A 114,911-nucleotide genomic window follows, 5' to 3' on the forward strand; every position below is an offset into this window, starting at 1 on the left:
TTGCTGGATGCCTGGCGCTGAAGAGTGCTTACAGGCGCTGATAAAGGCTGATATACCGCTGGCACTGCTGACACGTAATATGCGTGCAGCAACACAATTAACGATAGAGCGGTTGCAGATCCCTATTCAACGCGTGTTAACAAGGGAAGATTGTGCGGCAAAACCGGATCCGGCCGGGTTACTGCAATTTGCTGCACAGCTGCAGCTGCCTGTACAACAAATGATTTATGTCGGCGATTATATTTTTGACATTCAAACTGCCGCTAATGCTGGTATGGCTTCTTGCTTGTATCTGAATCAGCACAACCAGCACTTTGCCACCCAGGCAGACTGGAGTTTTAATCACTTTAATCAGTTAAGCGCAGCACTGCTTCGCCAGCCCAACAGTAGTCCCGTTATGTGATTTTGCTTTCTGGTTAGTGATTAAGCTACGATGCTTCTATATTAATAAAAAATAACTCAGCTCGGGCGGGGATACAAGCGGTGTTGGAGCGTTTAAAAAACGATTTTTATCTGGCTATGTTAACTCTGGTCGGGGCTATGATAGTGCTGTGTGTCACACCTTATGGCCTGTACCGTTTGTATACCGGTAATATTGTTGTCGGCATTGCAGATTTATTGATGGTCGCTTGCTCTATTATTGCCACCCGCATGGCCTGGCGCAGCGGTGATACAGTAAAGCCTGGCCTGTTTATGGCGGTGGTATTTTGTATTGGCGCTGTGCTGGTATGTATTAATTTAGGCGTAGATGGCCTGTTTTGGGTATATCCGTTTTTAGTATTTATATTCTTCCTGGTGTCTCCGCTTAAAGCTTTTGTGTTGTTGGTTACTATGTTACTGGTGCTGCTGGGCTATGCATTTTGGCGCCCGGGCAGTGTTTTTGACAGTCAGTTTCAGATGACCTCTTTTATGGTAACAACAACTATTTCCAGTGTATTTGCTTTTATTTTTGCTTACCGGGCTCAGGTGCAGCGCCAGGAATTAAAGCGATTGGCTACAACAGACAGTTTAACGGGGGCGTCAAACCGGCGTACGTTAAATGATCAATTGGCGGTTGCCATTTATGAGTTTACTAAAAGTGCCCGGCAGTACGGGCTTATATTACTCGACTTAGATCATTTCAAACAAATTAATGATAACCACGGCCATAAAGTGGGCGATCAAAAGCTGATTGAATTGGTCCCTGTGTTGAAGTCGATGTTGCGTTCACATGATCAGGTATTCCGGTTCGGTGGTGAAGAATTTGTTGTACTGGTGGCTGATACCAGGCCGACAGATCTGAATAAACTGGCAGAGAAGCTGCGGGCTGGTGTAGAGAAGCGCATGATGCTGCCAGATGGCTCGCATCTGACGACGTCTATTGGTGTGGCCCAGTTACAGCCGGGCGAAGATTGGGAAGCCTGGTTACATCGCGCAGATATGGCGTTGTACCAGGCTAAACATCTTGGTCGTAATCAGGTTGTTACCGGCTAATTGCACCAACCACTCTCGCTCAGATAAGGCACCAGTATAGGTGCCATGCTGTTCATTACCTGTAGAGGTAAGGCTGAAGTAAAACGAAACTGTTCAGCGTCAGCATCAGGCACATAAGCAGTTAATACACCAAAATGCTGATATCCCAGATAAAACGCAAAAGTGGCAGTGCGGTTTAACGCTTTTGAGCTGACATGCTGACCTCTGGCATTTAGCTGTACCAGCCGGTTATCGCCAGTGCCGGTTTTTCCGCCTATTGCCAGCTGAGAACTGGCATAGGCTGGTTGCAAGCGCCGGGCTGTGCCGTCGGTTGTTACTTGCTGCAACACGGTTCTTACCGCTGCGGCAACTTCTGGCTCCATTACTTGCTGGGCTTGTGGCAGTGGGCGCTCGAAATGAGTCTGATACGGCGTGTCGGTGGCAAATGCCAGCTTGTCTATCCGGATAGTGGGTACTCGTCTGCCGTTGTTAATAATAATACCTATTAGTTCTGCCAGTGCGGCGGGCCTGTCACCGGAGCTGCCCAGCGCTGTTGCCAGTGACGGCACCAGATAGTCAAACGGGTAACCCAGGCGTTGCCAGCGCTGATGTAAATCCCAAAAGGCTTCAATTTCCAGCATATTACGGATGCGATTATCCCGTGCGCTGCGAAAACGGGTTTTAAACAGCCACTGATAGACTTCCTGCCGTTTAGCGCTGCTATCGGCAATAGCATCTTGCAAGCTGGCTTCGGGTGTTTGTTGCAGATAAGCCAGCAGCCATAACTCCAGCGGGTGGCTTCTGGATAAATATGCCCGGTCCGGTAAATTAAAAGCATCAGGCTGATATTTGTCATACAGTTTTGGCCAACTGTCTTTGCCACTGGAACCAAATTGTTGCTGCATTAACTCGTTGAACTGTGCCAGCGTGCTGTTTGGGTTAATATATAAGTAGGCCACTGCCAGCCGTTCCGGAGTTTGCCTGCTGCTGGCAATATATAGTTGCAAACGTTGTTCGGCATTACTGTCTTTATATTTTTGCCAGAACCGGCGCAAAAAGGTGGTGCCTTCGCGGTCGGCAAACCGGCGCAGATATTGTTCACGGCGCGGATTATCATCGTCGGCCAGCAGTTGGTAACTGCTGTTTTCGCCATGGTAAATACTGTAGTTCACCATATCTTGCAGTAAACGCACAAAAGGCAGGTTAATTGATTGCTGCAGGGCTTCGGCGATAGTTGGGGTTAACCGGTCTTCTTCTTTACGAAAATTACTAAAAGTATGCAGGCCCCCACCGGTATAAAAACTTTCTTTCGGGTTAGCACTGTATTGTCGTTGCAAAGCTGCCTGTAACATAGTGTCCAGGCTGACTCCGGGATATTCGCTTAAATAACTTACTGCCCAGCTGGTGAGGTTATCTTGCGGCGCTAACTCAAGAAAGCGTAACGTTTCGGCGCTTTCTTCGGCGTAAAGCCGGTGCAGTTCTGCCACGATCTGTAAATAACTTACCAGTACACGAAGTTTGGCGGTTGAGCCCAACTCCAGTTTGCTCGAGTCATTCATATCAAAAGGTTGATCGGTGTTGTCGGTTTGCACCCGCACTTTATTGCCATTGTCAGTGCTTTGGTACAGCGTAAAGCTGTAACGCACTTTGCTTTGCTGGCCGGGTGATAATAAGCGATCTGCAAACAACCCTGCCTGTTCGGCACCGCTGTAGTTATTCAGCTTATGCAGGTGTTGGCTGATATCACGCTGCAGCTGATTATGGATTGTGGTTTGGCTGCTTAAGTCCAGCCGGTCAAGCTGATACAGGCTTTGATTTAATAATTGGCTCAGGCGGCTGCGAACCATAGTGGTGGCTTTAAAATCTGTGCCGGGTAGCGCAGCCGGCGCGGCCTTGCCATTAAAGCTTAGTTTTTGCTGCATGGCTTTAGCGGCAAGCTCAGTAGGTACAATGCCCTGTTGTTGCATCAAATTAAGATAGCGGCTGCTAAGCTGCTCTAAATCGGCACGGCCTTGTAATAAATAGTAAGACGGCCGCCGCTGAGCAATAATTAACGCCATGACCTGTTTGAGGGCTAAACCTTGCGCATCAGTATAAGGGCCTCCCTGGCGTAACAGCTGATTCACCTGAGCCGGATTAGCGCCAAACCAGGCATAGAGCCCTTCGCCCATGCCGTGCACTTCGCCATAACCAGCAGTTGCTGCCAGCGGTACGGTATTAATGTAGTCGAGCACTATACGCTGCCGCGCTTGCTGGGTATCGACCCCTGCTTGATAAGCTCTGACACTGCCGGATACCAGCTGACGGAATTTATCGGCAATATCAGAGGTTAAACCTTGCGGACTATGGCGGTATTTTTCCAGTTGGGTAGCAAGGGTACTGCCACCGGCTGCAGCGGCGGGAATGCCGGCGGCACGTTGCAACTGCGACCATACTGCAGCCCCCAGCCGGGGTAAATTCAGTACCGGATTAGCCCGTGAGTGTTCGGGGGTAAGCAGGGTTCTGTCTTCAACAAACAATAAACTTTTTACCAGTATTGGCGCCATTTCCTGCAAAGTAGCAAACTGCATGGCAGGCGCCTGTGCCTGATACATCAGCTCTTGTTTGCAGCCATTGATAATAAGCCCGGCCTGGCTTTTCTCGTTATAAGGCGGATAGAAACCATAGTCGCTGTAGCGCAGTAAGCTGTCAGAAAACTGGCTTTGCTGGCTAATATGAAAGCCGGATTTTTGTAGCCTCTCAAGCCATTCCGGCAATTTGCTGTAGCCAAAGCGCTGATCAAACGGGCCTGCCTGAGCGTAGCGTATTTGTTCTGCGGGGCCGGGGACCACCTCATAGCTCAGCTGGCCAGCCAGCCAGTGCCAGAATGCAGACTGATAAAAATGATTACGGCTTTCCTGATAAATAGCCACGCCAAGCAGTATAACGGCCAGTAGTAATAACCACGGCGTTAAACGCAAAGGGGGTTGCTGTGGCGCAACGTAGGGGGCTTCCCGAACATTGTCGAACTTCATTCTGTTAAGCAGCGGTGGTGCATTTAATGTTGGCTCAGTCCGCGTTTTATTACCGTTGCTGGTGCTCATACAAGCTGTTTAGTCTCCGTACTTTTCTGAATTGAGGGTAGTGGCACGTATTGCACGCTGTGGCTCTGTGTTAACCTGCCAGCCATGCAGGTTATCTTTAATCAGCTGACATAACGCATTAATATGTTGCGGATCGGCATTTAGTGCTGAGATATATTCATAGCGCTCGCCACCCGCATGCAAAAAATACTCTCGGTTTTCTTCGCCAATTTCTTCAATGGTTTCAAGGCAATCAGCTGAGAAGCCAGGGCAAAAAATTTGTACGCTTTTTACGCCTAGTGCCGGTAAGGCTTTTAATGTTTCATCAGTATAAGGTTTTAGCCATTCTTCACGGCCAAAGCGTGACTGAAAGGTGGTTAGATACTGATCTTTGTTCAGACCCAGTTGCTCAGCGATTAAGCGCGAGGTTTTATAGCATTCACAGTGATAGGGATCGCCATTAAGTAAATAGCGCTTGGGTATGCCGTGATAAGACAAGATCAGTTTATCGGCCTGGCCGTGTTGCTGCCAATGACGACGAATTTTGTCTGCGGCGGCGGCAATAAAGGGTGCGTAGTCTGGATAATGTGACACAAAGCGCAAGTCCGGCAGCCAACGGCGGCGCATAAAATTACGTGCTAATTCATCAAAACTCGATGCTGACGTAGAGGCAGAGTACTGCGGATACAGCGGCAGCACTATGAGTTTGCGCACGCCCTGGGCAAACATTTTATCTAATACCGAATCAAAACCCGGGTTGCCATAACGCATGGCAAATTCTACTACCACATCATTCAGGCCATCTTGTTTTAGTTGGACTGCAATAGCATCGCGTTGGGCTTGCGTATGAAATAACAGTGGCGAGCCTTGTTCGGTAAACACTGTGGCATAAGCTTTAGCCGAACGGCGTGGCCGGAATTGCAAGATTACGCCATTTAGTATCAGCCACCACAGCAAACGCGGCACTTCAACTACGCGTGGATCAGATAAAAATTGCTTAAGGTAGCGTTTCAGTGCTTTTGGCGAGGGTTCGTCCGGGGTACCAAGGTTTGTTAACAGAATACCTATTTTATCACTTTGCTGATGGTCAAAATTGGGGGTATTGATATAACGCATAACAGGGTAGCTGCTCTTTTGGCTGAAGGAACTGACATTACGCCAATTCGACGTTAACAGTTTACCTGATTAAAGGCATAAGCCGATTTTAGCAGTTTCTGTGCCTGATAAGTAAGCTGCAGCTAAAATTAATCTTGTTACATTGGTGTTGACAAGGTAGCCTGAAACTGTTCTTAAGAAGGGGAATATAATGATATCTGTGCGCTGGTTTCTGCTGTGGTATCTGTTATTGGCAGTGTTGCTAACGACAGTGCTGGCTTGTATTACCCAAAGTGGTTTTAATCTGGCCGCAATAGCAGCGTTAACCGGCGGCGTGGCAGCTGGTGATATTGCCGCCACTGTCTGGTTTGACTTAACCCATTTTAGTTTAACTTATGCACCGATAGCTCTGGTTAATCTGCTGATTGTGGCTGTTTTGCTGCATTATTTGCCGTTATTGCGGCGGTACTGGCTGGCAGCCGTGCTTGGCGCAGTGGTACTGTACCTTATGCTACTGCTCATTAACACCATAGCACCTATGCCTACACTAATCGCGGCTACCCGCAGTGGTGGGGGCCTTATCAGTATGTTGCTATGCAGCAGTGCCGGTATGCTGGGCTATACATGGCTATTAAAACGGAGGAAGTATTATGCCTAGGTTTGCTATTTTACTGGCATTACTTTTTGCCGTACCTGCGCTCAATGCAGCTCCGTCTTATCAGTTAAAAGTTCTGGCTGATAACCTGAATTACCCCTGGGCGCTGGAGTTTTTGCCGGATGGCGATATGTTACTGACCGAGCGTAGCGGCACACTAAAGCGTCTGGCAGCGGATGGCAGTGAACGTTTTAGCATTCAACCGGCCTTACCCGATCTGCTGCAGGCTGCACAGGCCGGTTTGCAAGACGTAATACTGACACCGGGTTTTACCGGTAATAGTCAAATCCTGCTCAGTTATGCCTGTGGCACATTAAAAGCTAATAACACCTGTCTTGCCAGTGCAGAGCTAACTACCAGTGGTCTTAACAATATCAAACGTATTTTTCAGGCCCAACCACTAAAAAGCGGTGCCGCCCACTTTGGTGGCCGTATTGCTTTTTTGCCGGATAACAGTCTGGTGTTAACGTTGGGTGATGGTTTTGATTACCGTGAGCAGGCACAAAACCCGGCCAATCATTTGGGCAAGATAGTGCGGTTAAATGCTGACGGCTCAATACCTCCGGACAACCCTTTTGCTGACAGGCCGGGTTATGTTGCTGAGATATACAGCCTGGGGCACCGTAATGTGCAGGGTATTTTTTATGATGCAGTAACTCAAACGCTGTATAGTCACGAACATGGCCCACGTGGTGGCGATGAGTTAAATATTATTCAAGCCGGTGAGAATTATGGCTGGCCGGTAGCCACTAAAGGTATAGATTACACTGGTGCCAGAGTATCCCCTTATACTGCCTTCAGTGGTATGCAGGCACCTGTCTGGGGTTGGACACCATCTATCGCCCCTGCGGGCATGACGTTATACCGTGGTGAGCTATTCCCACAGTGGCAGGGTAATATTTTTGTGGCCGCGCTGGCAGCAAAAAGCGTGTATAGGCTGCAAATAGAAAAGCAGCAGATAGTGCATGAGCAGGTGCTGTTTAGTGAACTGAAACAGCGTATCCGTGACGTGCGCAGCGGGCCGGATGGGGCTTTGTATTTACTAACCGACAGTGACAAAGGCCAGCTGATTAAGGTGACGCCGGCAAACTAAGCGACAAAAGCTTAGCTGCCGGTTGTGTAGCAGTGTAAAGCTTTAGTGATGGTGATGACCACCTTCACCATGGGCGTGGCCATGGGCAATTTCTTCACCGGTGGCTTCGCGTACCGACACTATCTCAACGGCGAATTTGAGAGTTTTCCCGGCCAGTGGGTGGTTGGTATCGACCTCTGCTTTAAACATACCTACTTTAACAATAGTGACCTGGCGCTGACCGTGTTCGGTTTGCACTACAGCAGTCATACCCGGTTGCCATTTTTTTGCCCCCAGCAGGTGTTTTACCTGAATGCTTTGAATAGCATTTTCGTCACGTTCACCATAGGCTTCGCTTGGTGTTAAGGTAATATCCAGCTTGTCACCGGCGGTTTTGCCGCTTAATGCCTGCTCCAATGCCGGTAACATTTGCTCATGGCCGTGCAGGTACAGCAGCGGGTGGCTGCCGTTTGATGTTTCCAGTTCAACACTTGTGCCGTTGCTGACGTCGGTTAGGGTGTAGTGAAACTGTACTACGCTGTTGTCGCTGATTTGCATAAAAGTGGGTCCGTTTAGCATAAAGCCGCTATTATCCTGCGCGGCGGCAGAAAAATCGACTGCTTTTTCCGCCATGTTCCCAAACTGCTGGTTGGCGCAGTAACATTTGCTCACTACACTGTATAAAGGCAGTAAGTTTGGTATTGGCAGGTGTGCATGCAAGTCTATCTGACAGCGGTTTTTTTCGGACTGAGCTTGATCAGCAGCGTGGCTGCACAAACTGAGTTTACTGTCGGCACGGAAGATATCAATTTCTACCCGCATTACGATTTTACCCGCGCAGACAGCGCTGGTTTTGCTAATGAAGTGCTGCAATTATTTGCCAGTAAACATGGTTACCGGTTTAGTTTTCAGCCGTTACCGGTAAAACGGCTGTATCATGAGCTGGATGGTCTGGTGGATTTTATTTATCCGGATAACCCGAACTGGGTTAAGTATCAGGGCGTACAGGCCAGCCGCAGTTTCAGTGATCCGCTGATTTATAATTTGGGTACCACTCTGGTACTGCCAGCGAACAGAGATATCAGCCTAAGCCAGTTTCGTACCCTGGCGGTGATCCATGGTTTTACCCCCACCGCATGGCTTAATTTGCGTAGTGAACACCGGTTTAAACTTTATGAGGTGCCCAATGCTGTGTCGGCACTACATCTGGTATTGAAAGGCGAATTGCAAGGTGCTGATGTTGAATACAACGTGGCGCAGCAGATTTTACGGGATCAGCAGTTGGAGGGGGCTTTAGTGGTGGCAAGCCAACTGCCAATGACCAGAGTAAGCTTCCATTTATCAACCATTCGCCACCCACAGCAGCACAACTCACAGGTGTTACAGCAATTTAACCATTTTCTGTTTAGCCATCAGGTCGAAATTGATGCATTAAAGCAAAGGTTTCAGTTAGTCGACAGCCTGTCGCAGTAACAGGCTGTCGCTTTGTTTTTTCAGGTAGCGGCTTTCATATTGCTGACAAACTGCTTTAACTGTGTCAGCAAGGTTGCCGGTTCGCTTTGATGCTGTTCTATCAGCTTCACTATAGCCGAACCACAGATAGCACCGGCAGCACCGCTGTGAATAGCGTCTTTCACATGCCCCGGGGTAGAGATGCCAAAGCCCAGTAACGGTGGTGCCGGGTTATAGCTGCGAATACGTGCAATCAGCTCGCTGGTGGGCATAGCGGCCACGGTTTCAGCTCCGGTAACCCCGGCGCGGCTGAGCAAATAAGTGTAACCGCGGCCATAGGAGGCGATTTCGCGCAGGTCATCATCATCCACATTAGGCGGCACAATAAAAATGGGGGCTATATCATGCTTAACAGCGCTTTGGCGAAACAGCTTGCTTTCGTGCAGCGGCACATCGGCAATTAATACCGAATCAACCCCGGCCGCCGCGGCTTTAACATAAAAATCATCAATGCCGCGCGCCATCACCAGGTTGGAATACAGCAACAAACCAATCGGGATAGTGGCGTGGTACTGGCGGATTTTAGCAATGATGTCAAAGCTGATAGCCGGGCTGACGCCAGCGGCCAGGGCGCGGATATTGGCACCCTGAATCGTTGGGCCATCAGCTATCGGGTCAGAAAACGCTATACCCAGCTCCAGTGCATCGGCACCGGCATCAATCAGGGTTTTTATAATTTCAAACGACAGCGCCGGTGTTGGGTCGCCAATGGTAACAAAGGGTACAAAAGCGCCGCGGCCTTCGCGGTTTAAGCGGTTAAACATTTGCTGATAACGCTTCATAGCGTACCTCCTGCTAATACGCTGTGCACATGGGCTAAGTCTTTATCGCCGCGGCCGGACAAGTTAACTAACAATACCGTCGGTGCAGTTGCCTGTGCTGCCAGTTTTAACGCATAGGCCAGCGCGTGCGAGCTTTCCAGCGCGGGTATAATACCTTCACTTTTGGCCAGTTGCTGAAATGCCGCTAAGGCTTCATCGTCGTTTATTGCCACGTATTCGGCGCGGCCGGTTTGTTGTAAATGGGTATGCTGCGGGCCAACGGCCGGGTAGTCGAGGCCGGCAGAAATAGAATACGATTCTTCTATCTGACCGTCGCTGGTTTGCATAATAGCCGTATAAGCACCGTGTAAAATGCCGTAGCTGCCGGTAGACAGCGCTGCGCCGTGCTGGTGGGTATCAATACCTTTACCGCCGGGTTCCACGCCAATCAGTTTTACGCCGGGTTCATTAATAAAGTCAGCAAAGATACCAATAGCGTTAGAGCCACCACCCACACAGGCGATCACCGTATCGGGCAATTTGCCTTCGGCTTTTAAGATTTGCTGTTTGGCTTCTTCGCCAATCATCTTCTGAAAATCGCGCACTATGGTAGGGAACGGGTGCGGGCCCGCTGCTGTGCCCAGCATATAGTGAGTGCTGTCGTAAGTAGCCGACCAGTCGCGCATCGCTTCGTTAACCGCATCCTTTAAGGTACCGCTGCCGCTGGTTACCGGTATTACCGTCGCGCCCATCAGCTTCATACGAAACACATTGGGTTGCTGGCGCTCAATATCTTTGGCGCCCATATAAATGCGGCATTTTAAGCCCAGTAAGGCGCAGGCTAAAGCCGTTGCCACGCCATGCTGGCCTGCTCCGGTTTCGGCGATCACTTCTTTTTTACCCATGCGCTTGGTTAGCAGCGCCTGGCCCAGTACCTGGTTGGTTTTATGTGCGCCGCCGTGTAGTAAGTCTTCACGTTTTAAGTAAATTTTTGCCAAAGGGTTGGGCGAAATATTGCGGCACAGCGTTAATGGCGTTGGCCGGCCGGCGTATTCGGTTAACAGCTGCTGAAACTCGGCATGAAAAGCCGGATCTTCTAAGGCATCAACATAAGCTTGTTCCAGCTGTTTTAACGCTGGTACCAGCAGCTGTGGCACAAACATGCCGCCGTACTGGCCAAAATAAGGGTTAAGTTTTAGCTCACTCATAGTGAAACTCCCGCAAAAGTGTGAAGGCTGAGCGGATCTTCGCCGCATCTTTGATACCAGGCGCAGTTTCCAGCCCTGAATTAAAATCGAGCCCGGCCACCGGCAATCCGGCGGCGGCAAGGCAGTTATCACTGTTTAAGCCACCGGCCAGCATAACAGGCTGGTTGGCTGTTTGTTCTGTTAGCAAGGCCCAGTTAAAGCTGATGCCGCTGCCGCCATGTTGCCCGGGATGATAGGCATCCAGCAAAATACGATCGGCAAGTGGGGTAAATGCCGGTAATTCATCTTTTACCCGGTAGGCTTTCCAGATCTGACATTGTGGCGGTAGCAGCGGTTTTAGCGTGTTGATATAGCTATCATCTTCTTCTCCATGCAATTGCACAGCGCTAAGCGCTAAGTTGTGCACCACCTCTGCCACTTTGGTAGGCTCTGCATTAACAAAGACACCGACATATTTCAGTGCCGCACCCTGTTGTACTAAAGCGGCTTGCTCTGGCGTAACGGCACGCGGGGAGGGCGGATAAAAAATTAAGCCGCCATAGCAGGCACCTGCAGCATAAACGGCGGTGGCATCTTCCGGTCGTGTAAGGCCACAGACTTTATGCTCGCCCAGCACCAGCGTGCGCGTGGCAGCAGCTAAATCCGCTTGCGCCATTAGTGAGCTGCCCACCAAAAACGCATCTGCCACTTTTGCTAAACGCCGCACTTGCTGGTTAGTGTAAATACCTGACTCAGATACTATTGTTCTGCCAGCGGGGATCAGTTTCGCCAGCGTAAAGCTGGTATCCAGATTAGTACTTAAATCACGTAAGTCGCGGTTATTAATACCAATAAGCTCAGCATTAAGTGCCACAGCGCGCAGGGTTTCGGCCTCATTGCTTACTTCAGTCAGCACGGTCATATTTAATTCTTTGGCAGTGGCGGCAAGCTCCCTGTATTCATCGTCGTTTAGTACTGACAGCATTAACAATACCGCATCGGCACCGTAGTGACGGCCTAAGTAAATCTGGTAGCTGTCAATAATAAAGTCTTTATGCAGTAGCGGTTTATCTACTAAAGTGCGCATAGTACGTAAGTAGTCGTACTTGCCCTGAAAGAAGGTTTCGTCAGTTAATACCGAGATGCAATCGGCGTATTGGCCATACACCTGTGCTAATTCGGTCAGGTTAAAGTCACTGCGGATAAGCCCTTTTGATGGTGAGGCTTTTTTACACTCCAGAATAAAGCGCGGGCCGGGTTGTTTCAGCGCAGCCAGAAAATTGTGCCCGGTGGGTTTTACTGCGCTGATAAAAGCCGCCAGCGGTTGCTGTTGTTTCAGCTGTGCCACTTCGTTGCGCTTATGCGCCACAATGGCTGCCAGTACGTTTGGCATTTGCTCAGCCATGTGCCGGCTCCTTGATTTGACTAAGTTGTTTAAACTGCGACAGGGTAGCAAACGCCTTATTACTGCTTAGCAGCTCCAGCACGGCACGGGTATTTACTTTTAAATCATCGCCCATACCGGCAATTTTCAGCATGGCGGCGACGTTTATCGCTACAGCCGCTTTATGTGCGCTTTGGCCTTCACCTTGCAAAATCGCCAGTGTGGCGGCAGCGTTATCGGCTGGTTCGCCGCCCGCTAACGCCGATAACGGGGTCAGATCTACACCAAAGTCGTCCGGTGTCAGGCTAAACTCGGTTAGTTCACCATCTTTAAGCTCGCACACATAGGTGGTGCCATGCAGCGCCACCTCGTCACAGCCACTGCCATGTACCACCCAGGCGCGTTTTACGCCGAGTTGCTGCAGTGCCTGCGCCATAACGCGGCACAGTTTTGCATCGTACACGCCCAGCAACTGATAATCCGGCGCAGCCGGGTTTACCAGCGGGCCTAACAGGTTAAACAGGGTGCGGCTTTTCAGTGCATTGCGCACCGGCATCGCATGCTTAATACCGGCATGGTACAGCGGAGCAAATAAAAAACTACAGTTAGAGTGTGCCAGGGTGTCTGCCGCTTGTTGTGGTGCTAAGTGAATATTCACGCCCAGTTGCTCTAATAAATCAGCAGAGCCGGAGCGGGATGACACGCTGCGGTTGCCGTGTTTTACCACTTTTAAACCCATGGCGGCGCCAACAATAGCCGCGGTAGTAGAAATATTAATGGTATTGCTACCATCGCCACCAGTGCCGCAGCAGTCGATACTGCCGGCGGCGCGTTGTGGAAATTCGGTAGCGGCTGAGCGCAAGGCACTGGCGGCTCCGGCTATTTCATCGGCGGTTTCGCCACGCATTTTCAGCGCCACTAACAGCGCTGTAAGGTGTACCGGCTCTACTTCGCCTTTTACTACGGCAGTAAAAAACTGTTCGGCCTGGGCAAAGCTCAATGGCTGGCCACTCAGGCTAAGCTGTACCGTTGCTAATATCGGATCTGTCATCTTCAGCCTCGTAATAAATAATCAATGCTGTTTTTCAGCAGCGGTTTACCTAAGGTGGTTAAGATAGACTCAGGGTGAAACTGATAACCCAGCATGCGTTTATCCTCGTTAATTACCGCCATCGGGATATGCCTGTCGTTGGCCAGTAAGGTTAGGGCGTTGGGCATTTCGGTGGCCATTAACGAGTGATAACGCGCCACTAAAAACGGGTTAGGTAAACCGGCAAATAGCGGATGATTCTGCAGTGTTATTGAAGCTGTTTTGCCGTGTACGGTTTCACCGGCGCGGCCAACCACACCGCCAAAGTGCTCCACTATGGCCTGATGGCCCAGGCATATGCCCAGTACTGCAAATTGTGCTTCACACAGTTTCAGTAGTGCTGGCATTGAACCGGCCTGTGCCGGGCTGCCGGGGCCTGGGGACAATACCAGGAGCACTGGCGCAGTTTCGGCCTGCATTTGCTGGTAGATATAATCTGCCGGCACGGTATTGCGATAAAGCTTTATTTCATAACCCAGCTGGGCAAACTCGTCGACCAGGTTGTAAGTAAAAGAGTCGATATTGTCGAGTAAATAGATCACGGCCATCAGTTATTCCTCGCTGTGCTGGCATGGGTTGCATCATGCGCAGAGATAATGGCGCTGATAACCGCCTGGGCTTTACTGCGGGTTTCGTCGGCTTCGGCCTGAGCGACAGAGTCAAACACCACGCCAGCTCCGGCCTGAATATAGGCGGTGCTATTGGCGACATAGGCCGAGCGGATCACAATGCAGCTGTCAAAGTCACCGTTGCCGGATAAATAACCGACGGCACCACCGTAGCTGCCACGGCGTTTGCCTTCTACGCCACGAATAAGCTCAGCCGCTTTTACTTTGGGTGCTCCCACTAACGTGCCCATATTCATACAGGCCTGGTAGGCATGCAGCGCGTCAAGCTCCGATTTTAAGGTACCAACCACGCGCGAAACCAGATGCATTACATAAGAGTAGCGGTCTACCTTTAGCAGCTCTTTGACAAAGCGGCTGCCCGGTATACTAATGCGCGCCACATCGTTACGGGCTAAATCAACCAGCATTAAGTGCTCGGCTTTTTCTTTTTCATCCTGGCGCAATTCCAGCTCAATGCGGCTGTCAAGGTCGCGGTCTATGCTGCCATCGCTTTTAAAACCACGCCGGCGGGTACCGGCTATCGGGTAAATTTCTACCTGGCGGCTTTTCGCATCAAACTTTAGCGCCGATTCCGGTGAGGCGCCAAACAGGGTAAAAGCAGTATCCTGCAAATAAAACATATAAGGGCTGGGGTTTTGCTGTTTTAACCGGGCGTAGGCGGCCAGTGGATCAGGGCAAGGCAAGCGGAAACAACGCGACGGCACTACCTGAAAAATATCTCCGGCGACAATATGTTGTTTTAGTTTCTCTACCTGCGACATAAAGTCGGCATCGCTGATATCGACCTGCACCTCAGCTTTTATTGCTGTTGTTGCCGTAGTAGCAACAACGGGGGCTTGCAGCAACTGCTTTAATTGCTCCAGCCGTTTACCAATCACAAAACAGTTAGCGGGTGCCTGCTCGCCACAAAATACGTTGCCCACCAGCCGGCTGTGGCCGCTTTGGTGATCCAGCACTAACAGCGTTTCGGCCAGATAAAACACATAGTCCGGGCATTGGTTTTCTGCTGTGGGTACGCTTGGCAACTGCTCTACTGTGGCTACCATGTCATAACCGATTACGCCGCCTAAAAACACCGCGAATGGTTCATCACTCTGACACTTAAGCTCACGTTGCAAGGTGCGCAGTACACTAAACGGGTTGGCAGCCTGTAAGCGGGCATTTTCTTCCAGCAATAACGCCGGGCGCTGATAGCTAATACTTAGCCTGTTTTTGTTTTGTTCTACCGCGGCATCTTGGCTGAGTTTGCTGGCCAGATAAGGCAGTAATACAGCACCATTGTTGCTAACGGCATTAATTACCACGGTTTGGTCGTTGCATTCTATCCGCAGCGCCGCATCAATCAGCAGCAGGCTTTTTAAGTTATCTTTGCTGTCTATTTCGGCTGATTCTAACAGCAGCGAATAAGGGCTTTGAGCTGTAAGCTGCTTATAGCAGGTCAGCGCATCGCTGTGATACGGCAACTGCATGGCGATACTGGCAATGTCGCCCGGCGTATCGGTGATATGGCTAAAAATCATGTTTCACTTTTTCCTTATGATGCATAAATACAGCTCCACAGTTTTTATTCAGCCGGTTCGCACAATTTTGCAGGCACATAAAAAAAGCCCGCTTCTTGTGGAAACGGGCTTCGGTAATTAAAGCTAATACAACGCCTACACACGCCCGTTGGGAATGTGCCACCACCAGTTAGTCAGGTTAAGGGTTGTGATAAATTGCATTAGCTTTAGTAACCTCGTTTATTGTGCCTACATAAAACCGCAAAACGGTAGCGTGCGTCAAGTGCTTATTTGTTATAACACAGAAATAAAAGCGTATAAGTGGCCAGATGGCTAATGCCTTGCTTTGCGATAAGCCGGTGCTGTGCGACAATAGCCGGCTTATATTGAGGTGCCGATGAAAATTGATTTACACAGCCATACTCACTGCTCTGACGGCGTACTTTCGCCTGCTGATCTGGTAGCACGTGCGGCAGAGAAGGGCGTGGATGTGCTGGCGATTACCGATCATGATACCGTGGCCGGTTTAGCTGCGGCACAATACGCTATTACTGAGCAGCAATTACCGCTGCAACTGATTAACGGCGTGGAAATTTCTACCAGTTGGCAACAGCTGGAAATTCATATCGTCGGCTTAAATATTAACCCACAATGCCCACAGTTTTTACAGCGCTTAGGCACACAACAGCAAGCAAGGTTAGTGCGCGCAGAAGAAATGGCACGCCGACTGGAAAAAAGCCAGATCCCGGATGTATTGCCTGCAGTGCTTGAGTTAGCTAATGGTGCCGCCTTAACCCGCGCCCATTTTGCCCGCCATCTGGTCAGTATTGGTAAAGCCAGCACTATGGATGGCGTATTTAAAAAGTACTTAGGCCGCGGCAAAATTGGTTATGTGCCGAATAACTGGATAGAAATGGCTGACGCCATTAAATGGATCCACGATGCCGGTGGTGTGGCTGTGCTGGCGCATCCGCTAAAATATAAGCTGACAACCAAATGGGTAAAACGGCTGGCAGAGCAGTTTGCTGCTGCCGGTGGTGATGCGATAGAAGTGATTTCGCCACAGCAAACGCCGGTGCAAAAACGTGAGCTGTGGGCACTGTGCCAGTTACATGGTTTAACGGCGTCGGTCGGCTCGGATTTTCATCAGGTCACAACTTGGAATGATATCGGAAAAAACCTATATTTAACCGACGATGTAATACCGGTGTGGGCTAACTGGCCGCTGGCCGGATTACAGCCACAAGCTGTTGAGGCCGCATACTGTAATAAAGAAAATACAATTTAAAGAAGAATAACAATGAGCCAATTTTTTCATATTCACCCGGAAACACCGCAACAGCGCCTGTTAAAACAGGCAGTGCAAATTATTCAGCAGGGCGGCGTGGTTATTTATCCCACCGACAGCGGTTATGCGCTGGGATGCCATGTGGGTGATAAAAACGCTATGGAGCGTATTTTACAAATCCGCCAGGTAAGCGTTGATCATAACTTTACGCTGTTATGCCGTGATCTTTCCGAGTTGTCGGTGTATGCCAAAGTAGAAAACAGCGCCTTTCGCTTAATTAAAAATAATACCCCGGGTGCCTACACCTTTATTTTGCGTGGTACCAAAGAAGTACCGAAGCGTTTATTAAACGAAAAAAAGAAAACCATCGGCCTGCGTATTCCGGAACATAAAATTGCGCTGGCGCTACTGGCTGAGCTTGGCGAGCCATTGCTGAGCACCAGTTTAATTTTACCCGGCGAAGAATTTGCAGAAAGCGACCCGGAAGAAATGCGTGCAAGGCTGGAAAAGCAGGTTGATTTAATCCTGCATGGCGGCATTATCGGTGAAGCGCCGACGACTGTGATTGACTTGTCTGACGATGAGCCGGTGATCCTGCGCGAAGGCCGTGGCGACCCGGCGCCATTTCGTTAAGCCTGAGATCGTACCTTGAGCGACATTCTCAGTGACAGCTTAACCATACAGCAACCGTTGCCACTGGCCTTTGTGCGCGGTGAGGCGGTGCTGCACCGGCCGGAAGACTTATATATTCCACCGGATGCACTGGAAATCTTGCTCGATGCTTTTGAAGGCCCGCTGGATTTTCTGTTGTATTTAATCCGCAAGCATAAGTTTGATATTGTCGATTTGCCGGTAAATGAAATTACTCTGCAATATATGGAATATATCGATCTGATGCAGGGGCTGAATTTTGAACTGGCGGCAGAATATTTAGTGATGGCAGCGATGCTGGCCGAGATTAAATCGCGCTTATTGTTGCCGCGGCACAGCGAAGTGGAAGACGAAGAAGCCGACCCACGCGCCGAGCTTATCCGCCGCTTGCAGGAATACGAAGTATTTAAACAGGCCGCCACAGAGCTTGACAGCCTGCCGCGCGATGAGCGTGATCACTTTAACGCCACTGCGGTGTTAGCCGATAACTTTGCGCCATTGCTGATTTTGCCTGATGTTGATTTAGCTGAGCTGACGCTGGCACTCAAAGACATTGCAAAGCGGGCAAAAGATTTTCAGCACCATCATATTAAACGCGAGCATTTGTCTACCCGCGAGAGGATGAGCCGTATTCTGGGTTTACTTGGCCAACATAACGGCTATCTGGCGTTTTCCGGCTGTTTTGACGTAACAGAAGGCCGTGAAGGCGTGGTGGTGACCTTTTTAGCCATACTGGAGCTGACCAAAGAAAAGCTGATAGACATTATTCAGGTAGAAGCTTATGGCCAAATTCATGTCAAACTTAAAGCGGGTGAGGCATAATGGCGGATAAAATTAACGATGTGCAACTGATGCAACTGGTGGAAGCCGCCATTTTTGCCGCTGATAAGCCACTAAGCAGTGATGATTTACAAAGCACAGTGCTGGATGGTTTTAATGTCAGTAAAAAACGCCTGAGCGAAACCTTAACCCGGCTAATGCAGGATTATGCAGGGCGGGGTGTTACGCTGGCGGAAACCGCATCGGGCTACCGTTTTATTACCAAACCGGAGCTAAGTGACTATTTAGCCAGGCTGTGGCCGGAGCGCTCGCCACGTTATTCGCGCGCCGTGCTGGAAACTCTGGCATTGATTGCCTACCGCCAACCGATAACCCGTGGCGAGATTGAAGATATCCGCGGCGTGTCGGTAAGCAGCCAGATTATGCGCACCTTACTGGATCGTAACTGGGTTAAGGTGGTCGGCCACAAAGAAGTACCGGGCCGGCCGGGCTTATACGCCACTACAAAAGAGTTTTTAGATTACTTTGGTTTAAAACATTTAAACCAGTTACCCCCCTTGCCGGAATTTCAGGCTATTAGCATGGATCTGGCTGACACCGTCGTGACGACAGGAGAATTGCACTAATGAGTGAAAAAGCAGCCAGCGAGAAGCTACAAAAAGTATTGGCCCGTGCCGGATTAGGCTCGCGCCGTGAAATGGAAGACTGGATCAGTGGCGGCCGTGTAACAGTAGATGGTAAACCCGCAACCTTAGGTGATCGCATCAGCCCAACCCAACAGGTACGGGTAGACGGTCACCCGGTACAAATTGCCAGCGAAGAGCAGCAAATTTGCCGCGTGCTGGCGTACCACAAGCCGGAAGGCGAAATTTGTTCGCGCACCGATCCTGAAGGGCGCCCTACGGTATTTTCCCGCTTGCCGAATATTAAAGGCGCGCGCTGGATAGCCATTGGCCGCCTTGATATTAACACCTCAGGTTTATTGCTGTTTACTACCGATGGTGAGCTGGCTAACCGCCTGATGCACCCAAAATTTGAAGTTGAACGTGAATACGCCGTAAGGGTGTTTGGTGAGATAAATGACGCGATGATCCAGCGCTTGCGCACCGGCGTTGAGCTGGAAGACGGCAAAGCCAACTTTAAGAAAATTAAAGCCCTGCCAGGTGAAGGCATTAACCGCTGGTTCCATGTAGTGCTTACAGAAGGCCGTAACCGTGAAGTGCGCCGGATGTGGGAATCACAGGGGGCGGTAGTCAGCCGCCTTATTCGCGTGCGCTATGGCGATTTACTGCTGCCAAAACACTTACCTGCAGGTGGTTATGCCGAGTATCCGCTGGAAGACGTAAACTACCTGCGTAAGTTAGTTAGCTTGGCGCCGGAAGTTGCAACTCTGGTTAAACCGGAAGACCGCGACGAGCGTCGCCGCCGTATGGCCAGCATGAAGCGCGCCGTGCGTAAACACGATATCGCCGCTAAAACGCCAGTGCGTGCGCCAAAAGAGCGCAAAACAGGCGAAGCCCGGCCGACAAAACCAGATGATAATAAACCAGCAGGGCGCAGAGGCCCGGCAACTCCGAAGGGCAAGCCACAACGCCAGCCCACCGGTAAAAAGCCCAGCCGCGAAGGCAGAGGTTAATTGATCATATACAACAAAGGCGCGTAACGCGCCTTTGTGTTTTAGTGCATATTCTGCTATCTAGGGTGTGTGTAGTGTTCTTGGAATAGCATGCTGGGTTGCCACGGCAATTAAGCCTCCAATAAAGGCAAGCATTGGGCCTGTGACAATGCCGCCAAGCTGAAAATACCCCATCACTGAACCAACAAGCAGCATGAATAAGCCAAGGTTTTTGAGCGCTGCAGCTTTCTGGTTTTCATGGCTCCACTGTTGGCAGTTAGCACATTGCAGCATAAAAATACCGTTCACTTTCTTTGTTGCTGCAGCTTGCTTTATATTGACTCTGTGTCCACAGGCGGGGCATTGCAACACTTTCATTAATGTACTTCCCTTATTTTTTGTTCAATATATTGATTTATCTAATATTTTTTTGGTGAAGGCCATGAGGATTTTACCCGCCAGACTTAACTTGGGTGTGTTTTATCTTCATTTTTTAGCAGTAGCTTGCTGCAAAGTCTTGCAAGGCCAAATCCCACCAGGAGTGCCACGAAGAAGATCCACCAGGAGGTAAAATATAGTCCCGCGAATATAGCGATAATAAAGCTGATAAAGGCCAGTAATTCATCCAATAATTCCGCTATTGAAGCTCTTAACGAGTTGAAGAAGCCTTGTTTCCTATCTTGCATAGTTTTATTCCTTAGCGGCACAAACCTTTCAACTTAATATTTTCTGGTCTGCGGCAAAATTCGTTGATTGGAACCGGGGTTGATTCAATACTGTTCGCAATCTGCACCGCTTGTATTTCTGCTAATAATGCGGACGATATACCATCTTCTTCAGCTGTCGTTTTAGATGTATGAGGTATGGCGCGAAAGGCATTCGGTATGCGCTCTGTGTTTCCTGTAAGGATTGCGTTCATAATAGCGTCTGGTGAGTTATAACCCGACGCTATTGCCTGAATAGCCGCCCCAAAGCTTGCAATTGTTAGGTTAGTTATTCTCGCAGACCATTTTTGGGCAGAGGGAATGTTTTTACCCAACCTGCCCAGCATAGTCGCGTAGTTAGTAAACATGCCGCCGTGAAAGCGGCCTGCAATATCACTTTTTCGGTATTTAAGATTAAAACGTACGACTTCTAGTATATTTTGTTGTGTTCGTTCAATATTCTCTGACCTCAAAAGCTCGTGCAAAATTTGAGCTAAAGCATTTTGCCGCAACATAGCTTCAGTCTTTCGTTTTGTACCTAAAGAGCCGGTGATCATCAGAACTTGGATAATTCCAATCCACCATGTTTTGGGATGGTTGTATATACCGTTACTGTATCGCTGCCATACAGGTGCTTGATTTTTAGCAAAATCATTAAAGAAAACTTCGGTCAGATGTGAATTGTCTTTGCTGAGCTGCTCAATTAGTTGTTGTACTGATTCTTTTTCATTTGTAGACAGTATGAGCGTTTCAGCTCCGTTTCCGCTGGTAATTGCCATCATTCCCTCTTGGCTTTGTGTATTTAATGTAAATTAAAAGTATTAAAGCATGGATGCTTATTGTGAGCAATAAAAAGTCATAGCAGGGAGGAGTGTTTGTTTCACCGAGAAATGTTCGTTAATTATATGAATTTAGTTTTACACTGGTTGCACTTGAAGGCACTTACTAAAACAAGGCTGGATAGTGTCTGATATCGATATTCTGCTCACCTTGCTGGTTATCGCACTTTACTTTTTCGCACCATTTTATACAGTAGCTCAGGCGATAGGCGTGACACCAGGGCGCCTAAGCGTTCTTTTAAGCCGCCGATCACAATATAGTTTTTACCTTTTAGCAGCGCTTTTACTGCTTTTGCGGCAAAAGCTTCTGCGCTCATGGCATTGGCCTGGGCGTCATCCATGGTACCCAGCGTACTGCCGTCGCCGGTTAGTGCATTACGTGATACATCGGTTTTAACAAAACCGGGGAAAATGGTCGCCACAGTTAAGCCTTGCTCAAACAGTTCAGCACGCAGGCTGTTTGCCCATAAATGCAGTGCCGCTTTGGCGGCAGAATAACTGCCGCGATATTGGGTACCCACTAAACCTGCAACAGAGGAAATAAATACAACTTTACCGCCTCCATCGGCCAGTAACAGTGGTAGTGCCTGACGGGTTAAATTAATCTGAGCAAAATAATCGACGTTAAATAATTTGCGATCAGTGTCTGCTGTAGTATCAACAATCAGCGCCCGCTGGCTTATACCGGCATTATTAATTAACCAGTCCAGGCCGACAATTTGCTGCTGTATATTACCAATAGCACTGGTAACTGCCGCACTGTCAGTGATATCTAAAGGTAATAATAAGTGTTGTGTGCTATTAGCTAAGCTGGCGCGTACCCGCTTTAGCTCTGCTTCTCTGCGGGCGCTTAGGATCAGGCGGGCACCATCAGCGGCCAGCTCACGAGCCAGCGCCTCGCCAATACCTCCGGAGGCACCGGTGATCCAGATTACTTTATTTTGTAATGCAGCGTTTTGTAATGTCATATCTTGCGCTATTTGCTGTTGGGCGATACAGCACATTAAGCCAGCCTCAACGCTGTTGTAAAGCCTTGTTGGGCAGCACCTTATATTTGCGTTTGTAGTAACCGGTAAGCAGAATCATGGCACTTACGCCAATAACCGGTGCTGCCAGCCAGCTAACCAGTTGCCATTGTTCGGGTAGCCATTGTGACAATATACGGCGACCACCCGCAGCAAAAAATGCGGTGTAAACCGCAATACCGCTGCCAACCATGGCGCTGAAATGCTCAATAATCCAGGCGCGTGGCTTTATCTCTTTTTTGTAAACATAAAAGCTGATGCTGCTGGCAGTAACCAGGCTGACTACAGCGAAGATAATCAGCAGTGGCATACCCACAGTTATACCCTGATAAGCCACAAATAATGCTGTCGGAAACAATACCAATACGGGGCCTTGATAAACCCAGCGGCGTAGCATACTGCGATCGTGTTTGGCCTGTAGCACACCAATAGCGTGGCGCACTGTAACCCAGGTAAGTAAGCTTAGCAGCAGTAAAAACTGCGAAAACGGTACACGCCATACCAGCATGTGCTCAATTTGCGCTGCGGTCATTTGTTTGCCAGCGGTGTACATACCAACAGGGTCGTATAACCCTATCAGACTCATTACAATGCCCGAGCCGGAAACAACCAGCATAAGATAATAAAACACTTTGCCGATGTTAATATGCAGCTTACTGCCTTTACGGGCAATAACCGGTAGCCAGTACAGCAGCAATGCAACTGCTCCCAGCGCAATATGCACATATAACAAAGTGGAATGAATAAGCGACATAGTTATCCTCCTTGGTTAATTGCTGCAGCATAGCGTTGTACTTCCTCTGGTACAGGTGCCAAAAGTCAGGACTTTTTAATATGACTTTTGGCCTATTGCAGTTATTTTGCTGCCACGCATAATGCGCTGATGAAACCAAAATTTGATTTTGCCACTCTGGCCGGTTTATTAACCTGGGCTCTGGTGTATAGCGTCAGCTGTTATCTGTTGCAAAAAACTGCACCCGGCCAAAACCAGTGGCTGGTGCATGCGCTTTTTGTCGCTTACGGTGGCCTGTTCTGGTTGCTGACGCGTGAGCATGGCACTTATGCACTGCGGGAGCGCTATGGCAAAGCTTTATTACTGCTGCAGTTGGCGGTAGCATTTGGCTTGCTGTGGCTTTTACCCAACCGCTATTTTGAGTTTTTATCCATTCTGACTATTATCTGGGCCGCAATGCTGCCTTTTATTATGCGTACCAGCCGTGCAGTGCTGCTGATAATAGTGGTAGTTGCCGGCTGGTACAGCCTGGTGGCATGGCAAAGTGGCAGCAGTACCTGGATTACTGCATTGCTGTATGGCAGCTTTCATGTCTTTGCCGTGTTGGTGCAAAGTGCCAGCCGCGATGCCGAAGCTGCTAAAGATGAACTGGAGCAAAAGCATCAGCAACTGCTGGCAACCCAGCAATTGCTGCAAGGTGCGTCACGTCAGAGTGAACGAACCCGCATTGCCCGTAATTTGCACGATGTGGTAGGGCATCATTTAACTGCGCTAACCATTCAGCTGCAGGTTGCCAGCCATATCAGCGAAGGTGAAGCCAAAATGCAGATAGATAAATGCTATCAACTGGCAAAACTACTGCTATCAGATGTAAGAGAAGCCGTAAGTACCATGCGTCAGTATGCTGGTGTAACCTTGCTGGATGCGATAACGCCGTTATTGGTGCTGCTGCCTGAGCGGCTTGAAGTAAAGCTACAGATCCCACCTGACATTATGCTTAATGATTTACATCAGGCGCAGCATTTGCTGTGCATAGTGCAGGAAGCGATAAGCAATAGCCTGAAGCACAGCGGTGCCAGCCAGCTGCATCTTTCGGCCAGTGTAAAACAGCAGCAGCTACTTATTGTAATTTATGATAACGGCAGTTTGGCGCCAAACTGGCAGCCGGGCAATGGTATTAAAGGTATGCAGGAGCGGCTGGCTGAGTGTGGTGGGCACTTGCAACTGGATAAACAACAACAGGCCATTCTGCTTACTGTAACGCTGCCTTACATCGAGAATGAAAATGCATAAAGTGTTGCTGGTAGATGATCAGAAATTAATCCGCGATGGTATCGCCAGCCTGTTAGCCTTATCGGGAAAAGTAGCGGTTGTGGGCGAGTGCGTAGATGGCTCTGGCGTAGTAAATGCCTGTATGCAATTGCAACCAGATGTAATTTTGCTCGATTTATCAATGCCGGTGATGAATGGCGTGCAAACGCTGGCAGCATTGCAGCAGGCTGATATCAACATCCCGGTGTTAATTCTTACCACTTTTGATGAACATGAACTGGTACTAAAGAGTATTGCACTGGGCGCCCGTGGCTTTTTACTAAAAGATGTATCGTTGGACACTTTAGTGCAGGCCATTGCTACTTTAGCGGCTGGCGGTAGCTGGTTTGCACCGAATATCACTGAACGTTTGCTGGGCAGTGTGCGCAGCAATAAAGCCAGCTTTGCTATGCCTGTGCAACTGGAGCCGCTAAGTGATAAAGAGTTAGAGATTTTGCAATTAATGGCGGCAGGCTACAGTAATAAAGAAATTGCCGCCGCGCTGTATAAATCGGAAGGTACTGTAAAAAACCAGTGCTCAGCTATTCTTGCCAAACTAGGCGTGCGGGATCGCACCCGGGCTGTATTGCTGGCACTGGAGCTTGGGTTAATTAGCTAGCCTTTATAGCCATTGGGGTTAGCCGATTGCCAGCGCCAGCTGTCACCAACCATGTCATCCAGTGTTTTTTCGGCCTGCCAGCCCAGCAGCATCTTGGCTTTCGTTGGCTCGGCGTAGCATACTGCGATATCACCGGCGCGGCGTGGTGCTATCTGGTAGGGCACAGCAATGTTGTTTACCTGGCTAAAGGCTTTTACCATATCCAATACACTGTAACCGGTGCCGGTACCAAGATTTATCGCTTCAATACCATTGTGCTGTTCCAGATACTGCAGGGCCTTCACATGGCCGCGGGCTAAGTCAACTACATGGATATAATCGCGCACGCCGGTACCGTCATGGGTGGCATAATCGTTGCCAAATACGCTGAGTTTGTCGCGCTTACCAACGGCGACCTGGGAGATAAACGGCATCAGGTTATTAGGAATACCGTTAGGGTCTTCACCGATACGGCCGCTGTCGTGCGCCCCTACAGGGTTAAAGTAACGTAGCAGGGTAATACCCCAGTCGGGTTCGGCGCGTACTAAATCTTCCAGAATATGTTCGATCATCAATTTGCTCTGGCCATAAGGGTTAGTGGCTGAGCGCGGGGCAGTTTCCGGGATAGGCACTTGCTTAGCATCGCCGTATACGGTAGCAGATGAGCTAAACACCAGTTTTTTTACATTAAACTCCCGCATTACCCGGCACAGGGTTACGGTACCGGCAACATTGTTGTCGTAGTAGTGCAGTGGTATCTGGGTAGATTCACCCACCGCTTTTAGCCCGGCAAAGTGGATAACCGCGCTGATACTGTAGTCAGTAAACAGCTGGCGCAGTGCCTGCTCGTCACGGATATCGCCGTTAATACTAACAATACTTTTACCGCTAAGCTGCTCAACCCGTTGTAAAGCTGCGTCTGAGCTATTGCTAAAGTTGTCAAAACTCAGCACTTTGTAGCCCGCATTCAGCAGTTCCAGTGCGGTATGGCTGCCAATATAGCCAGCACCGCCGGTGAGTAAAATATGACTCATGCTTGTCTCCTGATTTGTCGGGCCTTACGGCAATACTTTTTTAAACGGTTTTACCGTTGAGCGGGCGTAAACGCCTGCGGCCAGATACGGATCGGCATCTGCCCAGTGCTGTGCTTCAATTAATGAAGTAAATTCGGCAACGACCAATGAGCCACTAAAGCCTGCGCTGCCCGGATCCAGGCTGTCGATGGCAGGCAAAGGCCCGGCCAATAGCAGGCGGCCTTCAGCTTTTAGTTGCTCTAAACGGGCCAGGTGTGCCGGGCGGGTAGCCAGGCGCTTATCTAAGCTGCCTGTAACATCTTCAGAGTAAATCATATAAAACATGGGTAAGTCCTTCTGCAGCACTGATTTTAACTGGCGCACCTTAGCAGATCCTGAACGTTGTTCCAACGACATTAAACGCATCGGAGCAGTGCAGCACTAGGATTTGCCGCAGCAGCCTGTTAGCATGCAGAGCGCTATAACAATAACCGGGCAAAACCCCGGCATTCTAATAAGAAAAATTCAGGGAGTCCGCGTAGCAATGAAACGTGAACAATTCAGTTCCAGCCTGGGCTTTGTACTGGCAGCAGCCGGTTCAGCAGTAGGTATCGGTAATCTGGTCGCCTTTCCGGTAATGGCCAGTAAAAATGGCGGTGCCGCCTTTTTAATTATGTATGCCGTTTTTGTATTCTTTATCTGTTTGCCGGTAATGCTGGCCGAGATGAGCTTAGGCCGCCATACCCGGCAAAACCCGTTGGGTGCCTACACTGAAATCGGCCAAAACCGTGCATGGCGCACAGTTGGCTGGATGTCAGTTATTACGCCTTTTATGATTGGTGTGTTTTATCTGGTGATCACGGTATGGATTTTTGGTTATCTGGCTAAATCGGTGATGGGGCAGTTAAACGAGCTTGCCGGGCCAGATAGTTTTGATGTGTTTATTAATAGCAACGAGCTGTTTATCTATATGGCGGTTGTGATTGGCCTGACTTTTGCTATTTTGCAAGGTGGGGTAAAGCAAGGTATTGAGAAGGCTGCCCGGGTATTAATGCCAATGCTGTTTATTATGCTGATAGCGCTGGTGATTTATGTGTTTACTCTGGATAACGCTATGTTGGGAGTGAAATTTTTCCTTATCCCGGACTTTGATAAGCTCACCGGTAAGGTACTAAACGGCGCGCTGGCGCAGGCATTTTTTTCACTGTCGCTGGCTATGGGTATTTTAATTACCTATGGCTCTTATATTCAGAAAAACAACAATATTGTACAGGCCGGTAAAATGGTAGCCGGCCTGTCGGTACTGGTGGCCTGCTGTTCCGGTTTACTGATTTTGCCTGCGGTATTTTCGTTTAACCCGGATATTCAGTTAAGCGAATTATCCGAGTCCAGTATTGGCATGATTTTTATGTTTCTGCCAAAAATCTTTCTGGCGTTGCAGGCTGATATTGGTTATTTCGGGGCGTCTTTTATTGCCAGCTTTTTCTTTCTACTGGTGTTTTTTGCGGCGCTAACATCTTTGGTATCTATTATTGAAGTACCGGTATGCAGCTTAATGGATAGTAAAGGTGTCAGCCGCCGTGCTGCTTTGTATACTCTGGGCGGCGCTATGATTGTACTGTCAGTGATTTCAGCGCTGTCGTTTGGCCGGGTAGAGCTGTTTAGCAACCTGTTAAGCTACGGTGGCGTAAATAAATCGTTTTTTGCACTGGTATATGACATCTTCTACGAAACCATACTGCCGCTTAATGGTTTCCTGTTATGCCTGTTCGTCATTTACCGCTGGAAGAAGCATAATCTGGACGCGGAGATCAGCCAGGGTAACAGTACTTTTGCCGGTTCGGTATTGCAAAAATACGTTAATTTTTCGCTGGGTACCTTTATTCCGCTAATTCTGGCGGTGATTTTTGTTAATACGGTATCCACCATATTTTTTGGTAAAAACCTGTTGTTTTAAGCTAACGGCAGATATGAAAAAGGCAGCGAACCCGCTGCCTTTTTTGCATATAAAGTGGAAGTTATTTTGCCAGTTTCTGTTGCATGGCAGCAACCACGGCCGGGATATCGAGCATTTCTTTCTCACCGCTACGGCGGTTTTTGTATTCCACCTGCTGGTTGTCGAGGTTACGCTCACCAATAACGATGCTGTGTGGAATACCCATCAGCTCCATATCGGCAAACATTACGCCCGGGCGCTCTTTACGGTCGTCGAACAGCACTTCAAAGCCCGCCGCTGTCAGCTCGTTATACAAACGCACTGTGGCTTCTTCAATGCGCACTGATTTGTGCATATTCATTGGTATTAAGGCAATTTGAAACGGCGCTATTGCATCAGGCCAGATAATGCCGTATTCATCGTTGTTCTGCTCAATAGCGGCAGCGATAATACGTGACACACCCACACCATAACAGCCCATAGTCATGATCTGGTGTTTGCCTTCTTCGTTCAGTACACCGGCTTTTAACGCTTGTGAGTAGCGCTCGCCTAACTGGAAAATATGGCCGACTTCAATACCACGTTTAACCACCAGTTTGCCTTTACCGCACGGGCTGGCATCACCTTCAACGATATTGCGTAAATCTGCCACGCTGTAATCTTTAATATCACGGTCCCAGTTAACGCCGGTTAAGTGATAACCATCTTTGTTGGCGCCACAGATAAAATCGCTAAGATGTGCGGCGCTGCGATCAACAATAACCGGAATGGGCATCGCAACCGGGCCCAGTGAGCCAGGGCCAGCGCCAATAGCCGCACGGATTTCTTCCTCGCTGGCAAATACCAGTGGGCTTTGCACTTGCGGTAGCTTTTCAGCTTTAATTTCGTTTAGCTCGTGATCGCCCCGCAGTACCAGGGCCACCAGTGTTTGCGGCGCTTTATCATCGGTTTTAGCAGCGTAAACAATCAGGGTTTTGCTTACCCGCGCCATATCCTGCTGTAACAAGGCAGCGACATCGGCCACAGTTTTTGCATTAGGGGTGGCTACTTCGGCTAATTGCTGCGTGGCTGCTGCACGTTCCCCTTGTGGTGCTACGGCTTCGGCCATTTCTATATTAGCGGCATAATCGCTTTCATCTGAAAAGGCGATAGCGTCTTCTCCGGATGCTGCCAGCACATGAAACTCATGCGACATACTGCCGCCGATAGCCCCTGTGTCGGCCAGTACCGGGCGGAAGTCTAACCCTAAACGGGTGAAAATATTACAATATGCCTGATACATGGCATTGTAGGTTTGTTGCAGGCTGTCCTGGCTTAAATGAAAGGAGTAAGCATCTTTCATCAGAAATTCACGCGCGCGCATCACGCCAAAACGTGGGCGGCGCTCGTCACGGAATTTGGTCTGAATTTGATACAGGTTCAAAGGTAGCTGCTTGTAGCTGGTAATTTCGCGGCGAACCAGATCTGTTATCACTTCTTCATGCGTTGGCCCCAGCACAAAATCACGGGTGTGACGGTCTTTAAAACGCAGTAGCTCAGCGTCCATTTTATCCCAGCGGCCAGATTCCTGCCATAACTCAGCCGGTTGCACCATTGGCATTAATACTTCAATGGCGCCGGCCTTATTCATTTCTTCGCGGACGATCTGCTCTACCTTACGCAGCACCCGCACGCCGGTAGGTAAGTAGGTGTACATGCCTGAGGCAACACGGCGGATCATGCCGGCGCGCAACATTAACTTGTGGCTGATCACTTCAGCATCGGCTGGTGTTTCTTTGATGGTGGATAGTAAGTACTGACTGCTGCGCATCGTAATTCCGTATTGGTGCTAAAAAATTGCCGCCATTCTAGCAAGGCGGCAGGGGCAATTCTATTGGAGTTTTATCGGGTGTTTAATCAGTTTGCTGCTAACTTGCTGGCCGCTTGTCATGCCACCTACTGAATAAATCTCGCCATCTATCTCTACCAGACTTCTTAAATCCATTACTGCAGTGGTGTCAGCGGCTTTAAGCCAGCGTTTTTCTGCGGGTGAAAATAGCCACACTTTATTGTCCGGCTCTGAGGCTGCGCCATTATAGCCAATGCCATTATAACTATAGGGGTTAGTACTGCCGCCAATAAATACCAGCATATCTTTGCCGTCTACCCTGGTATTAATGCCAGCCATGCGATACCTTGCTGTGCCGGTAGGATGATCAATAAGGCGCCAGTCAATCTGGTTAGCATTGCTACCCACAGTGCCTAAATAGCAGGCTGGCTCACTTTTGTACTCGCGTTTTTTATCAGCATAATACTCAAGTGCCACCCCATCGCAGATCAGCATTTGATTACCGGCCATGGCACCGGCTAAACCAAACACAGGCTTGCCGGGAAAGGGCGTAGCCTGCGACCAGCGCTGGGTAAAGTTATCAAAAACCTGCACCAGATTTACATTGCCATGGTCACTCCAGCCGCTAACCAGATAGATATAGCGGTTTTGATAGGTTAACGCTACGGCATCGCCTACCGGTACCGGGATGTCATTTAATTTGGTGTAACGGCGGGTAACCGGATCCAGCCGGTAGCTGTCATTGGCGGTTTGTTCACTGCCATCAGCATTTGCAGTAAAACCACCAAAAACGAAAAAGTTGTTATTAAGTGCCACTGCACTGGCTGCAACCCGGCCACTTAACTTTTGTGTGCTTGGTACTGCAGGCAAACTTTGCCAGCCGAACTCTCCGACAGTATGCATCCAAACTTTGTTATGCATATCGTTGTGTTGTTTGCCCGGGCCCAGACCCATAAAGCTGGCAATATAGGTTTTACCCCGCACAGTAGTACTGGCAACGGCGTTATTGCTTACCGGCTCGGGTAAGTCGGGCAGGGTGGTTGCGGATACGGCAACACAGGTTGCTGCAGCTGCCACACTACTCAGGTAGCTGATGGATTTCAGTAACATGGTTATGTTCTCCGTTCACGGTCCATTTAATATTGTAGTTATACAGTGTCATACCATAATGTTGTTCACCGTCGCGTTGTTTTTTATAAGACGGCCTGGGGTCTTGCTTTAACACTTTATCGATAAATATTTGTAAATCAGGGTATTGGGTTTGCTTTTGGCAAAATGCGCTGGCGGCTTCGCTAAAACTGACGGTCATAGCTGTTTGCGGTGCTGCATCGGCAAAACCTCCTGCGGCGTCAGGTAATGCGTCTGAGTATGGCAAATAGGGTTTAATATCCACCACCGGGGTGCCATCAAGCAGGTCTATGCCACTTAGTTTCAGCATCAGTTTACCGTTTTTGCGCTCAACGCCTTCCAGCTTTACTACCGATAACCCTATCGGATTAGGCCTGAAAGTCGCACGGGTAGCAAATACGCCTTTGCGGGCATTACCTCCCAGGCGGGGGGGGCGCACCATCGGCGACCAGCCTTTATCTGCTGTTTCGTGAAATACAAACAGTAGCCACAAGTGGCTGAAGCTGTCTATACCGCGCAAAATGGCCTCATCGCTGTAATCGCTTTCCAGCACCAGATAGCCGGTAGCTTCAGGGATCAGGCCGGGCTGGCGCGGAATAGCAAATTTTTGCTTGTAGGGTGATTGAATATAACCCACCACATTAAACTGATAAGACGCCATAGACTCCAAAGCTATACTGATCAAACCCGACTGCGGGTATTATGCGGTTTTTTGTCGAAACAACAAGTTAAGCAGGACGTCTAAATGTCTTTGACGCTGCAGGCCAAGATGCGGTAAAACAACAGCTGGATTAAAAAACAACAGATGTGAGATATGGAACGCAAAATTTTATTAACGGAATGCCCCGACTCTAAAGGTCTTATCGCGCAGATCACCAATATTTGCTACAAACATCAGCTGAATATCATCCGCAATACCGAGTATGTTGACCCGGTAAGCGGCCGGTTTTATATGCGCACAGAACTCGAAGGCGTATTTAACGACGCCACCTTGTTGTTTGATTTAGACAGAGCCTTACCGCCGGGGTCTGAGCGTAGCCTGGTCAGCCAGCGGGCGAAACGGGTGGTAGTGCTGGTAACCAAAGAAGCGCATTGCCTTGGCGACATTTTAATTAAGGTATTTGATGGCTCGCTGGCGTTGGATATTGCCGCCGTAGTAGGAAATTATCCCGGGCTGGAGCAATTAGCAGCCCGTTTTGATTTACCTTACCATTATGTTTGTCACAAAGGTTTAAGCCGCACCGAGCATGAAGCAGCCTTGCTGGAGGTAATAAAACCTTACCAGCCTGAATATCTGGTACTGGCTAAATTTATGCGTATTTTAACGCCGGCTTTTGTAGCTCAGTTTCCGGAAAAAATTATTAATATCCATCACAGCTTTTTACCGGCGTTTATTGGCGCTAACCCTTACCAGCAGGCATTTGAGCGCGGGGTGAAAATTATTGGCGCTACAGCGCACTTTGTAAATGACCACCTGGATGAGGGGCCTATTATTCAACAAATGGTTGCACCGGTGGATCATAACTTCAGTGCTGAGGATATGGCCAGAGCCGGGCGTGATGTAGAAAAAGCCGCCTTAAGCAAAGCGTTGCAACTGGTGGTAGAAGACAGGGTGTTTGTGCATGGTAATAAAACCGTCATTTTGTAGCCGCAGGTTTTACATTACAGCGGTTTTCTCTGATACTTGGCTGACAGTCATTTCTGAGTAATACAATATGAGCCGTATCTTTTTAAGTATGCTGTTACTATGTGGTGTTTCTGCATTATGTGCGGCTGAACAGGCTACGCTTCATCCAAAGCTTGAACCGTTAAGGCCATACCTAAACCAATATTGGCAAGGCGATTTAAGCCAGCCAGGAGCCGATACTAAGGTAATTGATCGCTCGCTGTGGAGCCGCGCGTTAAATGGTCAGGCTATAAAAACGGTGCATTCGGTTAATGACGGCCAGTATGGTGGTGAGTCATTTATTTTCTGGGATGAATCAAAGCAAAGTCTGGCATATTACTATTTCACCACCGCGGGTTTTTATACCCATGGCACTATGCAGTTTGATGCTCAGATAGGACAGATTATCGCTGTGGAACAAGTAGAAAATAACCAAAATGGTATTACTGAAGTAAAGTCTTTCAGCCGTATTATGCCGGATGGCAAAATGGAAGTGAAATCCAGCTATTTGCAAAATGGCAACTGGGTGGATGGCCACAGCGCCACCTATCAGCCGGTGGCGCAGCAGCAAATTATTTTTAAATAGTTATTTTTCGCTGATATGGCAGTCGGCCAGATCCAGCGTATAAATATCGTCAATTTTATCCGCGCAGGAATGGCTGACACGTAAATCTTTTACCCGGCCGTTACGCAAGCTGTATACCCAGCCATGAATGGTTAATGGCTGGCCACGCTCCCAGGCTTCCTGCACAAAGCTGGTGTGGCACAGGTTACGTACCTGTTCCATCACGTTTAGCTCTATCAGCCGGTTTAACCGTTCACTGTCGTCGGCAACTTGCTCCAGCTCATCACGGTGCATAGAGTAAACATCTTTAACATTACGCAGCCAGTTATCGACAAAGCCAACCCGCTGCTTGGTCATCGCAGCTTTAACGCCACCACAGCCATAATGTCCCACTACTAAAATATGTTTTACTTTAAGAATATCAATAGCATACTGCAGAACTGATAAACAATTCATATCAGAATGCAGCACCAAATTTGCGACATTACGGTGTACAAATAATTCGCCTGGCAACAGGCCTACAATTTCATTGGCTGGTACGCGGCTGTCAGAGCAACCTATCCACAGATATTCCGGCGCCTGTTGCTCGGATAACTGCTGAAAAAACCCCGGTTGTTCTTTTTCAATCCGGTCTGCCCAATTTCTATTGTTGACAAACAGCTGTTTAAAATCTGGCATAACCCTACCCTGATCAGAAAAATCGCGACAAGATAGCCGATCTTACCTGCTTTTAGAGCACCGACCAGCTGAAATTAAACGGTATTGTACGGAAACTTACCACGCAGATTAAGTTAATGCCAGCGGCTGACGAAACCAAAGCAATATCGCTATACTGTGGCAAAGGTTGTTTTATAACGCTAAGTTCAACAAAAGGAAGCAAAAATGATCCCCGTAATACTGTCAGGTGGCTCAGGCACAAGGTTGTGGCCCTTATCACGGGCAAAAAAGCCAAAACAATTTCTGCCGCTGCTGAATGACAAAAGCATGCTGCAAAATACTATTTTGCGGTTAAAAGGTCTGGCAGGTTTACAACCGCCAATGGTGATCTGTAACGAGGATCATCGCTTTATGGTAGCAGAACAACTGCGTGAACTGAGCGCCGGCCAGCCAACAATTATGCTGGAGCCTGTGGGGCGCAATACGGCACCGGCAATAGCGGTTGCGGCTATGCAGGCTATGGCAGATGGCGACGACCCGTTGTTGCTGGTGCTGGCCGCTGACCATGCTATTAAGGATATTCCTGCATTTCACCGCGCGGTGGAGCTGGCGGCACCGGCCGCAAAGCTCGGCAAGCTGGTAACCTTTGGTATAGTACCCACCAGTGCACATACCGGCTATGGTTATATCCGCCGTGCCGATATTGCTGATAGCAGCTTACCGGCCGAAGTGGCTGCCGTGGCCAAATTCTGTGAAAAACCGGACTTGGCGACGGCACAGCAATTTGTCGATTCAGGCGAGTACTTCTGGAACAGTGGTATGTTTTTGTTTAAAGCCAGCAGCTTACTTGATGCATTAAAGCAATTTGCTCCGGCTATTATCAGTGCCGCTACGCAGGCATTGGCAAATGCCGCCAGAGATCTGGATTTTATCCGGCTGGATAAAGCGGCATTTTCTGCCAGCCCGTCTGACTCGATAGACTATGCTGTGATGGAAAAATCAGCCAATACCGCTATGGTCGCGCTGGATGCCGGCTGGAGTGATGTTGGTAGTTGGGATGCATTGTGGGAGGTAATGGCTAAAGATGAGCAGGGGAATGCCTGTCGTGGCGATGTTTTGCTGGAGCAATGTAAAAACAGCTATGTTAATGCTGAAGAGCGTCTGGTAGCCGTTATTGGCCTGGATGACGTTGTGGTTGTTGAAACTAAAGATGCTGTTCTGGTTGCCAGCAAAGCGCATATTCAGGGTGTAAAAAACGTGGTGGCTAAATTGCAAAGTTATGGCCGCACTGAAGTTGATTTACACCGCGAAGTGTTCCGCCCATGGGGTAAATATGATTCTGTGGATAATGGCAGCCGTTATCAGGTTAAACATATTACAGTAAAACCCGGCGCTAAACTGTCAGTACAAATGCATCATCATCGCGCGGAACATTGGGTAGTTGTCAGCGGCTCGGCGTTAGTACGTAATGGCGACAATGAGTTTCTGGTCACTGAAAATGAATCTACCTATATTCCGGTAGGTGTGATCCATTCACTGGAAAATCCCGGCAAAATTCCGTTAGAGCTGATTGAAGTGCAATCCGGCAGTTATCTGGGCGAGGATGATATTGTACGGTTTGAAGACAAATATGGCCGCAGCTGAGATTATACGTCGTTAGCTGGTACAGTTCGTCCGCCAGGTTATCGCAAGTACAGCAGCATTTTTACCGGCTAAGTGCTGCTGTGTTTAACTTTTATCCACACCTTTGCACCGGAGTCACGGCGTGCAGCTTTAATCCTGATAGTACTAATGTAGGAAATATGCTTAGATTAAATGTATAATCAAAGCGTCAAACCCTGTTAATGGAACAAAAATACGGCAATATTACTTCAATCTTAACTGAAGCTGAATGAATGATATTGTTTTTGTTGTTTAAGTGTTTTTTATATCTTTATTTTATTTGGTAAATTGCTTATCCTTTGGTGATGAATTATTAAAGGAGATGGCAATGTCAATTTTATTAGATAAACGTGAACTAAAGAAAGCAGCAAAAGAACTACCATTGGTTAAACTGACTGACGTTATTGAAACTCTGAATGCGGTGTTAGCAGAACGTCAGGTAGAAGTTGAATTGATTACCCAGTTAGAGCAGCTTGCTAAAGCTCAGGGCTTTACGATGGAGCAACTGGGGTACAAATTAAATAATGATTTAATCAGCACAGATGCTCAGGATGGCCCGTCTAAAGCAGACAAGCGTCCTACCAAGCCTAAATTTAAAACGATCAATAAAGACAGCCAGTACTTTTACGTTGAGAATGGCCAGCTGCAGCTGTTACGTACGCATACCATGAAAAAAGGCTTGCAGGAGCGCGGTATTGACGTAGTTCCGGTAACTAAAGTTGATAAAAAATATGCTAAGCAAATTGATGGTTTAATTGCCGATGCCACAGCACAAGCGATAGAAAACTTTAATGCTAAAGTAGATGCCTGGAATGAATGGGCAGCAGCCAATTCTGAAGAAATTCTTACCAAAAAATAATCAAACGTTTTAAAGCATAAAGCCCGGATCAGCCGGGCTTGCTATTTAATTACTTCACCAGTGTTTGTGCTGCTTTAATATAAGCATCACCACGATCTTTTGCTGTTGCTGTATCCATGTGCTCAGAAGCAACATGCACTTCTTCCAGTACGTCTTTTAATTTACCGGTTTCAGCATGAATTTTTTCCAGCGCCACCTCAATGGTGTAGGTTAGTTCGTGAATTTCGACCATCGCCAGTGGTGTCAGCTCTCCTGCCAATACAGTTTTTAGCTTTTGATTATACTCACTGAAATTGGCTACTGCCTGTTCCAGTGTTTCTGCAGGTTTACCTTTATAATGATCTGGCCGTTCATCGGCCTGAACCAGCGCAGAACTTAACAAAGCTGCCGCCACCAATGTTGCAGATAAGATTTTTTTCATACAAAACTCCAAAACGTAAATGAGAACCTTTCGCAACTAATTTATCATATAACCAAGCCGCAGCCTACCAGAAACCCTAAAAAGCTGCATTTTTGCATCTGACAACTTTTAGGTAAGATTTTTTGATTAGAATAACTAACCAAAATTATGCGTGGCCTATCCTGGTAAACGCCTTGCTACTTCAGTGTCTTTTAGATTTTAGATGTAGATTATTCGCATAATTTGCTATTTTACATGCATATAAATTATTTTATGTCGGTTTTTGTCGTTTTGGCTAGTGATAGATTTTTGAATTTACCATGAACTTTATCTTGCTTATTCATTAGATTTTGTAATGCTTTGGCTGCAATTTATCTCGTTCGTGAATTGTGCAAAAAGTCGGCATAATGCACAGCATACAGGCAAAGGCGAAACACAGAGGTGAAGCATGACAACATTAAATACTGCAGCAGATAAACATAATGTTACTGGCAAGCGCAGCAATGCTATTGGCCGTGCTTTGCTGATACGCCGTATCAACCACTTGCTGGCCCAAATAGGCCGGGCTCTAAACACCGGTTCTATGGTAAGAAGTAAATAAACCAGGTTGTTCTGCAACAGAAAAGCCACGCGTTCCCAACCCGCGTGGCTTTTCTGTTTCTGCTATCTTGTTAGCGCCGGTGGCTTGCATTACATTAGTAGATAAATGGGTAGAACTGGGAGCTTAAATAATGAGTGGGCATGAAAAAATCAATTATGTAGAGCTTCCGGCAAGTAATTTAGCGGCAGCAAAGCAGTTTTACGGGCAGGTATTTGGCTGGGTATTTGCAGACTATGGCCCAGATTATGTAGCGTTTGCCAATTCAGGTCTGGACGGAGGTTTTTACCGGGCGGCAAAACAATCCAGTGTTGCAGCAGGTGCTGCTCTGGTCGTGTTATACAGTAAAGATTTGCAGCAAACAGAAGCTAAGATCTTAGCTGCCGGCGGTACTATTGTTAAACCTGTGTTTACCTTTCCCGGTGGGCGCCGGTTTCACTTTGCCGATCCGAATGGTAATGAACTTGCAGTTTGGTCAGAGCAGTAAGAGCATGCCGCTTACGCCGTATTGCTGACGTAAGCGGATTGTCTGGTGCTGGCATAACTACAGCCCTTATTTTTTGCTGTCAGATGTTTGCCCGGCTGTTTGTGTTACATGTTGTGCGGCCTGCTCAGAACCGTTTGGGAAAAACAATTCTGTTGCCGTTTTTTCCAATGCAGTTTTAGCCTGCTGTTTGATATTGTTACCCAGCTCTGCCAGTTGATTACTTACCACTTCAGTTAAATTGTCAGTAATAGTGTTTGCCTGTGCAGGCGCTACAAAGCCGGTAGCGATAACAGTTGCCAGAGTAAGTGCAGTTAACGTTTTCATATTTTTTCGTCCTTTTGTTTCGGGTTGGTGTTATTTACACCCTTACCTATTACAAACGGCGTGCCAGAATTTAAAATTTATTTATCATTATGATTTTAAACAATTTTATTTTTGTCTTTGCGATTTTGATTTTCTGCTTTGTTTGATATTGCCAACTTAGGTTAGCGAAATTGACTAAAATTTAGTTTATTTTTATCCGTGCACTGGTTATGAAAGCAGAACTACAATAGTCTATGTTGCAAAGTAAAAAAGCCGGGCAGGTAAAGTGACTACGTTAAAATTACTATTGGGTTTGCTGTATTGTCTGAGTTTTACTGTAGCGGCCGTTGCGCCTTTGCGGGTGGTAACTGAGCTCTCCCCGCCACATCAGACAATACAGCAAGGCGAAGTAGCCGGGCTTAGTACGGCATTGGTAAAGGCTGTACTGGCAGAAGCTAAGCTGGAGGCCAGAATTGAAATATATCCGTGGGCCCGCTCATTTCGTATTGCCCGTAGTCAGCCGAATGTTCTTATTTACAATATGGCCCGCACGGCTGAACGTGAGAACGAATTTCACTGGATTGGCACTGTTGCCGCTTATCAGTTAGGTTTTGTTGCTTTAAGCCATCGCAAGGATATTAAAATTGAAAAACTACAGGATGCTAAAGCATTTACTATTGCGGTTCAGCGGGATGATTTATCTGCTAACTTTTTAATAAATAATGGTTTTGCCCAGGGGCAACAATTGGTGCTATCTGCTGATATTACTGAGTCGTGGCAATTATTACTTAATGGCAAGGTAGATTTAGTTATTGATGATCCGGTAGCGCTGACTGATATGGCTGCTAATCTGAAATTGCCGGAGAAATACATCCGTTTTGTATATGCAGTGCCGGAGTTAGCGCAGCAAACCTGGCTGGCAGCTAATATACAAACATCACCAGGGCTGGTGACAAAGTTAAAACAAGCTCATCAGAAAGTGGCTACGACAGAGCTTTATCAAAAAGTTATGTTATCCAGTTACCACCCGCTGCAATAAAAAGCCCGCTGTGTAGCGGGCGTTATCTCAAACATCAGATTTTTTTGTATTTAATACGGTGTGGTTCCAAAGCATCAGCACCATAAGTGGCTTTTAACCAGGTTTCATAGTCTGAGTAGTTACCCTCAAAGAAATTCACTTTGCCTTCATCACGGTAATCCAGAATATGCGTAGCGATGCGGTCAAGGAACCAACGGTCGTGTGAAATCACCATAGCGCAGCCCGGGAAGTCGAGCAGGGCATTTTCAAGGGCGCGCAGTGTTTCTACGTCCAAATCGTTGGTAGGTTCATCCAGTAACAACATATTGCCGCCGGCTTTTAGCAGGGCAGCTAAATGCACACGGTTACGCTCACCACCCGATAGCTCGCCGATAAACTTTTGCTGATCGTTGCCTTTAAAGTTAAAGCGGCCCACGTAAGCCCGGCTGGGGATCTGAAAGCTACCTATTTGCAGCATATCCTGACCGTTAGAAATCTCCTGCCATACCGTGTTTTTCGGGTTCATATTGTCGCGGAACTGATCCACACTGGCCAGTTGTACGGTGTCGCCAATGCTAATGTCGCCGGAGTCAGCCTGCTCTGCACCACTGATCATTTTAAACAATGTCGATTTACCGGCACCGTTCGGGCCGATAATACCAACGATAGCACCTTTGGGAATGCTGAAGCTTAAATCGTCTATCAATAAACGATCGCCAAAAGACTTCCGCAGGTGGTTAACTTCCAGCACTTTATCACCCAGGCGTGGCCCAGGTGGAATAAACAGCTCATTGGTTTCGTTACGTTTTTGAAATTCCTGGCTTTGTAGTTCTTCAAAGCGTGCCATCCGCGCTTTACTCTTGGCATGGCGGCCTTTCGGGTTCGTGCGCACCCATTCTAGCTCTTGCTTAATTGAGCGCTGGCGGGCATTTTCAGCTTTTTCTTCCTGTTGCAGACGGGCATCTTTTTGTTCCAGCCAGGAAGAGTAATTACCTTCCCATGGAATGCCATAGCCACGGTCCAGCTCTAAAATCCAGCCGGCAACGTTATCAAGGAAATAGCGGTCGTGGGTAATGGCTACTACAGTGCCGGGGTAATCGTGCAGGAAGCGCTCCAGCCAGGCAACAGATTCAGCATCCAGGTGGTTGGTTGGCTCGTCCAGCAACAGCATGTCTGGCCGTTCTAACAATAAGCGGCAAATAGCGACGCGGCGGCGTTCACCACCTGATAAATGCTCAATTCTGGCATCCCACGGTGGCAGGCGCAGTGCGTCGGCGGCGCGCTCCAGCGTATTATCCAGGTTATGGCCTTCTTTGGCCTGGATCAGGGCTTCCAGTTCGCCTTGCTCGCGGGCTAAGGCATCAAAGTCAGCATTTTCATCGGCATAGGCAGCGTAAACTTCATCTAAGCGGCTCAGGGCGTTTTTAACGTCGCTGACGGCCTCTTCAACTATTTCACGCACAGTTTTGTTTGGGTCTAACTGCGGCTCTTGCGGCAGATAACCTATTTTAGTTCCTGCCAGTGGCCGGGCTTCGCCTTCAAACTCCTTGTCGACACCTGCCATAATGCGCAACAGGGTAGATTTACCTGAGCCGTTTAAACCCAGCACGCCAATTTTGGCACCGGGGAAGAAAGATAATGAAATGTCTTTTAAAATAGTGCGTTTAGGTGGCACCACCTTAGACACGCGATGCATTGAGTAGATATATTGAGCCATGTTTTATCTGCTTATCATTGCTGGTAATAGTGCCGGCAATTGTACGTTATTTTCACCGGGCAGGGAAAGGCGCGGCGAGGGCGGATAAGATAAAACTCGCTTTTACGCCGTGCTTTCTGGTCTAATAGCAACCGGTACTTTACCCCGGGTGGAAATGAATATGAGTCAATTTGCGCAAGATCCCAGTTTTCAGCGTTTCGTTGAAGAAGCCAAGACCCATGGTGTGGTTTATGTATTAGCAGACGGTGAAGATCTGCTGGTAGTTGAATCGGTAGAATTTGAAGACACTGACGTAATGCCATTCTGGTCAGATGAAGCATCTGCTGCAGCGCATTGCTCAGAAGAGTGGGCAGTGTACAAGCCAGAAGCCATTCCGCTGGACGTATTCTGTGATGGCTGGTTAAAAGAAATGTACGATGATGGCGTGTTAATTGGCACTAACTGGGACGAAAGTTTAAACGGCCCTGAGGTAGAACCGCGCGAGTTACTTGAAGCCCTGTCACTGGTGCAGTAAGCCGTTCTGCTGTTGAAAGCCTTGCGGTTTTCCCGGCTGCAGGGCTTTGCTGATCATAAAAATGGCAAAAAAATGACTTTACTCTTAAACTACCGGCCTTGGCTGCACGTATTGTTGGTCTAACAGCCGGTTTGGATATAGTTATGTTATCAGAAGAAGCAGTATTGGTACGAAGCGCGTTAGAAGCACTGGGGCTTGAAACTCCGATGCTGGACAATGGTTTGTCGCGTGATCAGAAGTACGACAAGATAAGTCGCCTGATGGCGGAAGTTGTCAGCACGCTGGGCCTGGATTTGCGGGATGACAGCTTAAGCGAAACACCGCACCGGATTGCCAAAATGTATGTTGATGAGATTTTTGGCGGTCTTAATTATGCTAACTTCCCGAAAATGGCATTGATTGAAAACAAAATGCAGGTGAAGGAAATGGTGAAGGTGAAGGACATCAGCTTTACCAGCACCTGCGAGCATCATTTTGTTACGATTGATGGCTATGCTACGGTGGCCTATATTCCGGAAAAACGCATTATCGGTTTATCAAAAATTAACCGTATAGTACGCTTTTTTGCTCAGCGCCCGCAGGTGCAGGAACGCTTAACCCAACAGGTTCTGGTGGCAATGCAAACCTTGTTGCAAACCCAAAATGTGGCGGTAACAATGGAAGCGGTGCACTACTGCGTAAAATCGCGTGGCGTAATGGATGTCAACTCCAAAACCCAAACTACAGCGCTTGGCGGTATCTTTAAAGATGATGGCCGTACCCGCGCCGAGTTTCTTGCCCGCTACTAAAGCTTTGTTTTGTATGGTTTACTGATACTAAGGCGCTTAAATGCGCCTTTTTTATGCCTTGTTTTTTTGTTGCAAATGCGAATTGTTATCAGTATTATGCCGGTAACTTTTTTACCGGTAGTGTTGTAATGATAGAACGTGGTCGTGGCCCTGTGCTGGCAAAATTTATGCGGTTGCTGCACAGCTACAGCTCAATGCTGGTGTTGGTACTACTGCTGTTTTTTGCTATTACCGGCATAACCCTTAACCACCCTGATCTGCTGTACAGCACGGCAGGTAAAAGTAGCCGTCAGCAAGTGCTGACATTACCTGAGGCCTTGCAATATTCCGATTTACCTCAGTCAGACAGCGAGCAAGCTGCCGTTGCTTCGCAATTTCGTGACTGGCTGAGCCGCGAGCATCAGGTTAAAGCATCGGTATTCAGTTATCAGTTTGATACTGACGATAGCCTGCTGGAACTGGATTTTAAACGCCCGGCGGGGTATGCCTCTGTCGTAGTAGATTTTGCCGCCAACACAGCTGAGCTGGAACTAGAGTTTAACGGCTATCTGGCACTGTTAAACGATTTACATAAAGGCCGTAATGCCGGGCTTAGCTGGCTGCTGTTAATTGATCTTACCGCGGTTGCCTGCATTATTTTTGCCCTGACCGGGTTTTATCTGATGCTCAAGCAAGCCACAAGGCGCAGTGTTGGTAACAGCCTGGCCATGCTGGGTATTTTTATCAGTTTGTTTGCATATATCTTGTCGTTACATTAACGCCGGTGTTGGCGTACTGCAGAGGGAACATTATGAAGTTAACCGGTGCTTGTTTATGTGTATGTGCAGCGGCCTTATTTGGGCACGCTACGGCGCAGGCTGCACAAAGTGATATTAAGTTGGAATTGCCGGCAATTGAAACCAGTCAATACCACCGGCCTTATGTTGCCGTGTGGATTGAAGATGCGCAGCAGCAACCGGTAAAACTGATTGCACTGTGGGTAGAAAAACCAGACTGGTTAAAGGATTTACGCCGCTTTTGGCGCAAAATTGGCCGCAGCAATACCGCCTTGGTTGATGCCGTAAGCGGTGCCACGCAGAAGCCAGGCAACTATACCCTGCACTGGGACGGAAACAATGATGACGGCAGTGCACTGCCGCCTGGCAAGTATACGCTTTTTGTTGAAGCTGCCCGCGAGCAGGGGGGGCGTAGCCTGGCTAAGCATGATTTTACCCTGCCAGCGACAAGTGCCGTGATTGAAATAGCCGCCGATGGTGAGCTTGGCGACATCAGCGCAACACTGCGCTGAGTAATACCTGAATTAACAGACTATTAAGGAATATTGAAATGTTAAAAAAAGCAGCATTAGTAATGTCGGCACTGTGTATCAGTGCCAGTGTCAGTGCTCATACATTATGGCTGGTACCCAGCCACTACGTGTTATCTAAGCAGGACAGCTGGATAGCAGTGGACGCCTCAGCTGCCAATATGACATTTGTACCGGATAAAGGCATTGGTTTAAATAGTCTTAAACTGTATGCCCCTGATGGCAAAGCACAGGATGTGACTACCGTATATCAGGGCAAGCGTAAATCTATGGCGGACGTTCAGCTATCCGGCGATGGTACTTACCGGCTGGAAATGGCTAACCCGGTGCGTTATTTCACCAGCTATGAGCTAAATGGTGAGCGCAAACGGCTAATGGCAAATAAACAGGAGCGTACAGCACAGTTACCCGCCGGAGCCACCAAAGTAGAAACAGTGCAAATGCGCAGCCGCAATTTTGCTTATGTTACAGTAAACAGCCCGACACAAACGGTGCTGAAACTACAAAATGCCGGGCTGGAAATCAGCAGCAACACGCACCCGGCCGATGTGGTAGCAGAAGAAAACCTGCAACTGGTGTTTAACATGGATGGTAAACCACAGGCGGGAGTAAAAGGCACCCTGTCTTATGAAGGTGAGTTGTATCGTAACGATGCCGGTCGGGTTGAATTTGAAACCGACAGCAAAGGCCAGTTCAGTTTTACGCCACAACACGCCGGACGCTATTTAATTGAAGCATCGTATTCTGCTGATACTGCTACCGCTCTGGCAGATAAAGTACGTGAATCTGTGACCTTTACCTTTGAAGTGGCCCTGCCATAACCAAGCAATTTATTGTTTTATCCGATAAAGCCAGCCTGTTTCGATAGGCTGGCTTTCTGCTATTTGTTACACTCTGGCGCAAAGTATTTGCAGGGAAACCTTATGCGCATTTTTGCTGATGAGAACATGCCACTGGTGCAGCCGTTTTTTGCTCAGTTTGGTAATGTCAGCTTATTTAATGGCCGGACTGTAACGGCTGAACAACTGGCCGGGGCTGATATTCTGCTGGTGCGTTCAGTAACACAGGTAGATGCGGCTTTACTAAGCCAGTGCCCGCAACTGCGCTTTGTTGGTACCGCCACCATTGGTATGGATCATATTGACCAGACTTACCTGGCAAAGCGTAATATCAGTTTTTCCAGCGCGCCGGGCTGTAATGCACAATCTGTGGTTGAATATGTGCTTAGCAGCCTGTGGTATCTGGCCGATAAATATCAGTGGCAGTTAACTGAAAAAACTGTCGGTGTAGTTGGCGTGGGCAATATTGGTCAGCGGCTGGTAAATGCTTTACAGGCACTTAATATCAGCGTATTACAGTGCGATCCGCTGCGGGCACAACAAGAGGCTGATTTTGCCCATACTGATTTTGCAGATGTATGCCGGCAAGCCGATATTATCAGTTTTCATACCCCGCTTATCAGCAATGGCCCTTTTGCAACCCGGCATTTGCTGAATGGCGCAACATTGGCGCAGCTTAAACCCGACTGCGCAATTATTAACGCCTCACGTGGTGCCGTGATTGATAATCAGGCTTTACTTAGCAATCTGAGCCGGGCAACCCGCAGAAGAGCGGTGGTGCTTGATGTATGGGAGCAAGAGCCGGATATCCTTACGGCATTGTTACCTTATGTTGATATCGCCACAGCACATATTGCCGGTCATAGTGTTGAAGGCAAAGCCCGCGGTACCGAAATGCTATATCAGCGTTGCTGTGAATTGTTTGGTCAGCCGGTAAAACAGCAGTTAAGCCAGCTGCTGGCAGTGCCAGCAATGGAAAAATTGCAAATTAGTGCAGATTTTGGGCTTCCAGATGTCCAAAATTTGGCAAGACTGTTATATGATGTGCGCCGTGATGATGCAATACTGCGCCATTACCTGCAGCGTAACGGCTTTGACTGGCTTCGTAAGTCATATCCGCCGCGGCGTGAATTCAGCTCATTACAACTGTGTGGCAAAGTGATACCAGATTACCTGCCGCAATTAGGTTTTAGCCTCGCACAATAACTAGAGGAACTGTCATGGCTTCGCAATATAATGTTGCCGTTTTAGGAGCAACAGGGTTAGTAGGACAACATTTAATTGAAATTCTGGAACAGCGCGACTTCCCGGTTGCTGAACTGTTCCCATTAGCCAGCAGCCGCTCTGCTGGTGGTACCGTGACGTTCAAAGGCAAGAAGATTAAGGTTATTGATGCAGAAACCTTCGACTGGTCAAAAGCACAGATTGGTCTGTTTTCTGCCGGTGGCAGTGTCTCAGCCATTTATGCCCCCAAGGCAGCCGATGCCGGTTGTGTGGTGATCGACAATACCTCACATTACCGGTACGAGCCGGATATTCCGCTGGTGGTACCTGAAGTTAACGCCCATGCTATTGCTGATTACCGCAACCGCAATATTATTGCTAACCCCAATTGCTCTACTATTCAGATGTTGGTGGCATTAAAGCCCATCCATGATGCGGTGGGGATTAGCCGTATTAATGTCGCAACCTATCAGTCGGTAAGTGGTGCAGGCCAGGACGCTGTAGAAGCCTTAGCCCATGAAGCTGCCCAACTGATGAATGGCCGGCCAATTGAGAAAGAGGGGCAGTTTGCCCGCCAGATCGCCTTTAATGTAATCCCGCAAATTGATGTATTTATGGATAACGGCTACACCAAAGAAGAAATGAAAATGCACTGGGAAACGCAGAAGATCTTTGGTGACGACAGCATTGCTGTTAACGCCACTGCGGTACGGGTGCCGGTATTTTTCGGCCATGCCGAAGCGGTACATATTGAAACCCGGATGCCCATCAGCGTTGAGCAGGTAAAAGCTTTGCTGGCCGAAGCGCCGGGCGTGGTGCTACTGGAAAACAATGCCGATTTCCCCACTCAGGTATGCAGTGCTGCGGGTAAGGATGAGGTATTTGTTGGCCGCATCCGCCAGGATCTATCGCATGAAAATGGCATAAACCTGTGGGTTGTAGCAGATAACATCCGCAAAGGCGCCGCTACAAACAGTATTCAGATTGCAGAGCATCTGATCCGCGATTATCTCTAGTTGTATTAAGGCCCGGCGTAGAATGCCGGTATGGAAGGCCCCGTATGGGGCCTTGTTGTTTTTATACCCGGCTAACTTCACTACGTTTTTTTAACACTGGTCAGAATGGCTGCCTTGCTTTATATTTTCAGCATTTAGTTACCACATATAGTTGGAACAGTGTTTGCAGGTCGTTTGCAGTTAGCGCTAAAGATTACTGCAGCTGCTGCCGATTTCTTCTGTAAATGCGCCTGATTTTGGGGTAGGGGACATTAATGCCTTGGTTATTTGTTTTACTGATTACTGTGCTTGTCAATTTTTCGTCATCCTTGCAGGCACAGGAAAGTACCACCCAGATCCGTGGGCCGCGTGGTTCTGATGCGGTTACGCCTTCGCAAATCCGCGGGCCCCGCGCTACAGATGCCGTTGCACCGGCTGAACAAATTGGCCCGTTAAGCCCCGCTGATACCCTGTGGCGTGTAGCTGAGCGGGTTAAACCTGCTGGTAATATCAGCCTGTATCAGGTGATGTATGCGTTATACCTGAAAAACCCCGATGCCTTTCTTGAGGATAATCTTAATCACTTAAAACCCGGCGCTATACTGGTGCTGCCATCCTTGCAGGAAATCCAGCAGGTTGATGTTACGGTTGCCAGACAAAAAGCTGAGCAGGATGACAAAATCTGGGCACAGCGGCAAAAAGCTGCCGCGCCTAAGCCAGTTGCTACAGCAAGCAACGGCAATGTTGCTGCCGGCACGACTCCACCACAATGGCAGGCTGAGTTAAAACGGCTGGACGAACAGCAACGCCAACAGCTTGACGGTTTACGCAGCCAGTTTGCCGACTCAATGCAACTGGTTGAAACCATGGCGCAGGAAAATTTGCAGCTAAAAACCAGTTTAACCAAGTTGCAGCAAGAGCTGGAATTGCTGAAAGTACAGCTGGGTGAGGACAGTGAAATTCAGCAGCAAATTGAGCTGTTAGTACAACAACAGGCCCAGTTGCTGCAAGCTAAAGCGGATGAAGAAGCCGCAGCAAAACAGGCCGCAGAGCAAAGCTCTGACTGGGGCAGCCTGCTACAAAACCCGTTAAGCTGGATCCTTGCTGCCTGTATACCGGCATTACTGGTACTGTTCAGCGTATTGTTGTGGGTAAAAAAACGTGGCCAGAAAACAGAAGAAGTGATTAATGCTGCCCGTACAGAACCCCAGACAGATCCTACCTATCATTCACCGCTGCCGCCGCTGGAAGAAAATGATGAGCTGGATGAAAGCCTGTTCGAAATTGATGATGCATTACTCGAAGATGCCTTCGTTGATGACACTATCTTAGCGGACAGCAGTGCTGACAGCGATCTGCTGCAGTTTGACGATGCACTGACTTTTGAAGATGACAGTTTATTGCCTACAGCAGACAGCAAACCAGCAGAGCAGCCAGCAAAACAGGATACGGCGTTTGATACTGATAATATTTTATCTGACAGTGACTTATCTGCCCTTTTTGCTGCAGCCGATGATGATGACAGTATTGTAGAACTGGCCGATAACGACGATAGTCAGGACGATATATTAAACGAGGCTGATACCCGGCCAGAGGCAAGCACTGACACGCTGGCGGATGAGGAAACCTTTGACGAATTTGATATAGATGATCTGATTGAAGAAGTTGCACTGGACGAAGACGATGATGAACTGGCTGAACTGACCGGCCAGGAGCAGGATATGCTGGCTGCGTTGGCCCAGCCGGCTGCTACGCCTGTTGCACCTGAAGCTGATACTGAAGTTATTGCTGAAACTGAGCCGGATATTACCCTGGACGACGCTTTGCTGGCAGAGCCAGAGCAAAACTTTGACAGTTCAGAGTTGGAAGAATTTGCCGAGAGCCTGGTAGCTGAAAGCGAAGCTGCGCAGCCTGACGTTATACCTGAGTATGAACTGACAGAAGATGAAGCGCTGCTAAATGCAGAGTTAAGTGAACTGTTGGATCAGGTAGATACACTTGATGATGTGGCAACTGACGATGAAGCTATTCATACCGTTACGCCGCAGGACATCGGACTGGAAACGTTGCCAGCAGAGCCGGACAGCGAACCTGCAGACGAGCCTGACACTACACCTGTTGAGGCTGCACCAGTTGATACTGCCGCAATTGATACCAGCCCGGATGAGACGGATGATGTGTTGATTGATGACGCAGAGGTTTTAAAGGCCGAAAATACAACGCTGCAGAACCTTGACCTGACGGCACTGGATGACAGTTCAGTCAGCCGGCCGACTGAAGCGGCATTGTCGGTAGAAAACCCCAGCAAGATACTTGAGCAATACCCGGAGCTGGAACTGGCTGATGATGCTTTGTCAGATGAGTTTGATCCGGCGTTTGAATTGTCTGATACCAGTGAAGCCTTGGCTGACGACGCGGTTGAAATTGAGCTGGATCCATTGCCGGAAGCACAGTTTGATACGCTGATGACCGAACTGGAAGCAATGGCTGATAATCTTGAACTGACAGACGCAACTGCAGATGATGAGGTTGATTTCAACTTCACAGATGCCACTGACACAATAGCAGCACCTGTAGCTGAAGATTTTGATTTTGCCGATGACGATTTTGTAGAAATTGACAAGTTGCTGGCCAGTGCCGAACAGCAGGAACTGGATCCGGAGCGGTTTAACAAATTAAATGTTGATGTAGGGCTGGATGAGTTTGCTGATATTATTGGCGAACACGAACAACGTGATGTTGACAGAGAAGATAACGGCTATGCTGCCAAACTCGACTTAGTGCGGGCCTATATCGAAATTGACGATAAAGAAAGCGCCACAATGTTGCTGGATGACATTCTTAGCTCTGATGCCCCGCAAAATGTGAAAACCGAAGCTGCGAAACTAAAGCAAACCGAATAAGTGCCAACACTGCATATTAATGGCGGTTGCGGTATAATCGCCGCCGTTTAACAGGGGGATGGCATGCGCATTGCGTTAGGTATTGAGTACGATGGGTCCGGGTTTTATGGCTGGCAGCGTCAGCGCGAAGTAAACAGCGTACAGCAGGAACTGGAAATTGCACTGTCTAAAGTGGCAAACCAGCCGGTAGAATTGTTTTGTGCCGGCCGCACAGATGCGGGTGTTCATGCTACCGGGCAGGTCGTGCATTTTGATACCACTGCTGTGCGTGATGAGAAAGCCTGGGTAATGGGCACTAATGCTCAGCTGCCCGATGCAATCGCAGTGCGTTGGGCCAAAGCCGTGCCTGACGATTTTCACGCCCGTTTTAGCGCCACCGCCCGCCGTTACCGCTATATTATTTACAATCATAAGTTCCGCCCGGCCATTTTACGCGCCGGGTTAAGCCATTATCATCAAAGCCTGGATACCGATTTAATGCAGCAGGCCGGCAGGTATTTACTCGGCGAGCAGGATTTCAGCTCATTCAGGGCTGTGCAATGTCAGTCGCATAGCCCGTTTCGTAATGTGCATCACTTACGTATCAGCAGACAGGGCGACTATATTATTCTGGATATTAAAGCCAATGCGTTTTTGCATCATATGGTGCGCAATATTACCGGTAGTTTGCTGGAAGTCGGCATGAAAAACCGCCCGCCACAGTGGATTGCTGAGCTTTTAGCGGCCAAAGATCGTAATCTGGCAGCTGCAACAGCCAAACCAGGCGGGCTTTATCTGGTAGAGGTAGATTATCCGGCGCACTTTGCTTTACCCAAAGCACTAACCGGCCCGTTGTTTTTACCAGATTAAAGGCCATGTGGCGGCCTTACAGCTTGTACTACTAAGACCAGTTTTTTATATTATGTAGCGTCTGTTTTGTGCTTTAATAGCGCCGGTTTACTGAATTTCGGCGTTTTTTAACGTATTTACGGCATGGCGGGTGCGCGGTGCCGTTACCTATAGGAAACATTTATGAGTTGGTTAGAAAAAATCCTGCCCAGAACATCCTCTTCTTCCGCGCGTCGAAATATCCCGGAAGGTGTCTGGACCAAATGCACATCCTGTGAAGCGGTGTTATATAAAGCAGATTTAGATCGTAATCTTGGGGTATGCCCCAAGTGTGATCATCATATGCGGGTGTCGGCCCGCTCACGCTTAACCAGCTTTTTCGATGCAAACAGCACTAAAGAGCTGGCGGCAGAGCTTGAACCGCAGGATTTGCTGAAGTTTAAAGACAGCAAGCGCTACAAAGACCGTATTACTGCCGCACAAAAAGACACTAACGAAAAAGATGCCATGGTGGTAATGCATGGCAGCTTAAAAGGTATGCCTATTGTTGCGGCATCATTTGAGTTTGAGTTTATGGGTGGCTCTATGGCGTCAGTCGTGGGGGCCAAATTTGTCGCTGGTGTTGAACACGCCTTAAAGCACAAAATACCTTTTGTTTGTTTTTCTGCCAGCGGTGGTGCCCGTATGCAGGAAGCGCTGTTTTCTTTGATGCAGATGGCAAAAACCAGCGCCGCACTGGCCAAAATGAGTGAAGCGGGCCTGCCATATATTTCAGTATTAACTGACCCGACTATGGGCGGTGTATCAGCCAGTCTTGCTATGCTCGGTGATGTAAATATTGGCGAGCCCAAAGCATTAATTGGTTTTGCCGGCCCACGGGTTATTGAGCAAACCGTGCGTGAAAAGCTGCCGGAAGGTTTCCAGCGCAGTGAATTCCTGCTGGAACATGGTGCTATTGATATGATTGTTGACCGGCGCAAAATGCGCGATACAATTGCGCGATTAGTCGCGAAGTTTATGCAGCTGCCTGCCCCGGTATCGGAGCACAACGCCGCTTAAGGTGTTATGTCAACTACAACAATACTAAACAGCCAATCGTGCCACAGCCTGGCCGATTGGCTTTGTTATATAGAGCAAAGCCATCCTGTGCACCAGATAGAACTGGGGCTGGAGCGGGTATACGCCGTAGCAGCCAGAGCGGGCTTGCAGCATCTGCCGGGTAAAAAAGTGCTTATCGCCGGTACTAACGGCAAAGGCACTACAGCTTGTTGTATTGAACAACTGCTGCTGGCACAGGGCAAAACAGTTGGCGTGTACAGCTCGCCGCATTTATTACAATTTAACGAGCGTTTACGCCTTAATGGCCAGGATGTAGCTGACGCAGATTGGGTGGCCGCTTTTGCTTTTGTTGAAGCGCTGCGCCAGGACATTGCCCTGACATATTTTGAATTTACTACGCTGGTAGCCTTTCGTTTGTTACAGCAACAGCAGCCAGATTATTGTCTGATTGAAGTCGGGTTAGGCGGGCGGCTGGATGCCACCAATATTATTTCGCCGGATATCAGTGTGATCACCACCATAGATTTGGACCACCAGGACTGGCTGGGCAATGATCGCGACAGCATTGGCCGTGAAAAAGCCGGGGTATTCAGAGCCACAGGTGTGGCCATTATTGGTGAGCTTAACCCGCCACCATCGGTATTGCACAAGGCAGCGGAGCTGGGATGCAAGACAGTACTGGTACAGCGGGATTATCATTACCAGAGCCAGTACGGGCAACAGGAGCAAAACTGGCAATGGCAAGGTGTAAGCCAGCAGTTTGATAAGCTGCCGATACCGGCGGTGCCGGTGCAAAACGCTGCTTGCAGTCTGGCGGTGCTGGAGCAACTTAATATGCTGCCTTCACCACAGCAGTTGAACAGTGCTTTGGCTGGTCTGACACTGGCAGGCAGGATGCAATGGCTACAACAACAGCCTGCTATTATTGTCGATGTAGCGCACAATCCGCAGTCGGCCCGCTACCTGGCGGAGCAGCTGCTGCTGCTTAAACCGCGTTTCAGGCGTATACTGGCATTCGTTGGTATGCTAAAAGATAAAGATATTCAGCAGACGTTGCTGCCCTTGACGCCATTGTTTGAACAATGGCATCTTGTCAGCCTCAAAGGGGTTAGGGGCGCAACTGCAGAGCAACTTAATCAGGTTTTGGCACCTCAGGGGGTGCTAACCCAACTGCATGAAGATACGCAAAGCGCTTATCAGCAGTTGCAGCAAAGGTTGCAAAGTGATGAGTTACTGGTTGTGTTTGGTTCGTTTATTACAGTGTCAGCAGTGCTGTCATGCCATCAGGAGGCAAAGTGACACCCGCATTTAAACATCGTTTACTCGGTACAGTGATCCTGGTACTGGCCGGTATTATTTTTCTGCCTGATTTACTCGATGGTGAAAAACAGGTTGTGAAAGACGATTTTAAAGTCATTCCAAATCGTCCTGAGTTTAAAGGTGTGCCACAGCAGCAGGCTTTTGATCAGCAAGCATTTGAACAGGCGCGCTCAGAGATAACGCCGCAGCCAGTGGATGAGCCTGCGCTGGATGCTGTAGAACAAACACCAAAAGACGACAATGGCTTACCATCGCAGCGTTATACCCAGGTAACGGCCCCGTCAGCAGACAGGCCGGTAACAACACGGCCGGTTAATGAGGCTCTGGCTCAGGCTGGCTGGGTAGTAAGGGTGGGGAGTTTCAGCAAAGTGCAAAATGCTAATGCATTGGTTGCTAAATTGCGCCAGGCGGGTTTTGTTACCTTTACCCGCGAGATAAGCAATGCGCAGGGTGTAAAGCTTACCAGTGTGCTGGTAGGCCCGGAGCTGAGAAAAGAGCGGTTGGAACAGCAACTGCCCAAACTGCAGGAAATAGCCGGCATTGAGCGGTTGTCAGTAATGAGTTATCAGCCAACAGAAAATAATTAGCCAAGCAGTCGCTGTGTTTGGTAGAATGCGCGCCGTCATCAAACAACCTTTGGTAGCAAATGGTCTGGGTTGATTTTGCCATTTTGGCAATCATAGCGTTATCTGCAGTTATCAGCTTGGTACGTGGCTTTGTTAAAGAAGCTATTTCACTGGCTGTCTGGATCCTGGCATTTTTTGTTGCCAGCCAATATTACCCCCATCTGGCTGGTTTATTTACCTCAATGCAGGACGAAACCCTGCGTAATGCCTGCGCCATAGCCATTTTATTTATCTGCAGCCTTATTGTTGGCGCTTTAGTTAATTTTCTTATTGGCAAACTGGTGCAGTCTACCGGTTTGTCAGGCACAGACAGAGTATTAGGCCTGGTCTTTGGTGCGCTGCGCGGAGTGCTGATTGTCAGCGCTATATTGTTTTTTATGGACGCTTTTACCCCGGTGGCAGGTGCCGCCTGGTGGCAGCAATCAACTCTGATCCCCGAATTCGGTTTTATTATCGAATGGTTCTTCGAATATTTGCAGAACCATTCCAGTTTTATGCAAAAGCCTTAACGCTGGCGAGGAAGAAAATCCATGTGTGGTATTGTTGGTATCGTTGGGAAATATCCGGTTAATCAGGCACTGTATGATGGTTTAACCGTGTTGCAGCATCGCGGGCAGGACGCTGCGGGTATTGTTACCGTTGACCACAACACGCTGCGTTTGCGCAAGGCAAACGGGCTGGTGAAAGATGTATTTGAAGCCCGCCATATGCAACGTCTGGCAGGCAATATTGGTATCGGCCATGTGCGTTATCCTACTGCAGGCTCTTCCAGCACGGCGGAAGCACAGCCGTTTTATGTTAACAGCCCTTTTGGTATTGCACTGGCGCACAATGGCAATCTGACCAACTCACATATTCTGAAAGAAGATATCTTTCGTGTGGCGCGCCGCCATGTAAACACCACATCAGACTCTGAAGTGTTGTTAAATGTGCTGGCACATGAACTGCACAACAGCGGTGTCATGGAGTTGCAGGCTGAGCATATTTTCCGCGCAGTTGCTAATGTCCACCGCAAGGTTAAAGGCGGCTATGCCGTTGTGGCGCTGATTATCGGCCACGGTTTACTGGCGTTTCGTGATCCTAACGGTATTCGTCCGTTAGTTATGGGTAAGCGCGAAACCGAGCTGGGTACCGAGTATATGGTGGCATCTGAAAGCGTTGCGTTGGATGCCGACGGCTTTACCGTACTGCGGGATGTTTCTCCGGGCGAAGCGGTGTATATCACCGAGCAGGGCGAGTTGCACAGCTTTCAGTGCGCCGAAAACCCAAGTTACACCCCGTGTATTTTCGAGTATGTGTATTTTGCCCGGCCAGACTCAACCATTGACAATATTTCGGTATATGCTTCCCGCGTAGCCATGGGCACGATGCTGGGGCAGAAGATCAAACGTGAATGGGCTAACCTGGATATTGATGTGGTGATCCCTATCCCTGAAACCAGCAATGATGCGGCATTGCAGATAGCCACTGTACTTGGCTTGCCATACCGCCAGGGTTATGTGAAAAACCGCTATATCGGCCGTACTTTTATTATGCCTGGTCAGGAAGCTCGGAAAAAATCAGTTAAACGTAAACTTAATGCCATAAAGCAGGAGTTTAAAGACAAAAACGTGCTGCTGGTTGATGACTCAATAGTGCGTGGTACTACTTCACAGCAAATTATTGATATGGCACGTGAAGCTGGTGCCAAGAAAGTCTATTTTGCCTCAGCGGCACCGGAAATCCGTTTTCCTAATGTGTATGGTATTGATATGCCATCTGCCAATGAGCTGATAGCGCATGGCCATGATGTGGAAAGTATCTGCAATATTATCGGTGCAGACGGCCTGATTTTTCAGTCACTGCCCGATCTGATAGAAGCGGTGCGGCTGGAAAACCCGGAAATTAAACGTTTTGAAACCTCGGTATTTGACGGTAACTACGTTACCAATGATATTGATCAGGAATACCTGAACCGGCTGGACCAGATGCGCAGCGATGGTGCTAAGGCAAAATCCGGCGCAGCGATGGCAACTAACCTGGAAACCTACAACGAAGGTTAAGCCACTGCCATAACATACGTTGATAATATAAAGGGAGCGTTAAGCTCCCTTTATATTGGCTGGCTCAGGATAGTTTAATGCGTAAATGCCGGGCCGAAGCCGGAACTCCATAATATTGCCGTGGCAGTAAGAATACACACCAGTAACACCAAACCACAGGTAACCACGGAACTGGCATAGATAAAACCACGCTCTTCCGGAATATGCATCAGTATCGGGACGCCAACGTACAGCAGATATACTGAATAAGCCAGGCCAATCAAACCAACTACCATTACTACCCAAAGCTCAGGATACAAGCCGGCGAAACCCACCATAAATAATGGCGTGGATGTATAAGCAGCCAGCTCCAGTGTTTGAGTGTAGGTAGGCTCGGCACCAAAGGTATGGGCCATCCAGTGTGCCAGCAAGGCCAGAGCAAATACTCCGCCAATCAGTGCAACGTACATAGCAACTGACAACATCAGTGCGCTGTCGGGAGTTAGCATAATACGATTACCCACGCCTATGCTCCAGCCCAGATGTACCGCTGAATAATAAGCGCAAACAGAGGGTATCAGGGCAACCAGCAAAATGTGGATCAGGCTATAACGAAAACTTTCATGTCTTGCATCTATAGTATGCCATTCTTCTTTCGGATGAGCATACAGTCCCCATAAGTGATTCAATATCATAATTATTATCCTTGTCACTACGTCTGTATTACCTGGCTATCTGCAATAGCCGTTACATCAGTTATGACCAATATAATGCACTTCGTCAAGCATTCTGGCTGAAATTTGAGCAGGCAGTTGCAGCAACTATCGGCGCTTGGTAGCCAGAGGGCTATCCGCTATAATGCGCGCCATCTTTGAGTAGTGAACTAACAACATGCTAAACGCCGAAATTACGCAGTTATTAAGCCCGGTTAAGCAGTTTCTGCAATGTGAAACCCCTGCACAATGGCTGGCAATAGCGGCTAAACCAGAAAGCTTGCCACTTTTGTTACAGGATCACCTGATTTGTGAGTTAAAAGCGGCGCAATCAGCTATGTACCTGATCCGCCGGTATGCCTGTGACGAGCAAAGCGGTGAGGCTTTGCTGCAATGGCTTAAACCGTTCGAGGATTTTACCTATCGCCAGCAAGGCGACTGGCAAGCTCTGGCCGGGCTTAGTCTGAAAAAGTCTATGTTACCTAAAGCGAACTCCGGTTATGCACAGGATCTGATTGACAAAATGGTATTGTTGATCAAAGAAGAGTTGCATCATTTTTATCAGGTGCTGGAGGTGATGGCTGACAATGGTATTGAATACGAAAAAATCACTTCCAGCCGGTATGCCCGAGGGCTGCTGCGCCATGTTCGTACCTACGAGCCGCAGGCGATGGTGGATAAGCTGATCTGTGGTGCTTTTATTGAAGCGCGCTCCTGCGAGCGTTTTGCTAAGTTAGCACCGCTTTTGCCAAAGCCGATTGCCGATTTCTATATTTCGTTGCTGCGTTCAGAAGCCAGGCATTACCAGGATTACCTGACACTGGCCACAGAGATAGCGGCGCAGGATATCAATGAGCGGATTGCATTTTTTGCGGCAATTGAAGCAGAGCTTATCAGCTCGCCGGATGCCGACTTCAAATTTCACAGTGGTGTGCCGGCGGGTTTATAAAATCACGCAGTACTCTGCTACCACCACTTTATTGCGCCCACTGTGTTTGGCCTGATACAGCGCAGCATCGGCATCAGCGTATAACTGTTCAAAGCTGGTTTTGTTGCGCGCCAGTGCGATACCTACCGACAAGGTAATGCGCAGCTCACGGCCGTCAATATATAGTGTTTCATCAGCGATTTGCTGGCGCAGCCGCTCTGCTACCTCAACCGCTGTGTCGCGATCTGTTTGTGCTAAAAAAATACCAAACTCCTCGCCACCAATACGGCCGAAAATATCGTATTCGCGTAAGGTGCTTTTGATTAATCGCGCTACCTGACGCAACACCTCGTCACCAGCCTGGTGGCCGTAGCTATCGTTGACGTTTTTAAAGTGGTCAATATCCAGCAGGAAAAATGCCATAGCGTTGTTCTGGCGGTGGCAGCGGGTGATTTCAGCTTGCACTGAGGCAACAAAACTACGCCGGTTAGCAATTTGTGTCAGCTCGTCAGTAAGCGCTAAGTCAGTTAATTTACGGGTATGTTCATTTAAATGCTGTTCAACAATTTTTTGCTTGGTAATGTCTTTGGTTTGGATCAGCATTTCGCCACCCGGCAAAGTTTGCTCAGAAAATAAAAACCAGCGGCCATCGACTAAATCTACCTCAAACAGGCGAAAATCGCGTGAACGGCGCAGCTGCTGTACCCGGCTTAGCCAACTGTCAATATTGTCGGTATCAATGCGCGGGCCTTTTTGAGTGTCAAAGGCCGCGCGCATAAGCGTCGCAAAACTCTGGCCAATCAATTCGGTTTCGGGGCGGAAAAACACTTCCAGAAACGCTTTATTGGCGCAAAGCAGAATATCGTCAGCAGAGAGAATGGCATAACCATCGCGGCTTACGTCAATAAATTCGGCTAACCGGCTGGCAAAGTGTTTAAATGAGTTTTCCATACTGAAAAAAACCTGACACAGAACAATGCTATAGTGATATAGCATAGCGGAAATCAAACCTGTTTTTAAATTACAGGAGTAAAAATGTTGCAGCGTTACCGTGTAGGGCAATTGTGTCTTCTGCTGCTTATTATGGCATTGCAGGGTTGTAGCCAGGGTAAATATATCTACTGGAAAAAACCTGCAGCGATGCCGGAAGAGGCCGTAACAGGCTTGCTGGCTTACCAGTATATTGCATTAAATCAGGTGTCAGATGCGGCTATAGCAGATTATTGTCTGCAACTCACTGCCCAGCGCTCTGCGGGGTATCAGCTATTTTTGTTACAGCTAAGCTGTGCAGAACGTTGGCTGGCACAGCCACTGGATGATCCGCAGCGCCAGCAGGCTATTGGCTACTATAACCGGGCATTAATGCCGCTGGTCAGGGCGGCGTTGGCGCAGCAGGACACTAAGGCGTTGAATTTGCGGCTTGAGTTATCGGCAGACAGCGATGAAAGTGGCCAGGCGTTTGAACAGTTTTTTCTGGCGGCTGATCTGCAGGCTTATGACCCTTTTATGTTACGCCAGCAGGATAATGGTTTAGGCATTGCTGTAGTAGGGCAGCGTGCAAACACCGGCTCTGAGCAGGATCGTTATTTTCCACCCGAGGGGATTTTCCGCCCGCTTACTGTGATGCCGGTAAAGCTGGATTTTAGCAACCCGGTGCTGCCGGTGCTGACATTACGCGGTGTTTATATGCAACAGCAGCAACACTGGCCGGTAGCCGGGCAGCAATATCCGCTGAATTATGATCCGGCAGCCGCGTATTTATGTTTAGTAGAAGTGGCGGTGGCCGATCAGTTAGAAAAAACCGGCTTGTTTAATGCTGACAAAGTAGACGAAAAATTGGGTATTTATGCCATAGAACCGCTAAGTGAAGATAAGATCCCGGTTTTGATGATCCATGGTTTAAATTCCAGCCCGTTGATATGGCGCCGCTTAAGCTGGGCGATATTTTCTGATCCGCAGCTATCGGCCCGTTATCAGGTGTGGCATGCATTTTATCCGTCCGGCCCGCCACCATTTTTTAATGCCATGCGTTTAAGGCAACGCACTGATGAGCTGCTGCAGCATATTTCACCAGACGGTAAGGCAGTAGCTGCAAATAATATGGTACTGATAGGCCATAGTATGGGCGGTATTATCAGTAAAACCTTTGTACAAAACAGTGGTAATGCATTATGGGATACCACTTTTTACCGGCCTGCAGCTGAACTGCCGGTAAATGCCGACACCCGTCAGAGCCTGCAGGATATTTTTATTTTTACGGCCCGGCCTTATGTAAAAGCGGTAGTGTTTATTGATACACCGCACCGCGGCGCGGCTACAGCTGACGGCTGGATAGGCAGATTAGCGTCAGCCATGATCACGCTGCCAAGAGCGGTGAAAAACGTGTTTGGCAATATGTGGCTGGCATTAACTAAAGATGATATTAAACCGGCCATGCGCAGCTACATGCGTGGCTTTGGCCCTAACAGTGTTGATGTATTATCGCCAAAGCATCCGTTGGTGCAGCAATTAAACTTGTTACCACTGCAGGTGCCGGTGTATTCGGTAATAGGTAATAACAGGGCGGACCGCTGCGTCGACTTTGCTACATGCCCGGCATTAAATGACAGTGTAGTGCCCTATAGTAGTGCGCATTTACCCCAGGCCGTGGCAGAGTATGTAGTTGCCTCAGAGCATAACTCTTACCAGTCAGTGCAAGCTATTGAGTTTATTTCGAAAATCTTATCCTCAGATATAACTTTCTAACGGCGCTGCTCCGGGTGCTTAACTGCACCTTGTGGCAGTTGCTGGTGCAATAACCGCTTTTTTCCTTGACAAGCTACCTGCTTTCGCTCTAATTTAGCCCAATTATTAAAATATGGTTGCGCAATCATTTTTGGTTGATGGCAGTTTTGATGAAGCTTAAGTCAATAACTTGCTGTATTTAATTAGCCTGCTGTAGGTTTTTTTTGTATAACTTTCAGTTAAATGGTAGCGCAAACATTTGTTTGATAAAAATAACTGAGCCTTGTGTAAGTGCTTGAGCTGCAGTAACGACAACAACTCCGGGGGGAGAAACAATTATGCCAATCAGCAAAAAACCAATTACCAAATTTAAGCAAAGCTATCTTCTGATTTCTGCTGCCTTGTTTGCAGCCGGAGCAAATACTGTATATGCGCAAAGTGCTGAACCTGCAGCAGACGGCAGCAGTGAAGCGCGTGCGATAGAAGTCATCCAGGTAAGCGCCACCAAACGGGTAACAACTATCCGTGAAACACCGCTGGCGGTTACGGCTTTTGATCAGAATGCACTGGACGACAACCACGTACTGCAACTGGATGATTTACAAGGCATAGTGCCGAGTTTACATATTGCCCAAAATGGCACGCAAAATACACCTATGGTATACCTGCGTGGTATCGGCTCGTCAGATCAAACCGAAAGCGGTGATCCGGCAGTAGCCTTTCACGTAGACGGCGTTTATTCTGCCCGCTCTCAGGGCGCTTCAGCACTGATGTTTGATTTAGAAGGCGCCGAAATTCTGCGCGGGCCACAGGGCACCTTATTTGGCCGTAATGCCACCGGTGGTGTGGTTAATCTGCATACGGCTAAACCTAAGCTGGATTACTTTGAAGCCAATGCCGAATTTACGCTGGGTAACTATGACCGGCGTGCCACCCGCGCCATGGTTAACTTGCCGCTGACCGATACGCTGGCAATTCGTGTGGCCGCAGCTATGGATAAATCTGAAGGTGTGGTGGATATGGCGCCGGGTTCTGCCATGGGCAAAAAGTACGGCTCTACCGATTTGGCGGCAGCCCGTATCAGTGCGTTATGGCAGCCAAATGATAATTTTGACTGGTTTTTGTCATATGAAAACTTTACTGATCAGGGCACCGGCCATATTCCGACAGTAAGTGGCGGCTCAAACCGTTCGGCCTATATTCAGGAGCCGGGTTTTAATGACTTTGTGATCGACAGTGTGCGTACCCGGCTAAATTACAATTTCGATAATGGTATTACGGTGTCCTATATCGGTGGTTATACCGATTCGTCGCGCGAATCGGTGTGGGACAGAAGCTGGAGCCCGGACAAATATGAGTGGGGCGGCTGCGTAGAATGTACCCATGAAGCCACCCAGCATGAGTTGCAACTGAAAAATGAAGACAGTGCCCGCCTGCAGTGGATGGTTGGCCTGTTCTACTTTAAAGAAAACAACAGTACTCACTTTGATATAGTGCACCCGGACGTAGACTACGAAGGTGGCAACACACCTAACCCGAATTTATGGTCTACCTACCGTCAGCCGGATCGTGGTCTAAAATCTAACAGTATTTATGCCCAAAGCACCTATAAACTTACTGATGAATTCCGTGTCAGTGTCGGGCTGCGTTATACCGAAGACGAGCGCTGGGACAGAGGCGGGCGTAACATTATGTGCCCGGATGTTAAACGCACCGAAAACCTGCCGCTAAACAGTGACTATGTCGGCCTGCTGGACCCGGATAATCTGCTAAATGGCCTGGCACCAAACAAACACCTGGTACAACCCGGCCAGTGCTGGGTAGACACCTACAACGATACCAGCCCAAGCTGGGATAAAACTACCGGTATGGCGCGGCTGGAATGGGATTTCTCACCCACTATCATGCTGTACAGCTCTTATGCTACCGGCTTTAAATCCGGCACTATTCAGGATGGTGGCCAGTACACCGGCACCGGCCCGTTTACGCAAGCTGATCTGGACGCCATCATTGCCAGAAACAACAATGAAGCCGCTGGCACCAATGCTTATGTGGCTCCGGAAGAAAATACCAGCATTGAGCTGGGCCTAAAAGGTTCGTTCCTCGACAGCACTTTGCAGGTATTTGCTGCTTTATTCAGCACCGAATACACCGACTTACAGGTAACCAGTAATGTGACCACCGAAACCGGTGCTGACTTATTACGCAAAACTAACGCCGGTAAAGCCACTATTAATGGTTTGGAAGTAGAAGCCAAATGGCTGGTGGGCCGTAATGGCGAGCTGAACGGCACTATGTCGTATCTGGATGCGAAATACGATGAGTTTTTCACTACCGACTCCAGTTATGGCGCCGACGGTATAGCTTTTAACCCGTCAGCCGGTAACCCGAATTTACCTAATTTGCTGGATTTCAGCGGTAACCGTTTGGTGCAGGCGCCAGAGTTTAGTATGTCGCTAAGCTATGAGCATTTCTTTGAGTTAAGTAATGGGGCTTCAGTACGGCCACGCCTGCGTGCCAGTTACTCGTCAGAGATCTGGTTTGATCCGGCTAACCGTGGCGACAGACCGGAAGGTTTCCGTAATCTGCCTTATGCCGCAGACATTGACCGTCAGGATGCGTACACCAAGCTGGATGCCAGCTTGGTTTACCAGCCATCGGCCGGTAACTGGAGTCTGGAAGCTTTTGTTAATAATCTGACTGACAAAGCAATAAAAAGCGACCAGGGCCGCTGGAACAGCAACCCGGTACCTAACTATATGTGGCAGGCGCCACGTACTTTCGGGGTGCGGGTAAAAGTGAGTTTTGATTAATTACGCTGGCCAACGCCGCTGATATAACAGCGGCGTTGTTATTTATGCTGCAGCTCAGGTTGAGCTGCGTACCATAATATTGTAACCGACATCTACCGGAGCCAGCGCATGGCGGCCCTTACCAGCAGCGCTAAACAACATTTCTACTGCCTGGCGGCCCATATCAACGCGTGGTGATGCCACAGATGTAATGGCAGGTTCTACCAATGCTGAGGCTTCCAAATCATTAAAGCCGCAAATGGCAATATCTTTGGGCACGTTTAAATTCATGCGTTTACTTTCAAACAAGGCCCCCAGCGCCAGATCATCATTACAGCAAAATACCGCATCGCACTGGTTGTCTGATTCGGCAATTACGGCCTGTAACAGCTGGCCGCCCAGTTTAATCGACGAGGGTTGCACCGTGGTTTGAATAAAACTGCGGCAGGGCTGTGGCCAGTCGGCTATAGCTTGTTTAAAACCTGCCAGCCGCTGCTGGGTGCGGGGGTCCATGCGGGCTCCGACAAAGGCTGGTGCACGATAGCCACGTTGCAGCAGATGTTTCGTCATATCGTAACTGGCCTGATAATGCGAAAAGCCAATATTCATATCTATCGGCTGATTGGTCAGTTCCATTATCTGTACTACCGGAATATCAGCCTGCAGTAACAGTTTACGGGCGTAATCGGTTTGTGCTGCCCCGGTAACAATAAAGCCTTCCGGCGACTGGCTAAGCAGGGTAGCAATCAACTTTTCTTCTTCTAACGGCGAGTAATGACAGTCACCCAGCAACACCTGTAGATTTTTCGCTTTAACCGCCTGATAAATACCCTGCAGTACATCGTTAAATACGATATTGGATAGCGACGGAATAATAACAGCCAGCACGCCGGATTTTTTCGATGCCAGTGCGCTGGCGGCATGGTTGCGGATATAGCCGATCTCGTGAATGGCTTTTTCTACTTTATTGCGTAATTTGTCAGATACCTTGGTTGGATCTGTCAATACCCGTGATACTGTGATGGCGCTTACACCGGCAACTTTGGCAACGTCTTTTAAATTTGGCTTTGGGCTCATAAGCTTAGTTCTGCAATCTTTTACATGACAATACTGTATTGCTGGTTGTTAGTCAAAATGGTTGCGCAATCATTGTTGCTGGTTTAAGCTTGAAACCAACAAGCAACACTAACAGGAAGCAGCAGCTTATTATGCGCGCTACAGTAAGCAAAACGATTGTGATTATGGGCGTGGCCGGTAGCGGTAAGTCAACCGTTGGCCGGTTACTGGCGCAGCAGCTGGGCTGGCGCTTTATTGAAGGTGACGATTATCACAGCCCGCAGGCAAAACAAATGATGGCCAGTGGTATACCGCTGGCCGATCATTTACGCGAAAGCTGGGTACAGGCTCTATGTAACGAGCTCAGTGCCTGCAAAGCAGCAAAGCAGCCTTGTGTGTTAAGTTATTCCGGTCTAATTGCCCGTCACCGCCAGCAAATTCGCAGTAGTGCAGATAACGCACACTTTTTTTATTTGCAGGGCGATGCCGCGCTGCTGGCACAGCGTCTGGCGCAACGGCAAAACCATTTTATGCCACCGGCTATGTTGCAAAGCCAGTTGCTGACCATGCAAAGCTGCGACAATGAAACCGATATAACCATGCTGGATATCACATTGCCGGCAGCAACGCTGGTACAGCAGATAACACAGTTTTTAGCCGCGTAAATCGATACCTGATTGCGCTATCATATTCAGCCGCAGAGCTGATGCCATAACAGTTCATAATAATGGATAACAGGGTATGACCGCTTCAGCAAGGCAACACACAACAACGCAGCAGAGTGCCACACCGGTAAAGCTGCGCGAAAAAATAGGTTACGGCCTCGGCGATATGGGCTTTAACTTTTACTGGACTAATATTTCAGCTTTTTTGCTTATTTATTATACCGACGTATTTGGTATTTCAGCGGCAGCTGCCGGTACTATGATGTTGGTAACAAAAATTATTGATGCTTTTACCGATCCGTTAATGGGGGCTGTTGCCGACCGCACCCGCACCCGTTTTGGTAAATTCCGGCCTTATTTATTATGGTTAGCGATACCTCTGGCCGCCGCCGGTGTACTGACTTACAGTACACCGGATTTGGGCGAAACCGGCAAGCTGGTATGGGCTTATGCTACCTACACCTTGCTGATGCTGGTGTATACCGCTATTAATATTCCGTATTCTGCGCTGTCCGGCGTTATTACCAGTGACAGCCAGCAGCGAACGACACTGGTAAGCTTTCGTTTTATCGGCGGTTTTAGCGGCGGCATCCTGGTAACTTATTTAACACCCAAGTTAGTGCCGTTACTGGGGCAGGGCGATGACGTGCTGGGCTGGCAACTGACGATGCTGGTGTTTGGTATCGCCGCTGCCTTAATGTTTTTAACTACCTTTTTAACCACCCGTGAGCGTATTGAGCCTATTAACCGGCAATCCACAGCAGTGCTGCAGGACCTGGTCGATTTAAAGCATAACAAACCCTGGCTGGTGTTGTTTGCGCTGGCGCTGATTATTATGGTTACCATTACCATGCGAGCCGGCAGCGGCGTGTATTATTTTAAATATTATGTTGAAAGGCCCGACTTAGTAGGCGAGTTTTTATCTTCCTATATGTTTGCGCTGGCACTTGGCGCTGCGGCCACGCCATTGATGACCCGCTTTATTGATAAAAAGCATTTGATGGTGTTACTGATGTCCTTGGCAGGGATGCTTTCCATCAGCCTGTACTTTGTACCGGCCGATGCCGTCGGTGTTATTTTTGCGCTTAATCTGGCCATTGGTTTTGTACTGGGGCCAAAGTCGCCGCTGGCGTTTTCTATGTATGCCGACACGGCCGATTACAACGAATGGCGCACCGGGCGCAGGGCTACCGCCATGACCTTTGCTGCAGCAACATTCTCGCAAAAGCTGGGCGGGGCTATAGCATCGGCCTTAATCGGCTGGCTGCTGGCTGCTATTGGTTATGTCGCTAACGAGCAGCAAAGCAGTGGCTCGCAAACCGGCATAGTACTGCTGATCTCGGTAATCCCGGGAGTTATCGCGCTGCTGGCAGCCTTTGTGATGCGTTATTACAGCCTGGACAATCAGCAACTGGCAAAAATTCAGTTAGACCTGCAACAGCGCAAGGCAGCAGCCAGCGCATAAGATAATTTTACCCGGAGTATTACTTTGATGGCAGCCTCTGGCATGCAACCTGGCAACAACGGTCAGCGTTATGACTTATTCAGCCCGACAACTATGCCGCTGGCAGCGGCATTTTTATGGAACAAACAGTTAATGGTGCAACTGAACTGCCGTGGCTATGCCACCGCGCAGTTTATGCAACCGGAACCGGCCAAATACGCCCATGCGCCAACTCTTGAAGCAAAAACCTTTATGCAGCCGGAGCAGCCTTACTATGCGCATCATCCGGGCCGCTTTGTTTACATTAAAGATGAGCAAAGCGCTGAGGTGTTTTCGGTACCCTACGAGCCGGTGCGCAGCAAGGCCGACAGCTTTGTATTTTCGGCCGGTAAAAGTGATATTTGCTGGCAGTTGCAGCAACAAGGCTTGCAGCTGCAATGGCAGCTATGCTTAAGCCCGGACCAGCCCCATGAGCTGTGGCAGCTTACTGTTACTAACCTCAGTGCACAGCCACGTCAGCTTAGCATTTACCCCTATTTCCCGGTCGGTTATATGTCGTGGATGAACCAGTCGGCAAAGTTTGAACCGGCGCTCAATGCCATAGTGTGTTCATCGGTTACACCATATCAAAAATATCCCGATTACTTTAAAAACAAGCTGTTAAAGGATAAAACCTTTTTGCTGGCCGAGCAGGTACCCACCAGTTGGCAATGCGCACAACAAGCGTTTGAAGGTGAGGGTGGCCTGCATGCACCGGATGCTTTACAGCACACCGAGCTTGATGGCGGCGATGCCTTATATGAAACCCCGGCCTGCGTTATGCAATACCGGCTGCAACTGGCCGGAGGGGCACAGCAGGTTTACCGTTTTGTGTTCGGCCCGGCACTGGATGAAAGTGAGATAGCCGCAGCCCGCCAGCGTTATTTTTTAACGCCGGATGGTTTTAGCACAGCGCAGCAGCAGTACAGCGATTATATTGCCCAAGGGCAGGGCTGTTTACAGATAGAAACGCCGGATGCGGCACTGGACAACTTTGTCAACCACTGGCTGCCACGCCAGGTGTATTACCACGGCGATGTCAACCGGCTAACTACAGATCCGCAAACGCGCAATTATCTGCAGGATAATATGGGCATGAGCTATGTGCGGCCAGAAGCGTTTCGCGCTGCCTTATTAACGGCATTGGCGCAGCAGCACAGCAGTGGCGAAATGCCGGACGGTATTTTGCTGCACCCCGATGCCGAGCTGAAATACATTAACCAGGTGCCGCATACCGACCAGTGCGTGTGGTTGCCGGTATGTTTAGCTGCGTACCTGGCTGAAACCAACGATACGGCCTTATTGCAGCAAACTATAGCTTTTGGCGACAGTGCAGAGCCCGCTACTGTGTTTGAACATATTTGTCGTGCCATGAGCTGGTTACTGCATAAACGCGATGCGCGCGGCCTGAGTTTTATTGAACAGGGCGACTGGTGCGATCCAATGAATATGGTTGGCTACAAAGGCCGTGGTGTATCGGGTTGGTTGTCGTTGGCGGCGGCTTATGCGCTTAACTGCTGGGCTGATATTTGCCAGCAACTGGGTGAGCAGCAACGCGCTGAGCAATACCGCAAAGATGCAGACAATTTTAATCAGGCGGTTAACCATTACCTGTGGGACGGCAAATGGTATGGTCGCGGCATTACCGATGACAACGTAGTTTTTGGCATCAGTAAAGACACTGAGGGCCGTATTTATCTGAACCCGCAAAGCTGGGCCATGTTAAGTGGTGCTGCTAACAAAGAGCAGCAGCAACTGATGCTGGCCGAAATTGATGCCCAACTTGCTACCCCTTACGGCGTGCAAATGCTGGCGCCGGCCTATATCGCTATGCGCGAAGATGTGGGCCGGGTAACACAAAAGCATCCGGGTTCGGCCGAAAATGGCTCGGTGTATAACCATGCGGCGGCATTTTACCTGTATGCGTTGTATCAGATTAACCAGCCGGACAAAGCCTTTGCAGTACTGCGGCAGATGCTGCCTGGCAGCACAGAGCAAGATTGTCTGCAACGCGGCCAGTTACCGGTGTTTATTCCTAATTACTATCGCGGTGCTTACCGGCAGTTTCCGCGCACAGCCGGGCGCTCCAGCCAGTTATTTAATACCGGCACGGTGCACTGGGTGTATCGCTCGTTAATCGAAGGGCTGTTTGGCGTAAAAGGTTGTGCAGAAGGCTTATTACTGCAACCGCAACTGCCAGCCGATTGGCCACAGGTTAAACTTAAGCGGCAGTTTCGCGGCGCAGAGTTTGCTATCCTAATGCGCCGGCAAAGCGGCATCAGCAAGGCACAGCTAAGTGTCGATGGCCGCTTACTGCCACAGCCGCTTATCACTGACATTGTCGCCGGCCGGCATTATCAGGTAGAACTGTTGCTGCCTCAGCCAGCTAAGTAACCGCATAAGGAAAGGCTATGATCCGCATTGGTTTATTAGGCGCTGCCCGTATCAGCGATAAAGCAATATTTCAGCCGCTCAAGCAACTAAGAGGTTTTGCCTTGCAAGCGGTAGCCGCCTCCTCGGCAGAACGGGCCGGCGAGTATGCCGGTGCGCATGGCATTTTACATGTCGCCGACAGCTACCAGGCTTTGCTTGAGCGTAGCGATATCGACCTGATTTACAATGCGTTGCCACCTTCAGAGCATGCGTATTGGACCATACAAGCCTTACAACAGGGTAAGCATGTGTTGTGTGAAAAGCCGTTTGCTATGAATGAAGCCGAGGCTCAAGCTATGGTGCAGGCGGCAAAAGCTTCCGGCAAGGTATTGCTGGAAGCCTTTCATTACCGCTTTCACCCGTTGTTTGTTGAGGTAATGCAACTGGTGCAGGCCGGTACTATTGGCAGTATCCGCCATTTGCGGGCGAATTTTTCGGTGCGGATCCCATATTTTGCCGGTTCGCTACGGCACGAGGCGGCGCTGGGTGGCGGTGCCATGATGGATTTAGGCTGTTATCCGCTGCATTGGGTACGTACTATTATGGGCAGCGAACCTAAGGTACTAAGCGCTGATTGTATTACCGCCGGGGCAACTACCGGCGGGCCACAGATTGATATCACCACTCAGGCGCAGTTGCAATTTGCTGATGGCGCTATTGCCGATATCGGCAGCAGCATGGCAGAGCATTTAAGCCGTACGCCAGATACCAGCCTGGTGCTGGAGGGCAGTTTGGGCAGTATTGAAGTTAGCGGGCTGATTACGCCGCAACAGGGCAACAGCATTAAACTGATTACTGCCGGCTCAGAGCGGCAATACAGTGTGCCGGGCAGCAGCACCTATTATTATCAGTTGCAGCATGTGCAAGACTGCCTGCAAGGCCGTGCTACAGCCTTAACCGGCGGTACAGACGCGATTAACAATATGCGCCTGCTGGACCAGATCTATCAGCATGCCGGGCTTTTAAGCCGTGGTAGCTGCCGCCGTTAGCCGCGGCAAGTGCAGTTGGCATTGCAGCGCTGCTGGTTGTTGCCTATTATGCCGCTTACACTAGCATAAGGGTAATACCGGCATGGATCATCTGTTAGCCATTAAAGTGTTTTGTCGTGTGGTAGAAGCCGGCACCTTTAGCCGCGCTGCAGATTTACTCGATATGCCAAAATCCACCGTAACCAAGCTGGTACAGGAGCTGGAAGCGCATTTACGGCTGAAGCTGCTGCACCGTACTACACGCCGGGTAACAGTAACGATGGAAGGCGCAGCCTATTACGAGCGTACCACTAAGTTACTGCACGAGCTGGACGATATTGAAAGCAGTATCAGTAATGAGCAAAGCATACCGCGGGGCCGGTTAAAGGTTGATATGGCGTCTGCCATCGCGAACGTTATACTGCTACCGGCATTGCCGTCTTTTATGCAGCAATATCCTGACATTCAGCTGGAGCTGGGTGTCAGTGATACCAATATCGACCTGCTGACCGATAATATAGACTGCGTGATCCGCGGCGGTGAGTTAAATGATACGTCATTGATTGCCAAACGTATTGCCGAGCTGACCTTTGTCACCTGTGCTGCACCATCTTATCTGCAGCAGTTCGGCACACCGCAAACGCCGGACGAGTTAAGCAGCAAACATCGTGTTATTTACTATCGTTCACGTAAAACCAACCGCGTTATGCCACTGCGTTTTAGCAACCGGCAACAATCAATGGAAATTCAGCAGCAAGGCTGCCCGTTATCGGTAAACGACAGCACAGCGCAGCTAACTGCTACCTTAAGTGGGCTGGGAGTAAGCCAGTTGCCATTATTTATGGCCCAGCCTTATCTTGATAACGGCAAGTTGCAACTGTTGCTGCCGGATTGGCAGCGCGCGGCCTTTCCGCTGTATCTTATTTACCCGCCTGGCCACCATCTGAGCGGCCGCTTAAGCGCTTTTATCAATTGGGTTATGGCGGTGTTTCAGCCTTACCGGCCTTATTAAACCAGACTGAGACAAAACGGAATAATTTATACCAAAACATTATTCACCACCGTGAATAATGTTGTCACCGAAATGCTGTTTATTTAATTTGTACCGATCGGTATATTATCACCATTGACAGTTGGCCCAAACGGGCCGGTAGGGTAAAGGTGAAAATATGCAACGGTGGCTGGCAGCATTAGTATTGTTATTTGGAATAATCGGGCAGGTGCGGGCTGATATACGCACAGAGCAAATTTCGCAGCTTTCAGTGGAGTATTTAAAAGGCGAAGGCCGGGTAAGTGGTGTGCGTTTGGGATACCGGCCGTTGGAGTTTCACTTTACCACCTTACCGCTGCTGGGCGATGCCAACATGTATCTGGAAGCCAGCAGTAACTTTTGGCAATACGGCCAGCCATCGCAGTATCAAACTAATGTGGCGCTGGCATTGTCGCCGGTACTGAAAAAGCAATTTGCCAATTGGTACGGTAAGCCAGTGTTCTGGGAGTTTGGTATTGGTGTCAGTATGCTGACTAAACGTGAATTTGCCGGTAAAGATTTAGGCTCGCATTTTCAGTTTGAAGACCGCCTCGGCCTGCTGATCGGGCTGGATCAGCAAAACAGCAAAATGCTGGCTATCCGTTATATGCATTATTCAAATGCCGGTTTATCCAGCCGCAACCCCGGTATGGATTTTCTTAATATCGCTTATTCCTGGCGGTTTTAAACCGCCGGGTTGTTATCTGCCAGTGGGTTAAAATACAACTGCCACTGGCTGGCGCTCACTTTCAAATAACTGCTTTGTGTATACCAATCGCCCAGTACATAGCGCTCTGCCATTTTGCCGTTAACGTCCAGTTTATGCACTGCAGGCCTGTGGGTATGGCCGTGGATCAACTTTAATACCCCGGCTTCTGCCATTACTCTGGGTACTTCGTCCGGGGTAACGTCCATAATTTGCGGCTGCGCCTGTGTCATATATTGCTGCTTATATCTGGCACTTTTGGTGCGGGCTTTACGGGCCAGGCGCTGGCGATACCATAACGGCATATTCAGCATTAGCCACTGCCACCAGGGCTGGTTCCACCATTTACGGAATTTCTGGTAGGCAATATCCAGCGTACACAGGCTATCGCCATGCATAATAAGCGTTGGCTTGCCGTATAAATCAATTACCTTTGCTGGCGGTAATATGGCCATACCACAGCGTTTGGCATAAGCGTTACGCAGGAAAAAGTCGCGGTTGCCATGAATAAAATACAGCGCTACGCCGTTATCGCTAACGGTTTTAAGTGCACGGGCTACCTCTGCCAGTAATGGCTCGGGGTTGTCATCACCAATCCATACTTCAAATAAATCGCCCAGAATATACAAGGCTTCAGCGTGCATGGCTTGCTCGCGCAAAAAGCGTAAAAAGGCGGCGGTAATATCGGGCCGATCTGCCGCTAAGTGCAGATCGGCGATAAACAGCGTGTGCTGTTCAGGCATAAGCTCAGGCATCAACAGCGCTTAAGCGTGCAGTTCAGCTTTTTCAATCACAACCGGTTTTACCGGCACGTCGCTGTGGCCGGCATTGCGGCCGGTGGCCACTTTTTTAATCTCGTCAATCACGTCCATGCCTTCAACCACTTCGCCAAATACGCAGTAGCCCCAGCCAGAGCCGGTTTCAGAGCTGAAGTTTAAAAAGTCGTTATCGGCCACGTTAATAAAAAACTGGCAGGTAGCAGAGTGCGGGTCATTGGTACGCGCCATGGCAATAGTGCCTTTTTTGTTTGGCACTTTGTTGTTGGCTTCGTTTTTAATTTTGCCTTTGGTGTCTTTTTGCTCCATCTCAGCAGTAAAACCGCCGCCCTGGATCATAAAACCGTTAATAACACGGTGAAAAATGGTGTTGTCATAAAAGCCGTCTTTCACATAGCTGATAAAATTTTCTACCGTAGCAGGGGCTTTGTCGGCAAACAGGTTTAATTTAATTACGCCGTAATTGGTATGTAAGCTAATCATAATAAGGTGTCCTCGTTAAAAGTGGCGGTATTCTACCGTACGCTGAGCAAATCATAAAGCAAGGATAGCCGCGTTACGGTGCCGGTGATACACTAGCGCGCTGGTGCAGCAGCTGCACTGATTTAGCGTTTTTAGTCAAAGGACTTCGGGGAAGACATGTTACATATTTATAATACCTTAAGCAGAAAAAAAGAACTTTTCACACCAATTGAACCCGGTAAAGCAGGGCTCTATGTCTGCGGTATTACCATTTACGATTACTGCCATGTCGGCCACGCCCGTACCTATGTTGCCTTTGACGTAATAAACCGCTACCTGCGCTTTTTGGGTTACGACGTAACCTATGTGCGTAATATTACCGACGTAGACGACAAAATTATTAAACGCGCCGCCGAAAACAACGAAAGCTGCGACGCCTTAACCGAGCGCTTTACCCAAGCCATGCACGCCGATTTTGCCGCGCTGGGTTTAATGCCGGCCGATATAGAGCCGCGCGTTACCACCCATATGGCCGAAATTATCGCCCTGATTGAAACTCTGGTAGCTAAAGGTTATGCCTATGTCGCGGCCGATGGCGATGTGTTGTTTGATGTGAGTAAATACGAAGCTTATGGCGAGCTTAGCCAGCAAAACCTGGAGATGCTGCAATCCGGCTCACGGGTAGAAGTAGCCGACAACAAAGACGATCCGCTGGATTTCGTATTATGGAAAGGCGCCAAGCCAGGCGAGCCGTTCTGGCAATCGCCATGGGGCAATGGCCGGCCGGGCTGGCATATTGAATGTTCCGCCATGAGCGCCAAACATTTAGGCGAGCATTTTGATATTCACGGTGGCGGTTCAGACTTACAGTTCCCGCATCATGAAAACGAAATTGCCCAGTCGACCTGTGCCCATGGCCACAAGTACGTTAATACCTGGATCCACACCGGTATGGTGCAGGTAGATAAAGAGAAAATGTCTAAATCTTTAGGCAACTTCTTTACGGTAAAAGACGTACTGGCAGAGTATAACGCCGAAGCGGTACGCTACTTTTTATTGTCCAGCCAATACCGCAGCCAGCTGAACTATTCCGCTGAAAACCTGCAGCAGGCCCATGCTGCCTTAGGCCGTTTGTACACCGCACTGCGTAATGTAACGCCAGCTGCCAGTGTTGATATGCAAAGTGATTATATCGCCCGTTTTAAAGCTGCAATGGACGATGATTTCAACACCCCGGAAGCCTTACCGGTATTGTTTGAACTGGCGCGTGAAGTAAACCGCTTTAAAGAAACCGAACCGGCCAAAGCTGCCGAGCTGGCTGGTATATTAAGCTTATTAGCCGGCGTGCTGGGCTTGCTGCAAGGCGATGCCGAATCCTTCTTACAATCAGGTGCATCGGATGATGATGTAGCCGAAATTGAAGCGCTAATAGCTAAGCGTAACAGCGCTCGCGCTAACAAAGACTGGGCAGCAGCAGACGCCGCCCGCGATGCGTTAACGGCAAAAGGGATTATCGTAGAAGATAAAAACGGCGTAACCAGCTGGCGTAAAGGCTGATTAAGTTGCTTCGATAAAAAACCGCCTGCTGGCGGTTTTTTTATGCTTGAGATCTGCAGTAGGCAGCGCCTATAAGTTAGCTGATATTTTCGTGAATGTTAGAGAAAAAAATAAACGGGGTCAGATAAATAAACGGGGTCAGATAAAAATTAAAATAAACGGGGTCAGATAAGATAAACGGGGTCAGATAAAAATTAAATAAAATAGACTAAGCTGATAAACAGGGTCAGATAAAAATTAAATAAAATAGACTAAGCTTAAGCCGTAGATCAGTAACCTGAGGATCTGTAATGGCAAGACTTCGCCGAGTTCATTTAGCAGGTGTTCCAGAGCATATAATTCAGCGCGGCAACAACCGGCAGGTGTGTTTTGCGAATGACGATGATTTTGCCGCTTATGCGTATTGGTTGAAAGAGTATTCGGATGCATTTGGTGTTCATATTCATGCGTGGGTGTTTATGACAAACCATGTGCATTTGTTATGCACGGCGTCTGACAACACCGGCATTAGCCAGATGATGCAAAGCCTGGGTCGGCGATACGTGCGTTACTTTAATCGGAGATACAAACGCAGTGGCACCTTGTGGGAAGGACGGTTTAAATCCTGTCTGGTGCAGGAAGAGCACTATGTTTTGGCGGTGTATCGCTACATAGAAATGAATCCGGTGCGGGCTGGTATGGTTAGATCGCCCTCGGAATACGCTTGGTCCAGTTACGCCATCAATGCGCTTGGTAAGCAATCTGCGTTGTGCCTGCCGCACCCTTGCTATCTGGCACTGGCAGTTTCTGAGGCCGAGCGGCAACAAGCCTACCGTGATTTGTTCAGAAGCGAAATTAACGAAGCCCTGTTGTGTGATATTCGCAGTGCGGTAAAAAGTGGTATGGCGCTGGGTAATGACAGCTTTAAGCATGAAGTGGCAGATTTAACGGGGCGACGGCAGCAAATGGGGCAGAGGGGGCGGCCTGTGGGTTGGCGTAAGGAGCTTTAATTGTTATCTGACCCCAATTATCAGGGTTGGCGTAAGGAGCTTTAATTGTTATCTGACCCCAATTATCATGTTAAGAAACTCAGTAAGAGCTAACTTTGCAGTAGAGCTGTAAACAAACGAGCTGATGCTCTTCTAAACAGCATGACTGTTTATTAAGGATAATTAGGATCAGATAAAAATTAAGATAATTAGGGTCAGATAAAAATTAATAAGGCTAAGCTTCAGCCGTCGCTCAGTAACCTGAGGATCTGTTATGGCAAGACTTCGCCGGGAATATTCACTTCTTTGAGTATATCGATAAACGCACGTAATGGTGCCGGGACATGGCGGTGGCCGGGATAATAGATGTAGTGCCCCGGTTCTGCAGGGCACCAGTCAGCCAAAACAGGCACTAAGAGTCCGCGTTGGAGATAGGGGTTGGCGACAAGGTCGGGAAGATAGGCAATGCCCATTCCTGCCGATGCAGCTTCAGCCATTAGTCCGAGATGGTTGAGAGTCAGGGAACCTTCGACTTCTATTGAGAACTCTTCTCCTTCCTTTTCAAAATCCCATCGGTAAAGCTTCCCACTGGGCATTCGATGCCGGATGCAAGTGTGTCTTAGAAGCTCCTCCGGGGTTTGTGGCGCTGGGTTTTCCGCTAAATAAGTTGGTGCCGCGACTGCCAGAAACCGGACTTTCGGGCCGAATCGGACAGCGATCATGTCCTGGGGAACGGTTTCACCCAGGCGAATACCGGCATCAAAACCCTCTGCCACGATATCAACAAGGCGTCCCTCGCTTACCAGGTCGATTTCAATATCTGGAAACCGCTCTTTAAATAGCGGGATCACATGGCACAACAGCATACGTGCTGCTGTTTCACTGGCGTTTAGCCGAACAACACCACTAAGTCGATTCTGTTTAAGTTCAATTTCCTCAAATGCGGCATCAAACTCGCGAAGCAGCGGGCGGACTCGTCCCAGTAACATGGCCCCTGCGTCGGTCAACGCCACACTTCGGGTTGTTCGGTTAAACAGCCTGACACCTAATCGTGTTTCCAGAACACGCATCATGTGGCTCAGAGTAGATGGCGGCATGCCCAAGTCATCCGCAGCCTTACGAAAACTACCATGCGTGGCAATAGCGGAAAAAGCGGCCAATACATTCAGGTCGGGTTTCTTATTCATGTAAAAAATACATCTACTTATGCAACATAAAACGGATTATCACATCGGTGTGGGGGTCTTACAATCATAAAAAGTAACGATATAACGTGAGTTTCGATAGGTGAATTTCCAAAGGAGACAACAGATGCAGAAGACATGGTTTATAACAGGTACCTCTACTGGCTTGGGGCGGCTAATGACAGAAAAGCTTCTGGCGCGTGGCGACAGGGTTGCCGCGACATTACGCAAAGCTGGCAGCCTTGATGATCTTAAAGCGCAATATGGTGATCTTCTTTGGGTGGCTCAGCTTGATCTCACAGAGGTGCACCAAATACGAGAGGTGGTTGATGCCGCTTTTGTTGAATTTGGTCGTATTGATATCATAGTAAGTAATGCGGGATATGGTCTTTTCGGTGCGGCAGAAGAGTTAAACGATGCTCAGATCTCGCGACAAATTGCTACTAACCTCACTGGTTCTATCCAGCTGATACGGGCCGCTTTGCCTCATTTACGTGAACAGGGTGGTGGCCGTATTGTTCAGGTTTCATCAGAAGGTGGACAAATTTCCTATCCAAATTTCAGCCTTTATCATGCTACCAAGTGGGGAATTGAAGGATTTATCGAGGCCGTCGCTCAGGAGGTTACGGGATTCGGCATCGATTTCATGATTGCTGAACCAGGACCAACCCGAACAAATTTCGCAGCAGCGCTCGATTGCGCGCAGCCCTCCGAGATCTATGCTGACACCTCTTCAGGGGAACTCCGCCGTCTTATTTCCAGCGGAGGATTTACGATTCGTGGTGATGCAGCCAACACCGTAGACGTGTTAATCGAGGCGGCTGACCTGAATACCCCGCCATTGCGACTCGTACTCGGCAGCACTGCCTATGAAAATATCCGTGCTGCCCTCATCAATCGACTCGAAACACTGGAAACCCAACGTGACCTCGCTCTGCTGGCCGATAAAAAGGAAAATTGATATGCTCGATGGCAGAAAAACACTTGTATCGGGCATTATTGCAATGGTCCTGTCGATTGGCACTTCAGCAGCTGTGCAAACTCCGAACAAGGTAGCTGGAACCTGGCGGATGTCCTCCGCGACAGTTGAGGTTGATGGAGCAACGTCATTTCCCTATGGGCCGGAACCCCGCGGTATGCTGGTGTTTACCTGTGATATGCATTTCGTGGAGTTCATTCATGATCCTCGTATCCCCCGTTTCAAATCGAATGAGCGTGGCAGTGGGACAGACGAAGAGAACAGGAATGTCATGGCAAGCACTCTTGCTTTGTATGGCCAATATTCAGTTGATACCGACGGCAATTTCAGCGGAAATACTGTTGAAGGTTCGTCGTTCCCAAACTGGATCGGTGATGTTCGCACAACGAACGAGTTAACGATGGCGGTTGAAGACAACCGAATGATTGAGAATTTCCAGCGCCCGGAGGGGGCAAAGGTTACGATCATCTGGAAGCGGGCAACGCCTGACACGGGAGCGGCCGTAAACCCGGGTTTATGCAACGGATAGAAATAAACGGCGCTATGCTATCTGGCACTGGCAGATTCTGAAGCAGCTCGGCAACAAGCCTATCGTGATTTGTTTAAAGGCGAAATTAACGAAATCCTGCTGTGTGATATTCGCAGTGCGGTAAAAAGTGGTATGGCGCTGGGTAATGACAGCTTTAAGCAGGAAGTAGCAGATTTAACAGGGCGGCGGCAGCAAATGGGGCAAACAAGCTTGCTGATGCTCTGCTAAACAGCACGACTATTTATTAAATGGCGCATTTTTTCTGTTATCCACTCCGTGATTTCACTGCTCGGGCTGTCGAGGCGTTTTACTATGCCTATTTCAATTAATATATCGCTTAAAAAGTCGGTTTTTACCGCTGTTATTTGCTCAACAAACCACTGCGCTCTGGCAATATGTTCCGGCACTATTGCCCAGCCCTGATTCTGCGTTACCAGCTCACAAATTAAATAGTAACTGTCTAAATCCCAATGGTTTGGGCTTAATGCACTTTCGCGGTTCTCGCCCGAACGGTTACATAGCACAAACTGCCGGTGCTGCTGCAGTTGCGCCAGGCTTAATACGCCGGCATTGGCCAGCGGGTGCTTGTTACCGACAATCAGTATTTTTTTAAAATGCCCTAAAGACTGTAAGGTTAAACCCTCTGGTAAGGCACTGTTGCTGAGCATAAAACCAAGGTCGGCTTTTTGCCTGGCAATGGCCGTGGCAATGTCGTCTTGTGAGCCATTGGTAATAACCAGATGGGTGTTTGGAAATAAATCGCCGACCTGAGAAAAAATAGAGTGGATGGTTTCCAGCGGTAAGGCTTCATCTATTGCGATACGTAGCGAAATGGGCTCTTTACTGGCTGCTGCCATTGCTCTTGCATCCAGGCGCAGGCACTGGTTAAGCACGGCCCGTGCTTCAGGCAGCATTTCTTTACCCAATGCGGTTAAGGCCGGAAATTTCGAGCGGCGGTCAAATAACTCAAAGCCTAAATCGAGCTCTAAATTAGCAATGGCACTGCTGATGCGTGACTGCGCTTTGTGCAGCTGCCTGGCCGCGGCGGAAAAAGAACCCAGCTCGGCAGCGGTAACAAAGGCCAGTAATTGATCTAAGGTCCAGTTCATTGCTATCTCCTTATGCGGCGCTGTTAACAACAGTTGTTTGGTTTATACGTATCCGCTATGCGGATGGTAGCTAACTTTAATGTATCTTATTTTTATATATCATGCCGGTGTTTCCACTCTATGGGTAGCAAGTCATGCAAGTTGTAACACCGGTTCAGCCGTCACAATCGGTAGCTGGCGCATTTTGGCGTTTTGCCATTCCGTCTATCGTTGCCATGTTAGTCAGCGGTTTGTATCAGATTATTGATGGCTTTTTCGTTGGCCACTTTGTTGGTGCCAACGGGCTGGCAGGCATCAATATGGCAATACCCTTGCTGGGTTTAATTATGGGCTTTGGTTTGCTGGTGGGTATGGGCGGTGGCAGTGTGTTGTCTAAATACCGCGGTGAAAACAATCTGGCTGCCACACAGGCAACACTGGTTACCGCGCTTTTATTGGTAGTGCTGATTGGCTTATTCGCCACCTTGGTGTTTATTACTTTTGGTAAAAGCCTGCTAACGCTGCAAGGCGCAACGGGCATAACTATGCAGATGAGCTGGAGCTATGTGCAGACGATGTCGTTTGGTGCGCTTATTTCTATTGGGGCCAGTGCCATGCCGATGCTGGTACGCAATGACGATAGCCCGAATCTGGCAACGGTGTTTATTATCGTCGGTGCCTTAACCAATATTGCGCTGGACTATGTGTTTCTGGCTCATCTGGATATGGGCTTACAAGGTGCAGCCATTGCCACTTTAATTGCGCAACTGGCCACCTGTGTGTTGTGTCTGCGTTATTTTATATCGTCTAAAGCCAAAACTACTCTGGCAGTAAAACAATTTGATAAAGCTATTGCCATACGCATTGTGCAATTGGGTTCATCCAACCTGGTGATGTTTATCTATTTCAGCTTTGTTATGGCATTCCATAATATGCAATTTATGGCCTATGGCGATACCACGCAATTAGCGGCTTTTGCGATTGTCGGGTACTTAGCCAGCTGCTATTTCTTCTTTGCTGAAGGCTTGGTAAGCGGCTTGCAGCCACCGGTAAGCTATTACCTGGGCGCCAGACAATACCAACGCATTACTGAAACGGTAAAACTGGCGTTTTCTGTCACTATTGGTTCGGGTATAGCTATGGTGATACTGCTTAATCTTTTTCCGCAGCTGTTTATCAGTATCTTTACCACAGGTAATGAGGCATTGCTGGAGGCAAGTAAAAATGGTATCCGTCTGCACCTGATGGCCCTGTTTTTAGATGGCTTTTTGTTTATGGCGGCTATTTACTTTGTTGCCGTTGGTAAGAGTGGCCAGGCACTGTTTGTGTCCTTGGGCAATATGCTAATTCAGTTGCCATTTCTGTTTATTTTGCCGAAGTTCCTTGGTATTGCTGGTGTTTGGCTGGCTGTGCCGTTATCCAATATTGCCTTTGTATTGATTGTACTGCCGATGCTGTTGCTTAACCTGAAAGGCCTGAGGCAACTGCATAAGCAGCAGGGCAACACAGATAGGGTAGTGGCTAAGCATCCTGCTTTTGATGCCGGTTAATTTAAGGGATGCTTACCGTTTTAGTCGGAAATCAGCACTAAATAAGCCTGGGTTACTTCGCTGATATGTGCCTGCATAGCCGCTCTGGCGCCGTCGGCATCGCGCCGGCTAATGCACTGATAAATTTTTTCATGCGCCAGAATATTGGTCCCGGCTACCTGTTGCTGAATTTTTCGCGTAAATAACCGGCTTAGCTCTGAGCTTTCACGCAGTTGCCACAGCCATTCAATCATCGACTGCAGTGCACTATTGCGGGTGGCACTGGCAATTAACTGATGAAATTTGCCGTCGTAAGCTTCGGCCTCAGTGCTTTTTTGTGCCTGCACCAGCAGTGTCATCTGTTGCAGGTAAGCCTTGAGTTTTTGCAGCTCTTCATTACTGATGCGTTCAGCTGCCAGCGCAGCGGCATCGCCTTCCAGCAGTAAGCGTGCTTCCATAATTTCCAGCGGGCCGGGGGCGTCGTCGGCCACTATTGAGCTTTTCAGGCCGTGGCGTTTTTCGGCGGCTTTTTGCACATAAATACCAGAGCCCGGCCTGATTTCTACCAGGCCGGATACCTCCAGCGCAATTAATGCTTCGCGTACCGTTTGTCGGCTTACGTCATAACTTTGTGCCAGATCGCGCTCTGCCGCTAAGCGGCTGCCGGGGCTAAGTTCGCCGGTGCTGATCCGCCCGGCCAGTTTTTCGGCAATTTGCAGATAAAGCCTTGAGCCAGCGGGTGTCGGGCGCAGTGGGCTGGTGTTGGATGATAGCTGTACAGTTTTTGTCATGATACTCATTTAAAAAAAATTGGACGGACCAATTATTTTTTTATTGTAAATTGGCCTGTCCGAATGCTAGTGTCTATAAATCGGCCAGACCAATTTAGTCGGTCGGTCAGCACTATTCAAGTTTTTAGTTGAGGAACACTATGAAAATCATCGATGCCAAAGTGATTGTAACCTGTCCGGGCAGAAATTTTGTTACGCTGAAGATCACCACCGATCAGGGCTTGTACGGTATCGGTGATGCAACGCTTAATGGCCGCGAGCTGGCGGTTGCCAGTTATTTGCAGGATCACCTGATCCCGTGTCTGATTGGCCGCGATGCCAGCCAGATTGAAGATATCTGGCAGTTTTTCTACCGTGGCGCTTACTGGCGCCGTGGCCCGGTGGGTATGACCGCCATAGCGGCTATTGATGTGGCGCTGTGGGATATTAAAGCCAAAGCCGCCAATATGCCGTTATACCAATTACTGGGAGGCCGCAGCCGTGATGGCGTTATGGTGTATGGCCATGCCAATGGCCGGGATATCGCCGAAACGGTAGCGGAAGTGGGTAAGTATATTGAGCTGGGTTATAAAGCGATCCGCGCCCAAACCGGCATACCTGGCCTGGCCAGCACCTATGGTGTATCGAAAGATAAAATGTATTACGAACCGGCAGATAACGATTTGCCGTCAGAAAACCTGTGGTCTACCAGTAAATACCTGAACAGCGTACCCAAGCTGTTTGAAACACTGCGCAGCACCTATGGTTATGAACATCATTTACTGCACGACACCCACCACCGTTTAACGCCGATTGAAGCCGCGCAGCTGGGTAAATCGCTGGAGCCCTACAAACTGTTCTGGCTGGAAGATGCGGTACCGGCAGAGTTACAGGAAGGCTTCCGGTTGTTCCGCCATCATACCACTACGCCTATAGCCGTGGGTGAGGTGTTTGCCTCTATCCATGATTGTCAGCAACTGATCAGCGAGCAGCTGATTGACTATATCCGTACCACCATAGTGCACGCTGGCGGTATTACCCATTTACGCCGTATTGCGCACCTGGCCGAGCTATATCATGTGCGTACCGGCTTCCACGGCGCGACCGATTTAAGCCCGGTAACCATGGGCGCGGCACTGCATTTTGATACCTGGGTGCCGAATTTCGGTATTCAGGAATATATGCGCCATACCGATGAAACCGACGAAGTATTCCCGCACGATTACCATTTTGATAATGGCTATCTGAAGGTGGGTGATACACCGGGCCATGGTGTTGATATCGATGAAGCCAAGGCGGCGAAATACCCGTATAAACGTGCCTATTTGCCGGTAAACCGGTTAGAAGACGGTACTATGTTTAATTGGTAATGGGGTTTAATTGGTAATGGGGTTTAACCGGTAAATAGTCCATATTGTTGGTTAAGGCCTGCACCAGAGCCAGCTAAAATGCTACCGGCACTGGTTCAGGCTTTATTTTTTTGTGTAACTTAAGCCGTTGTAAGCAGAAAGTTATTTGCACAGCCAGGGGGGCCGGTATAAAGTTGGCTAATCACGCTGCATGCTTAGTTAATCTTAATGGACGCTATGTCGAGCAAAAAACCTACCATCAAAGATGTGGCCCGCCTCGCCGGGGTGTCGTTTAAAACGGTGTCCCGGGTAGTGAATAATGAAGCCTGGGTCAGCGATGACATTAAAACCAGAGTGCAGGCAGTTATTGCCCAACTGAATTATCAGCCCAACCGCACGGCAAGGCTAATGCGCACAGCGCCGTTTTCACTGGCGTTTGTGTACGATAACCCCAACAGCCATTACGTGATTGAAATGCAAAACGGCATTTTATCGCAGTGCCGGCAAAAAGGCTTTGAGCTGGTGATCCACCCGACAGATTCTCACTCTGGCCAGGTACTGCAGGAGCTGACTACTATTATTGGTAGCAATCAGGTGGGTGGGGTGATCCTGACACCGCCGCTGTCAGAAAACCGTGAACTGGTGCAGCAACTACTGGCCCAGCAGGCTAAAGTAGTACGTATAGTGTCAGGCTCAGCACCACCGGATGATTTGTGCCCAACCATTTATGTTGACGATGAACAAGCCGGTTTTAACATTACCCGGCATTTGCTGACACTGGGCCACCGCCGTATTGCGTTTTTGGGCTATCACAAAGATCACCAATCGTCACTGGGTCGTTATCGGGGCTATTGTGCCGCGCTGCATGAGGCCGGCTTAACGGTGTCAGAACAATTGGTGCTAGCCGGTGATTTTACCTTTGATTCAGGTGTCGCCATGACCGAGCAGCTATTACAGCGCGGTGACAAACCCACCGCATTGTTTGGCTGTAATGATGAAATTGCCGCCGGTGCTTTATTTACTGCCCGTATGCATCAGCTAGCTGTACCACAAGACCTGTCGATAGTAGGCTTTGAAAACAGCCCGTTCTCGCGCCAAACCTGGCCGAGGCTAACCACAGTGCACCAACCCAATGCCGAAATAGCCGCCAAAGCGGCTGCCCTGCTCATTAGCCTGATGCTGGAGAATGAAGCGCAAACCGAACATTGCGGCTTTGAGCTGCAATTGGTATTGCGTGATTCTGTTTCTATATTGTAGAAAACATCATTTTCAATAAAAACAATAGCTTAAAATTTATGTCAACGTTGTCATGTGTTTAATTGACAACGTTGACAGTGTGGTGCTAACTTGAATTCAGAGTGGTTAATAAATCACCGGCCAGTAAACACTGGTACACAGGAAAAGACGTTCAATAAACCATAATTGGCAACAAGAGAGCGCAGGTATGAACAGGTTGAATCAGCACAAGTTAGGTAAGAAAACAGTTCTTGCATCGATCCTGGCGTCGTTATTATTTCCGGCGCTGGCCCAGGAGCAACAGCAGCAAACAGCAGCAGATGATGATAATTATGAGGTTATTTCAGTAACCTTCCGTGGCAGTTTAGTGGCTGCGGCTGATATTAAACGCCAGGATACTAAAGTAACCGACGCCATCACCACGGAAGATATCGGCAAATTTCCCAGTGAAAACATTGCTGAAGCTATTCAGCGTATTCCGGGCGTACAAATTTCTAACGTTAACGGCCGAGGCTCAACCATCAGCGTGCGCGGGCTCGGCTCGCAATATGCACGTACCACCCTGAACGGCCAGACCATGGCCAGCGCCGATTTTACCAGTGGTTTTCGGTTTGACATTATCCAGACTGAACTGGCGTCGTTGATTGAGGTGATTAAATCGCCCACAGCAGACATGGATAGCGGCGGTTTATCCGGCACTATTAATATTGATACCGCGTCGCCTTTATCCTTCAGAGAGCAAAAAATTCTGTTGTCGGCCAACGGCCAGTATTCAGAATTTTCACCCAGTGGTGATGTTACACCAAAAGCCAATTTTACCTATATTGACCAGTTCGCCGGTAATACTGTAGGCCTGTTGCTGAATATGGGCTATCAGCAGTTAGACGACCGGGTAGACAACCTGTGGATGGATCGCTGGTTTGTTGATGCACAAGGCGATGTTACGCCGCGCCGGCCGCGCTATCGCCGTATTGACCGTGAAACCGACCGCACCTTGTTTAATGGTACCCTGCAATGGCGACCGTCGAATGAGTTTGAAGCTAAATTCACCGCTGTGTATGCCGGTGATGACACCAAACAGGATCTGAACCAGCAGGTGTTTTTGTTTAATGAAAACCAGATCACCCGCTTAGGTGCGGCTGAAAATGGCGTGTATAACCAGATCCAAATCAACAATTTTACCACCGAAAATAACCGCCAGCTGGAAGACAAAGACGCAAAATCGCAGGCTTATACCCTAGAGCTGGATTACGACTGGAACGACTGGGCCTTTAGCAGCGTGTTGCATTACACCGCCGGTAAAGCGGTACACAATGAAGAAGCGGCAATATTAGCGACAGTAATTTCACAGGCTACGCTGGATATTTCTAATCCGTCTAATGTGGTGTTTGATGTTGCTGAAAACCTGGCTGATCCGGCCTTGTACCCGGCAATAATGCCGCGTAATGAATACCCCAATGGCGCCAGCCGTAAAATGGATTCTGATGAAACCGCCGTGCAGTTTGATGCGACCCGTCTGCTGGACTGGCATGGTTTTACCAGTATTTCTGCCGGGGTTAAATACCGTAAAGAAACACTGGAGCGCGAAGTATACCGCACTGACCGCGCTGCTATTGGTGATGCCGACCCGGCAGATTTACCGTCAATGGCTGAGTATGGTTATCTGGTAACAGACTTTCTCGACAACCAGATGAGTATTCCACACAGCTGGATAGCACCCAATATTCAGGCATACCGTGATGCACTGGTGGCTGAAGGTGTAACGGTACCCACCTTATTTGCTGCCCAGTCCAGCTATTCGATGGAGCGGCAAATTACCTCGGCCTACCTGATGGCTAACTTTGAAACTGAAGTATTTGGTTTGGCTCTGCGCGGTAATTTTGGTGGCCGCTACGAGCAAACCAAACGTGATGTTAATACTTATCTGACTGGCGACACTCACCCGGATAACGAAGAAATTAAACTGGCGATTGGTGAAATTACCCAAAGCTATGATTACAACAACTTCCTGCCAAGCGCTAACTTTGTGCTGGCACTGAACGATGATATGCAGGTGCGCCTGGCTGCAGCCAAAGTACTGGTAAGGCCCATTCTGACCTCTAACACCCAGTTAGCACCGTCAGAAACCTCGGGAGAAAATTCGGTTGGCAGCCGCACTTACACCGTCAATCTGGGCCAGCCGGAGCTAAAAGCCCTGACAGCGAATCAGCTGGATTTAGGCTGGGAGTGGTACTACAGCCCGGGTGATTCGTTAACGGTAAACCTGTTTCAGAAAGATATTAAAAACGGCACCGTCAGCGAGCTGGTGTGCCCGGCACAATACAACGGCACAGCCCTGGGTATGGCCGGTTCAGAGTGCGTTGACGCCAGCGGCAATATTTACGATATCACCGCCATTTACAACGACAGCTCCACGCTGACTGTAAAAGGCTACGAAATTGGCTGGAACCAGGGGCTGGATAACCTGTTACCGGTGGCCGGTTTTGGCTTAAGTTCTAACTATACCCGTATTCTGGTAGATGAAAGCGAAGGTTTTACCCTGAGCAACTCATCTGAACAAACCTGGAATATTACCGCTTACTGGGAAAACGAGGAGTTCAGTGCCCGTGTAGCCCTGAACCACCGCAGCCCCTATGTTCAGGATAGCAGCGATGCATTTTTTGCCCGTGAAGGCCGGGTGGTAAATGGCCGTAATCAGGTAGATTTGCTGTTGGGCTGGACCATCAGCGATCAGTGGTCAATGCGTTTTGGTGCACTTAACGTAGCCGGTAAAGATGAAGAAGCCTACCGTGATGAGCAAACCCGTGCCTGGCAAACTACCAGTGTGATCGGCCGCAGCTACTATCTGGGTGTAAGCTTTAGCATGTAAGCCTCAGTAGTAACAGGGCCTGCCGCCTGGGGCAGGCCCTGTGTTGTGCATTATAACGATGATAGTAAAAGGACATCCCATGCATTTATTCCCAATGAATTTATCTCAGTTTCGCCGTAAGGTACTGGCTTCCTGCTTGTTGGCTGGCGTACTGTTAACCGGTTGCAGCCCGGTAGTTGAGCAACCGCAAAGCGTAGTGGCAGAGCAACAAAACAGTGCAGGCGCTGAACCGGTGCGGCAGCTGTTTGAACGGGTGGCAGGCCAGGCTGTACCGCATGTGCATTTTTCGCTGGTTAATGATGAACAGCCAGATTGGTATCAGGTTGAGGCGCAGGGCGGCCAGCTGTATGTCAGTGCCAATGCGTTAACGGCGCTAAGTTACGGTACTTATGAATATCTGCGCCAGATTGGCGCTATGTCGGTAAGCTGGGAAGGCAGCCGGGTGCAGTTGCCACAGCAGTTTGCTGATTACCCGGCCGAGCGGGTTACGGCATTATTTCAGCAGCGCGCTTACTTAAATGTCTGTGCTTATGGTTACACCACACCCTGGTGGAATTGGGAGCGCTGGCAGCAGGAGCTGGACTGGATGGCGTTGCATGGGGTAAATAACCCGGTGGCGATGGAAGGCCAGGAATATATCTGGCAACTGCTGTGGCGCGAGTTTGGCGTATCTGATGATGAACTGGCGGCTTACTTCTCTGGCCCTGCATTTACCCCCTGGCAGCGGATGGGCAATATTGAAGGCCACGAAGGCCCGTTGCCACAAGCTTATATCGATAAAAAACATCAGTTACAAAAACAGATCCTGCAAAAAATGGCGAGCTACAACATGAAACCGGTGGTACCGGCGTTCTCCGGTTATGTGCCGGAGCAGTTTGTTAAAATGTTCCCTGACGCCCGGATCATTGAAATGAAAGCCTGGAGTGGTTTTCCTAAACCCACCTATTGGCTCGATCCTGCCGATCCGCTGTTTGCCAAAGTTGCCAGGCGTTTTATAGAGCTTTACAACGCTGAATATGGTGAGCAGAAATACTACCTGATGGATGCCTTTAACGAAATGCTGCCGCCGGTATCAAAAGATAACCGTTATCAGGATCTGGCCGGTTATGGCGAAGCGTTGTATCAGTCTCTGGCGCAGGTAGTGCCCGACGCCACCTGGGTAATGCAGGGCTGGATGTTTGGCTCAGACAGGCATTTCTGGGATCTGGATTCCATTCAGGCTTTTTTAAGCAAAATACCTGATGACAAAATGATGATCCACGATATCGGTAACGACCGCTACGACGTATGGCAGGGCGCCAAAGGGTTTTACGGCAAGCAGTGGGTGTTTGGTTTTATCCATAATTACGGTGGCAGCAACCCGGTATATGCCGATTTTGATTTCTACCGCGAAAAAACTGCTTATGCACTACAGCATGAAGAAAAAGGCAATTTAACCGGTTATGGCGTATTTCCCGAGGGGATCCACGGTACGTCATCGGCATACGAATATATGTTCGACGTAGCCTGGCAAGGGCAGGCTACTGCAACAACAGAGTGGCTGCAGCAATACCTGAATGCCCGTTACGGCAGCACCAGCCCCGCGTTGTTGTCAGCCTGGAATAAACTGTACAAAGCAGTGCTTAGCACCAAGTATTGGGATCCGCGTTGGTGGGAAGGCTCAGCAGGTGCTTATTTGTTATTTAAACGCCCTTCAACAGAATATCTGCGTGCTACAGGTGCACCGGGTGATTTAGCTTTGCTGGATGAGGCACTGCGTGATTTGGTGGCCTTACCGCAGGCACAGCAGCAAGACAGGTTATTCCGTTATGATCTGGTTGACTTTGCCCGCCATGCAGTTACCCAGCATATTGATACGTTGCTGCAACATACCACTCTGGCTTATCAGCAGGGTAAAGTAGAACAGGGCGATAATTTCCGCCGTCAGGCTGAGCAACTGATACTGGGTGTGGATGCGCTGATTGGCGGCCAGCAGGAAACGCTTTACAGCTGGGTTAACGATGCCCGCGCCTATGCTGATAGCCCGGAATTAGCCGACTTATACGAGCGCAATGCCCGTAAGCAAGTCACTATTTGGGGTGGAGAGAGTTTAAAAGACTACGCCTCTAAAGCCTGGCAGGGTATGTATGCACACTTTTATCTGCCGCGCTGGCAGCTGTTTTTCGATGCCCAGCGCCAAGCCGCAGTAAATGGTAAGCCACTGGATACTGCCGCACTGGAGCAACAATTAATTGCCTGGGAAAACGCCTGGCTGGAGCAACCGTTACCGCCTGCATCAGCAGTGCCGGCCGATGTGGTGTCTGCAGTAAAAGCGCTGCAACAACTGGTTACCGCCAGTAAAGCGCCGCCGTCGAATCTTTAAGCAGGAATATACTATGCAGTCACAACGTTTGCTGGCATTAGACTTATTCCGCGGTTTAACCATTCTGTTTATGATTATGGTTAACAGCCCTAACACCTATGGTGAGTTTTCTCATGCCTACTGGGAAGGGGTTACTTTTGCCGATTTTATTTTTCCGTTCTTTTTGGTCATTGTCGGTGTAGCGGTAGCCATCGGTTTACAACCGGTGGCGCGTAGCGCACAGCAGCTACAAGAGGTGCGGGTAAAAATTTTGCGCCGCACTCTGATCCTGTTTGGCCTTGGCATCTTCGTTAACCTGATTTACCTGAAATTTGCCGACCTGCGCATTCTTGGCGTACTGCAACGTATTGCACTGGTGTATCTGGTGTGCTCGTTGCTGTCGATGCACTGCAGTACTAAACGCCTGGTGCAAATTACGGTGTTTATTCTGCTGAGTTACTGGCTGCTGATTTTACTGGTACCGGCTCCGGGTTTAGCTGCAGGGCAACTGCAGCGTGATGCCAACCTGATTAACTGGTTCGACAGTCAGTTTCTGCCCGGTATGTTATGGCGCGGTAGCTGGGATCCTGAAGGCATACTCAGCACTTATCCGGCTATCGCCAGCGGTTTATTTGGCGTCATTATGGGGAGGTTAGTGTTGCAGTATAAGCAGCAACTGCCACAACTGGTGATGCTGCTGTTTGTGCTGGGCTTTAGCAGCTTTTTACTTGGTTGCCTGTGGAGCTTGTGGTTTCCGCTGATTAAGCAAATCTGGAGCAGCTCTTTTGTTCTGGTAACCAGCGGTATGGCCAGCATGGTACTGGCACTGCTGATTTGGTACACCGACGTACAGCAATACCGCAAGTTTACTCAGGTTTCACTGGTGTTTGGTGCCAATGCCATTGTGGCTTATGTGCTGCATGTAGCGCTGGAAAAACTGCTGGAACTGCAAATTGCAGGTGTGTCGGTACACGGCAGCTATTTGCAGTTAGCTGAACAGCTTGGTTTAAGCCGGTTTTTCAGCGCCGGGCTTTGGATAGTTGCCTTTCTGGCCTTGTGTTACATGCCGGTATGGTGGATGTATCAGCGCAAAATCTTCGTAAAAATTTAATGACATCAGCAGTGCAGTCTGAGGAGATTTTAGTGCAGCAAAGCGAACAACTTTTTATCGGCGTGGATGGTGGTGGCAGCAAGTGTAAAGCCCGGCTGGAAAACGCCAGCGGCCAGTTGCTGGCCGAAGCCGTAGCAGGCCCGGCCAACCCGGCGACAGACTTTGCCCAGACCACCGATTCTATACTCAGCGCCTGTCAGCGCGTGTTGCAGCAGGCCGGTTATGCCAGTGCAATGTTAGCGCAAAGCCATGTGGTGGCGGGCCTGGCGGGGGTAAATGTGCCCAGGGTGCAGCGGCAAATGCAAAACTGGCGGCACCCTTTTGCCAGTATGCAGGTTACTACCGATTTACATATTGCCTGCCTGGGTGCCCATGGCGGGCGCGATGGCGCCATTTTAATAACCGGTACCGGTACCGCCGCTTTTGCCAGTGTGAATGGCGAACAATGGTTATTCAGTGCACAGGGTTTTCCGTTGGGGGATCGGGGCAGTGGTGCCTGGCTTGGCTGGCAGGGGGTGAGCGCTACGCTGGATGTACTGGATGGCCTGCAACCGGCAACAGAGCTGACGCGCAGTATATGCCGCCGCCTGGGGGTAAGCAGCAATACCGAGCTGATCAGCTGCTGCATAGGTTACAAAGCTGCAGATTACGGCCAGTTGGCACCCTTGGTATTGCAACAACAGCAACAGGGCGATCCTTATGCCTGCGATATTCTGGCCAGGGGGCTTAGTTATATTCAGGCGTTATTGCAGCGCCTGCAGGACAGCGGCGCGCCGCAGATTGCCATGATAGGCGGTTTAGCACCACAACTGGCGGCGTTATTACCGGCAGCATTACAGCAACAATTCAGCCAGGTGCAGGGCCCGCCTGAGGCAGGCGCCAGTGCACTGGCCCGGCAGTATTTTCTGGAGAAACAACTATGACCCTGATGCGACAGGAAGCCAGCGAAACCTGGCAACGCATTCAACAACAAATTGACAGCAACGGCAGCTTATATGCCGAAGTGGCAGAGCGCATTCGCGGCTTTGACCCGGCCTTTGTTTATATTGTTGGCCGTGGCACTTCTGATCATGCCGGGGTATTTGCCCGCTATCTGATTGAGGTGGAACTGGGCGTGGTGGTAGCGGCTGCTGCGCCTTCTGTAGCCAGTTTATTTGCCCGCCAGCTTAAACTGCAACGCGCACTGGTGCTGCTGATATCTCAGTCTGGCCGCAGTGAAGACATACTGGCACAGGCCCGTGCCGCCAAACAAAGCGGGGCTTTGGTGCTGGCGCTGGTAAATGATATAAGTTCACCGCTGGCAGCCCTGGCCGACTATGCGGTGCCATTGCTGGCCGGGCCGGAAAAAGCCGTAGCGGCAACCAAGAGTTATTTGTGTACGCTGGCTGCGATACTGCAGCTGGTAGCGCACTGGAAGCAGAATGCGGCACTGCTAACGGCATTAAACAGTTTACCGCAAGCGCTGCAAAGCGTACTGGCACAACCGGCTCAGTTGCAATTGCCGCACCTGCAACAACTGCGGCACTGTGTGGTATTGGGGCGTGCTTTTGGTTATGCCATTAGCCGCGAAATAGCACTTAAAATCAAAGAAGTATGCGGTATTCAGGCCGAAGCCTTCAGCAGCGCCGAGTTTTTACACGGCCCGGTGTCGTTACTAAACCAGCCGCTGACATTGTTAAATGTGGCGCTGGAGGATGAAAGTACCGCTGCACACCAGGTGCAAATCAGTGAGGTGAAAAAGCGCGGTGCTGAGGTAGTAACACTGCACAGCACCCTGGCGGATATTCATCCGCGCCTGCAGCCATTATTGCTGATGCAGCGCTTTTATCTGGATATTGAAGCCATAGCAGTGGCAATGGGTAAAAACCCGGATGCACCGGTGGGGCTGAATAAAGTGACCATTACGCTGTGAGTGTTAAATTGCGAGTGTTAAATTATGAGTTTGGCAAATAGCGTTATGCAAACCCTGTATGTGGCGCAATGCTTTGATGGCAGGCAGCTACTTACCGATGTCAGGCTGGACTGGCAACACGGCCGTATCAGTGCTATTCAGGCCGGGGTTAAGCCAGGGCAACCTGGCCAGCAGTTACAGGGGCTGCTTTGCCCCGGCTTTTTTGACATTCAGGTAAATGGCGGCGGGGGCGTGTTATTTAACCAGCAGCCGGATACCGCCGCCCTGCGCACCATCAGCCAGGCGCATTTGCAGTTTGGCACCACGGCCATGCTACCAACGGTAATTACCGATAAATTGCAGGTTATGCAAGCTGCCGCCGATGCGGTAGCCGGGCTGTTACCACAAGCCGGGCATACAGTAGTGGGTATTCACTTTGAAGGCCCGCATCTTTCAACCGCGCGGCGGGGTATTCACCCGGCAGACTGTATCCGGCCCTTGTCTGATGCTGAGCTGGCACTGTTTTGCCGTAAAGATCTGGGCATTGTTATGGTAACGCTGGCACCGGAAACCGTACCGGTAGCGCAAATCCGCGAGTTATGTGCTGCGGGCGTTATTGTTTGCCTGGGCCATTCTGCCGCCACGGCAGAGCAAGCACTGGCCGCTATTGATGCCGGAGTCCGCTGTTTTACGCATTTATTTAATGCTATGTCGCCGCTGACCAGCCGCGAGCCCGGCATGGTAGGCGCTGCGCTGGCAAGCACAGATGTGTATTGCGGCCTTATTCTGGACCATTTGCATGTGCATCCGTTGTCGGCGCGTATTGCCGCGCAGTGTAAAGGTGAGGATAAGCTAATTCTGGTCACCGATGCGATGGCACACACCGGTAGTGAGCTACAAACCTTAGCTTATCAGCATACTGAAATCCGCCGCGACGGCTTAAAGCTTACACTGCCTGATGGCACGCTGGCCGGGTCAGCGCTGGATATGCTGACGGCACTGCGCCACTACCATCATGATTTAGCATTACCGCTTAGCAGCGGTTTAAAAGCGCTTAGCACTAACCCGGCCGGGTTGTGTGGCCTGCATACTGACATCGGTTACCTGCAACAGGGCGCGCTGGCCAATATGCTGTTGCTTAATACCGAACTGGATATACAGCGCTGCTGGTTACAGGGCGCTCAGATTAATAACAACAACAGGATACAGTTATGACCCATCCCGGCAAAACCGGCTACGGCCTGCAACCGATTATTATTATCGGTGTGCTGTTTTTTATGTTTGGCTTTATTACCTGGCTTAACGGGGCGTTAATCCCGTTTTTACAGCTGGTATGCCAATTAAGCGAAGTACAGGCTTTACTGATCGCCTTTAGTTTTTATATTGCTTATGTGGTAATGGCACTGCCGATGGCACGGGTACTGATATGGTCGGGTTATAAAAATGCCATGTCGATTGGCCTTGGCCTGATAGCGCTGGGTTGTGCGTTGTTTATTCCGGCAGCGTTAAGCCAGCAGTTTGCGGTATTTTTGCTGGCGCAGTTTGTGGTGGGCTCCGGGCTTACCTTATTACAAACGGCGTCTAACCCTTATCTGGTAAGGGTAGGGCCGGAGCAGTCTGCCGCAGCGCGTATTTCGCTAATGGGCATTTTAAATAAAAGTGCCGGAGTACTGGCACCTTTGGTATTTACCTGGCTGGTGCTGCAGGATTTAGGGCATATTACCGCTGAAAGCCTGGCCTTACTGGACGAAGCACAACGCCTGCAACAGTTGGAGATGCTGTCGCTGCAACTTATTACACCTTATGCCGGTATCGCTGTGGCCATTTTGCTGCTGGCGGTGGCACTGCGCTTTTCTGCCTTACCCGATTTACCGGCCGAGCCTGCACCGGTTAGCACTGGCAAGGGCGACACCTCGGTATGGCAGCACCGGCATCTGGTGCTGGGTGTTATTACACTGTTTTGCTATGTCGGCGTTGAAGTTATCGCCGGTGACACTATCGGTTTGCTCGGCTCTGCATTACAAGTACCGGGGGCCACTACACTGACTTCTTACACATTAGCCTTTATGGTGCTGGGCTACAGTTTAGGTTTATTGCTGGTGCCGCGCTTATTATCACAACGCCAGGCGCTGGCTATTTCGGCCGGGCTGGGGCTGGTACTGTCTGTGGCGATTTTGTTGTCCGATACCCAAAGTAGCGCTATTGCTGCTGTGCTGTGGGGCTGGGCCGGTATTCCGCTATTGCCGGATCCGGTTAGCCTGGTAGCGTTACTGGGGCTGGCCAATGCACTGGTATGGCCGGCAGTGTGGCCACTGGCGCTGGCTGGCTTAGGTTCATTAACGCCCAAAGGCTCTGCCTTATTAATTATGGGTATTGCCGGTGGTGCTGTACTGCCGCTGGTATACGGTGCCTTATCAGAGCAAACCGGGCCGGTTAGTGCTTATATGGTGCTGCTGCCCTGTTATGCGATGATTTTGTATTACGCACTGCATGGGTCTAAGCCCAAACACATCGCAGCAAAGAGGTAAATAATGAAGTTGGCTGTATGTGTACTAAGCCTGAGCCTAGCAGTACTGGCAGGTTGCCATAGCAGCCCGGCGGTAACCGAAGCAAGCCCGCAGGTTACTGAGGCAAGCGATACCCGCCAGTGGCTGGCTGGCGATCACCATGTGCACACCCATTACAGTGTGCGCTGGGATACGTCGGTATTTCCGCCAAAACCCATTATTGGCGGTGATGCTATTTATTCTATTCCGCTTAACGCCCAGATGGCCGCGCACCACGGCTTAAGCTGGCTGGTGATTACTGATCACGGCGGGCCAAACCGTGCCAAACTGGCACTGGAGCAAGCCTACCCGGAACTGCTGGCGTCGCGTAAAGCACTGCCACATATTCTGCAATTTTACGGTATGGAATTTGACGTACCGGGCAATAGCCCCGGTGGCCGCCATGCCACCTTTATTATGCCAAAGCGGCCAAGCGAAGCGCAGCAACTCTATGATATAGAAAGTAAATACAATGGCCGCCAGGGCATGCCGCCGTCACCGGACAAAGCCGACGATGCCTATATGCTGCTGGCATTAAAAGCCATGGCCGCCTTGCCAGACACGCCTTTATTGCTGGCGAACCACCCGGGCCGGTTGGCAACGGGTTTTCGTGAATATAATAAAATTACCCCCAAACAATTACGGGACTGGCAAGACACCGCCCCCGAAGTCGTGATAGGCATGAGTGGTGCCGAAGGGCATCAGGCTGCGGTATTTAACCGTGATGGCAGCCTTAAGCCAGAGGGGGGGCGCGGTGAATACCCCGGTTACCCCACCATGGGCGGTTATGATCAAATGACTGCACGTTTAGGTGGCGTATGGGACAGCCTGCTAAGCGAGGGCCGTAAATGGTGGGTAACTGCCGTATCCGACAGCCACGGCCATTACACGGACGGCTGGGCCGATTTCTGGCCCGGTGAGTATGCCAAAACCTATGTTTATGCCGATAAAAGCTACGACAGCATTTTCGACAACTTAAAAGCCGGGCGCATATTTGCCGTTACCGGTGATTTAATTGATGCCTTATTTGTTGAGGTTGCAGTAAAAGACTCCGATCGCCGCGCCGGTATGGGCGAAACCTTAACGGTAACAGCGCAGGACGAACTGGTGCTGCGGGTACGCTTTCGCGACCCGGATACCTTAAACGCTGGCGGCTATAACCCACAGGTTGCGCGGGTAGATGCCATTGTCGGCCAAATCAGTGGCCCGGTGGCCGATCGCAACAGTGACGAAACCAGCACAACCCGCGTATTGCAGCGTTTTTACCAGCAGGACTGGCAACAACAAAACGGCTTTAGCGTATTTGAGCTGCCACTTGGCAAAGTAACAGCCGATCAGTATCTGCGCCTGCGCGGCACCAATCAGCGCGACGAGCTGGAACCGCAGCCGGATGAAAAAGGCGAAAACCCCTGGCATGATCTGTGGTTTTACAGCAACCCGGTGTTTATCAGGGTTATATAATATGTAAGGTGCAGTATGTAAAGGTGCAGCAAATAAGGTAAAGCGATTAAACGGATTCGTAACAGCATAGGCGTTCCGTTAAGCGGCAAATTTATACACACTGTTGCGTATCCAATTATTGCAGCCGAAGGATACGCTTTAATGCTTACCGCCAAAAGTCTCATAAACAGTAAAAAACGCCTGGTGTATTTGTGCCTGGTTATATCCCTTTGGGGAGCATTCGCCTGCAGTACAGCAGTAGCAGGATCTTCTGACCGCAATACTACAGCTATCGCCCCCACAAGCTTTGACAACCCTATTATTAAATACGATACCAAAGATCCAACCAACGAGCCGGGAGAGTTAATTTATACCGCAGATCCGGCCGTGATGGTGCTGGATGGCACGGTATACCTGTACACCACACACGATGAGCAGTCCGTGGACGGCAAAGATTACCGCATGTACGACTACCGGCTCTGGACCAGTAACGACATGGTTAGCTGGCAAAATAAAGGTGCTGTACTTCGCTATTCTGACTTTAAATGGGCCAGGGGCGATGAAAAAACCGGCAATGCCTACGCTCATCACGTTATCCACCGGAAAGATCAGTCGGGTAAGTCACGCTATTATTTTTATGCCGCCGTAGAAGGGGGGCAAACCAACGGTAAATTCGGCTTTTCGATTGGCGTGGCCGTATCAGACAGCCCACAAGGGCCTTTTACCGATCCACGCGGCATGCCGATGATTTTGCTCGAAGATACCGCCAGGGATAAAGATCACAGCTGGCGTAATATCGACCCTGCTGTTTTTATTGACGATGATGGCAGGGCATACCTGTATTGGGGCAATAAGCAGTTATGGTGGGTTGAGCTTGAGCCGGATTTAATCCATCTGAAAGGCGAAGGCTACACGCTGGATGCGGCAGGTAATATGCAAAACCGCGATACCAGCAAGGTAAAAATTCATACTGTCGATACCCTGCCTGATTTTGAAGAAGGCCCTTACCTGTCAAAACACAAGGGGATCTATTATTTGGTGTATGCAGCCGGGTTTCCGGAAAGCCTTGCTTATGCCACCAGTACATCCGCCACCGGGCCCTGGCAGTATCAGGGCATCATTATGGAACCCTTGCCTGGTACCACGACCATTCACCCGGCGATGTTTGATTTTAACGGCAACACCTATCTCGCCTATCACAGTGCCGACCTGCCCGGCGGCGGTAATTACCGCAGATCAGTATGCGTGGACAGAGTGTACTTTAATGCAGATGGCACCATTAAACCTATTGTCAGAACCTTTAAAAAATAGCGCGTGTAAAGCCCTGATAAGATGATAAAGAGAGGAAACTCATCGTATGACAGAGATAAAACACAGAATCTGGCTTAGCTTTGTACTGGCAGTGTGTTTAGTTACCGCGCAGGCTTTTGCGCAGGCAAACGACGTGATGACGCCAATAGCGCCGCCTAATCAGACCAATGCTATCGAAATTGGTACCGGCCCGCTGCCTGGCGCGCAAACGCAAGAGTCATGGCATTCTCAGTACGGCAGCCGCTTTGTGCGCAATGTTACCCTTGCCACGCTAACCCCCTTTTTGCCCGATCCGAAAAAGGCCAGCGGTGCTGCTGTGATCATTGCCCCCGGCGGCGGCTTTCGCACCCTGTCGATGGATAACGAAGGCTGGCAGGTTGCCCAGGCCCTGGCCGATAAGGGCATCGCAGCCTTTGTGCTTAAGTACCGGCTAAATCAAACACCGGCAGAGATGACTGAATTTAAACGCGCGATGGACGAAATGTTTTCAGCCACCGGGCGCCGGCCACCACGGCCTGATCAGGCACAGATGAAAGCCAGCCTCGCGCCGCAGCTTGCAGACGCGCAGGCCGCCTTCGCGCTGATCCGCAGCCGCGCAGTGGAGTGGAAAATCGACCCGGACCGTATCGGTATGGTCGGTTTTTCTGCCGGTGCCATGCTTACCATGGCAACAACGCTGGTTGATAAAGACGCTAAGCCAGCCTTTATTGGCAATGTCTACGGCCCGATAGATGCGGTAGAGGTACCAGCCGATGCACCACCGCTATTCGTTGCACTTGCCGCCGACGATCCATTGTTTGCCAATGGAGAATTCGGCCTGATTAAGAGCTGGCATGCCGCCAAAAAGCCGGTCGAGTTTCACTTTTACGAGCAGGGCGGCCACGGCTTTGGCATGTACCCGAAAGAAACCACCAGTACCGGCTGGTTTAATGCGTTCACAAACTGGCTAACAATGCATGGTATGTTTAAGCGTAAAGAGTAACAGGCTTGCGGCAATATGCCGTACAGCGCTATACTGTTTGGAGGTTTTTTGTACAGGAGTGAACACCATGACAACAGCACTTCGGGAACGGATAGAAATGCGGGTGGATGCAGAAACCAAGCAATTGGCAGAGCGGGCCGCCGCCGCGTTAGGCTGTGCGTCCCTGACAGAGTTTATGGTTCGTCTTATTCGGGACAATGCACCGCAAATATTGCAGGCACAGGCAGCCATTGAATTAACGTCAGCCCAGTTTGATCAGTTTATGCAGATCTGTGAAGCGCCACCTGCACCACATGGTCGTTTAAAAGCCGCCGCCGCCCAGCTTGACCGTGAGGGGTTTTAATTGGCTCTGGCTGCAGAATTTGTGCTGCTGGATACCGCCTTACATAATTTAAAAGCATTTGATTGTGGCAAAGTCAGCCTGAATGACTACCTAAGCCGCTATGCCGTGCGCAATAGTCGCTTGGGCTTAAGCAAGACCTGGGTACTTACCGAACAAACCGGGCAGGGTAAACTACCCGTCGCCGCCTATTTTACTCTGGCCAGCAGTACAGTAGTGCGGGGAGCACTGCCAGCACAAAATAAATCACTTCCGGCGTATCCGGTGCCGGTTGTACTGCTGGCTCGGCTAGGTGTATCTGTGCAATATCAGGGGCAGCAACTGGGAGCCAAAACGCTGGTGCAGGCGCTGAGGACGGCTCTTGAACTTACGGACCGGGGCTTACCCGCGCTGGGCGTAGTCTTGGACGTGTTGGATGATGCGGCCCTCCGGTTTTATCAACACATGGGCATGTTTATGCCGCTAACCGATCAACCGAAACGTTTATTTATACCGATGGGCACTATTCGACAATTGGTGTAGCCCGCAAGCCGCTTAAAGAGTAATTTTCCGTGCCCATGAATTTCAGTTTTCGCTTAACTTTCGCTGAGCCTGCAGCTCTGCTCTGGCTTCTGGCTGGGTGATATACCTTTCTATTGCCGCCATTAGCACTGGCGCATCAATACCGTAGGTGGAGGTCATAATCACAAAATCAGCGCCGGTCCATTTGCGGGATGACGCCATTTGCTTGCTCACTTTAGCCAGATACGACGCTGGTTCTACCGTAATATTTTCCGCTGCAACCGACAGAAATACCGCCGGGTTATTATGGATGTCACCCCGGTATAAATCGGTAATAGCTTCCCAGGCAATACTAACTTTGCCTTTGGGGTAGCCAAAGGTAAAGCCTGCCGGGTCGAACTGGATATAGGTTTTGGCTAATCTGCCGCTAAATAAACCGAGTAATAACACTGCGCCGGTAATGGCAATAAGCAGGCTAATGCCGTAGAAAATCCGGTTGTCGTCAGGCTGAAACAACATAAGGGTGCTGCCAAATGCCAGTAAACCAATACCCAGTAAAGCGATGCGCTTTTTGGATGCATGGATAGGTTCGCCGCCGCTAACTGTTACGGTGTGTAATGACTGGCGCTGCAGGCGCAATTTGCGAATAATAATATGCACTGCCACCGCAAAGCAGGCACCAAAAAACACCAGCGTTGTCATGCCGGTATTAAAATCTTTTTGCATAATCAGCAGACTACTTAGCACAAAAAGCAGGCCTATCAGGGCAAAGAGCCAGTCTTTGAAGGTAACTTTATCCAATGTCGGTTCCGCAGCAGGTTTGGCAATGAAAATATGCCGGCATTATAGCGCGATGGAAGAACCTAATTGCAACAACGCCGGGCTTACCCGGCGTTATATTGTGGTTTTGCGCAGTGCGCAAATTTAATGTTGGCAACGTAATTTTGCCATCCGGCTGTTAAGGCAACCGGATTAGGCTGTACAGGTTGCCGGATTATCAACCTGGTTTGTAAGGGCCGTGGCCGGGTAATAATTTTATCAGTGCGCGGCTGATCATAGATGGAAATACCGATAAATGATCTTCGTCTGCAATAACCTGGCTTTCTACCTGTAAACCGGGGTAATTACGGCTTTTTAAGGTTTTTTCAAACTGTTGCATGTCGGCCATGATATTTACCGATTTGGCATAGCGCGGGCCGTCTTTTATTTGTTCGTACTCGGCGGCATACAGTTGTACCCGTAGTGTTTTATTAAGCTGTTTCAGTTGCTGCTGCCGTGCGGTGTATTGTTGCTCAAGTTTAAACATATATTTTTTATCAAACCACAGCGATGGGCTGCTTAAAATATACGTATCAAAGGTTTCTGGTTTGGTCAGCAGAATTTGTGTGCCCAGTAAGCCGCCATAGGAGTGGCCAACAAAGAGTTTGCGGTTTGGGTCTAGCTGATAGTGTGCCAGTACAAACGGAATAACCTGCTGTTGCAAATAATCGGCATATGCGGCTGCGCCGCCATAGCCTGTGCGGGTGGCGGTAGGGGTGTAGTCCAGATTGCGACTGGCAGTAGGGGAATCGCCTTTGGCGTAAGACAGCCCGACAATAACGAAGTCTTCAATATTCTGGCCGCCTGCGCCAAGGCGGTTGCGGATGCTGCGAATGAGCGGAAAGGCGTAATTGGCGTCTGACACAAAAAGCACCGGTAGCTTTTTTGCCGTTGTGCCATAAGATGCCGGTAGATCTATCCACACCTCATAGTGCCGGCCATTTGCCGCTGGCAGTTGATGTACTGCGGTATTGCTAAGCTCATACGCCGGTGCCTGTTCTTGCGCCAATAGCTGTTCTGCGCTGGCTTTGCTATCGGCCAGCGTTATCGGGCTGAGTAATGTTAGCAGGGTAAGGCATAGGCTTGTGGAGAATGGTGTTTTGTACAGTGGCGCTGTTAATTTCATGCGATTTTCCTTCTTTATTAATGGTTTCAGCGTTTTTCAGGCAATAAGAACCCATACCCGGCAGGGCCGGGCAAAAATTGGCCTGTGTTTAGTGAAGAAATTACAGTGGCAGGTAGGGTGCCGGGTCTTGTTGTTTACCGTTTAGCAATAGCTCAAAGTGTAAATGCGGCCCTGTTACCCGGCCTGTAGCACCCATTTTGCCAACCGGCTGACCGGCTTCAACCGTTTGGCCCGCTACCACATAAAAGCCGTCCAGATGTGCGTATAAGGTTTGATAACCGTGGCCGTGGTCAATTAGTACTACCTTGCCGTACCGTTCATGCAGGCTGGTGTCATCGGTAATTAATACCCGGCCTTTTTGCGCAGCCAGCACGGCAGTACCGGGCTGGGCTGCAAAATCCAGCCCCTGATGCGGGCGGTTATCACGAAACGGATGTTGCTCAGCATAAAATGAGTTAACCGGTACATTGTTAACAGGCAAATGCCATATTGCAGGTGGCGCAGTAAAATTAAGCCGGGCAATGGCGGTATTAAGCGCTACGGCGCTGCAACACAATATTAGGGCAATACGCCATTTTTGTCGCAGCGATACGGCAGCTACAGGTTTAAACAATTGTTGCAAACGTTGCTGATAAAATTGTTTATCTGTACTGGCTTGAACAAAGCCGGGCATCAGTTGCGGCGGTGTTTTGGGCTGATTTAGCGCTAAGCTGGCCAGCAAGGTTTGGCCATATAACACTGCGTGCTGCGGTTGTGCTGCCAGCACGGCGTTATCTACTGCCAGTTCTATGTTGCGGATAAAAGCAGCTTCCAGCTGCCGTAATACCGGGTTAAACCAGCACAAGGCTACCAATATACGCATAATAAGCAGTTGCTGTGGATCGCGCCGTTGCAGGTGCATCAGCTCATGGCTGATCAGCAATTGCCGCTGTTGTTCAGACATTTGCCAGATATAAGCAGGCACCACCAGTGTTAGCTTAAACCAGCCTGCAATAAAGGGGGATACTGCGGCTTCGGTTTGGCGCAGCGTGAAACGATTTGCCAAAGGGGCAATTTGCTGCAGTTGCGCTGCCGTAAACAGGCTGTCAGGTGCCAGCCTGGTACTATGGCGGATAAACTGCTGCAGTTGTTGCCATTGCCTGACAAGCCTTATCAGTTGTATAAGGCTTAGGGTAGCAATAAAAGCTAAGGCTATTTGCCAGTACAGCCCGGTATTGGCGGGGGTGCCAAGCAGGGCCGGATGCATAGGCTGTGCAGCTAATGTTTGCACTGAATACAGGGTGTCCTGTAGCAATACCGAGGGAATAGTCCAGTGTTGATACAGTTCCGGTAACGGCAGTAAGGGTAAAAAACCTAACGCCAGCAGCCACCAGTATAAAGCAGGCCACTGCTGCAAGGCGCGGCTTCTTTTAAGCAGCGGCTGGGTTATACCCCAAAGTACGGCAGACCAAAGCGTAGATAACAATAGTGAAATCAGCAGATGTTGTGCCATATCAGCTCTCGTTGTCTTTCATCGCAGTATTTTTGGTTTGGGCATGCGCTGGCGAGGCTAATTCGGCCAGTAACTTTTCCAGATCCGCAATTTCGTCTGCATTAACCAGCTTACTGCTGGCAAACATGGCCACCGGTAACGGCTCGTTAAGCTCAAATACTCTTGTGGCAAAGTCCTGGGCAAAGGCAGCCAGTGTCGGCATTTTATCCAGCAAGGTGGTATAGCTGTTTTTATTAGCCATGGTTTCACAGGCGATAAACCCTTTATCGCCCATGCGCTCCAGCGTTTTACGGGTAGAGGAGTAGCCCCAGCTCAGAACCGTTGCCAGTTCATCATGGATTTCCCGTGCGGTAAGCGGCTGTTTCGCCCAGAGTAATTTAAGAATTTCCAGTTCAGGTGCGGTAGGTTGCTGCATAGGGTGATAACTATTCAGGTAATTAGTAACCTGAATGGTGCGACAGTTGTCGCAATAGATCAAGCTTTATTTGCGACAATTGTCGCAGATTGCTGTTTCAGCAGCGGGATTACTCCCGCTGCACTGGTAATGGCTATGGCAGGCTATCTGTCGTGATACAGCTCACAGGCTTCCAGCGTGTTTTCAACTAAACTGGCTACGGTCATCGGGCCTACACCGCCCGGTACCGGCGTGATATAACGCGCGTGCTTTACTGCGGCGCCATATTCCACATCGCCTACCAGTTTGCCGGAATCTAGCCGGTTAATACCCACATCAATAACCAGGGCGCCGGGTTTTACCCAATCTCCGGGGATAAACTCCGGCCGGCCTACTGCCACTACCAGTAAATCGGCGCGGCGTACCTGGGCTTCCAGGTTTTTGGTAAATTTATGACATACCGTTGTCGTGCAACCGGCCAGTAACAGTTCCAGCGCCATCGGCCGGCCAACAATGTTGGAGGCACCCACCACAACCGCATCCATACCTTTTACATTAACGCCGGTACTTTGCAGCAGTGTCATAATGCCTTTAGGTGTGCAGGAGCGCAGCGCTGGCATGCGCTGTGCTAAACGGCCGATATTGTAAGGGTGAAAGCCGTCGACGTCTTTGTGCGGGTTTATACGCTCTAAAATGGCAGAAGCATCTAAACCGGCGGGTAACGGCAGCTGCACCAGAATGCCGTCTACAGTGTTGTCATTATTTAGGTTATCGATCAGCTCCAGCAGCTGTTGCTCGGTAGTGTCTGAGGGTAAATCGTAAGATACAGAATGAAAGCCAACTTCTTCACAGGCCTTACGTTTACTGCCTACATAAACCTGAGATGCCGGGTTTACACCTACCAGCACTACGGCTAAGCCCGGTGCTCTTTTACCTGCTGCAACCCGGGCGCGAACCTGGGCGGCAACTTTATCTTTTGTTGCCTGGGCAACGGCTTTGCCATCAATAATTTGTGCTGTCATTTGCTTACGTCTCTGCCATGATTTTACTGCGGCATATTTTCGCACAGCTACCCGCAGAACTCCATCCTGCAATGCCCGTGGCACAATAGGTTCAAATAATAGGCAATCAGTTGATTTGTGCAAAAAAAGGTTTGACGCTATTGCTGGGCGGCTGTAATATTCCGCCCCGTTGCAGCAGTGCAGCGAAGTCGGTGATTGGCGCAGCTTGGTAGCGCACTTGGTTTGGGTCCAAGGGGTCGCAGGTTCAAATCCTGCATCACCGACCATTAATATACAGCTTGGTAGGGTTTCGATTGTGCGCCCGTAGCTCAGTTGGATAGAGCAACGGCCTTCTAAGCCGTGGGTCATAGGTTCGAATCCTATCGGGCGCGCCATAACAAGCGCAAGACAGTTTCAGTGGTGGTTGTAGCTCAGTTGGTAGAGCCCCGGATTGTGATTCCGGTTGTCGTGGGTTCGAGCCCCATCATCCACCCCATCTTTCTCAGAGTTTTATAGTCGGTGATTGGCGCAGCTTGGTAGCGCACTTGGTTTGGGTCCAAGGGGTCGCAGGTTCAAATCCTGCATCACCGACCATTCCCCCTAAGCTAAATAAGCACACTTGGTTTGGGTACTCTTAATCCCACGGGCCGCAGGTTCAGATCCTGCATCACCGACCATTCTCCCTAAGTTAAATAAAGCTTTCCTTTATTTAAAGCTAATACGTTTAGCTGCATTTATCTTTGATCAATTATCAAATAATAAAATCCGGTTCCCAAATCCTTAAATCTTATTGTATGCTGCTATTTAATATCAGATTAAGGATGATTATCTTGATAATTGCAGAAACCCCGCGTTTACGTATCCGGCATCTTACGGCGGCAGACGCTGCTTTTACCTGCCAGTTATTAAATGAACCGTCGTTTATTGAAAATATTGCTGATCGCGGTGTGCGTTCAAAGCTGGATGCTTTGCATTATTTAGCCGAAGGGCCAATAAAAAGTTATCAGCAGCATGGCTATGGTTTATTTCTGGTGGAAACCAGTGATACTAAAATACCTATAGGGTTTTGTGGCCTGCTGTTTCGTGATTATCTGCAGGAAACTGATATTGGCTTTGCGTTTGTACCTCAGTTCTGGGGCAAGGGGTATGCGCTGGAAGCCGCCTCCGCTGTGCTGCATTTTGGCTATCAGAAGGTTAAACTCAAACGTATTGTTGGCCTTGTCAGTGCAGGTAATCTTCCATCAATTAAAGTGTTAACCCGTTTAGGCCTGAGTTTTGAGAAAGTCGTGCAGGTTCAGCCGTCATTAAAAGAAGTTCAGCTGTATTCCTGAACGCTAACAGAAATGTAATTTAATTACAGATTGAGCGGCTTTTTACAGCTTGAGCATTATGAATGATAGGTATTCATAATGTTTATAGTGTAATTTTTTCAGTTGTTTATGTGTAATGTGTCCCGATCTTTGTTTTCCTAAATTGTAACCCAGGTGGAACCAGGTTACAGTTTTTGCTAGTATAGCCGCCGGAACAACCATTGGAGGAGTTATGATTAACCCATCCTGGCGGCGGGTCGTGCTGAAAGTTGGCAGTGCCCTGATAGCGCCGGAAAACCAGGGGTGTAGCGAACAGTTCCTGCGTCCCATCGCTGAATTTATCCGGCAGTGCCGGTTACAGGGTCTTGAAGTGATCCTGGTGTCATCAGGTAGTGTGGCTGCTGGCCGCCATCATTTTAATTTTCAACATCAACGGGTTCCTATCGCACTAAAACGGGCGATGGCAGCTGTTGGCCAGAATCAGCTGATGAATTTCTGGAGCCGGTGTTTTGACTTTCCTTGTGCGCAGGTTTTACTTACTCACGGTGATTTAAGTGATCGTGTGCGCCATGTTAATATTCAAAACACGCTAAAGCGGTTGCTGGATCATCAGATACTGCCTATCGTCAACGAAAACGATACGATAGCCACCGATGAACTGAAAGTAGGCGATAATGACAATCTGGCTGCTATGGTGGCCACAGTTGCTAACGCTGATGCGTTGATTATTTGTTCTGATGTTGATGGTTTATACACTGCAGATCCGAACAAAGACCCAACAGCCAGCCTGATCCCCGAAGTGCGTATTATTGACCAGCGTATTTATGCTCTGGCAGGAGGTGCATCATCTAAAGTGGGTACCGGCGGTATGTATACCAAAATTGAAGCGGCAGAGAAAGCAGCTGCACATGGTATAGACACCGTTATTATTGACGGCCACAAACCTAACGGTTTTCAGTGTATTTTAGCGGGTAAAAATCCTGGCACCATTTTTTATGGTCATGCCAAGCCTCTACCGGCTAAAAAACATTGGGTGCGGCACACTCTCAGAGCCAAAGGTGAAATTTGGGTTGATGATGGCTGTGTTGAAGCCTTATGCCGCCAGGGCGCTTCATTATTGTGTAGCGGTATAGTTGATATTAGCGGTGAGTTTGATTCAGGTGATGCCGTTCTAGTACGCAGTGCATCAGGCAAACGCAAAATTGCTAAAGGTGTCAGCCGGTTTAGTGCCAGCGAGTTGTTTTCTATTAAAGGCCAGCAAAGCCGCGATATAGCTTCTTGCCTTGGCTATTGCCCGACAGGCAGCAATGCCGTGATCCATCGCAGCGAAATGATGTTACTGGAGAGAATATGAGTACCGATGTTGCGGCAACGATAGCCGCTAAAGCGTCAGAAGCAGCTAAAGCTGTAGCAAATTTGACGACAGAGCAGAAAAATTTTGTCCTGCAGAGTATGGCAAACCATATCCGTAATGCCAGCGCTGCAATACTTGAAGCGAATAAAGATGAAGTTGCCACCGCCAGTGCTAATGGTACCAGTGCTGCTATGCTTGACCGTTTAACGCTAAACCATGAGCGTATTGATGCCATGGCCAAAGCTATCGAGCAAATTATTGCCTTGCCGGATCCGGTTGGCGCAACGCGGCATATCGAGCAGCGGCCAAACGGTATTAATATCGAAAAACGTCGTATAGCACTGGGTGTTATTTGCATGATTTATGAAGCCCGGCCCAATGTTACCGCTGATGCCGGTGCTTTATGCTTCAAATCCGGTAATGCGGTTATTCTGCGCTGTGGCCGTGAGGCTATTCAAACCAGCCTGGCTATTGCTGCCGCAATGCAACAAGCGCTGCGTGAACATCAGCTACCGGATGAAGTCATAAGCATAGTACCGGAACCTGATCGTGATTTAATGCTGGCACTGTTAAAGCAGGATCAATATATCGATTTGGTGATCCCGCGTGGTGGCGAAGGGTTAATTCGTTTTGTTACCGAGCACAGCCGTATTCCGGTGATTCAGCACTATAAAGGTGTATGTCATCTGTATGTAGATCAAAGCGCAGATTTAACCATGGCGCTGGAGTTATTGCTTAACGGTAAAGTGCAGCGCCCCGGTGTTTGTAACGCACTTGAAGGTTTATTGGTCAATCAGCATATTGCGGCTGATTTTTTGCCTATGGTAGCCAGCGCCCTGGCGCGGCACGATGTTATCGTACATGCCTGTAAAGCCAGTATTGGCTACTTTCACCAGGCTCAACCAATAGCTGATAACGAATTTGGGCAGGAATATCTGGCGCCGGAAATTGCTATCAGAGTTGTTGACGATCTGAACGCCGCCATGGCGCATATTGACCAGTTTGGCAGCCAGCACACCGAAGTTATTTGTACCAGCGATCAGGCTAATGCAGAGCGTTTTATCCGTCAGGTAGATTCTGCTGTAGTTATGCATAACGCCTCATCACGCTTCTCTGATGGTGGCGAGTTAGGCTTAGGTGCAGAGATTGGTATTTCTACCAGCAAGTTACATGCTTATGGCCCTATGGGGCTTGAGGCACTCACCACTGAAAAATACGTGGTAACCGGCAGTGGCCAGACCCGTAGTTAACGGCTGCAGCAGAGGAAAAAATCAACGCAGCATATAGTAATTTATTGACTATGCTGCGTTTTTTATTTTGTCCTGTACAAGGCTCAGGACGGCCTTGTTAAGGGCTCGACGTCAGACATTTACCCCGCTATAATGCCGCGTCCTATTTTATAACAGGTCTGGTTCAGTGCTGCGTTTTGATACCAGATCACACTAGTAAGGCGTTCATTACACGCCCGTTTTTGAATTTGAGGTAACAAGATGCAAGTTTCTGTGGAAACCACTCAGGGTTTAGAGCGCCAAGTAACGATCACTGTCCCGGCCGACAAAATTGATGCAGAAGTAAAGAGCCGTTTACGTGATCTGGCCAAACGTCAGCGTATCGACGGTTTCCGTCCGGGCAAAGCGCCGGTAACACTGATCCAGAAGCGTTATGGCCTGGCGGTATTGCAGGAAGTTGCCGGTGAGCAAATGCAGCGTCATTTTTACGATGCCATTATTGCCAACAAACTGACTCCGGCAGGTGCACCAACTTTTGCTCCCGGCCAACTGGAGCAGGGTAAAGATTTAGAATTTAAAGCTACTTTTGAAGTGTATCCGGAAGTTGAAGTTAAAAACCTGGATAAAATCGAAGTGAACAAGCCGGTTGTTGAGATTGCTGATGCTGATTTAGACAAGATGCTGGATACCTTGCGTAAGCAACACGCAAAGTGGGAAGCGAAAAAAGGCAAAGCCGCTACCGGTGATCGCGTAATCATCGACTTCGTTGGTTCTATCGACGGTGAAGAGTTTGAAGGCGGCAAAGCCACTAACTTTACCTTAGAGCTGGGCCAGGGCCGGATGATCCCGGGTTTTGAAGACGGTATCATCGGCAAAAAAGCCGGTGAGCAAGTAACTGTTGATGTAACTTTCCCGGAAGAATACCACGCCGAGAATTTAAAAGGTAAGGCGGCCAGCTTTGCCGTTACAGTAAACACCGTAGAGCAACAGGTACTGCCTGAACTGACCGACGAATTTGCAACCTTGTTTGGTTTAGAAACCGCCACTGTTGATGCACTGAAAGTTGAAGTGCGTAAAAACATGGAGCGTGAACTGAACCAGAATATTAAAGCTAAAGTAAAAGATCAGGTTATCAAAGGTTTATTAGCCAATAACGAAGTAGAGGTGCCACAAGCACTGATTGCAGGCGAAGTAGACGTACTGCGTAAACAGGCGCTGCAGCGTTTTGGTAATAATGTGGATCCTAAGCAGTTACCGGAATTGCCAGCGTCATTGTTTGAAGAGCAGGCTAAAGATCGCGTAAGAGTAGGTTTGTTGCTGGGTGAAGTGATCAAAACCAACGAACTGAAAGTAGACGACAAAAAGGTTCAGGCATTAATTGAAACTGTCGCTTCTGCTTATGAAGACCCGCAAGAAGTGGTACAGTACTACAACAGCAACAAAGAGCTGTTACAAAGCATGCGCAATGTAGCACTGGAAGAGCAAGCCATTGAAGTTATTCTGGCCAGCGCTAAAGTGACTGAACAAAAAGCGGCTTTTGACGAGATAATGAACCCGCAAGCTGCCAACTAACGTTGACTTATTTTGGCTTGACGGCTTTAATGGCTCGGACAACAGTTCGGGCCATTTTATTTTCTGCAACAGCAAAACCCAGCCATTTAAAAGGGAACTCTGAAATATGTCTATGCCGCAACATTTAAATGACATAGTAAACGCTTTGGTACCAATCGTTATTGAGCAAACAGCTAAAGGCGAGCGGTCGTTCGATATCTACTCACGCCTGTTGAAAGAGCGGGTTATTTTCTTAACCGGTCAGGTCGAAGATCACATGGCCAACCTGATTGTGGCGCAATTATTGTTCTTAGAATCAGAAAATCCGGAAAAAGACATCTATATTTATATTAATTCTCCGGGTGGCTCTGTTACCGCAGGTTTGTCAATTTATGACACCATGCGCTATATCAAGCCGGATATTGCCACTGTTTGTGTGGGCCAGGCAGCCAGTATGGGCGCGTTTTTATTGTCTGGTGGCACTAAAGGTAAGCGTTATTGTTTACCTAATGCACGGGTGATGATTCACCAGCCGTTAGGTGGTTTTCAGGGCCAGGCGACTGATTTTGAAATTCATGCCCGTGAAATTTTAAGCATTAAAGAAAAATTAAACCGCTTAATGGCCGAGCACTGTGATCAAAGTTATGAGAAGGTTTGCAAAGATACTGAGCGTGATAACTTCTTAAGTGCACAGCAAGCCTTGGATTATGGCCTGGTAGATGCCATATTAACCAATAGAGAAACGAAGTAATCATTTTAGGCAGCTCTGCATTACAGAGCTGCACCGTAGTGAAAGAGGTAGTTACATGTCTGATCACCGCACTGACGGCGATAAGAACGGTAAACTGTTGTACTGTTCTTTTTGTGGCAAATCACAGCATGAAGTGCGTAAGTTGATTGCAGGCCCACAGGTTTATATTTGTGATGAATGCGTTGATTTATGCAATGACATCATCCGCGAGGAAATTAAAGACATTTCCCCGAAACGTGATGCCGACAAATTGCCGGTACCGCGCGAAATTCGTAATCATCTTGATGATTATGTTATTGGCCAGGATCATGCAAAAAAAGTGCTGGCAGTGGCGGTATACAATCATTACAAGCGCCTGCGCAGTGCCCAGCACAAACAAGACGTTGAGCTGGGGAAAAGTAATATTCTGCTGATAGGCCCCACCGGTAGCGGTAAAACTCTGCTGGCAGAAACACTGGCGCGCTTACTTGACGTGCCTTTTACCATGGCCGATGCCACTACACTGACCGAAGCCGGTTATGTTGGTGAAGATGTCGAAAATATTATTCAGAAGCTGCTGCAAAAGTGTGACTACGATGTCGAAAAAGCACAGCGCGGTATTGTCTACATTGATGAAATAGACAAAATTTCGCGTAAGTCTGATAACCCGTCTATTACCCGTGATGTATCAGGTGAAGGCGTGCAGCAGGCGCTGTTAAAGCTGATTGAAGGCACTGTTGCTTCGGTGCCACCGCAAGGCGGCCGTAAGCATCCGCAGCAGGAGTTCTTGCAGGTTGATACCTCAAAAATTCTGTTTATCTGTGGCGGCGCTTTTGCCGGGCTGGATAAAGTGATAGAGCAGCGTTGTGCCAAAGGTTCAGGCATTGGCTTTGGCGCTGAGGTGCGCAGCAAAGAAAGCACACGCAGTTTAAGTGAGTCGTTCCGTGATGTAGAACCGGAAGATTTGGTGAAGTACGGCTTAATTCCGGAATTTATCGGGCGTTTGCCGGTAGTGGCTACGTTAACGGAACTGGATTTAGCTGCATTAGTGCAAATTCTCAGTGAGCCGAAAAACGCTTTAGTAAAACAGTTTGCTGCCTTATTCGCGATGGAAGAAGTAGAGCTGGAGTTCCGTGAAGACGCACTGAAAGCTATTGCACAAAAAGCAATGGAACGTAAAACCGGTGCCCGTGGTTTGCGTTCTATAGTTGAAGGTGTACTGCTGGATACCATGTATGAACTGCCATCAATGCAGGATGTATCAAAAGTCGTGATTGATGAAACGGTGATCCGCGGTGAGAGCGACCCTATTTTGATTTATCAGAGCAGTGAACCCGTTGCGGCTGAGTCACATTAATCCTGTCACAGGAAAAAAAGGAGCTGAATCAGCTCCTTTTTCATATATGTAATTGAAGTTTTTAAAACGAACCCCATATACTGAAACATATTTGCGCCTGCAGTAACTAAATTCGAGAGAGAATCAATGACATCAGAACACGCTGAACGTTTGCATATGCCGGTGCTGGCACTGCGCGACGTGGTCGTTTACCCCCATATGGTTATCCCATTGTTTGTTGGTCGGGCAAAATCGATTAAATGCCTTGATGCCGCCATGGACAACGACAAACAAATTTTCCTGGTAGCGCAAAAAGACGCCACGCTGGATGACCCGGCAGCGACTGATCTATATGAAGTAGGTACGGTTGCGACGATTTTACAGTTGCTAAAACTGCCTGACGGTACTGTTAAAGTATTGGTTGAGGGCAGCCGCCGTGCCAGGCTGGCTGAATTTACAGAGACAGACAAAGCCTTTGCAGCCTACGTTGATATTATCGAAACCGCCGAAGTTGATAGCCGTGAGCAGGAAGTGTTTCTGCGCTCGGCCATTAATCAGTTTGAAGGTTATATCAAACTGAATAAAAAAATTCCGCCGGAAGTATTAACGGCACTGACCGGCATAGATGAGCCGGCACGGCTGGCTGATACCATGGCTGCACATATGCCGCTAAAGGTTGAAGATAAACAAAAAGTGCTGGAAATCTTCGACGTAACCGAGCGGCTTGAATATCTGATGGCGATGATGGAGAGTGAAATTGACATTCTTCAGGTAGAGCGCCGTATTCGCAGCCGGGTGAAAAAGCAAATGGAGAAAAGCCAGCGCGAGTATTACCTGAACGAGCAAATGAAAGCTATTCAGCGTGAACTGGGTGAGCTGGAAGATGCACCGGATGAATTTGAAACACTGAATAAAAAAATTGAACAGGCACAAATGCCACAAGAGGTGACAGACAAAGCCCGTAGCGAGCTGCAAAAGCTGAAAATGATGTCGCCAATGTCAGCAGAAGCAACAGTGGTGCGCAGCTACATCGACTGGCTGGCTAATGTGCCGTGGAAAAAACGCAGCAAGGTAAAGAAAAACCTGGCTGTGGCTGAGCAAATTCTGAATGCAGACCATTACGGCCTGGAAAAGGTAAAAGAGCGCATTGTTGAATATTTAGCTGTGCAGCAACGTGTTAATAAGTTAAAGGGCCCGATCCTTTGCCTGGTTGGCCCTCCGGGTGTGGGTAAAACGTCATTGGGGCAATCTGTTGCCAAGGCGACCGGGCGTAAGTACGTGCGGATGGCGCTGGGCGGCGTGCGTGATGAAGCTGAAATTCGCGGTCACCGTCGTACCTATATTGGTTCTATGCCAGGCAAAATTATCCAGAAAATGGCTAAAGTTGGTGTGCGTAACCCACTGTTTTTGTTAGATGAAATTGACAAGATGGCGTCAGATTTTCGTGGCGATCCGGCAGCGGCGCTGCTGGAGGTATTAGATCCGGAACAGAACACTGCATTTAGCGATCATTATCTGGAAGTGGACTACGACTTATCCGATGTCATGTTTTTCGCAACGTCCAACAGCCTGAATATTCCGGCGGCCTTGCTCGACCGGATGGAAGTGATTCGTCTGGCCGGTTATACCGAAGATGAAAAGCTGAATATTGCCAGGCAGCACCTTATTACCAAGCAAATTGGCCGCAATGGTTTAAAAGCCAGCGAAATAGTGATTGAAGACAGTGCAATTATCGGCATTATCCGCTATTACACCCGTGAAGCCGGGGTACGCAGTTTAGAGCGTGAAATCTCCAAGCTGTGCCGCAAAGCGGTAAAGCAAATATTGCTGACCAAAGATTTAAAGCAGGTGGTGATTAATCAGCAGAACCTGGAAGATTACCTTGGTGTGCAGCGTTACGACTACGGTAAAGCCGAAGATAGCAACCGTATCGGCCAGGTAACAGGCTTAGCCTGGACTGAAGTGGGCGGTGATTTACTGACCATTGAAGCGGCGTCTGTAGTGGGTAAGGGCAAGCTAACCTTTACCGGCTCACTGGGCGATGTGATGAAAGAGTCTATTCAGGCAGCAATGACAGTAGTGCGTAGCCGCGCAGCTGGCTTGCGTATTAATGAAGACTTTTATGAGAAGCGTGATATTCATGTGCATGTACCTGAAGGCGCTACGCCAAAAGATGGTCCCAGCGCCGGTATCGGTATGGTTACTGCGCTCGTATCGAGCTTAACTGGTAACCCGGTACGGGCAGATGTAGCCATGACAGGTGAAATTACACTGCGCGGTGAAGTATTACCCATCGGTGGCTTAAAAGAGAAGCTGCTGGCAGCACATCGTGGTGGCATTAAACGGGTACTTATTCCGCATGATAACGTGCGTGACTTAAAAGACATCCCTGATAATGTAAAAGGTGATATCGAAATTTGTGCGGTAAAATGGATAGATGAAGTGCTGGAACTGGCGTTGCAAGAGCCTTTAGAGCGCGTTTCGGTGGGTGAAACGGTAAAAAATTCAGCAAAAAGCAAAAAAACGGAAAAAAATCCTGCGTAGGGGCTTTTCATTCCTGTTGGCTGTGCTAAGTTATGGAAAGTTTCGACCAAGCCCTTGTTATACAAGGGCTGCAGTCAAAGCCAGAACTGTTAGTTTTGCTGCTTTTTTGCTTGCAAGCCTGAAAAATGCTTGTTATAACGATGAAGCTCACTTACAGAACTAATGAAGTGTAGTTGTTGAAAATAATAACAATTGAAGGGGATGATATTGTGAACAAGTCTCAACTTATCGACAAAATTGCTGCTGGTGCAGACATTTCTAAAGCAGCAGCAGGTCGTGCTTTAGATTCGTTCATTGATGCTGTTACCGAAGCTCTTAAAGAAGGCGACTCTGTAGCATTAGTTGGTTTTGGCACTTACAGTGTACGCGAGCGTGCAGCCCGTACCGGCCGTAACCCACAAACTGGTGCAACTATTCAAATCGCGTCTGCGAAAATTCCTTCTTTTAAGCCGGGTAAAGCGTTAAAAGACGCCTGTAACTAAGCTTTAGTTTGGTTCAGACAAACAAAGTGCCAATTTGGGAGTACCTGGCTACATAATACCGTAACCTCAGTCTTCCAAAGGCTTCTCTAAAAAAAGCGCATCTGTTAAGATGCGTTTTTTTTTACGGCAACCAAGATGCGTTTTTGTTGCCTCCCAGCCGTTAAAGATGAATAAAGAGATCGTGCTAAGATGTTAGAGAGAATCAGAGAAGGCTCGCAGGGAATCATTGCCAAGTCTATTTTAGGCTTAGTGATCCTGACGTTCGCATTAGCAGGTGTTGGCAGTTATTTAAGTGCGCCTGCCGAAGTTAATGTGGCAGAGGTTAACGGTGAAAAAATCAGCCGTGCAGACTTTGACCAGGCATTTCAGAATGAACGGGCACGGCTGCAACAGCAGTTTGGCGAAATGTACGCCACCCTTGCCGCAGATAGCGCTTATATGAATAATTTTCGTAGTGAAGTGCTGGAGCGTCTTATTGACGAAACCCTGCAAAAGCAATTCGCTGCAAAACTCGGTCTGCGCGTCAGTGATGATCAGGTTCGTGACGCTATCCGCGGCATGACAGAGTTTCAGGTTGATGGTCAGTTCAATAATGACCGTTATCAGGCCTTACTGCGCCAGGCTGGTTATCAGCCAGATCAGTTCCGTGAACTGATGCGTGAGCAAATGTCACGTAACCAGCTATTAATTGGTTTACTGAGTAGCGAATTTGCCACAGTTAAAGATATGCAGTTACTGGCGAAATTACAGCAACAAAGCCGTGATATCGAATTTGTGCGTATTGCTGCAGCTGATTTTGCCGCTAACGTAGAACTGACAGACCAAATGCTGCAAGACTATTACACAACTCATTTGCAACAATTTGAAACTGAGCAGAAAGTGGCTATCAACTATGTTGAGTTATCCGCCGCTGCGCTGGCAGCAGATATTGAAGTTACTGAGCAGCAACTGGCTGAATATTATCAGGCAAACAAAGCACGTTACACCCGAGATGAACGCCGCCAGGTTGCGCATATTATGTTGGAAGCAGAGCAGGATGATCCAGCTGTAGCAGCAAAAGCGGAAGCGATTTTACAGCAGTTAA

108 protein-coding genes and 4 tRNA genes (2 of these 112 only partly in view) are annotated in these 114,911 nt (G+C 49.0%); 76 read left to right on the top strand and 36 right to left on the bottom strand.

The window, feature by feature from the left end; translation table 11 throughout:
• Positions 1-403: the 3' portion of an HAD family hydrolase gene (locus J3B89_RS08350; RefSeq protein WP_215397089.1), read on the top strand. The gene continues 209 nt to the left of window position 1, outside the view; 403 of the gene's 612 nt are visible here — the last part of the coding sequence; its start codon lies off the left edge, out of view; it ends in the stop codon at positions 401-403.
• A gap of 80 nt (positions 404-483) precedes the next feature.
• Positions 484-1,473, top strand: coding sequence for a GGDEF domain-containing protein (locus tag J3B89_RS08355; protein WP_215397090.1), 990 nt, complete (start codon positions 484-486; stop codon positions 1,471-1,473).
• On the opposite strand, the gene J3B89_RS08360 is transcribed toward J3B89_RS08355, so the two are convergent.
• Positions 1,470-4,535, bottom strand: a complete 3,066-nt coding sequence (locus J3B89_RS08360; RefSeq protein WP_215397091.1) for a transglycosylase domain-containing protein — start codon at positions 4,533-4,535, stop codon at positions 1,470-1,472. The two genes, J3B89_RS08355 and J3B89_RS08360, sit on opposite strands and share 4 nt — an antisense overlap.
• 9 nt (positions 4,536-4,544) lie before the next feature.
• Positions 4,545-5,630, bottom strand: coding sequence for a ferrochelatase (hemH, locus tag J3B89_RS08365; RefSeq protein WP_215397092.1), 1,086 nt, complete (start codon positions 5,628-5,630; stop codon positions 4,545-4,547).
• A 190-nt stretch (positions 5,631-5,820) separates the two neighbouring features.
• Here hemH and J3B89_RS08370 point away from each other — a divergent pair, with 190 nt between their 5' ends.
• Together J3B89_RS08370 and J3B89_RS08375 are read left to right on the top strand one after the other, a co-directional pair.
• Positions 5,821-6,267, top strand: coding sequence for a hypothetical protein (locus tag J3B89_RS08370; protein ID WP_215397093.1), 447 nt, complete (start codon positions 5,821-5,823; stop codon positions 6,265-6,267).
• On the top strand, positions 6,260-7,357 hold the full coding sequence (locus J3B89_RS08375; RefSeq protein WP_215397094.1) for a PQQ-dependent sugar dehydrogenase: 1,098 nt from the start codon (positions 6,260-6,262) through the stop codon (positions 7,355-7,357). Before J3B89_RS08370 ends, J3B89_RS08375 begins: the two co-directional genes overlap by 8 nt.
• 42 nt (positions 7,358-7,399) lie before the next feature.
• Here J3B89_RS08375 and J3B89_RS08380 read toward each other — a convergent pair whose 3' ends face one another.
• On the bottom strand, positions 7,400-7,894 hold the full coding sequence (locus J3B89_RS08380) for an FKBP-type peptidyl-prolyl cis-trans isomerase (protein ID WP_215397435.1): 495 nt from the start codon (positions 7,892-7,894) through the stop codon (positions 7,400-7,402).
• A gap of 195 nt (positions 7,895-8,089) precedes the next feature.
• On the opposite strand from J3B89_RS08380, the gene J3B89_RS08385 reads away from it, so the two are divergent.
• A complete protein-coding gene (locus tag J3B89_RS08385) occupies positions 8,090-8,809 on the top strand; it encodes a type 2 periplasmic-binding domain-containing protein (RefSeq protein WP_215397095.1) in 720 nt (239 codons plus the stop codon).
• Between the two features lie 20 nt (positions 8,810-8,829).
• Here J3B89_RS08385 and trpA read toward each other — a convergent pair whose 3' ends face one another.
• From trpA to J3B89_RS08415, 6 genes are read right to left on the bottom strand one after another with little or no spacing between them, the layout of a single operon-like run.
• Positions 8,830-9,630 carry a tryptophan synthase subunit alpha gene (trpA, locus tag J3B89_RS08390; protein WP_215397096.1) on the bottom strand — a complete coding sequence of 267 codons (801 nt, stop codon included), beginning with the start codon at positions 9,628-9,630 and terminating at the stop codon, positions 8,830-8,832.
• Entirely contained in the window at positions 9,627-10,817 is a 1,191-nt protein-coding gene (trpB, locus tag J3B89_RS08395) for a tryptophan synthase subunit beta (RefSeq protein WP_215397097.1), read from the bottom strand. Before trpB ends, trpA begins: the two co-directional genes overlap by 4 nt.
• Complete coding sequence (gene trpCF / locus J3B89_RS08400) at positions 10,810-12,201, bottom strand: bifunctional indole-3-glycerol-phosphate synthase TrpC/phosphoribosylanthranilate isomerase TrpF (protein ID WP_215397098.1); 1,392 nt, start codon at positions 12,199-12,201, stop codon at positions 10,810-10,812. Before trpCF ends, trpB begins: the two co-directional genes overlap by 8 nt.
• Entirely contained in the window at positions 12,194-13,231 is a 1,038-nt protein-coding gene (trpD, locus tag J3B89_RS08405; protein WP_215397099.1) for an anthranilate phosphoribosyltransferase, read from the bottom strand. The genes trpCF and trpD overlap by 8 nt, the downstream gene beginning before the upstream one ends.
• Before the next feature lie 2 nt (positions 13,232-13,233).
• Positions 13,234-13,818: an aminodeoxychorismate/anthranilate synthase component II gene (locus tag J3B89_RS08410; protein WP_215397100.1), complete on the bottom strand. Its 585-nt coding sequence runs from the start codon at positions 13,816-13,818 to the stop codon at positions 13,234-13,236.
• On the bottom strand, positions 13,818-15,419 hold the full coding sequence (locus J3B89_RS08415; protein WP_215397101.1) for an anthranilate synthase component 1: 1,602 nt from the start codon (positions 15,417-15,419) through the stop codon (positions 13,818-13,820). Before J3B89_RS08415 ends, J3B89_RS08410 begins: the two co-directional genes overlap by 1 nt.
• A gap of 376 nt (positions 15,420-15,795) precedes the next feature.
• Between J3B89_RS08415 and rnm the strand changes: the two genes are divergently transcribed.
• The 5 genes from rnm to rluB are packed head-to-tail and all read left to right on the top strand — an operon-like array spanning position 15,796 to position 19,753.
• On the top strand, positions 15,796-16,686 hold the full coding sequence (rnm, locus tag J3B89_RS08420; protein WP_215397102.1) for an RNase RNM: 891 nt from the start codon (positions 15,796-15,798) through the stop codon (positions 16,684-16,686).
• Positions 16,687-16,698: 12 nt separating this feature from the next.
• Complete coding sequence (locus J3B89_RS08425) at positions 16,699-17,319, top strand: L-threonylcarbamoyladenylate synthase (RefSeq protein ID WP_215397103.1); 621 nt, start codon at positions 16,699-16,701, stop codon at positions 17,317-17,319.
• Positions 17,320-17,334: 15 nt separating this feature from the next.
• A complete protein-coding gene (locus J3B89_RS08430) occupies positions 17,335-18,159 on the top strand; it encodes a segregation and condensation protein A (protein WP_215397104.1) in 825 nt (274 codons plus the stop codon).
• Positions 18,159-18,743, top strand: coding sequence for an SMC-Scp complex subunit ScpB (gene scpB, locus J3B89_RS08435; protein ID WP_215397105.1), 585 nt, complete (start codon positions 18,159-18,161; stop codon positions 18,741-18,743). Before J3B89_RS08430 ends, scpB begins: the two co-directional genes overlap by 1 nt.
• Complete coding sequence (gene rluB, locus J3B89_RS08440) at positions 18,743-19,753, top strand: 23S rRNA pseudouridine(2605) synthase RluB (RefSeq protein WP_215397106.1); 1,011 nt, start codon at positions 18,743-18,745, stop codon at positions 19,751-19,753. The genes scpB and rluB overlap by 1 nt, the downstream gene beginning before the upstream one ends.
• Positions 19,754-19,813: 60 nt before the next feature.
• Here rluB and J3B89_RS08445 read toward each other — a convergent pair whose 3' ends face one another.
• From J3B89_RS08445 to J3B89_RS08465, 5 genes are all read right to left on the bottom strand, one after another.
• Positions 19,814-20,041, bottom strand: coding sequence for a hypothetical protein (locus J3B89_RS08445; RefSeq protein ID WP_215397107.1), 228 nt, complete (start codon positions 20,039-20,041; stop codon positions 19,814-19,816).
• 155 nt (positions 20,042-20,196) lie between these two features.
• Complete coding sequence (locus J3B89_RS08450; protein ID WP_215397108.1) at positions 20,197-20,418, bottom strand: hypothetical protein; 222 nt, start codon at positions 20,416-20,418, stop codon at positions 20,197-20,199.
• A gap of 11 nt (positions 20,419-20,429) precedes the next feature.
• Positions 20,430-21,218 (bottom strand): hypothetical protein, encoded by a 789-nt coding sequence (locus tag J3B89_RS08455; protein WP_215768299.1) that lies wholly within the window; start codon positions 21,216-21,218, stop codon positions 20,430-20,432.
• Between the two features lie 215 nt (positions 21,219-21,433).
• The gene (locus tag J3B89_RS08460) at positions 21,434-22,279 is read right to left on the bottom strand and encodes an SDR family NAD(P)-dependent oxidoreductase (RefSeq protein ID WP_251372316.1); all 846 of its coding nucleotides are present in this window, start codon (positions 22,277-22,279) and stop codon (positions 21,434-21,436) included.
• Positions 22,280-22,289: 10 nt separating this feature from the next.
• Positions 22,290-23,054, bottom strand: coding sequence for a hypothetical protein (locus tag J3B89_RS08465; RefSeq protein ID WP_215397110.1), 765 nt, complete (start codon positions 23,052-23,054; stop codon positions 22,290-22,292).
• Between the two features lie 129 nt (positions 23,055-23,183).
• On the opposite strand from J3B89_RS08465, the gene J3B89_RS08470 reads away from it, so the two are divergent.
• Entirely contained in the window at positions 23,184-24,326 is a 1,143-nt protein-coding gene (locus J3B89_RS08470; RefSeq protein ID WP_215397111.1) for a sensor histidine kinase, read from the top strand.
• Positions 24,319-24,963 carry a response regulator gene (locus tag J3B89_RS08475; RefSeq protein ID WP_215397112.1) on the top strand — a complete coding sequence of 215 codons (645 nt, stop codon included), beginning with the start codon at positions 24,319-24,321 and terminating at the stop codon, positions 24,961-24,963. The genes J3B89_RS08470 and J3B89_RS08475 overlap by 8 nt, the downstream gene beginning before the upstream one ends.
• Here J3B89_RS08475 and galE read toward each other — a convergent pair.
• Positions 24,960-25,976, bottom strand: coding sequence for a UDP-glucose 4-epimerase GalE (galE, locus tag J3B89_RS08480; RefSeq protein WP_215397113.1), 1,017 nt, complete (start codon positions 25,974-25,976; stop codon positions 24,960-24,962). The genes J3B89_RS08475 and galE overlap by 4 nt on opposite strands.
• A 24-nt stretch (positions 25,977-26,000) precedes the next feature.
• The gene (locus J3B89_RS08485) at positions 26,001-26,300 is read right to left on the bottom strand and encodes a YciI family protein (protein ID WP_215397114.1); all 300 of its coding nucleotides are present in this window, start codon (positions 26,298-26,300) and stop codon (positions 26,001-26,003) included.
• 199 nt (positions 26,301-26,499) lie between these two features.
• Between J3B89_RS08485 and J3B89_RS08490 the strand changes: the two genes are divergently transcribed.
• Entirely contained in the window at positions 26,500-27,912 is a 1,413-nt protein-coding gene (locus J3B89_RS08490) for a sodium-dependent transporter (RefSeq protein ID WP_215397115.1), read from the top strand.
• 61 nt (positions 27,913-27,973) lie between these two features.
• Here the strand turns inward: J3B89_RS08490 and J3B89_RS08495 are convergent, their stop codons facing one another.
• Genes J3B89_RS08495 through tsaA form a run of 3 tightly spaced genes read right to left on the bottom strand, consistent with a single transcriptional unit; the run spans position 27,974 to position 31,532 of the window.
• Complete coding sequence (locus J3B89_RS08495) at positions 27,974-29,701, bottom strand: proline--tRNA ligase (protein WP_215397116.1); 1,728 nt, start codon at positions 29,699-29,701, stop codon at positions 27,974-27,976.
• A gap of 60 nt (positions 29,702-29,761) precedes the next feature.
• Positions 29,762-30,829 (bottom strand): Kelch repeat-containing protein, encoded by a 1,068-nt coding sequence (locus J3B89_RS08500; RefSeq protein WP_215397117.1) that lies wholly within the window; start codon positions 30,827-30,829, stop codon positions 29,762-29,764.
• Positions 30,798-31,532, bottom strand: a complete 735-nt coding sequence (gene tsaA, locus J3B89_RS08505) for a tRNA (N6-threonylcarbamoyladenosine(37)-N6)-methyltransferase TrmO (RefSeq protein WP_349814205.1) — start codon at positions 31,530-31,532, stop codon at positions 30,798-30,800. Before tsaA ends, J3B89_RS08500 begins: the two co-directional genes overlap by 32 nt.
• 129 nt (positions 31,533-31,661) lie before the next feature.
• On the opposite strand from tsaA, the gene purU reads away from it, so the two are divergent.
• Together purU and J3B89_RS08515 are read left to right on the top strand one after the other, a co-directional pair.
• Complete coding sequence (purU, locus tag J3B89_RS08510; protein ID WP_215397118.1) at positions 31,662-32,495, top strand: formyltetrahydrofolate deformylase; 834 nt, start codon at positions 31,662-31,664, stop codon at positions 32,493-32,495.
• Between the two features lie 67 nt (positions 32,496-32,562).
• The gene (locus J3B89_RS08515; protein WP_215397119.1) at positions 32,563-33,099 is read left to right on the top strand and encodes a hypothetical protein; all 537 of its coding nucleotides are present in this window, start codon (positions 32,563-32,565) and stop codon (positions 33,097-33,099) included.
• Here the strand turns inward: J3B89_RS08515 and can are convergent, their stop codons facing one another.
• Entirely contained in the window at positions 33,100-33,756 is a 657-nt protein-coding gene (can, locus tag J3B89_RS08520) for a carbonate dehydratase (protein ID WP_215397120.1), read from the bottom strand. It lies immediately after the preceding gene.
• 204 nt (positions 33,757-33,960) lie between these two features.
• Between can and J3B89_RS08525 the strand changes: the two genes are divergently transcribed.
• Complete coding sequence (locus J3B89_RS08525; protein WP_215397121.1) at positions 33,961-35,379, top strand: mannose-1-phosphate guanylyltransferase/mannose-6-phosphate isomerase; 1,419 nt, start codon at positions 33,961-33,963, stop codon at positions 35,377-35,379.
• A 346-nt stretch (positions 35,380-35,725) separates the two neighbouring features.
• On the top strand, positions 35,726-36,256 hold the full coding sequence (locus tag J3B89_RS08530) for an H-NS family histone-like protein (RefSeq protein ID WP_215397122.1): 531 nt from the start codon (positions 35,726-35,728) through the stop codon (positions 36,254-36,256).
• 49 nt (positions 36,257-36,305) lie between these two features.
• On the opposite strand, the gene J3B89_RS08535 is transcribed toward J3B89_RS08530, so the two are convergent.
• Positions 36,306-36,677: a DUF6746 family protein gene (locus J3B89_RS08535; RefSeq protein ID WP_215397123.1), complete on the bottom strand. Its 372-nt coding sequence runs from the start codon at positions 36,675-36,677 to the stop codon at positions 36,306-36,308.
• A 427-nt stretch (positions 36,678-37,104) separates the two neighbouring features.
• Here J3B89_RS08535 and J3B89_RS08540 point away from each other — a divergent pair, with 427 nt between their 5' ends.
• Together J3B89_RS08540 and J3B89_RS08545 are read left to right on the top strand one after the other, a co-directional pair.
• Positions 37,105-37,257 carry a hypothetical protein gene (locus J3B89_RS08540; protein WP_215397124.1) on the top strand — a complete coding sequence of 51 codons (153 nt, stop codon included), beginning with the start codon at positions 37,105-37,107 and terminating at the stop codon, positions 37,255-37,257.
• 130 nt (positions 37,258-37,387) lie between these two features.
• Entirely contained in the window at positions 37,388-37,741 is a 354-nt protein-coding gene (locus J3B89_RS08545) for a VOC family protein (protein WP_215397125.1), read from the top strand.
• Positions 37,742-37,807: 66 nt separating this feature from the next.
• Here the strand turns inward: J3B89_RS08545 and J3B89_RS08550 are convergent, their stop codons facing one another.
• Complete coding sequence (locus J3B89_RS08550) at positions 37,808-38,065, bottom strand: hypothetical protein (RefSeq protein WP_215397126.1); 258 nt, start codon at positions 38,063-38,065, stop codon at positions 37,808-37,810.
• 265 nt (positions 38,066-38,330) lie between these two features.
• Here J3B89_RS08550 and J3B89_RS08555 point away from each other — a divergent pair, with 265 nt between their 5' ends.
• Entirely contained in the window at positions 38,331-39,083 is a 753-nt protein-coding gene (locus tag J3B89_RS08555) for a substrate-binding periplasmic protein (RefSeq protein WP_349814206.1), read from the top strand.
• 34 nt (positions 39,084-39,117) lie between these two features.
• Here the strand turns inward: J3B89_RS08555 and ettA are convergent, their stop codons facing one another.
• Complete coding sequence (ettA, locus tag J3B89_RS08560) at positions 39,118-40,779, bottom strand: energy-dependent translational throttle protein EttA (RefSeq protein ID WP_215397127.1); 1,662 nt, start codon at positions 40,777-40,779, stop codon at positions 39,118-39,120.
• 160 nt (positions 40,780-40,939) lie between these two features.
• Here ettA and J3B89_RS08565 point away from each other — a divergent pair, with 160 nt between their 5' ends.
• From J3B89_RS08565 to purF, 14 genes are all read left to right on the top strand, one after another.
• Complete coding sequence (locus J3B89_RS08565) at positions 40,940-41,293, top strand: DUF2750 domain-containing protein (RefSeq protein WP_215397128.1); 354 nt, start codon at positions 40,940-40,942, stop codon at positions 41,291-41,293.
• A gap of 143 nt (positions 41,294-41,436) precedes the next feature.
• Positions 41,437-42,081 carry a GTP cyclohydrolase I FolE gene (folE, locus tag J3B89_RS08570; protein WP_215397129.1) on the top strand — a complete coding sequence of 215 codons (645 nt, stop codon included), beginning with the start codon at positions 41,437-41,439 and terminating at the stop codon, positions 42,079-42,081.
• 128 nt (positions 42,082-42,209) lie between these two features.
• Positions 42,210-42,839, top strand: coding sequence for a PepSY-associated TM helix domain-containing protein (locus J3B89_RS08575; protein ID WP_215397130.1), 630 nt, complete (start codon positions 42,210-42,212; stop codon positions 42,837-42,839).
• 32 nt (positions 42,840-42,871) lie between these two features.
• Entirely contained in the window at positions 42,872-43,369 is a 498-nt protein-coding gene (locus J3B89_RS08580) for a DUF2271 domain-containing protein (RefSeq protein ID WP_215397131.1), read from the top strand.
• Between the two features lie 38 nt (positions 43,370-43,407).
• Positions 43,408-44,208, top strand: coding sequence for a DUF4198 domain-containing protein (locus tag J3B89_RS08585; RefSeq protein WP_215397132.1), 801 nt, complete (start codon positions 43,408-43,410; stop codon positions 44,206-44,208).
• A gap of 102 nt (positions 44,209-44,310) precedes the next feature.
• Positions 44,311-45,432 carry a 4-phosphoerythronate dehydrogenase gene (locus J3B89_RS08590; protein ID WP_215397133.1) on the top strand — a complete coding sequence of 374 codons (1,122 nt, stop codon included), beginning with the start codon at positions 44,311-44,313 and terminating at the stop codon, positions 45,430-45,432.
• Positions 45,433-45,446: 14 nt separating this feature from the next.
• Positions 45,447-46,466 (top strand): aspartate-semialdehyde dehydrogenase, encoded by a 1,020-nt coding sequence (locus J3B89_RS08595; protein WP_215397134.1) that lies wholly within the window; start codon positions 45,447-45,449, stop codon positions 46,464-46,466.
• A 254-nt stretch (positions 46,467-46,720) separates the two neighbouring features.
• Positions 46,721-49,348: a FimV/HubP family polar landmark protein gene (locus tag J3B89_RS08600; RefSeq protein WP_215397135.1), complete on the top strand. Its 2,628-nt coding sequence runs from the start codon at positions 46,721-46,723 to the stop codon at positions 49,346-49,348.
• A 63-nt stretch (positions 49,349-49,411) separates the two neighbouring features.
• The gene (gene truA, locus J3B89_RS08605) at positions 49,412-50,197 is read left to right on the top strand and encodes a tRNA pseudouridine(38-40) synthase TruA (RefSeq protein WP_215397136.1); all 786 of its coding nucleotides are present in this window, start codon (positions 49,412-49,414) and stop codon (positions 50,195-50,197) included.
• A gap of 162 nt (positions 50,198-50,359) precedes the next feature.
• A complete protein-coding gene (gene accD / locus J3B89_RS08610) occupies positions 50,360-51,235 on the top strand; it encodes an acetyl-CoA carboxylase, carboxyltransferase subunit beta (RefSeq protein ID WP_215397137.1) in 876 nt (291 codons plus the stop codon).
• A gap of 6 nt (positions 51,236-51,241) precedes the next feature.
• Complete coding sequence (folC, locus tag J3B89_RS08615; RefSeq protein ID WP_215397138.1) at positions 51,242-52,534, top strand: bifunctional tetrahydrofolate synthase/dihydrofolate synthase; 1,293 nt, start codon at positions 51,242-51,244, stop codon at positions 52,532-52,534.
• Entirely contained in the window at positions 52,531-53,142 is a 612-nt protein-coding gene (locus J3B89_RS08620) for an SPOR domain-containing protein (protein ID WP_215397139.1), read from the top strand. The genes folC and J3B89_RS08620 overlap by 4 nt, the downstream gene beginning before the upstream one ends.
• Positions 53,143-53,201: 59 nt before the next feature.
• Positions 53,202-53,690 carry a CvpA family protein gene (locus tag J3B89_RS08625; RefSeq protein ID WP_215397140.1) on the top strand — a complete coding sequence of 163 codons (489 nt, stop codon included), beginning with the start codon at positions 53,202-53,204 and terminating at the stop codon, positions 53,688-53,690.
• Positions 53,691-53,711: 21 nt separating this feature from the next.
• Positions 53,712-55,223 carry an amidophosphoribosyltransferase gene (gene purF, locus J3B89_RS08630; RefSeq protein WP_215397141.1) on the top strand — a complete coding sequence of 504 codons (1,512 nt, stop codon included), beginning with the start codon at positions 53,712-53,714 and terminating at the stop codon, positions 55,221-55,223.
• A gap of 74 nt (positions 55,224-55,297) precedes the next feature.
• Here purF and J3B89_RS08635 read toward each other — a convergent pair whose 3' ends face one another.
• Positions 55,298-55,897 (bottom strand): Yip1 family protein, encoded by a 600-nt coding sequence (locus J3B89_RS08635; protein ID WP_215397142.1) that lies wholly within the window; start codon positions 55,895-55,897, stop codon positions 55,298-55,300.
• A 196-nt stretch (positions 55,898-56,093) separates the two neighbouring features.
• Between J3B89_RS08635 and miaE the strand changes: the two genes are divergently transcribed.
• Complete coding sequence (gene miaE / locus J3B89_RS08640; RefSeq protein ID WP_215397143.1) at positions 56,094-56,864, top strand: tRNA isopentenyl-2-thiomethyl-A-37 hydroxylase MiaE; 771 nt, start codon at positions 56,094-56,096, stop codon at positions 56,862-56,864.
• On the opposite strand, the gene J3B89_RS08645 is transcribed toward miaE, so the two are convergent.
• Positions 56,859-57,794 (bottom strand): GGDEF domain-containing protein, encoded by a 936-nt coding sequence (locus J3B89_RS08645; RefSeq protein ID WP_215397144.1) that lies wholly within the window; start codon positions 57,792-57,794, stop codon positions 56,859-56,861. The two genes, miaE and J3B89_RS08645, sit on opposite strands and share 6 nt — an antisense overlap.
• Positions 57,795-57,878: 84 nt before the next feature.
• Here J3B89_RS08645 and J3B89_RS08650 point away from each other — a divergent pair, with 84 nt between their 5' ends.
• The gene (locus tag J3B89_RS08650) at positions 57,879-59,588 is read left to right on the top strand and encodes an esterase/lipase family protein (RefSeq protein ID WP_215397145.1); all 1,710 of its coding nucleotides are present in this window, start codon (positions 57,879-57,881) and stop codon (positions 59,586-59,588) included.
• A gap of 317 nt (positions 59,589-59,905) precedes the next feature.
• Complete coding sequence (locus J3B89_RS08655) at positions 59,906-62,380, top strand: TonB-dependent receptor (RefSeq protein WP_215397146.1); 2,475 nt, start codon at positions 59,906-59,908, stop codon at positions 62,378-62,380.
• A gap of 54 nt (positions 62,381-62,434) precedes the next feature.
• Here the strand turns inward: J3B89_RS08655 and J3B89_RS08660 are convergent, their stop codons facing one another.
• Positions 62,435-63,436, bottom strand: coding sequence for a LacI family DNA-binding transcriptional regulator (locus tag J3B89_RS08660; RefSeq protein ID WP_215397147.1), 1,002 nt, complete (start codon positions 63,434-63,436; stop codon positions 62,435-62,437).
• A gap of 131 nt (positions 63,437-63,567) precedes the next feature.
• Between J3B89_RS08660 and J3B89_RS08665 the strand changes: the two genes are divergently transcribed.
• The 6 genes from J3B89_RS08665 to J3B89_RS08690 all read left to right on the top strand — a co-directional run bounded on the left by J3B89_RS08665 (position 63,568) and on the right by J3B89_RS08690 (position 70,682).
• Complete coding sequence (locus J3B89_RS08665) at positions 63,568-64,080, top strand: gluconokinase (RefSeq protein ID WP_215397148.1); 513 nt, start codon at positions 63,568-63,570, stop codon at positions 64,078-64,080.
• Between the two features lie 76 nt (positions 64,081-64,156).
• Complete coding sequence (locus J3B89_RS08670; RefSeq protein WP_215397149.1) at positions 64,157-65,545, top strand: MFS transporter; 1,389 nt, start codon at positions 64,157-64,159, stop codon at positions 65,543-65,545.
• Between the two features lie 27 nt (positions 65,546-65,572).
• Complete coding sequence (locus J3B89_RS08675; RefSeq protein ID WP_251372318.1) at positions 65,573-67,957, top strand: GH36-type glycosyl hydrolase domain-containing protein; 2,385 nt, start codon at positions 65,573-65,575, stop codon at positions 67,955-67,957.
• 17 nt (positions 67,958-67,974) lie between these two features.
• Positions 67,975-68,985 carry a Gfo/Idh/MocA family protein gene (locus J3B89_RS08680; RefSeq protein WP_215397150.1) on the top strand — a complete coding sequence of 337 codons (1,011 nt, stop codon included), beginning with the start codon at positions 67,975-67,977 and terminating at the stop codon, positions 68,983-68,985.
• An 82-nt stretch (positions 68,986-69,067) separates the two neighbouring features.
• Positions 69,068-69,976 carry a LysR family transcriptional regulator gene (locus J3B89_RS08685; RefSeq protein WP_215397151.1) on the top strand — a complete coding sequence of 303 codons (909 nt, stop codon included), beginning with the start codon at positions 69,068-69,070 and terminating at the stop codon, positions 69,974-69,976.
• A 157-nt stretch (positions 69,977-70,133) separates the two neighbouring features.
• Positions 70,134-70,682 carry an acyloxyacyl hydrolase gene (locus J3B89_RS08690; protein WP_215397152.1) on the top strand — a complete coding sequence of 183 codons (549 nt, stop codon included), beginning with the start codon at positions 70,134-70,136 and terminating at the stop codon, positions 70,680-70,682.
• On the opposite strand, the gene lpxH is transcribed toward J3B89_RS08690, so the two are convergent.
• Positions 70,679-71,443 (bottom strand): UDP-2,3-diacylglucosamine diphosphatase, encoded by a 765-nt coding sequence (gene lpxH, locus J3B89_RS08695; protein ID WP_215397447.1) that lies wholly within the window; start codon positions 71,441-71,443, stop codon positions 70,679-70,681. The genes J3B89_RS08690 and lpxH overlap by 4 nt on opposite strands.
• A gap of 21 nt (positions 71,444-71,464) precedes the next feature.
• On the bottom strand, positions 71,465-71,959 hold the full coding sequence (locus J3B89_RS08700) for a peptidylprolyl isomerase (protein WP_215397153.1): 495 nt from the start codon (positions 71,957-71,959) through the stop codon (positions 71,465-71,467).
• Between the two features lie 156 nt (positions 71,960-72,115).
• On the opposite strand from J3B89_RS08700, the gene cysS reads away from it, so the two are divergent.
• Together cysS and J3B89_RS08710 are read left to right on the top strand one after the other, a co-directional pair.
• Positions 72,116-73,495 carry a cysteine--tRNA ligase gene (gene cysS, locus J3B89_RS08705; protein WP_215397154.1) on the top strand — a complete coding sequence of 460 codons (1,380 nt, stop codon included), beginning with the start codon at positions 72,116-72,118 and terminating at the stop codon, positions 73,493-73,495.
• 290 nt (positions 73,496-73,785) lie between these two features.
• Positions 73,786-74,484, top strand: coding sequence for a transposase (locus tag J3B89_RS08710; protein ID WP_215397155.1), 699 nt, complete (start codon positions 73,786-73,788; stop codon positions 74,482-74,484).
• 251 nt (positions 74,485-74,735) lie between these two features.
• Here J3B89_RS08710 and J3B89_RS08715 read toward each other — a convergent pair whose 3' ends face one another.
• Positions 74,736-75,650: a LysR family transcriptional regulator gene (locus J3B89_RS08715; RefSeq protein ID WP_215397156.1), complete on the bottom strand. Its 915-nt coding sequence runs from the start codon at positions 75,648-75,650 to the stop codon at positions 74,736-74,738.
• A gap of 124 nt (positions 75,651-75,774) precedes the next feature.
• Between J3B89_RS08715 and J3B89_RS08720 the strand changes: the two genes are divergently transcribed.
• From J3B89_RS08720 to J3B89_RS08730, 3 genes are all read left to right on the top strand, one after another.
• Positions 75,775-76,608: an SDR family oxidoreductase gene (locus J3B89_RS08720; RefSeq protein ID WP_215397157.1), complete on the top strand. Its 834-nt coding sequence runs from the start codon at positions 75,775-75,777 to the stop codon at positions 76,606-76,608.
• A 1-nt stretch (position 76,609) separates the two neighbouring features.
• Positions 76,610-77,155: a lipocalin-like domain-containing protein gene (locus J3B89_RS08725; RefSeq protein ID WP_215397158.1), complete on the top strand. Its 546-nt coding sequence runs from the start codon at positions 76,610-76,612 to the stop codon at positions 77,153-77,155.
• A 69-nt stretch (positions 77,156-77,224) separates the two neighbouring features.
• Entirely contained in the window at positions 77,225-77,383 is a 159-nt protein-coding gene (locus J3B89_RS08730) for a hypothetical protein (protein WP_215397159.1), read from the top strand.
• On the opposite strand, the gene J3B89_RS08735 is transcribed toward J3B89_RS08730, so the two are convergent.
• The gene (locus tag J3B89_RS08735; protein WP_215397160.1) at positions 77,380-78,264 is read right to left on the bottom strand and encodes a LysR family transcriptional regulator; all 885 of its coding nucleotides are present in this window, start codon (positions 78,262-78,264) and stop codon (positions 77,380-77,382) included. The genes J3B89_RS08730 and J3B89_RS08735 overlap by 4 nt on opposite strands.
• Positions 78,265-78,398: 134 nt before the next feature.
• Between J3B89_RS08735 and J3B89_RS08740 the strand changes: the two genes are divergently transcribed.
• Positions 78,399-79,793: an MATE family efflux transporter gene (locus tag J3B89_RS08740; RefSeq protein ID WP_215397161.1), complete on the top strand. Its 1,395-nt coding sequence runs from the start codon at positions 78,399-78,401 to the stop codon at positions 79,791-79,793.
• A gap of 20 nt (positions 79,794-79,813) precedes the next feature.
• Here J3B89_RS08740 and J3B89_RS08745 read toward each other — a convergent pair whose 3' ends face one another.
• Positions 79,814-80,563, bottom strand: coding sequence for a FadR/GntR family transcriptional regulator (locus J3B89_RS08745; protein ID WP_215397162.1), 750 nt, complete (start codon positions 80,561-80,563; stop codon positions 79,814-79,816).
• A gap of 140 nt (positions 80,564-80,703) precedes the next feature.
• Between J3B89_RS08745 and manD the strand changes: the two genes are divergently transcribed.
• From manD to J3B89_RS08815, 14 genes are all read left to right on the top strand, one after another.
• Positions 80,704-81,912, top strand: a complete 1,209-nt coding sequence (manD, locus tag J3B89_RS08750; RefSeq protein WP_215397163.1) for a D-mannonate dehydratase ManD — start codon at positions 80,704-80,706, stop codon at positions 81,910-81,912.
• Between the two features lie 216 nt (positions 81,913-82,128).
• Positions 82,129-83,148 carry a LacI family DNA-binding transcriptional regulator gene (locus J3B89_RS08755; RefSeq protein WP_215397164.1) on the top strand — a complete coding sequence of 340 codons (1,020 nt, stop codon included), beginning with the start codon at positions 82,129-82,131 and terminating at the stop codon, positions 83,146-83,148.
• 187 nt (positions 83,149-83,335) lie between these two features.
• Positions 83,336-85,996 (top strand): TonB-dependent receptor, encoded by a 2,661-nt coding sequence (locus J3B89_RS08760; RefSeq protein ID WP_215397165.1) that lies wholly within the window; start codon positions 83,336-83,338, stop codon positions 85,994-85,996.
• 79 nt (positions 85,997-86,075) lie between these two features.
• Positions 86,076-88,358, top strand: coding sequence for an alpha-N-acetylglucosaminidase (locus J3B89_RS08765; RefSeq protein WP_215397166.1), 2,283 nt, complete (start codon positions 86,076-86,078; stop codon positions 88,356-88,358).
• A 13-nt stretch (positions 88,359-88,371) separates the two neighbouring features.
• A complete protein-coding gene (locus J3B89_RS08770; protein WP_215397167.1) occupies positions 88,372-89,448 on the top strand; it encodes an acyltransferase family protein in 1,077 nt (358 codons plus the stop codon).
• Positions 89,448-90,371: a glucosamine kinase nucleotide-binding domain-containing protein gene (locus tag J3B89_RS08775; RefSeq protein WP_215397168.1), complete on the top strand. Its 924-nt coding sequence runs from the start codon at positions 89,448-89,450 to the stop codon at positions 90,369-90,371. Before J3B89_RS08770 ends, J3B89_RS08775 begins: the two co-directional genes overlap by 1 nt.
• A complete protein-coding gene (nagB-II, locus tag J3B89_RS08780; RefSeq protein ID WP_215397169.1) occupies positions 90,368-91,360 on the top strand; it encodes a glucosamine-6-phosphate deaminase NagB-II in 993 nt (330 codons plus the stop codon). The genes J3B89_RS08775 and nagB-II overlap by 4 nt, the downstream gene beginning before the upstream one ends.
• Before the next feature lie 24 nt (positions 91,361-91,384).
• Complete coding sequence (gene nagA, locus J3B89_RS08785) at positions 91,385-92,554, top strand: N-acetylglucosamine-6-phosphate deacetylase (RefSeq protein WP_215397170.1); 1,170 nt, start codon at positions 91,385-91,387, stop codon at positions 92,552-92,554.
• Positions 92,551-93,867 carry a sugar MFS transporter gene (locus J3B89_RS08790; protein ID WP_215397171.1) on the top strand — a complete coding sequence of 439 codons (1,317 nt, stop codon included), beginning with the start codon at positions 92,551-92,553 and terminating at the stop codon, positions 93,865-93,867. Before nagA ends, J3B89_RS08790 begins: the two co-directional genes overlap by 4 nt.
• A 3-nt stretch (positions 93,868-93,870) precedes the next feature.
• Complete coding sequence (locus tag J3B89_RS08795; protein ID WP_215397172.1) at positions 93,871-95,346, top strand: phosphoesterase; 1,476 nt, start codon at positions 93,871-93,873, stop codon at positions 95,344-95,346.
• Positions 95,347-95,487: 141 nt separating this feature from the next.
• Complete coding sequence (locus J3B89_RS08800; protein WP_215397173.1) at positions 95,488-96,636, top strand: glycoside hydrolase family 43 protein; 1,149 nt, start codon at positions 95,488-95,490, stop codon at positions 96,634-96,636.
• A 46-nt stretch (positions 96,637-96,682) separates the two neighbouring features.
• Positions 96,683-97,618, top strand: a complete 936-nt coding sequence (locus J3B89_RS08805; RefSeq protein ID WP_215397174.1) for an alpha/beta hydrolase — start codon at positions 96,683-96,685, stop codon at positions 97,616-97,618.
• A 67-nt stretch (positions 97,619-97,685) separates the two neighbouring features.
• Positions 97,686-97,961 carry a type II toxin-antitoxin system TacA family antitoxin gene (locus J3B89_RS08810; protein ID WP_251372319.1) on the top strand — a complete coding sequence of 92 codons (276 nt, stop codon included), beginning with the start codon at positions 97,686-97,688 and terminating at the stop codon, positions 97,959-97,961.
• Positions 97,962-98,480, top strand: a complete 519-nt coding sequence (locus J3B89_RS08815) for a GNAT family N-acetyltransferase (protein WP_215397175.1) — start codon at positions 97,962-97,964, stop codon at positions 98,478-98,480.
• Between the two features lie 42 nt (positions 98,481-98,522).
• On the opposite strand, the gene J3B89_RS08820 is transcribed toward J3B89_RS08815, so the two are convergent.
• From J3B89_RS08820 to folD, 5 genes are all read right to left on the bottom strand, one after another.
• Positions 98,523-99,260 carry a hypothetical protein gene (locus J3B89_RS08820; RefSeq protein WP_215397176.1) on the bottom strand — a complete coding sequence of 246 codons (738 nt, stop codon included), beginning with the start codon at positions 99,258-99,260 and terminating at the stop codon, positions 98,523-98,525.
• A gap of 196 nt (positions 99,261-99,456) precedes the next feature.
• The gene (locus tag J3B89_RS08825; protein WP_215397177.1) at positions 99,457-100,404 is read right to left on the bottom strand and encodes an alpha/beta hydrolase; all 948 of its coding nucleotides are present in this window, start codon (positions 100,402-100,404) and stop codon (positions 99,457-99,459) included.
• Between the two features lie 100 nt (positions 100,405-100,504).
• Positions 100,505-101,896: a M23/M56 family metallopeptidase gene (locus J3B89_RS08830; RefSeq protein ID WP_215397178.1), complete on the bottom strand. Its 1,392-nt coding sequence runs from the start codon at positions 101,894-101,896 to the stop codon at positions 100,505-100,507.
• A gap of 1 nt (position 101,897) precedes the next feature.
• Entirely contained in the window at positions 101,898-102,311 is a 414-nt protein-coding gene (locus tag J3B89_RS08835; protein WP_215397179.1) for a BlaI/MecI/CopY family transcriptional regulator, read from the bottom strand.
• A gap of 143 nt (positions 102,312-102,454) precedes the next feature.
• Positions 102,455-103,312 (bottom strand): bifunctional methylenetetrahydrofolate dehydrogenase/methenyltetrahydrofolate cyclohydrolase FolD, encoded by an 858-nt coding sequence (folD, locus tag J3B89_RS08840; RefSeq protein ID WP_215397180.1) that lies wholly within the window; start codon positions 103,310-103,312, stop codon positions 102,455-102,457.
• Between the two features lie 189 nt (positions 103,313-103,501).
• On the opposite strand from folD, the gene J3B89_RS08845 reads away from it, so the two are divergent.
• From J3B89_RS08845 to J3B89_RS08905, 13 genes are all read left to right on the top strand, one after another.
• Positions 103,502-103,578, top strand: a tRNA-Pro gene (locus tag J3B89_RS08845).
• A gap of 31 nt (positions 103,579-103,609) precedes the next feature.
• Positions 103,610-103,686, top strand: a tRNA-Arg gene (locus J3B89_RS08850).
• 25 nt (positions 103,687-103,711) lie between these two features.
• A tRNA-His gene (locus J3B89_RS08855) sits at positions 103,712-103,787 on the top strand.
• 21 nt (positions 103,788-103,808) lie between these two features.
• A tRNA-Pro gene (locus tag J3B89_RS08860) sits at positions 103,809-103,885 on the top strand.
• Positions 103,886-104,121: 236 nt separating this feature from the next.
• Positions 104,122-104,622 (top strand): GNAT family N-acetyltransferase, encoded by a 501-nt coding sequence (locus tag J3B89_RS08865; protein ID WP_215397181.1) that lies wholly within the window; start codon positions 104,122-104,124, stop codon positions 104,620-104,622.
• 211 nt (positions 104,623-104,833) lie between these two features.
• The gene (proB, locus tag J3B89_RS08870) at positions 104,834-105,955 is read left to right on the top strand and encodes a glutamate 5-kinase (RefSeq protein ID WP_215397182.1); all 1,122 of its coding nucleotides are present in this window, start codon (positions 104,834-104,836) and stop codon (positions 105,953-105,955) included.
• Entirely contained in the window at positions 105,952-107,205 is a 1,254-nt protein-coding gene (locus J3B89_RS08875; RefSeq protein ID WP_215397183.1) for a glutamate-5-semialdehyde dehydrogenase, read from the top strand. The genes proB and J3B89_RS08875 overlap by 4 nt, the downstream gene beginning before the upstream one ends.
• Positions 107,206-107,445: 240 nt before the next feature.
• Positions 107,446-108,756, top strand: a complete 1,311-nt coding sequence (gene tig, locus J3B89_RS08880) for a trigger factor (RefSeq protein ID WP_215397184.1) — start codon at positions 107,446-107,448, stop codon at positions 108,754-108,756.
• A gap of 106 nt (positions 108,757-108,862) precedes the next feature.
• Positions 108,863-109,486, top strand: a complete 624-nt coding sequence (clpP, locus tag J3B89_RS08885) for an ATP-dependent Clp endopeptidase proteolytic subunit ClpP (protein ID WP_285895603.1) — start codon at positions 108,863-108,865, stop codon at positions 109,484-109,486.
• A gap of 55 nt (positions 109,487-109,541) precedes the next feature.
• A complete protein-coding gene (gene clpX, locus J3B89_RS08890; RefSeq protein ID WP_215397185.1) occupies positions 109,542-110,822 on the top strand; it encodes an ATP-dependent protease ATP-binding subunit ClpX in 1,281 nt (426 codons plus the stop codon).
• A gap of 126 nt (positions 110,823-110,948) precedes the next feature.
• Positions 110,949-113,345 carry an endopeptidase La gene (gene lon, locus J3B89_RS08895; RefSeq protein ID WP_215397186.1) on the top strand — a complete coding sequence of 799 codons (2,397 nt, stop codon included), beginning with the start codon at positions 110,949-110,951 and terminating at the stop codon, positions 113,343-113,345.
• Between the two features lie 209 nt (positions 113,346-113,554).
• On the top strand, positions 113,555-113,827 hold the full coding sequence (gene hupB / locus J3B89_RS08900) for a nucleoid-associated protein HU-beta (RefSeq protein ID WP_008220336.1): 273 nt from the start codon (positions 113,555-113,557) through the stop codon (positions 113,825-113,827).
• A 189-nt stretch (positions 113,828-114,016) separates the two neighbouring features.
• Positions 114,017-114,911: the 5' end (the start) of a SurA N-terminal domain-containing protein gene (locus J3B89_RS08905; RefSeq protein WP_215397187.1), read on the top strand. 1,013 nt of this gene lie beyond the right edge of the window; the window shows 895 of its 1,908 coding nt (coding positions 1-895); it begins with the start codon at positions 114,017-114,019; the stop codon falls past the right edge of the window.

It is taken from the genome of Rheinheimera oceanensis (assembly GCF_018831085.1).
Lineage (GTDB): Bacteria > Pseudomonadota > Gammaproteobacteria > Enterobacterales > Alteromonadaceae > Alishewanella > Alishewanella oceanensis.

Excerpts from the sequence above, each read along its gene's own strand:
- J3B89_RS08425 (WP_215397103.1), top strand. The coding sequence starts at position 16,699 with ATGAGCCAATTTTTTCATATTCACCCGGAAACACCGCAACAGCGCCTG.
- J3B89_RS08660 (WP_215397147.1), bottom strand. The coding sequence starts at position 63,436 with ATGAGCCCAAAGCCAAATTTAAAAGACGTTGCCAAAGTTGCCGGTGTA.
- J3B89_RS08830 (WP_215397178.1), bottom strand. The coding sequence starts at position 101,896 with ATGGCACAACATCTGCTGATTTCACTATTGTTATCTACGCTTTGGTCT.
- J3B89_RS08675 (WP_251372318.1), top strand. The coding sequence starts at position 65,573 with ATGGCAGCCTCTGGCATGCAACCTGGCAACAACGGTCAGCGTTATGAC.
- hemH (WP_215397092.1), bottom strand. The coding sequence starts at position 5,630 with ATGCGTTATATCAATACCCCCAATTTTGACCATCAGCAAAGTGATAAA.
- J3B89_RS08595 (WP_215397134.1), top strand. The coding sequence starts at position 45,447 with ATGGCTTCGCAATATAATGTTGCCGTTTTAGGAGCAACAGGGTTAGTA.
- lpxH (WP_215397447.1), bottom strand. The coding sequence starts at position 71,443 with ATGCCTGAACAGCACACGCTGTTTATCGCCGATCTGCACTTAGCGGCA.
- trpD (WP_215397099.1), bottom strand. The coding sequence starts at position 13,231 with ATGACAGATCCGATATTAGCAACGGTACAGCTTAGCCTGAGTGGCCAG.
- J3B89_RS08665 (WP_215397148.1), top strand. The coding sequence starts at position 63,568 with ATGCGCGCTACAGTAAGCAAAACGATTGTGATTATGGGCGTGGCCGGT.
- trpCF (WP_215397098.1), bottom strand. The coding sequence starts at position 12,201 with ATGGCTGAGCAAATGCCAAACGTACTGGCAGCCATTGTGGCGCATAAG.
- J3B89_RS08600 (WP_215397135.1), top strand. The coding sequence starts at position 46,721 with ATGCCTTGGTTATTTGTTTTACTGATTACTGTGCTTGTCAATTTTTCG.
- trpA (WP_215397096.1), bottom strand. The coding sequence starts at position 9,630 with ATGAAGCGTTATCAGCAAATGTTTAACCGCTTAAACCGCGAAGGCCGC.
- J3B89_RS08755 (WP_215397164.1), top strand. The coding sequence starts at position 82,129 with ATGTCGAGCAAAAAACCTACCATCAAAGATGTGGCCCGCCTCGCCGGG.
- J3B89_RS08515 (WP_215397119.1), top strand. The coding sequence starts at position 32,563 with ATGAGCCGTATCTTTTTAAGTATGCTGTTACTATGTGGTGTTTCTGCA.
- J3B89_RS08450 (WP_215397108.1), bottom strand. The coding sequence starts at position 20,418 with ATGCAAGATAGGAAACAAGGCTTCTTCAACTCGTTAAGAGCTTCAATA.
- miaE (WP_215397143.1), top strand. The coding sequence starts at position 56,094 with ATGCTAAACGCCGAAATTACGCAGTTATTAAGCCCGGTTAAGCAGTTT.
- J3B89_RS08740 (WP_215397161.1), top strand. The coding sequence starts at position 78,399 with ATGCAAGTTGTAACACCGGTTCAGCCGTCACAATCGGTAGCTGGCGCA.
- clpP (WP_285895603.1), top strand. The coding sequence starts at position 108,863 with ATGTCTATGCCGCAACATTTAAATGACATAGTAAACGCTTTGGTACCA.
- J3B89_RS08525 (WP_215397121.1), top strand. The coding sequence starts at position 33,961 with ATGATCCCCGTAATACTGTCAGGTGGCTCAGGCACAAGGTTGTGGCCC.
- J3B89_RS08775 (WP_215397168.1), top strand. The coding sequence starts at position 89,448 with ATGACATCAGCAGTGCAGTCTGAGGAGATTTTAGTGCAGCAAAGCGAA.
- J3B89_RS08765 (WP_215397166.1), top strand. The coding sequence starts at position 86,076 with ATGCATTTATTCCCAATGAATTTATCTCAGTTTCGCCGTAAGGTACTG.
- J3B89_RS08795 (WP_215397172.1), top strand. The coding sequence starts at position 93,871 with ATGAAGTTGGCTGTATGTGTACTAAGCCTGAGCCTAGCAGTACTGGCA.
- rluB (WP_215397106.1), top strand. The coding sequence starts at position 18,743 with ATGAGTGAAAAAGCAGCCAGCGAGAAGCTACAAAAAGTATTGGCCCGT.
- proB (WP_215397182.1), top strand. The coding sequence starts at position 104,834 with ATGATTAACCCATCCTGGCGGCGGGTCGTGCTGAAAGTTGGCAGTGCC.
- J3B89_RS08540 (WP_215397124.1), top strand. The coding sequence starts at position 37,105 with ATGACAACATTAAATACTGCAGCAGATAAACATAATGTTACTGGCAAG.
- cysS (WP_215397154.1), top strand. The coding sequence starts at position 72,116 with ATGTTACATATTTATAATACCTTAAGCAGAAAAAAAGAACTTTTCACA.
- J3B89_RS08770 (WP_215397167.1), top strand. The coding sequence starts at position 88,372 with ATGCAGTCACAACGTTTGCTGGCATTAGACTTATTCCGCGGTTTAACC.
- J3B89_RS08720 (WP_215397157.1), top strand. The coding sequence starts at position 75,775 with ATGCAGAAGACATGGTTTATAACAGGTACCTCTACTGGCTTGGGGCGG.
- J3B89_RS08535 (WP_215397123.1), bottom strand. The coding sequence starts at position 36,677 with ATGAAAAAAATCTTATCTGCAACATTGGTGGCGGCAGCTTTGTTAAGT.
- J3B89_RS08545 (WP_215397125.1), top strand. The coding sequence starts at position 37,388 with ATGAGTGGGCATGAAAAAATCAATTATGTAGAGCTTCCGGCAAGTAAT.
- J3B89_RS08495 (WP_215397116.1), bottom strand. The coding sequence starts at position 29,701 with ATGCGCAGCAGTCAGTACTTACTATCCACCATCAAAGAAACACCAGCC.
- J3B89_RS08465 (WP_215397110.1), bottom strand. The coding sequence starts at position 23,054 with ATGTCGCTTATTCATTCCACTTTGTTATATGTGCATATTGCGCTGGGA.
- folE (WP_215397129.1), top strand. The coding sequence starts at position 41,437 with ATGTTATCAGAAGAAGCAGTATTGGTACGAAGCGCGTTAGAAGCACTG.
- folD (WP_215397180.1), bottom strand. The coding sequence starts at position 103,312 with ATGACAGCACAAATTATTGATGGCAAAGCCGTTGCCCAGGCAACAAAA.
- J3B89_RS08575 (WP_215397130.1), top strand. The coding sequence starts at position 42,210 with ATGATAGAACGTGGTCGTGGCCCTGTGCTGGCAAAATTTATGCGGTTG.
- J3B89_RS08380 (WP_215397435.1), bottom strand. The coding sequence starts at position 7,894 with ATGCAAATCAGCGACAACAGCGTAGTACAGTTTCACTACACCCTAACC.
- J3B89_RS08650 (WP_215397145.1), top strand. The coding sequence starts at position 57,879 with ATGTTGCAGCGTTACCGTGTAGGGCAATTGTGTCTTCTGCTGCTTATT.
- J3B89_RS08670 (WP_215397149.1), top strand. The coding sequence starts at position 64,157 with ATGACCGCTTCAGCAAGGCAACACACAACAACGCAGCAGAGTGCCACA.
- J3B89_RS08370 (WP_215397093.1), top strand. The coding sequence starts at position 5,821 with ATGATATCTGTGCGCTGGTTTCTGCTGTGGTATCTGTTATTGGCAGTG.
- J3B89_RS08500 (WP_215397117.1), bottom strand. The coding sequence starts at position 30,829 with ATGTTACTGAAATCCATCAGCTACCTGAGTAGTGTGGCAGCTGCAGCA.
- purF (WP_215397141.1), top strand. The coding sequence starts at position 53,712 with ATGTGTGGTATTGTTGGTATCGTTGGGAAATATCCGGTTAATCAGGCA.
- J3B89_RS08875 (WP_215397183.1), top strand. The coding sequence starts at position 105,952 with ATGAGTACCGATGTTGCGGCAACGATAGCCGCTAAAGCGTCAGAAGCA.
- lon (WP_215397186.1), top strand. The coding sequence starts at position 110,949 with ATGACATCAGAACACGCTGAACGTTTGCATATGCCGGTGCTGGCACTG.
- J3B89_RS08760 (WP_215397165.1), top strand. The coding sequence starts at position 83,336 with ATGAACAGGTTGAATCAGCACAAGTTAGGTAAGAAAACAGTTCTTGCA.
- nagA (WP_215397170.1), top strand. The coding sequence starts at position 91,385 with ATGAGTTTGGCAAATAGCGTTATGCAAACCCTGTATGTGGCGCAATGC.
- manD (WP_215397163.1), top strand. The coding sequence starts at position 80,704 with ATGAAAATCATCGATGCCAAAGTGATTGTAACCTGTCCGGGCAGAAAT.
- J3B89_RS08655 (WP_215397146.1), top strand. The coding sequence starts at position 59,906 with ATGCCAATCAGCAAAAAACCAATTACCAAATTTAAGCAAAGCTATCTT.
- purU (WP_215397118.1), top strand. The coding sequence starts at position 31,662 with ATGGAACGCAAAATTTTATTAACGGAATGCCCCGACTCTAAAGGTCTT.
- truA (WP_215397136.1), top strand. The coding sequence starts at position 49,412 with ATGCGCATTGCGTTAGGTATTGAGTACGATGGGTCCGGGTTTTATGGC.
- J3B89_RS08735 (WP_215397160.1), bottom strand. The coding sequence starts at position 78,264 with ATGAACTGGACCTTAGATCAATTACTGGCCTTTGTTACCGCTGCCGAG.
- J3B89_RS08745 (WP_215397162.1), bottom strand. The coding sequence starts at position 80,563 with ATGACAAAAACTGTACAGCTATCATCCAACACCAGCCCACTGCGCCCG.
- J3B89_RS08710 (WP_215397155.1), top strand. The coding sequence starts at position 73,786 with ATGGCAAGACTTCGCCGAGTTCATTTAGCAGGTGTTCCAGAGCATATA.
- J3B89_RS08645 (WP_215397144.1), bottom strand. The coding sequence starts at position 57,794 with ATGGAAAACTCATTTAAACACTTTGCCAGCCGGTTAGCCGAATTTATT.
- J3B89_RS08680 (WP_215397150.1), top strand. The coding sequence starts at position 67,975 with ATGATCCGCATTGGTTTATTAGGCGCTGCCCGTATCAGCGATAAAGCA.
- J3B89_RS08375 (WP_215397094.1), top strand. The coding sequence starts at position 6,260 with ATGCCTAGGTTTGCTATTTTACTGGCATTACTTTTTGCCGTACCTGCG.
- galE (WP_215397113.1), bottom strand. The coding sequence starts at position 25,976 with ATGAGTCATATTTTACTCACCGGCGGTGCTGGCTATATTGGCAGCCAT.
- J3B89_RS08800 (WP_215397173.1), top strand. The coding sequence starts at position 95,488 with ATGCTTACCGCCAAAAGTCTCATAAACAGTAAAAAACGCCTGGTGTAT.
- ettA (WP_215397127.1), bottom strand. The coding sequence starts at position 40,779 with ATGGCTCAATATATCTACTCAATGCATCGCGTGTCTAAGGTGGTGCCA.
- J3B89_RS08805 (WP_215397174.1), top strand. The coding sequence starts at position 96,683 with ATGACAGAGATAAAACACAGAATCTGGCTTAGCTTTGTACTGGCAGTG.
- tig (WP_215397184.1), top strand. The coding sequence starts at position 107,446 with ATGCAAGTTTCTGTGGAAACCACTCAGGGTTTAGAGCGCCAAGTAACG.
- J3B89_RS08580 (WP_215397131.1), top strand. The coding sequence starts at position 42,872 with ATGAAGTTAACCGGTGCTTGTTTATGTGTATGTGCAGCGGCCTTATTT.
- J3B89_RS08460 (WP_251372316.1), bottom strand. The coding sequence starts at position 22,279 with ATGTGCTGTATCGCCCAACAGCAAATAGCGCAAGATATGACATTACAA.
- J3B89_RS08360 (WP_215397091.1), bottom strand. The coding sequence starts at position 4,535 with ATGAGCACCAGCAACGGTAATAAAACGCGGACTGAGCCAACATTAAAT.
- accD (WP_215397137.1), top strand. The coding sequence starts at position 50,360 with ATGAGTTGGTTAGAAAAAATCCTGCCCAGAACATCCTCTTCTTCCGCG.
- J3B89_RS08725 (WP_215397158.1), top strand. The coding sequence starts at position 76,610 with ATGCTCGATGGCAGAAAAACACTTGTATCGGGCATTATTGCAATGGTC.
- J3B89_RS08790 (WP_215397171.1), top strand. The coding sequence starts at position 92,551 with ATGACCCATCCCGGCAAAACCGGCTACGGCCTGCAACCGATTATTATT.
- scpB (WP_215397105.1), top strand. The coding sequence starts at position 18,159 with ATGGCGGATAAAATTAACGATGTGCAACTGATGCAACTGGTGGAAGCC.
- J3B89_RS08700 (WP_215397153.1), bottom strand. The coding sequence starts at position 71,959 with ATGATTAGCTTACATACCAATTACGGCGTAATTAAATTAAACCTGTTT.
- clpX (WP_215397185.1), top strand. The coding sequence starts at position 109,542 with ATGTCTGATCACCGCACTGACGGCGATAAGAACGGTAAACTGTTGTAC.
- J3B89_RS08565 (WP_215397128.1), top strand. The coding sequence starts at position 40,940 with ATGAGTCAATTTGCGCAAGATCCCAGTTTTCAGCGTTTCGTTGAAGAA.
- J3B89_RS08490 (WP_215397115.1), top strand. The coding sequence starts at position 26,500 with ATGAAACGTGAACAATTCAGTTCCAGCCTGGGCTTTGTACTGGCAGCA.
- J3B89_RS08455 (WP_215768299.1), bottom strand. The coding sequence starts at position 21,218 with ATGATGGCAATTACCAGCGGAAACGGAGCTGAAACGCTCATACTGTCT.
- J3B89_RS08685 (WP_215397151.1), top strand. The coding sequence starts at position 69,068 with ATGGATCATCTGTTAGCCATTAAAGTGTTTTGTCGTGTGGTAGAAGCC.
- J3B89_RS08835 (WP_215397179.1), bottom strand. The coding sequence starts at position 102,311 with ATGCAGCAACCTACCGCACCTGAACTGGAAATTCTTAAATTACTCTGG.
- J3B89_RS08825 (WP_215397177.1), bottom strand. The coding sequence starts at position 100,404 with ATGAAATTAACAGCGCCACTGTACAAAACACCATTCTCCACAAGCCTA.
- J3B89_RS08415 (WP_215397101.1), bottom strand. The coding sequence starts at position 15,419 with ATGATTTTTAGCCATATCACCGATACGCCGGGCGACATTGCCAGTATC.
- folC (WP_215397138.1), top strand. The coding sequence starts at position 51,242 with ATGTCAACTACAACAATACTAAACAGCCAATCGTGCCACAGCCTGGCC.
- nagB-II (WP_215397169.1), top strand. The coding sequence starts at position 90,368 with ATGACCCTGATGCGACAGGAAGCCAGCGAAACCTGGCAACGCATTCAA.
- J3B89_RS08470 (WP_215397111.1), top strand. The coding sequence starts at position 23,184 with ATGAAACCAAAATTTGATTTTGCCACTCTGGCCGGTTTATTAACCTGG.
- rnm (WP_215397102.1), top strand. The coding sequence starts at position 15,796 with ATGAAAATTGATTTACACAGCCATACTCACTGCTCTGACGGCGTACTT.
- trpB (WP_215397097.1), bottom strand. The coding sequence starts at position 10,817 with ATGAGTGAGCTAAAACTTAACCCTTATTTTGGCCAGTACGGCGGCATG.
- J3B89_RS08625 (WP_215397140.1), top strand. The coding sequence starts at position 53,202 with ATGGTCTGGGTTGATTTTGCCATTTTGGCAATCATAGCGTTATCTGCA.
- J3B89_RS08585 (WP_215397132.1), top strand. The coding sequence starts at position 43,408 with ATGTTAAAAAAAGCAGCATTAGTAATGTCGGCACTGTGTATCAGTGCC.
- J3B89_RS08485 (WP_215397114.1), bottom strand. The coding sequence starts at position 26,300 with ATGTTTTATATGATTTACTCTGAAGATGTTACAGGCAGCTTAGATAAG.
- J3B89_RS08590 (WP_215397133.1), top strand. The coding sequence starts at position 44,311 with ATGCGCATTTTTGCTGATGAGAACATGCCACTGGTGCAGCCGTTTTTT.
- J3B89_RS08635 (WP_215397142.1), bottom strand. The coding sequence starts at position 55,897 with ATGATATTGAATCACTTATGGGGACTGTATGCTCATCCGAAAGAAGAA.
- J3B89_RS08475 (WP_215397112.1), top strand. The coding sequence starts at position 24,319 with ATGCATAAAGTGTTGCTGGTAGATGATCAGAAATTAATCCGCGATGGT.
- J3B89_RS08715 (WP_215397156.1), bottom strand. The coding sequence starts at position 75,650 with ATGAATAAGAAACCCGACCTGAATGTATTGGCCGCTTTTTCCGCTATT.
- J3B89_RS08810 (WP_251372319.1), top strand. The coding sequence starts at position 97,686 with ATGACAACAGCACTTCGGGAACGGATAGAAATGCGGGTGGATGCAGAA.
- J3B89_RS08550 (WP_215397126.1), bottom strand. The coding sequence starts at position 38,065 with ATGAAAACGTTAACTGCACTTACTCTGGCAACTGTTATCGCTACCGGC.
- J3B89_RS08410 (WP_215397100.1), bottom strand. The coding sequence starts at position 13,818 with ATGGCCGTGATCTATTTACTCGACAATATCGACTCTTTTACTTACAAC.
- can (WP_215397120.1), bottom strand. The coding sequence starts at position 33,756 with ATGCCAGATTTTAAACAGCTGTTTGTCAACAATAGAAATTGGGCAGAC.
- J3B89_RS08530 (WP_215397122.1), top strand. The coding sequence starts at position 35,726 with ATGTCAATTTTATTAGATAAACGTGAACTAAAGAAAGCAGCAAAAGAA.
- J3B89_RS08690 (WP_215397152.1), top strand. The coding sequence starts at position 70,134 with ATGCAACGGTGGCTGGCAGCATTAGTATTGTTATTTGGAATAATCGGG.